Origin of the sequence: Desulfovibrio fairfieldensis (genome assembly GCF_001553605.1) — a bacterium.
GTDB lineage: Bacteria > Desulfobacterota > Desulfovibrionia > Desulfovibrionales > Desulfovibrionaceae > Desulfovibrio > Desulfovibrio fairfieldensis.
Genome location: NZ_CP014229.1, coordinates 3468917 through 3582163, shown reverse-complemented (window position 1 = coordinate 3582163; position 113247 = coordinate 3468917). Strand labels below are relative to the sequence as shown.

Genomic DNA, 113247 nt, shown 5'->3' with positions numbered 1-113247 from the left:
GCCTGCCGCTTCAAAGAAACGCTGTAACGCTGGGAACATGGCATTGCCCTCGCTCGCCTTTCCTAGCATACAAAATATATACTATCAACTGATTGGCTATATTATAATCGGCGTATTCCTTTATTTGTAACGGATGGAAGAAAAAATCCTCTGCCCTTTTGGCGAAGTGCTGCGCCATGCCAGAAAAGAGCGCGGCCTTACTCAATACCGCCTCGCCAAAATGGTGAAGCGCAATCCGCGCTATATCAGCATGCTTGAGCACAATAAGCGTGAACCACAATTATCGACGGTGCTGATGCTCGCAAGAGCAATGGGTATGGATGTCGGGGAATTGGTTCGGAATGTGGATGCGCTTTTGCCGGAGGATTGGGCAAAGCCGGATGAGGAAGATATCCGGCCCAAGAAGGCGGGACGACCGAAGAAAAATACCACTCAAAAAAGCTGAGCGTGATGCTCGCGAATAGGGCGGTTCAAGTGTGACATGCGCGCACGCGCATTCGCATGAGCGGCGTATTTCACTATCCGTGTCAACGTTATCCGCAAAACATCTTGAATGCCGGGTCGGGCGGCAGACATAAAAACAGGGCCGCGCGACCGTTCAGGTTATGTTCCTGTCCGCATCCTCGACCTCTTCCCGCTCGCCTTTTTGCTTTAACGCGCGCTTGTGGGCATACATCTGGGCGTCCGCGCGGGTCAGGGTGGCGTGGATGTCCGCATCGCGCTCCGGGTCAAAGCTGGCGATGCCGTAGGCGAAAAAGAGCGGAAAGCCCGCCACGCTGATATGCAGGGCCCGCGCGTGCAGTTCGTCCATTTCGGCCCGCAGGGCGGCCACATCCACATCCCGCAGCAGGGTGGCGAATTCGTCGCCGCCGGTGCGGTAGGTTTCGCCCCGGTCCTTGAAGCGCTCCACCAGCAGGCGCGCCAGGCTGATGATGTACTGGTCCCCGGCGGCGTGGCCGCGCTGGTCATTGACCTTTTTAAGCATATTCAGATCGCAGGTGAGCACGCTCAGCCCCTGCTGCTCATTGCGGCCGTGGAGACGCTTGGTGTCCAGCTCAAAGGCGTTGCGGTTGTTGATGCCGGTCAGCAGATCGGTATAGGCCAGCTTGCGGTACAGGGGCACGGAAAGGCGGCGCAGCAGCCAGGTGGTGACAAAGATGAACAGCAACACCAGCACACAGGAGCCGACCAGGCTGATGGACAGCGCCTTGCGGATGCTTCCGGCAAAAAGACCGGCGTCAAACTCCATGACAATGGCCCCCACGGTGCGGCCGTCCCGGCGGATGGGCTCGCAGGCGGGCAGCACGTCGCCCCAGTCAGTGCTGAGCACCTTGTCCGCATGCGCGGGGCTGCCCCGGAGGCAGCGCGTCAACAGGGGCAGCACCTCGGGCTCAATGAGATCCCCGATATGGCGGAAGTCCTCGGCGGCCGGATCCAGGCCGTCCACCACATAGATGGCCTTGCCCTGGTCGTTGAGCCGGGCCGTGTAGAGATAGCGCACGGCCGTCAACTGCCGCACGCTCGTGAGCAGGTCCTGAACCTCGGCATACAGGGGACTGCTCTCGTCGGCGGGGCTGTTGAGTTCCAGCAGACTTTGCGGCGGAATGCGGTCGGTCAGATAGGAAAAGATGGCGCCCGAACGCTCCAGCACCGTGTGGCTGACGCCCATGGTCACCTGATAATAAAAAATCCCGAAAATGGAGATCGCCGTGGCCAGGATGGCCAGGGGGACGCTCAGCAGGATTTTTCTTTCCACGCCGGACAGCGGCGTACTGACGGAATCCGTGTTCATGTCTCCGGTCCAGGATGCCTATCCGGCTGGGAAGGCCGCCGAATGCGGACTACAAGCGCATAGTAGGATAAGGGACTATACACCAGGGCCGGGCATGATTCAACGAAAAGCTGGCGCGCGCCCCGGCGGGCGCTGAACTTGCCTCAACCCCCTCCCGCCTGTATAAGGAATAAGGCCGCCGCGCGAGGCGCGGCACGGTCGAGGAGTTTTCCATGTCCCCGTTCACAAAAAACAGCGAAATGACCTCCCTCATTCTGGACAGCCTGCCCATGGGCGTGCTGTTCTGCGACATGGACTACATCATCCGCTTCGTGAACAAGGCCTATGCCGATCTGCTGAGCCGGCGGCCCGAAGAACTGCTGGGATGCGACATCACTGAAATCATCCCCCACTCGCGCGCGCGCGTGGTGCTGCGCGACGGCCGGGCCGAAATGGGCGAACTCTGCCAGCTCGGGCCCGGCAACGCCCTGCCCGTGGTGGTCAACCGCATTCCGGTGCGCGACGGTCAGGGGCGGCTGGCGGGCATGGTTTCCCAGGCCATTTTCAACGATCCCGAAGAGCTGAAAAAGCTCTCCTCCAAGATCGACCACCTGGGGCACACCCTCAATCAGTACAAACGCCGGATCAAGGCCAGCCTGGCCCCGCAGTACAGCCTGCGCAGCATTCTGGGCGAAAGCGCGCCCATGCGCCGCCTCAAGCAACAGGTGCGAAGCTACGCCCAACTGGACGCGCCGGTGCTGATTCTGGGAGCCACCGGCGCGGGCAAGGAACTCTTTGCCCATGCCCTGCACGCCGAAAGCCCGCGCGCCGAAGGCCCGCTGGTCAGCATCAACTGCGCGGCCATCCCCAAGGATCTCTTTGAGTCCGAGCTGTTCGGCTATGCGCGCGGCGCGTTTTCCGGCGCGCATCAGGACGGCAAAATCGGCCAGATCGAACTGGCCGACAAGGGCACCCTCTTTCTGGACGAAATCGGGGAAATGCCGCCCGAGATCCAGGCCAAGCTCCTGCGCGTGCTGGAAAGCCGCAGCGTCTGCCGGGTGGGCTCGGTCAACGCCCGCAACGTGGACTTCCGCCTGGTGGCGGCCACCAACCGGAACATTTCGGCCATGCTCAGCGCGGGTTCCTTCCGCGAGGACCTCTACTACCGCATCAATACCTTTGTGCTGGAAATCCCGCCGCTCTGCGAGCGCGCGGACGACATCCTGCCCATCGCCCGCTATGTGCTTTCGCGCATGGGCCTGGAACATCTGGCCTTTGCCCCGGAAGCCGAGGCGGCCATGCTGGCCTTTTCCTGGCCGGGCAACGTGCGGCAGTTGCACAATGCCGTGGTGCACGCGGCCACCATGCGCCACGGCGACATGATCCAGGTGGACGACTTCCCGCCGGACACCCTGCCCAGCGCGGACCTGCCCCTGCGCGCCGTGGCCGCCGGGGACCTTTCCGACATCATGGCCGACACCGAGGCCGTGGTCATCCGCAAGGTGCTGGCCGAACAGGGCGGCAATGTCTCGCGCACGGCGCGCACCCTGCATATCGCGCGCGCCACGCTGTACGAAAAGCTGCGCAAGTACGGCATCAGCCGCCGGGGCGCATAGATTTAACAGGCCTGAAAACACGTCCGCTGATTGCCCGACCGACGCCCTTGAACCGCCGGGGCGTTGAATATCGTTTCCGCCACAAACAAAGGCCGCCCGATGGGCGGCCTTGAGGCTGTTGACAACGTCGGCAGCCCCGAAAATCAGGAGCAGATCGCGGCTTTGCCGCGCCGTTAAGCGACTGATTTTCGTGCCTTTCCACCCGGCGGCTAAGCCGCCGTTGGTGGCGCAAACCCCGCTTCGCGTGGTTTGTCATCAGTCTGAAGGCCGCCCAGTGGGCGGCCTTTTGATTCAGATGCGGCGTTTTGCGCCAGCTCAGAGTTTGAAATCCGGCTTGTCGCGCAGATAGACTTCGCCCCCACGGGCCCAGTAGCGCAGCCCGGCGTGGTCCTTGAGCTTTTCCAGGGCCTTATTTTCCGCCTCCGCGTCTTCGGACCAGAAGCGGATCTTCACCTGGCGCATGCCGTCGTCGGAAATGATCGAGAGCACTGTGGAAATGCGCACCCCGTATTCCTTGAGCAGATCCAGAATCTCGCGCAGGGTGCCGCGCTTGTTCTCCAGCTTGAAGGCCATTTCCACGCCCTCGGGCATGGCGGCTCCGCTGATGCTGACCAGGGCCTTGAAAATGTCCCATTCGGTGAGAATGCCGACCAGTTTTTCCTCGTCATTGACCACCGGCAGGCAGGCCACGCGCTTTTCAATCATACGCTGGGCGGCCTGCTCCACCGTGCCCTTGTAATTGATGGTCACCGGGTCCACGGTCATGATCTGCTTGGCCGGGGTTTCACCCAGAATGTCGAGCACTTCCAGGATTTCAAGGCCCGTGGTGCGCTGGGGCGCGAAGGCGTTGATGTCCGAGGCGGAAATCAGGCCCACCACAATCTTGTCCGCATCCACCACGGGCAGGCGGCCGATGTGGTTGTCCTTGAACAGCTTCCGGCACTGGAGCAGGGAGGCGTCCGGCGGAACCGAGATCACATTGGATTTCATCCAGTCAAGTATCAGCATGGCATGCTTCCTTTTGGCGAATTTCCGCCCGACGGTTCTGGCGTCGATGGCGGCGCAAAGCCCGCGAAGCGGGGTTTGTCATCACGCTGAAGCCGCCGCGTAACGGCGGCCGTTCCGTGGTTATGCCCGTGTGTGATCGCAACCGCAACCCTGGAGCTTTTTGCGCAGGAATTCCGGCAGAATGCCGCGCACGGATTCGGCGGACACCATGCGGCGCATGATGCCCAGCTGGTCCTGCAGGGGCAGCTGTTTGGGGCAGACGTTGTCGCAGGCCAGCAGGCCCATGCAGCCGAAAACCCCATTGTCGTCGCCGATAAGGTCGTAATAATCCGCCGGGGTGCGGTTGTCGCGCGGGTCAATATAAAAACGGGCCATACGGTTGATGGCCGTGGCCCCGATAAAGTCCTCGCGCATGCGCGCCGTGCCGCAGGCCGCCACACAGCAGCCGCACTCGATGCAGCGGTCCAGCTCGAAGATCTGAGTGGCCAGTTCGTTGTCCATGCGCTCTTCCTGAGCGTCCGGGTCAAAGGCCTTGTTTGTGTGAATCCAGGATTCGATCTTTTTGCCCACATGCCGAAACCAGGTGCCCGTATCCACCGAAAGGTCGCCCAGCAGCTTGAACACCGGCAGGGGGTGCAGGCTGATGCGGGCGGGCAGATCGCAGGTCTGGGTATGGCAGGCCAGGCCCGGGCGGCCGTTGATGACCATGCCGCAGGAACCGCAGATGCCCGCGCGGCAGCAGAAGTCGAACTGAAGGCTCGCGTCCTGGGTTTCGCGGATCATGTTCAAGGCAATGAAGAGCGTCATGCTGGGATGCTCTTCCAGGTTAAAGGTCTGCATGTGAGGCTGGGAATGGGGATCCAGCGGATTGTAGCGAAAGATCTCAAACGTCAGATTGCGTCCCATGTCGGCCTCCCTTAGACCTTTTGCGCAAAGGGCTCAATTTCGCCCTCCCCGATGTCGCCGGGGATAATCTTGCCGCCGCCGTAGCCTCTGTCGCCGGGCGGCAGGATATAGAACGGCGTGGCCTTTTCATAGTTGAGGGTGGGCAGGCTGTCGCCCTCCTTCCAGGTGGCCAGGGTGCGCACCAGCCAGTCCTTGTCGTTGCGCTCGGGGTAGTCCTCGCGGGCGTGCGCGCCCCGGCTCTCGGTGCGCTGCTGCGCTCCGTAGGCCGTGCACAGGGCCAGCTTGAGCATGCCCGGCACGCGCAGGGCCATGGAAAGCTCGCCGTGGGGGCCGGGGATGTTGCCGCCGCGCAGGCGCATGTTCTTGCTGCGCTCCAGCAGGTCCTGGAGTTTCGCCACACCGGCTTCCAGATCCTTGCCGTTGCGAAAGATGCCCACGTGCTCCATCATTATGTCCTGCATGGCGTTGCGCAGGGTGTAGCAATCGTCGCCCGTGCCCCGAAGCAGGTTTTCGATGCGCTCGCGCACCTTGGCCGTCGCGTCGCTCATGGCCGCCGTGGAGAACACGCATTCATAGCCTTGCAGGAACTCCACAAGCTTCTTGCCCACAACACGGCCCGACACGATGGTTTCGGCCAGAGAGTTGCCGCCCAGGCGGTTGAAGCCGTGCATATCCCAGCAGGCTGCCTCGCCCGCCGCGAACAGGCCTTGGAGGCCGTAGGCGTGGCCGTCCTTGTTGATGCGCACGCCGCCCATGCTGTAGTGCTGGGTGGGCCGCACCGGGATAAGCTGATGGATGGGGTTCACGCCCAGGAAGTGCGTGGAGATGTCGTAGACTTCCCGCAGATTGGTGGTGATGTGCTTTTCGCCCAGATGGCGGATGTCCAGCCAGAGATGCTCGCCGTAGGGGCTGGGCACGCCGAAGCCCTTGCGCATGTGCTCGGTCATGCGGCGGGAAACCACGTCGCGCGAGGCCAGTTCGGCCTTTTCCGGCTCGTAGTCGGGCATGAAGCGGTATTCGTTGACGTCCAGCAGGGTGCCGCCGTCGCCCCGGCAACCCTCGGTCACCAGAATGTCCGTAGGCACCGTGCCCGTGGGATGGAACTGCACGGCCTCCATATTGCCCAGCGGCACCACGCCCGTGTCCAGGGCGGTGATCTGGCCGCCGCCGTCGCAGATCACGGCGTTGGTGGTGGCCCGGTAGATGCGCCCGTAACCGCCCGTGGCGATAAGCGTGGCTTTGGCGAAATAGCCCACCAGCTCGCCGGTGCGCAGATCACGGGCCACGCAGCCCATGCAGCGCTCGCCGTCATGCACCAGGGCCTCGGCCTGCACGCGGTCGTGCACGTCCACGCCCAGTTGCAGCAGGCGGTTGTCCAGGGTGAAGAGCACGGCATGGCCCGTGCCGTCCGAAGTGTAGCAGGTGCGCCATTTGGCCGTGCCGCCGAAGGCGCGGGAATGGATCAGCCCTTCGTTCTCGGCCTTTTCCGTGGCCTGAAAGGGTTTGCCGCCCTTGTAATAGGTATGCTCGCCGGGCACCACCCGGCTCCAGGGCACGCCCATCCAGGCCATTTCGCGCATGGCGATGGGCGCGGTCTTGGCGAACAGGCGGGCCACCTCCTGGTCGCAGCCCCAGTCCGAGCCTTTGACCGTGTCGTTGAAATGGATTTCCGGGCTGTCGCCGTCGCCCATGATGGAATTGCCCAGGGCCGCCTGCATGCCGCCCATGGCCGCCGAGGAATGGGAGCGCCGGGGCGGCACCAGACTCAGACAGATGACGCTGAAGCCCGCCTGCGCGGCTTCCACGGCCACGCGCTCCCCGGCCAGACCGGCGCCCATGCAGAGAACATCACTTTGAAAAACACGCATACGCCCCCCCTATCCCAGGAACCAGACGCGGGTCAGAGCCAGCACGCCGAGCACAAGGTAACAGCCCATGACAATCCATATCCACCTGCGCCAACGGGCGCGCTCGGCCTTGGTGCACACGCCGTACTTCACGGCCAGGCGGTACACGCCGACGCCCGTGTGCAGAATGACGCAGGGCAGAAAGACCACGTAAAAGGCCAGCCAACCGTCGTGCAGGCGCTTGGCGCTGCCCGCCACGTTGATGGGCAGGTTGGTCATGACCGTGTAGACATGGAAGAACACGCCCACCAGAATGACCACGGCGGTAAAGACCTGCACCAGCCAGAGCCAGGTGTCGGCTTCGCGCAGGCTTCTGCTGTGGCGCACGAAAATGCCCAGCTCATTGGTGCGGAAGGGCATTTTACGAGCCGCGATCCAGAAGTGGAAAATCACCAGCAGCACGATGAGCGGGGCCACGATCTGGGTCAGAAAGGTGGCTTCCAGCAGCCAGGCGATGCCGTTGGTCAGCGCGGGGCTGATCACCACGCTGCCTTCCAGCAGCAGATGGATACAGACGAAAAGGGCCAGCAGCGCGCCGGACGCGGCTTGCCAGAAATCCAGGCGGGTCCGGGCGTCGGCGGGGGATCTCATTGGCGCCATAGCAACTCCTTTAGGAAAGTATTCCGTATTGCGGACACGGCGGCGCACCGGAATGGCCCGGCGCGCCAAGCCGCTACAACTGCCGATACGGGGCCTGGCCCGTTTCGTAGTAATTGTCGCCCAGGCTGTCGATGACCACGATGGCCGGGAAATCCTCCACTTCCATGGCGGCCACGGCCTCGGGGCCGAGATCCTCATAGGCCAGCACGGTGTACTTTTTGATACTGCGGGCGATGAGAGCGCCCGCGCCGCCCACGGCGGCCAAATACGGCACGCCGTGCTTTTTCATGGCTTCCACCACTTCCGGCTTGCGGTAGCCTTTGCCGATCATCCCCTTGAGGCCCTGATCCAGCAGCCGGGGCGTATAGGCGTCCATGCGGCCCGAAGTGGTGGGTCCGGCCGCGCCGATGGCCTGGCCCGGCTTGGCGGGCGAGGGGCCCACGTAATAGACGACAGCGCCGCGCAGGTCCACGGGCAGCGCTTCGCCCCGGTCCAGTGTCTCCACCAGCCGCTTGTGGGCCGCGTCGCGCGCGGCCAGAATAACGCCGGAAATCAGCACCCTGTCTCCGGCCCTCAGGGAGTGCGCCGTGGCGTCGTCAAAAGGGGCGCGGATGCGTTTGACCTGATCGTCGGACATGTCTCGCCCTCCTCTTAGAGTACGACTTCCGCATGGCGGGCCGCGTGGCAGTTGATGTTCACGGCCACGGGCAGGGAGGCGATGTGGGTGGGGGCCCACTCCACATGCACCTTGAGGGCCGTGGTCAGGCCGCCCAGGCCCTGCGGACCGATGCCGGTCTTGTTGATCATTTCCAGCAGTTCCCGTTCAAAGGCCGCGTAGCGCGGGTCCGGGTTGACGCTTTCCAGATCGCGCGCGGCGGCTTTCTTAGCGCAGATGGCCGCCACTTCCATGGTGCCGCCCAGGCCCACGCCCACCACCAGGGGCGGACAGGAATTGGGACCGGCGGCCAGCACCGCGTCCAGCACCACCCGGCGCACGCCCTCGATGCCGTCGGCGGGCACCAGCATTTTCAGCACGCTTTTGTTTTCCGAGCCCGCGCCCTTGGGCGCGAGGCGCAGGCGCAGGCTGTCGCCGGGCACAATGCGCGTATGGATAACGGCGGGGGTGTTGTCCCTGGTGTTCTTGCGCTCGAAGAGCGGTTCAGCCACGCAGGATTTGCGCAGATAGCCGTCCACATAGCCCCGGCGCACGCCTTCGTTGACGGCGTCCTCAAAGCCGCCGCCCACAATGCGCACATCCTGCCCCACCTCGGCGAAAACCACGGTCAGGCCCGTATCCTGGCAGATGGGCATGGTTTCGCGCGCCGCGATGGCCGCGTTTTCCAGGATCTGGTCCAGAATGTTCCGGCCCACCGGCGACGGCTCCAGGGCGCGGGCCGCCCGCATGGCCTCAACCATGTCCTCGGGCAGGCGGCAGCAGGCTTCCACGGCCAGACCGGCCACGGCCTCCGTAATGGTAGTAACGTGAATTTCCTTCATATTCTCTCTCCGCCGGAACGGCTTACGGATGGAAAGGCCAGATCATGGGAATGAGCAGCCAGCACATGAGCAGGGTGATCAGCTGCAACGGCCAGCCGGCCTTGACATAGTCCAGGAAGCTATACTTGCCCGGTCCCAAAACGATGGTATTGGGCGGAGTGGCGATGGGCGTCAGGAAGCAGGCCGAGGCGGACATGGCGATGCCCATGGTGATGGGCAGGGGCGAAATGCCGCTGGCCAGGGCGATGGGCAGGGCCAGCGGGGCCATGAGCGCGGCTGTGGCCGTATTGGACATGAAGTTGGTGATCAGGGCGGTGAGCGCGCAGCAGACCAGCATGAGCATCCAGGGGTCGGAAACCATGCTCACCACGGCGTTGGCCACGATGGCGGCCGCGCCGGACTTGGCCATGGCGGCTGACATGGAGAGCATGCCCGCGAAGAGGAAGATGGTGGTCCAGTCCACGCTGCGGAAGGCCTCGCGCATGGTCATGCAGCCGGAGATGACCATCAGGCAGGCGCCCAGTATGGCGGCGGTGGTCAGGGGCATGAGTTCGCTGGCCATCATGAAGACCACAAAAGCGAAAATGGCGATGGAGTACCACATCTTGTTTTCACGGCGCGTCTGGCCCTCGGTGACGATATCGTCGTCCATCTGGCGGCCTTCGGGCAGAAAGCGGTGGCCGATGAGGCCGTAATAGGCCAGACCCACCACCAGCAGGGGAATGCCGATCAGGCCGAATTCAAAGAAGCCGAAAGGCGTCTGGCCGGTCTGGGCCAGCATGGAGTTGATGATGCCGTTGGGCGGCGTGCCCACCAGGGTCACGGTGCCGCCCAGGGAGGAGGCAAAGGCCACGGGCATAAGCACCTTGCCCGGCGCCAGCTTGGCCTTGATGCACATGCCCAGAATCATGGGCACGGCCACCACTGTGGTGCCGGTGTTGGACAGCACTGTGGAGAGCAGGCCCACGGCGGCCATGGTGTAAACCAGCAGCAGCACGGTATTGCCCTTGGAGAGCCGCACGGCCAGCGCGCCGACCTTGTCCGCGAAGCCGGTAATGAACGTGGCTTCGCCCACGATGAACATGGCCATGAACAGAATGACCGTGGGATCGCCGAAATAGCTGAAGGCCACCTTGGAGGTAATGACGTGCGTCAGGGAAAGCGCCACCGGCACCAGCAGGGCGGTGATGGGCAGGGGTACGATTTCGGTGAAAAACATGACCGCCGCCGCTACCAGGATGCCCAGAGTAATATAGGCCTTGGTGGGGTCTTCAGGCAGTTTTATGCCCATGCCCGTGGCGGCGAGAGCGTCCTGCCCCGCCAGCAACACAGCCAGGATCAGCAGCATCGCTGCCGGGAAAAAGAACCGTTTCATCCGTCAACCTCCAAAGTTTCAGAGTTGAAGGCGTCCCCGCACGCATGCCGCCAACGGGGTCCACACGGCCTCCGGCGCACTGCTGGCCGGAATGACTTGAAAAAGATGGAAAAGCATTGCATACGGAAACGATACTGACAACCCCCTTTTGTTGAATGACTGCTCAACTTTTATGTTTTTTTCAAGCATACCGTGATAGATAGAGAAAAAAATTTTATAAATCCGCATGTTGCGTAAAAAATCACAATTCTTTCATGCCTGTTATACCTGTGATACCAAATTGCAATATATATGGTATCAACAGTAAAAAAGCCGTCACCCATAGCAGAGTGCACGGACTTTGTGAAAACATTCCACCAATACAGGTGCTGATTCCATTGTCCGCCGCGCCTGCCAGGGCGGACGGCGCTCGGACGCAAAAAAGCCCGGCCGAGATTTTCCCGGCCGGGCTTTTTACATGGCACTAGGGTCTGTTAACACTATAGAATTTTTGTTCGCCTGCAAGGAAGATAAACCTGCTTTGAGGGAGTGTACTCTTCTGGTACTCGACCGAAAAAGCAGGTGAAATCTGACGCGGCAGGAGGGCAAAAAGGCATAGCGTTAACAGGCCCTAGGGCAGTTCACGCATGTTATGCGTGAACTGCCCTGCAAGGATTTGTCCGCGGTCTGAAAACGGATTGCCCTCAACGCCGGCTACGGGCGTTCGCCCTTTGCCAGACGGGCGTTGATCTTGTCGATCAGGCCGGGCAGATCCGCAATGCTCGAAATCACATAGTGCGCGCCCGCCTCGCGGAAGGCGCGGCCCAACTCCTCCTCGCGGCGGCAGAGTTCGTCGGCGGGCAGGGCCGCCGCTTCCTCGGCGGTCAGGCCCAGGGCATTGCTGGTACGGGTCACGCCCACGCTCCAGTGCCCCGCGTTGATGCCCTCCTCCACGTCGGCCAGGGTGTCGCCGACCTTGACCACGGCCTCCGGCGGATGCACGCCCAAACGCATGCAATTGAGGTAGCACATCCACGGCCAGGGGCGGCCCTGGGGCGCCTCGTCGGCTGTGACCACCGCGTCGGGTTTATACCCGGCGGCCTCGGCACGCGGCATGAGGCGGACCATCATGTCCCGGCTGTAGCCGGTGCAGGAGCCGATCTTGAGGCCCTTGGCGCGCAGGGCGGCAATGGCCTCCACGCAGCCCGGCACGGGCATGGCGTAGTCCGCCAATGTTTCAGGCATCAGTTCCTGCACGGCGGCAAAAATCGTATCCGTGGCGGCATCGTCGGGCGCATTGCCGTGCCCGGCACGCCAGAGTTCGGCCAGGCGCGGCATGGCCAGCATGGCCTGCACGTGCTCGCGCTTTTCGCGGCCCATGGGAGCGCGCACTTCAGCCACCTCGGGCTTCATGCCGTGGCGCTCAAAGGCCCGAGAAAACACGGCCACCGGCCCCCGGCAACCGTGGTCCACCGCCGTACCGGCCCAATCCAGAATAACGGCCTGTATCGGCCCCATATATGCTGTGCGACGCAGAAAAGGCTTCATGAACTGTCCTCATGTGCGGATTAGAGCATTTTCACAATGAAATTACTCTGTACTGTTACAAGGCCCGCGAGATTTTCGTAAGCGGGCTTTGCCCGCCGTCAAGCGGAAATCTCAAGCGCAATATGCTCTAGAGCAAATTACCTTTGAAATTTTATAAATTTCAAAGTTGGCATTCCGGCAAAAAGCGCGGTTATCGCTGCTGTCGATCCCCGTATGGCTCCGTTGTCGCCAACGGGGACAGCCCTTCGGGCTGCCTTCGGTCGCTTTTCCGGAATCCGCGCCGCGTTGCTCTCCGGCCCTACGGGCCGCCCGGCGGGTTGATCTCCGCGGCGCGCCTCACCGTGTTCGGCGTCAGAGCATTTCAACGTTGAAAGACTCTAAAAAAAGAAAGCGCGGGGAAATTTCCCCGCGCCGCTGTCGACCAACGGCCCCGCCGGAAGATCCGGCGGGGCCGCGTTCAGTCAACAGTCACTTATTTGGGGAAGTACTTCTTGTCCAGCTTTTCGTACTTGGGCAGGAAGCGGGTGGGCAGCGCCAGAGCGTCGCGACGGAAAGGCGGCGCAAGGCGGGTGCCGTCGGTCATGATTTCGATGACGGCCGGACGACGGTTCTTGTAGGCCGTTTCCAGGGCGTTGGCCAGGTCGGCCTGGGTGTTGACGGTGTAGCCGTCGGCGCCCATGGATTCGGCGATCTTGGCGTAGGACTTGGACCAGATGTCCGCGCCCACGAAGCGGTTGTTGTAGAAGTCCACCTGGTTCTTCTTTTCCGCGCACCAGGCACCGTTGTTGTACACGGTGGCGATGACGGGCAGGTTGAACTGGCAGGCGGTGGGCACTTCAAACAGGCTCATGCCCCAGGCACCGTCGCCGGCGATGGAGACGACCGGCTTGTCCGGGCAGGCGAGCTGCGCGCCCAGAGCGGCCTGATAGGCGAAGCCGGTGTTGCCGAAGGTCAACGTGGCGATGTCGCGTTTCGGATGACGGAAACGCAGGTAGCTGTTGGCCGTGGAAGAGGTGTTGCCGATGTCGGTGGTGGCGATGGCGTCATTGTCGTAAATGAACTTGCCGACCACTTCCAAGGCCTTGCGGGGGTGCAGGCGGCCTTCGATCACGGGTTCGTTGGAGATCTCGTCGATTTCCTTGTGCCAGAGGGCCAGCTCTTCCTTGACCTTGTTGGCCACGGGCGTGATGTCCTTCTTGGGCATGGCGTCACGCAGCTGCTTGTACAGCTCTTCGGAAGCGTCCTTGGCATCGGCGCACAGCCCCACGGTGATGGGGTGGGTCTTGGCGATGTGCATGGGATTGATGTCGATCTGGACGATCTTGGCCGTCTTGGGGAAGTAGTTGATGCCGTCCTGGGGCAGGGTGCCGAAGTAGGACAGGCGGCTGCCGATGGCCAGGATCACGTCGGCCTTTTCCATCAGGCGCATGGCGGCATGGGAGCCCATGTAGCCGATGGGGCCGCACCACAGCGGATGGTCGGCCGGGAAGGCGTCGTTGTGCAGGTAGCTGCAGGCCACGGGGGCGGCGATATGCTCGGCCAGGGCTTTGACGGTGTCTACGCAGTCGGCGTCAACCACGCCGCGACCGGACACGATCACGGGATTCTTGGCGGCTTTGAGCACTTCGACGGCGTGCTTGAACATTTCCGGGTTGCCGATGCCGCCGGGGGCCACGCGGTACTGGGAGGGTTTCAGGATTTCTTCATCCAGCTCGCCGTAGAAGTAGTCGCGCGGGATGTCCACCAGCACGGGGCCGCGCATGGCGTAGGCGGCGCGGAAGGCGGTGCGCAGAATGTCAGCGGCGCGTTTGGGATGGGGCACGCGCAGGGAAGCCTTGGTGATGGGCTTGAACAGATTCCACGTGTCGCATTCCTGGAAGCCGTCCCAGCCCACGGAAGCGGAACCGGCGCTGGGCGAAAGGATGATCATGGGGCTGTGCGCCATGTTGGCGGTAGCCACGGCGGTCACGTAGTTGGTGATGCCGGGGCCGTTCTGGCCGATGACAACGCCGGCTTTGCCGGTCATGCGGCAGAAGGCGTCTTCCATGTGGCCGGCGGTCTGCTCATGACGCACGGAGATGAAGTCGATGCCCGCGGCCGGGAAGAGGTCCAACAGGTCCATGTAAGCGGAACCGAGGATACCGCTGACGTGTTTAACGCCTTCTTCCACCAGGACTTCGGCCATGGCCTCACTGGGAGTCATTTTAGGCATAATTGCTCCTTTTGCTTTCGCGCTGTTTGTGATGCTTGCGATCCGCAACCGCCCGTTCCTTGCGCCCGCATCTCCGCGGCACGTCGGAGAAAAACGGAAAAAAGGGGAAGAGCGGCCTGCAGGGCCTGAGAACACCCGAAAATTGTGACAGAAGTAGCAAATTGCGTGCCGGACGGAAGGCTTTCGTATCCGCCTCAATTTCATAGCTCTTTCCATGCAGCGGCCTTGCGGCGGCTTTTCTGGACGGCAAAACTGTCTTATAATCCGGACAGTGTCTGTCAAAAGTGTTCAATCTATCGGACAGATCGGACAGTTTGGAGCACTGTGGTTTTATTCTACATAACTCCCGTGCCGCTGTCACCGCTGCCGTGCGGACACAGCTGGGCAGACGCGTCTAAAAAGTCTTTATCCCCCGAGAGATCGGAGAACGGACAAAAAGAAGCGAAGCCACCTTTGCTCCGCCGGAGCGAAGCGCAGGCGGATGGCTGGTGCCGGGAGAAGCCTAAAAAATGCGCTGGCCGTCGCCGCGTCAGCGGCTTGCCTGAGCCGTTCACGGCGAAGCCGTGTTACGGATAAAGCTCCTGCGTCGCAACGGCTGAAGCAAGATTGTTGCGTGCCGGCAAGGAAAATGGCGCTTTTTGCGCGGAAACCGACCGAAAGGCGGCCCAAAGGGCCGTGCCCGTTGGCGAGCCGGGCAAGCCTTACGGGCATCGAGAGCAGAGCGTACTCAAGTACATGAGCGGCAAAAAGCGCCAAGTGACGCAGCCGGCACACAACAGGCTGGTTTTGACGGATCATCACGGCAGATAAGGGGCCTGCAAGGGCTGGAATTAGATGCGTCCGCCCTGGCGGACAGAGGCCGCCGGGGCCGGTGCGGGGCCGGACGCGCGCGCCATGCCCGAAGACGCGCAAGCCCGGGTGCAAAAAAGCGGAACGCGCCGCCGGAGTCGCAACGGCAGCGCGTTCCCTCTGGCCGGGACCTCACGGTCCGGACCAAATCCCTTTTTCCATTTGGCGCTACCGGCTCCCCGCCGCTCCTTCAGCCCGCGCCGAAGCCGGACGCTGCGTCAGGGCGGCGGCAAAAGCCGCCGGGCGTGCGGAATGGGGCATAAACGCCGCTGGATTCGCGGCGCGCTGCCGCGCCCCGCCCCGCTCTTCCTGCAAATGCCGCAGGCATTGCCCGGCTGTGGCGAAATTCCGGCGTGCGGCGCGGTAATCCGGCACCTGCCGGGCCTGCCCGTGGTCATAGAGGATCAGGCCACCGGCAAAGGCATCCACATCGTCGGGATCATGGGTGATGATCACGGCCGGGATGGTCAGATCAGCCAGCAGTTCCAGCAGTTCCTCGCGCAGGCGCTCGCGCAGCAGCGGGTCCAGGGCGGAAAAGGGCTCGTCCAGCAAGAGCAGTTGCGGGTCGGCGTTGAGGGCGCGGGCCAGGGCCGCGCGCTGGCGCTGCCCGCCCGAAAGCTGGACCGGCAGATGCCTCGCCAGATGCCCGATGCCGAAGCGCTCCAGCATGGCCTGGGCCTTGCTCCGCTCCGTCGCGCAGATCCGCCAGGGCCAGCAGCCGGTACGGGCGTAAGCCACATTCTGGAGCACGCTCAGATGCGGAAACAGCGCGTAATCCTGAAACATATAGCCGATGCGGCGGCGGCGGGCCGGTACGCAGACCTTGGCCGCGCCGTCATAGAGCACGCGCTCGCCCAGGCGGATGTGCCCGGCATCCGGGCGGGTAAGCCCGACCAGGCATTGCAGGGTCAGGCTTTTGCCCGAGCCCGAAGGGCCGAACAGAACCACATGCTTCTGGCTGTCGCCGATCTCGTAGGCCACATCCAGGCTGAAGGGCGTGTCCGCATTCCGGAACGTTTTGCGCAGATGCAGCGAGATCATCGGGACCGCCTTTTCCATTTCAGTTTCAGCAACAGTTCCGCCGCCATCAGCAGGCTGACGCAGACAGCGGAGGTAATGATCACCAACCAGACGGCCTGGACGTCGTTGCCGGCCTGAAAAGCGTCATAAATGGCCAGGGCCAGGGTCTGGGTCTTGCCGGGGATATTGCCCGCGATCATCAGCGTGGCCCCGAATTCGCCCATGCCGCGCGCGAAGGCCAGCATCAGCCCGGCGAAAATGCCCCTCCAGGCCAGGGGCAGGGAGACGCTCACAAAAACCCGCCACTCCGAGGAACCCAGGGTGCGGGCCGCGTTTTCCAGGTGGGGGTCCACCTGCTCCAGAGCCGCCCGCGCGGATTTGTAGATCAGGGGAAAAACCACCACCGTGGCCGCCACCACGGCTCCCTGCCAGGAAAAGATCAGATTGATGCCCATGTCGGCCAGCCAGTGACCGAATACCCCGCGCCGCCCCACCAGCAGAATCAGATAATAGCCCAGCACCGTGGGCGGCAACACCAGCGGCAGGGTGCAGAGGGCGTCCAGAAGGGCGGGCAGGGGCCCTCTTTTTCTTGCCAGCAGCCAGGCCATGAGCGTGGCCGCCACAAAGGAGAACAGGGTCGCCAGACTCGCTACCCGGAGGGAAAGCTCCAGCGGGCTCAGAATGGATATCTGATCAAAATCCATAAGATCGGGTCACCCTGTCCGCTGCAAAGAAAAATAATCTGATGACACGCCTGGATATTCCACGGCATTTGAGGATTTTTGACCGCCGACAAGGCACATATATTTTTTGCGCGGGGAGTGGGCTCTTCTCGCCCATGACCCAAGCAAAAAACGTGTGTAACGCCGTCGGCGGTCAAAAGGACCAAATGCCGTTAAGGCTTGGAGAAGCCGTACTTGGCCAGCACCGCCTGCCCTTCCGGCGAGAGCACGAAGTCCAGGAAGGCCTGTCCCATCTTGGGATTCTTGCCCGTAGTGGCCACGGCGATGGGATAAAGCACAGGCTTGTGGCCCGGCACCACCAGGACCACGTCCACCTTGCCGGCCTGCTGTTTGGCATCCGTGCCGTAAACAAAGCCCGCGTCCACTTCGCCGCGCGCCACATAGTCCAGCACCTGGCGCACGCTCGCCCCTTGGATCACCTGGGGTTGAAGAACGTCCCAGAGTTTGGCGTTGGTCAGGGCCTCGCGGGTGTAGCGCCCGGCGGGCACGGAATCGGGATTGCCCACGGCGATGCGCTTGAAGTTCTTGAGGTCGGCCAGATCAGCGGGCTTCTTGCTCCCGGCGGGCACGATGAGCACCAGGTCGTTGAGCGCGAAATCCTTGCGCGTGGCCGGGTCCACCACCTTGGAGGCCACGGCCTTGTCCATGGTGGCCTGGTCGGCGGAGGCGAAAACGTCCACGGGCGCGCCTTCCTGAATCTGCTTCAGCAGCGGATTGGAGGCGGCGAAGTTGACGTGCGCGGTGAGGCCGGGGTGTTTTTTCTCAAACATGCCCTTGAGCTCGGTAAAGGCGTTGGTCAGGCTGGCCGCCCCGGAAATGGTCATTTCCGCGGCCTTGGCGGGCAGGGCCAACAGGCCGACACAGGCCAGGGCCAGAAGAATGCGGGAAAGGAAGGGCGTCTTCATGTGTTTTGTCTCCTCCATGAGTAGTACTGACGAGAAAGAAGGCCGACGGCGGCGACAGAGGGCGCGGTCGGGGTTATAGCTACTCTACCCCAGCGGCACGGACCGGCAAGCCGTTCACGTTTTGGACAAAAAACGTGAACGGGGATCAAAGCGGGTGCATACGCACGTTTTACGACAAAAACGTGAAGGCTGTACAAAGCCGGTGTTCTATTTGTATAAGGAAGAAAAAACGCGGAAAAGGCATGGACAAAACAGCAAAGCGTGAAGAACTGGCGGCGCTGCTGCGCTCGCTCTCCCCGGCGGACACGGCCTGGCTGCGGCAGCGACTGCTGCGGCGGGATTCCGTTGCCCTGCTGCAGGATACCGGCCGGATCAGCCCGCAGGAACTGTTGAGCGTGGAGTCCTGGCTCTGGGAACGGGCAGCGGCGGCGCGCGGTCCGCGCGAAAAACGCCCCCGCCTGCGCATGTGGCTGATTTTCATGCTGTTGCGCTATGCGGGCCTGCGCCTGGTGGAAATTTTCGCCCTGGGTCCGCCGGATATGGATTTGCAGGGGGGGATCATCCGCGTGAAGGGGGCCTGCGGCCGCGAGGTGCCGTTGCCCCTGGCCGTGAGCCGTCGCCTGCGGCGGGTGCTGGAAGATCCGGGCCTGTTTCCGGCCAGCCCGGAACTGATGCGTTGCGACGCCAGTTACGTGCGGCGCAGCCTGCAACAGTGCGGCGCGGCCTGCGGCCTGCCCAAGGGCCTGCTCAGCGCGCGCAGCCTGCGCCACAGCCGGGCCCTGGAACTGGGCCGCCAGGGCCTGCCCCTGCCGGTGGTGGACATTTTTCTGGGACGGCGCGCCGGACCCGGCCAGAGCGGCATTGTGCGCTGCGATCCGCAGAAGGCGCAACGCCTGTTGCGTGAACAACTGCAAAGGGAGCGACCCATGAAAACCAGCGCCCGGAACGTGTTTCAGGGGCGGATCGTTGCGTTGCGCCAGTCCGGCCTGCTGGTGGAGGCCATTCTGAGCACCGCCGGCGGCCTGCGCGTGGCGGCCCTGATCACGGATGAGAGTTACCGCAGCCTGGCTCTGGAGGAAGGCAAGCTGGTCAACGCCAGCGTGAAGGCCCCCTGGGTAATGATCGAAGCGGGCGCGCCGGAAGGCGGCAACGGCCGCGTGGACGCGACGTCCGGCGCGGAAAACCGCTTCGCCGCCGTGGTGGAACGGGTGCGCGAAGACGGGATGGTCATGGAAATCCTGGCGGCCCTGCCCGAAGGCAGCCAGATCTGCGCCCTGCAAAGCAAAGGTCCGGCCACAGGCGCGCCGCTGCGCGCCGGAGACAAAATCACGGTGCTGTTCAAGGCCTTCTCCGTGATCCTGAGCCTGGATTAGAGGCTGTCTCTAAATCGGCTCTTTTGACTTCCGGCGGCGTTATTGATGCTGTCTTTATCCGTAGCGGCCATGCCGCCAACGGCTGAAGCAAACTGCGTTTTTTGCTCCAGTCGAGCACCATCAGAGTACACTCCTTTCGCAAAAAAACTCGTTTCCCTTGCCGGAAAGCCAAAATTCCTCAATTTAGAAACAGCCCCTGGAGTGAATCACCTTTTCAACGCTGATTCACTCCACAGCAATTCCTCAGAGTAATTCCAGTCAGTTTGAAAAGACGTTGACAATGGCGCGGGCGTCCATGTCCGGCGACAGGGGCAGCAGGGCCAGCCGCCGGAAGTCCTCGGGCCGGTCCATATCCAGCTTGAGGTCCGGACGGCGCAGCCAGCCCTCTTCCGGATCAAAGGTGGAAATGCGGAATTGCGCGGCATTGTCCCAAATGTAGTTCAGGCAGTGCTCACGCTGGGAGGGCTGCTTTGCCCTGGCGTCCAGGTCATCCAGCAGTTCACGGGAGAGAACTTCGGCCCCCAGGCCGTCGGGCCAGAGGTTGTTGCGCGGAATATGATTGTAGGCGTAGTCGCAGTCCGTGCGTTCATAATGCGCCAGCAGCCGGTCCACGGCCTCGCCCCAGATCAGGGGATTGTCCGCGCAGACGCGCACCACCAGATCCGCCTCCGCCTCCCTGGCGGCCAGACAGAAACGGGCCAGCACGTCGTTTTCCGATCCGGCCAGGCAGGGCACGCCCCGGCGTTGCAGATGCTCCAGCAGCACCCGGTCCAGTTCCGTATCCGGCACGGCGACCATAATCCGGTCCAGCCGCCGGGATTGGGCCAGGCGTCGCGTCACCCAGTCGATGACGGGCAGATCGCGCAGGCAGAGCAGGGATTTCAGGGGCAGGCGGCTGGAGCCCAGCCGGGCCTGGACAATGGCCACGCTTTTGCCGTGGCGGGCATTATGGGACATGGTGTTTTCCTTATCTCTCACGGCGGGTTCAGGGTCTTTCCAGATCCAGAAGCACCGTGACGTAAAACCAGGGGATCAGCAGCCACTCCGAGCGCTCATAGTATTCCGTATCCCCACTGCCCATGCGCACGCGGCATGTGCCGAGCAAGCCGCCGTCCGCTTGAGCCGACGTCCGGGACAGGCCCGGCCGGCGAAAGCCGAAACGCCCCTGGCCGTTCTTTTGCATTTCCCAGCGACAGCAGACAAAAACCAGCGGGCGCATGCCGCTTTCACTCCTCAAGACGTCCTCCACCAGAGCCGCATCCGCGCCGCGCACCCGGTAGCGGGCCGCCAGAACGGGAAGCTGAGCGTCACGGCCCGGCTCGCAACCCAGAAATTCCAACACGTCCGGCTTTCTCCCGGCCATGGCCAGGAAATCGCCGCAGGCCGGGCCCGGCGGCAGAGGCGGCGCAACGGCCTCCCCGGCCCCGGCCGGAACCGGAAGCTCCAACGCCAGCAGGGCGCAGAGCAACAAGGCGAACGCGACCCGGCATTGCCGGCAAGGCAGCCGGGACAATCCGGACGGCTGGGGCGGCAATGCCCGCGTATACCCGCTCACGCCTCGTCCCGGTCCAGAAGATCCAACATCAGGCCCACCACCCGCGCCTTGTTGGCCGTGAAGTCCAGGCGGTTCTGGCGCTCCCAGAAGCGCGCCCGGCGGGCCTGCTTGAGCATGGCCAGAAAGACGTTGCGGATTTTGACGTCATCCACGCGGTCCATAAGGCCCACAAAGGCGAAGCCGTTGCGCGGGCGGGCAAAGGTGTGCCGGGCCTCGCGCTCGTGATGGGCCAGAACCATGCCGGGCACGCGCATGTGCGCCAGCTCATAGACCGTGCGCCCGGCCGAACAGATGGCCAGGTCCGCGCCTTCCATCATCCGGCTCATGACGTTGGTGGCCCAGGTGAATTCCACCAAGGGGTTTTCCAACTTGCGCAGATGGGCCTCCATGGCTTCCTTGTGGGCGTAGCCCGGCCCGGCCACCAGGCGAACCGAAATGCCGTAGGCCCGGCAGATGGGTTCGATGATGTCCAGTATCCGGCGCGAGCAGTCCCGCTGGTCCGTGCCGCCGAAGGTGAGCAGCACGGTGCGCACGTCGGGCCGCAGGGGATTGCGCCGTGCGTCCACAAATTCGTCGCGCAGACAGAAATAGTCCGCCCCGCAACGCAGGCGCTCCGTAGTCCGGCCGCTTTCATACAGGGCGTTGACCACCAGGTTGGCCAGAGCCGCGCCCGGCCCCTCGTCCTCGAAGTTGACGCAGCGCGCGCCGCCCGCGCGCAGGCGCTCCATATAGGCCGCGCCCGTGTTCAGAAAGTCGTTGACCACCAGGTCGGGCCGCTGGGCCAGCACCGTGTCGGCCAGATCCTCATGCCCCTGGCGCACGATGCGATAGTCCTTGCGGGCGATGCTTTCCACGGCCAGCTCGCTCTCGCGCGTGCAGACAAAGGTGATCTTGTGGCTGGTAATCTCATGGGCCAGCATGAGCGCGCGGAAGACATGGCCCATGCCGATGGCCGGATAGCCCGCCACCACAAAAACCACATGCCGTCGCCGCAGCAGGCGTTCGCAGATCCACCAGTCCTGATAGCCCTGGATTTCAATGGCCCGCTCATTGAGGAAATAGGGGATCACCTTGTTTGGACGGGGCTCGGGAGCGCGGCCCGGTCCGGATACGACCTGCGGCGTCTCCCGCAGCAGGGCCAGGCGCAAGATGATCAGGGCCCGGCTTTCCACCAGAAACTGCTCCTCGCCGCAGGCGCCCGCCTCGCCCGTGGCGCAATCCAGCAGCCTTTCCAGGCTGTCGCCGCGCACATTCCAGATGCGCTGGCGCACGCTTTTTACCGTGACCAGGCTGTCGGCCCCGGCTTCCAGATATTTCTTCCAGGCGTCCTCCACGTCCACCCAGGTCAGCAGCGGGCAGGAGGCGCGCAGGATGATGCAATGCTCGTAGCGGCGCGCCAGATCGCCCAGCAGGTCGCGCATCTCGGCCACAATATCCAGGCTGGTGAAGCGCAGATCCTTGTTCCAGTGAAAGCCCACGCCCGTCCGCTCGCAGATCAGCGAGATTTCCTGGCTGTCCGTGAGCACCACAATGTCCTCGCCCGGAGCCACGGCGCGCGCCGTGTGAATGGCCCGCTCCATAAGCGTGACCCCGGCCAGCTTTTTGACCAACTGGTCGGGGATGACCGCGTTTTTCTTGATGGCCGGGATGACGATGCAGCGTTCTTTCACAGCTTCCACTATCTCTGACCCCACCTGAAAAGATGGATTTTGTTCCCTGGCAAGAAAGAGGCTCGGCAAGGCACAAGGATAAAGCATTTCAACGTTGAAATGCTCTAACGCCGAACAGGGTGAGGCGCGCCGCGAAGACCGGCCCGACGGGCGGCCCGTAGGGCCGTGCCTGTAGCCCAAAGGGCGTACAGGCATCGAGAGCAACGCGGCGTGGATTCCGGCGAAGCGACCGAAGGCAGCCCGAAGGGCTGTCTACGTTGGCGGCAACGGAGCCATACGGGGATCGACAGCAACGATAACCACGTTTTTCGCCGGAATGCCAACGTTGAAATTTGTAAAAGTTCAAAGTTGATCTGCTCTAAAGACGCTTTTCAGCGCAAGGAAGTCAGCACGTCGCGCGTGGCCGCCAGCATGTAGTCAAACTCTTCTTCGCTCAACCAGTGCTGGAAGGGGAAGGAAATCATGCTGTCGAAAAAGGCGTCCGCATTGGGGCAATTTGCCGTGCCGCAGCCCAGGCGCTTATAGTAGTCGTAACGGTCCAGCGGAATATACTGCACCACGCATTTGACGCCCTTTTCCCCGGACATGGCGCGCATGAAGCGGTCGCGCATCTCCGGGCCGGTGGTCATGCGGGCGGCCAGCAGATGATAATTATGGCGTCGTGAGTCCACGCGATGGAATTCCAGTTCCGGGAAATCGGCCAGAGCGTCCATGAAGCGCAGGGCGCGCTCCCGCTTCCGGTCGTTGATGGCGTCAATGCGGTCCAGCAGTTTCGCGCCCAGGGCGCATTCCACTTCGCCCAGGCAATAGTTGTTGGGCATGAGCATGTCGCCGTCCAGCATGGGCACGTCCACATTGCCCATGGCCGGTTTCCAGTAGTCCGGGCGCTCGAAGTCATAGGCGCAGTGCCCATTGTGGCGCAGGGCGGGCACCACGGCGGCCAGGGCCGGGTCGCGCACGTAGAGCATGCCGCCCTCGCCCAGAGTGGTCAGGTTTTTATGCGAGTGGAAGGAGAACACGGCCATGTCCCCGAAGCTGCCCGCCTTTTTGCCGTCCACTTCCGCGCCGATGGCCTGGGCCGCGTCCTCGATGAGAATCAGGCCGCGCTCCTTGCAGAGGGCCGCTATGGAGGGCATGTCCGCCACATAGCCGTAGAGATGGACCACCACCACGGCCCTGGTTTTGGGGGTCAGAACTTTTTCGATGCTCTCGGCCGTGACCACGCGGGTGTGCGGGTCCACATCGGCCCAGACCAGGCGCGCGCCCTTTTTAAGATAGGGATAGGCTGAGGCCGTGAAGGTGTGCGAGGGAATGACCAGCTCGTCGCCGGGCTTGAAACGGCAGAGCTGGGCCGACATTTCCAGGGCCGCGCAGCCGTTCATGGTGGTGAAGCAGGAGCCTTCGGCCACGCCCTGATAACGCGCGAACTTGCTTTCAAACGCGCGCATGTACTGTCCCTGGGTCAGAGGATCGGCGTTGCGCATGGCCTCCACGACCACGGCGATTTCCTCTTCCGTATAGCGGATGGCGCGTCCGCTGAAATTGACCTTGATGTCCATCTCACCCTCCATGGGAGGTTGCTAAAAACGGCATTTGAAATCTTTTTGCCGCTGGCAAGGACTATGGGCTGTTGCGGCCTGCCGCCTACAGCCCATGATGCCTTGGCGCAAACGAACTTTTTATGACGGGAGTGGACTCTTTTGGTCCATGACCGGAATAAAAAGCGTGTTTGCTTTAGCCGTTGGCGGCGTTGCCGCCTTACGGATAAAGACAGCATTGATAACGCCGCCAGCGGCAAAAAGGGACAAATGCCGCGCTACATGTTTTTGAAACGCCCGATCACATTATCTTTGGTGAGAATCTTTTTAAAATCCGGGCCCAGGCGGTTGATCAGGGGTTTTTCATGCACGATGCTGGCCTCGTACAGGGCCGTGTACTGCGCGTCGCTGAGCCCTTGGCAGATGCCCTTGGGCAGATCAATGCCCTGACGCTCGATCATGGCCATGAAGTCCCGGTATTCCGTGGGATAGATGTCTTCCAGCACGGACAGGGCGTGGCAGTTGGCCAGACCGTGGGGCATGTGCAGCACCATGCTCAGACCCGCCGAAACAGGATGCACCACGCCCACGAAACCGGCGGCCATGCCGCCCAGGAAGGAGGCGATCATCATCAGCTCGCGGTTTTCGTCGCTCATCATGTCGTCGGAAAGGAAGACCCGCTTGCAGATGTCGATGGCCTTTTCCGCCAGGGAATCCACCACCACGTTGCGGTAGGAGCCGGAAAGGCTTTCGAAGCAGTGCATGTAGGTGTCGATGCCGGTGTAAAAATACTGGTTGCGCGGCACGCTGGCGGTCAGGTCCGGGTCCAGAAGCACCTGGTCGAACATGGTATAGTCGCTGTTCATGCCCAGCTTGAGATTTTTGGCCTCATTGCAGATGATGCCCGTGCGCGAGGTTTCAGAACCCGTGCCGGAAAGCGTGGGCACGGCGATCTTGTAGGGCGCGGGATGTTTGACCAGCTCCCAGCCCTGGTAGTCCTCGGCCTTGCCGGGATTGGTCAGCAGATTGCCCACGCATTTGCAGGTGTCCAGGGTCGAGCCGCCGCCGAAGGCCAGCAGGGCGCAGGGCATTTTGCCGCCCAGAAATTCCTTGGCCCGGGCGGTGTAGCCGTCCACGCTGTCGGTGGTGGGCTCTTCCGTGGTGTCCACGTAGAGCACCATATCCTGGTTTTCCACGGGCAGGCGATCCGCCAAGCCCTTGCCCTCAAAATAATGATCAAGGAAAAAGACCGCCGGTCCGTCCTGCGCCTCGCGGCGGGTGGTCAGCAGATCGCCCAGTTGGGCCAGCGCGCCCTTGCCTATCATATAGTAGCCGACATTTTTCGCATTGCGGTACATGGTTGTCCTCACGTTATGGCAGATGATTCCGGGGCCATACGCCAACGCGCCCGTTCTGGCAAGAGGGCCGCGGGGCGGCCTATTCCCCCGCGGTTTCCGCCGCCAGGGGATCGGGCCCGAAACGGTTGGGCCCGGCCGTGCCCGGCAGCGACAGGATGGCAAGATAGCAGATGCACATGGACAGGGAGAGCAGGGCCGACACCGGGCCGGCATTGCCGCCGGGCGCGCCCCGGCCCAGCAGCCAGAACAACAGGCTGAGGATGGGAACCAGCAGCCACCAGCCCGCCAGATTACGATCGTGCAGGCGGCGCACCGTCACCCCGAAATTGGGCAGAAGCAGGGCCAGGGAAACCAGAAAGTTCAGCCCCATGGCCGTCTTGGGCGGCAAGGGCGAAAGCACGATATTGGCGGCCAGATTGATCAGGCCGATGCACAGCATGAACCACCAGAATTCCGAACGGGACGCGCGGCCCCGGAAATTGCAGTATTTGTCTTTCAGACAGACGCGCACGGCCTGGGCAAAGGTCATATCTCTCCCCTTTCTCCGTTTTTCATTGGGGGTCGCCCGGCGCGCTGTCCGGGGGCGCGGACCTCAGCGGATCAGGGCCGAAGCGGTTGGGCCCGAGCGTGCCGGGCAGAATCAGCATTATGAGAAACCAGATAGCCACGGCCACCGCCAGAAGAGACAAGAGAACCAGGGCGGTCTCCGTAATCGACATCGTGAAAATCATCGCCAGCAGCAGAATGGTGGGGACTATGGGCGCCAACTGCCACCAGCCCGACAGGTTGCGGTCGTGCAGGCGGCGCGCGGTGACCCCGATATTGGGCAAAATGAAAGCCAGCGAAACCAGGACGCTGAGGCCGTTCCCCGCCGCTGAGGGAAGAAAGCCGGCGACAAGGCTCACAACAACATTGACCAGGAACATAAATAACATGAACCACCAGAATTCCGAGCGCGAGGCCCGCCCCTTGAAGCTGCAATACTTCTCGGTCAGGCAACGCCGTACAGCGGGCGCGAATTCCATATGTTCCCCTTTCCCGGTTTTCCGATCGGCACCACGGTATTTTACGTTTGGAGTGTTACACAGTTCAAACCCAACGCCGCCCGCGCACTGTGGAAGCGGCAGCCGCTGGCGGGTTCGGGCCGTACGGATGTCGGCGGCAATGCTAAAACGCGGTTTAGCGCTGTGTCGATCCCCGTATGGCTCCGTTGTCGCCAACGGGGACAGCCCTTCGGGCTGCCTTCGGTCGCTTTTCCGGAATCCACGCCGCGTTGCTCTCGATGTCTGTACGCCCTTTGGGCTACAGGCACGGCCCTACGGGCCGCCCGTCGGGTCGGTCTTCGCGGCGCGCCTCACCGTGTCCGGCGTTAGAACATTTCAAGAGTGAAGTGCTCTATGCCGTGCGGCCGCGCCAGGACTGCACGGTGTTTTTGAGCAGCATGGCGATGGTCATGGGCCCCACGCCGCCGGGCACCGGCGTGATGGCGCGCGCCTTGGCGCTCACGCCCGCGAAGTCCGCGTCGCCGCAAAGGCCTTCGGGCGTGCGGTTGATGCCCACATCAATGACGACCACGCCTTCGCGCACCATATCGGCGGTGACGAAGCGGGGCCGCCCCATGGCCAGAAAAAGGAAGTCCGCATTGCGGCATTCCGCCGCCAGATCCGGAGTGCGCGAATGGCAGATGGTCACCGTGGCATTGGCGTAATCGCCGGGCCGGGCCAGGAGCATGGCCAGCGGCTTGCCCACGATGTCGGAGCGCCCCACCACCACGGCCTTTTTGCCTGCGGGCGAGAGGTCGTAGCGCCGCAACAGCTCCATGACGCCCGCGGGCGTGCAGGAGACAAAACCCGGCAAGCCCAGGGAAAGGCGGCCCACATTTTCAGGATGGAAGCCGTCCACATCCTTGGCCGGATCAATAGCCAGCAGGCAAGCCTGGGCGTCCAGGCCGCACGGCAGGGGCAATTGCAGCAGAATGCCGTCCACATCCGCGCGGCGGTTGCATTCATGGATCAGGGCCAGCAGTTCGTGCTGGCCGGTGGACGCGGGCAGATGATAGGGGAAGGAGATAATGCCCGCCTCGGCGCAGGCCCGCTCCTTGTTGCGCACATAGACCTCCGACGCGGGGTCCTCGCCCACGAGGATCACTGCCAGACCCGGCGCGCGGCGGCCTTTGCCGCAGGCGGCGGCCACTTCTTCCCTGAGTTCCTCGCGGATGACGCGAGACGTTTCCTTGCCGTCAATCAAAAGCATGCTCTTCTCCGGCCTTGGGGTTCAAAACTGATCAGAAAAATTCAGTATACGCCATCCGCGCGCCGCGCTCAAGCTCCGGGCGGGTCTTCTCCCTCCTTCTCGCCTGACGCGCCGGGCCGGTTCGGGCCGGTCAGTGCCCGATTTCCTGAAGACCAGCACCCTGGCCCTCCGTCCCGGCTCGCCCTCCAGCGAATCCGGCCCGTAGCGGTTGGGACCGGTCGTGCCCTTTTTGAAACAGACAAGCAACATGGCCAGCTCGCCGAGCAGTTGTACTATGAAGATACACGTCATAAAGGGATCGTCGGAAATGAAAAACCAGACATCCACCATAAGAAGGCAAATAACCAGCGGCAGATTTCCCAGATCCCCAGGCAACGGAATCAGCAAGAAACCGATGAGAATCGCGAAGGCAGAGAAACGCCCCCAATAAACCAGCAAGGCATACAGCGCCAGCCAGTTGCCGCTGTATCCGCAATCATGCAGGCGGCGTACTCGCACGGCCAGCGACGGCAAATATAACACAAACGCCGTGCCGTTGGTAAGCAACAGCATGGCGTTTCCGAAGCTGAAAGACTTCGCAAGCCATATCACGACAAGAATCGAGACCGTGCAGGCCAGCAGGTAAAAAATGTAAAACCACCAGAATTCCGAGCGCGGGGCCCGTCCCCGGAAACAGGCGTACTTGCGCAGGCAGGTTTTCACGGCTGCAATGAATTTCACTGCTCAAGGCCTTCCCGGTGGCTAAGGCCATGGGAAATAGCAGGCTTTCCGGCCAAGGCTTCCGCCGAAATCAGAGGGTCAGGCCCGTAGCGATTGGGGCCGGGCGTGCCTTTCTTGATCAGCAGATAAAGCAGAAAAAGCAGGGCGCCCAGCACTGAAATTGCCCACAGGACATGCCAAGCGGGATGATCCAGCAGCTCGGTGGCCCATGCGTCATCCTGGCAGTACCGCAACAGCAACACCTCACCCGTCTGCAACAATGAAGGCAACAGCGGCACGGCTACCCACCAAAGGCTGCGACCGCAATCCTTCAGACGCCGCACGCTCACTCCCACCCACGTCAGCCACACGGCTAGAATGGCCGCTCCACCGGCTAGACTCAGTAGCGGCAGCATGGATCCCAGAACCGCCATGACCACATAGGACAGCGGCAGCATCAGGGCATACGCAAAGAGATTCCACACAAATTCCGCGCGTGACGCCCGGCCGCGAAAACAACACCATCTGATGGGAAAACTTTTCAACGCCATACGGCTCTCCCCAGGTCGGCTTTGAAACAGTGTCAAGTGCAAGCGATGCCGTCATTTCCAGGCACCTCCGCGCGACAGCAATAGAAAGCAGACTGAAAGACCGGGATACCGAATCTCGCTACCGCGAATATTACGGCATGTTCCATTCTGAAAGACTCCGCTGCAACAAGGCCCGCGTCCTTTACGGGCGCGGGCCTTGCGTTCGGCATAGCGTTTTAGTCCTCGCTGTCGCCCAGCGCGTAATACTCGGCCAGCATGGGGCCGAAGAATTCGGCCTCGTCGCCCAGTTCCTCCTCAATGCGCAGCAACTGGTTATACTTGGCCATGCGCTCGGAACGGCAGAGCGAGCCGGTCTTGATCTGCCCGGCGTTGACGCCCACGGCCAGATCCGCAATAAAGCTGTCTTCGGTTTCGCCGGAGCGGTGCGAAATGACGGTGGTGTAGGCCGCTTCCTTGGCCATTTCAATGGTGTCCAGGGTTTCGGTCACTGTGCCGATCTGGTTCAGCTTGATCAGGATGGAGTTGCCCACGCCTTCGGAAATGCCCTCGGCCAGGATGGCCGGGTTGGTCACGAAGATGTCGTCGCCCACCAGCTGAATGCTCTCGCCCAAGCTGGCGGTAAGCATGCCCCAGCCGTCCCAGTCGCCTTCGGCCATGCCGTCCTCAATGGAGATCAGCGGGTATTTGCGGGTGAACCCGGCCAGCCATTCGACCATTTCGGCGTTGTTGAAGGTCTTGCCCTCGCCCTTGAGCACGTACTTGCCGTCCTGGTAGAATTCCGAGGCGGCCGCGTCGATAGCCAGGGCCACTTCGCCGCCGGGATTGTAGCCCGCCTCTTCGATGGCCTTGATGATGTAGGCAAAGGCCTCGTCATGGTTCTTGAGATTGGGCGCGAAGCCGCCCTCGTCGCCCACGCTGGTCACATGCCCGTCCGCTTTCAGGATGGCCTGCAGGGTATGGAAAATCTCCGTGCCCATGCGCAGGGAATCGCGGAAGGTCATGGCCCCGATGGGCATGATCATGAATTCCTGGATGTCCAGGTTGTTGGGGGCGTGCGCGCCGCCGTTGATGATGTTCATCATGGGCGCGGGCAGCACCTTGGCGTTGATGCCGCCGAGATACTTGTAGAGCGGCAGGCCCAGAAAGGTGGCCGCGGCCCGCGCGCAAGCCATGGACACGCCCAGCATGGCGTTGGCGCCCAGGCGGGATTTGTTGTCCGTGCCGTCCAGATCGATAAGGCTGTTGTCGATCTGCACCTGGCGCAGCACGTCCAGGCCCAGAAGCGCGTCGGCGATTTCGCCGTTGACATGCTCCACGGCTTTGGTCACGCCCTTGCCGCCGTAACGTTTCTTGTCGCCGTCGCGCATTTCCAGCGCCTCCCGGCTGCCGGTGGACGCGCCGGACGGCACGGCCGCGCGGGCGCTGATGCCCGATTCCAGGGTCACTTCCACTTCCACGGTGGGATTGCCGCGCGAATCCAGGATCTCACGGCCGAAAACAGAGGCAATGCTGCTCATTATTCGCTCCTTATGCCCTCATGTTGGGGTTATGTTCAGAACAAGGCCGGGCGCGCCGATGCGCGGCGGCCTCAGAGAATATCCCGCTCCTCATAGTACAGACGCCGCAGGCCATCCAGCAACAGGGCGGGCAGAACATGGTCGAAGACCGGGCTCACCCTGGCGATGGACGCGGCAAAGCCGCCTGTGGCCAGCACCTTGATCGGGCCGGGCATCTGCCGCTTGAGCCGCTGGGTCAGGCCCTCCACCATACAGACAAAGCCAAAGACCAGACCATGCTGGATGCTGGTGGTGGTGTCGCGGCCGGGCGCGGGTTCTTGCGCGCGAATGTCCAGATTGACTCTGGGCAATTTGGCGGCTTCGCGCGACAACGCGGCCAGGGCCGTGGCCGGGCCCGGAAAGATCAGGCCGCCCAGATAGGCCTGCCCGCTCACGCAGTCAAAAGTCACCGCTGTGCCGAAGTCCACCACCAGCAGGGAGGCCGCGTCCGGGCAGAGCCTGCGGGCGGCGAAAGCCCCCACCAGGCGGTCCGCTCCCACTTCGGAGGGCCGTTCGTAACGGTTTTCCAGGGGAATGGGCAAGTCGTCGGGCGCGCAGTACAGGGGCCGGTCCAGATAGCGGGCCACGGCCTCGCGCAGCAGCGGGTCGAAACCCGGCACCACGGAAGAGGCCACGCAGGCCTTGAGCTTCGCCATATCCGTGTCCGCGTGCCGCAAAAGGGAAAGAAGCGTGAGGCCCAGGCTGTCCGAGGTGTGCCCGGCGTTGGCTGGCAGGGTGTAGGAAGTCAGCACGTGCCGCTCGTTGGCCAGCCCCACCTTGATGGACGTGTTGCCTATGTCGAAGAGCAGAAGTTCCGGCTGCATGGGACACCCCCGCGTCGGCGTGAAAAGTCAGTTTCAGAGCATTGAAACAGTAAACGTGCCGCCCCGGCGTGCGCGGCGCACCGCGAAGCGTCACGGCTCCGGCTGGATGGCGCTTTGAAAACATCGCCTCCAAAACTACTCCGCGTCAGCGCGAACAGGCCCCGTCGGAATCCGCCGCGTTCCTATGCGAAATATTTTATGGAAGAGTAAGTATGCCGGATTCATGCGGCGGAGGCAAGCACGGCACGGCCGCCCCGCTTGCGGGACGGCCCCGGCGAGGTATACAAATACGCTCCGGGGAACACGCCATGGATGAAACGCTCTTTTTCCTGCATCTGCCGCGCACGGCCGGGACCACGCTGAACGCCGTTCTGCACGATAATTTCGCGCCTGAAACCGTCCTGAGCGTCTATGCCAAGGAGGATTACGAGCGCTGCCGTATGCTGGAGGCGGACGTGCTGGAGCGCATCCGCCTCATCGAGGGGCATCTGATGCCCGAAAGTTTCGATCCGCCCAGCCTCTACGGCCGTCGCCTGCGCATGTTCACCCTGCTGCGCGAGCCCTTGAGCCGGCTTGTTTCGGAATACGTCTTCCAGAAGTCCTGGCCTGAAAACCATCTCTACGCCTATCTCAACGAAAATGCCGTCAGCTTCCGGGACTACCTCACCAGCAACGATCCCCTGCTGAAATTCCGGGGCAGAAACTTCGTCACCCACTGTCTGGCGGGCGTGTTCGCGCCGGACAGGAATCCGGACGAGGTGCTGGCCCTGGCTAAAAAGCATCTGGAAGAAAGTTTCTGCTTTGTGGGCATTCAGGAGCGCTTTGACGAAAGCCTCCTGCTGCTGGCCGACGAAATCGGCTTGCAAAAGCTCTTCCACGAACGCCGGAACATGCTGCGCCCCGGCCTGGCCGACGCCGTCAGCGCCGAAGACCGGGCTTTGGCCGCGCGCCTGAACAATGCGGACCTGGAGCTTTACGCCTTTGCGCGCACCCTCTTCGAGCGGCGCGTGGCCGCGGCGGGCCCGGACTTCACGGCCCGGCTGCGCCGTTTCCGCTTTCTGAACGGCAAGTATCAGAAAATGTGCGCCACGCTGGAAGACACCCTGGTGGGCGAGCGCGCGGGCCCCATCCTCAAGCCCAAGGGCTGACCGGCGCAAGCGGCGGCAATGCCGCATGGCCGTGCGGGCCGCGCACTCAGCGCCGACGCACAATAAGCCAGCCCTTGTTTTCCCAGAGCACATCGCCGTAAGGCTCCAGCAGAGCCCTGTCCTGCGGGCGGCCGCTCAACAGCCAGGACACGCCCGAGGCCAGCCAGGCGTCGATATAGCCTGTGGGTCCCCGCTGCATCAGGGCGTTGTAGCGCAGCCAGACGCGGGCCCTGTCCGCATCCTTGCCGTAGTAGGGATACAGACCGTCCTTGAAACTGTGGAAAAGGCCGCGCAAAGCCAAGTAACGGATGGCGGGATCACCGTTGTCGCTGAAGACCACGTCGCCGGGACGCGTCAACGCGTTCAGTTTTTCCAGCGCCTCACGCCGGGCGGCATTGTGCCGCAGCCGGTCCTCCGCCCGGTCCTGAAGCGGCAGGGTGAGGCCCGTATGCCGGGCCAGGCTGTGGAGCGCGCCCATGTGCCAGCGGTCCTGATTCAGCAGCAGGACCGCCAAGGCAATGCCGGCCAGCAGAGAAAAACGAAAAATCTTGCGCAGGCGCGGCCAGAAGCAGGCCACTCCGGAAACGACCATCAGCCAGGCCAACGGCACCAGAAAACGCGTGCCCCGGATCAAATCATGGCCCAGGGGCAAGCGGCCCAGCCGCGCGGCCAGTTGAAACTCGGCCCAGGAAAACAGGGCCACCAAAGCCAGAGCCAGCAGCATGCCGGGATACATGCGCGCCAGATCGCGTGCGCGCTCACCGCCTCCCCATCCGGCGGACACGGTGATCAACCAGCCCGCGCAGGCGGCGGGAAAGAGCGGAAACAGCACGCTGCAGGCCAGCAGATACCCGCCCAGATCCGCCAGCATCCTCCCATAATCCGCCCCCAGACGCAGATCGAACAAATATCTGAGCACGGCCAGATTGTCGGCGCTGAGAACAACGGCCTGTCCCCCCAAAAGAGAACGGAGAGAAAACAGCACGGGCAGGAAAAAACATAACAGGCAGACTGCCAGGATGCCCAGATGAACAGCCCAGCTCCGCTTCTCTCTGTTCAGGGCAAAGGCCATGAACAGCATGGCCCCCGTGGCCAGCGCGCTGATATTATGCACCCAGACGCACAAACCGGCGGCCAGCATGACCAGGGGCCTGGCCCGTACATGACGCAGGGCCGCGATGCCGCCCCAGAGCAGAAAAGGAAACAGCGCGGCGAAAAATACGCGCGGCACCGGGTCGCTGTGGGTGACGCCCCAGAATGTTCCCCAGCCCACCCAGACGGTTACGCCCATGACCAGGCTCAGAACGGCGGCCAGAATGGGACTGCCGAACAGCCAGCGCCCCAGAAGATAAAAGCCCGCGTAAAAAACGAAGACCGCCAGGGCCCCGGCCCGCAGCAGGCCTACGGCATACTCGTTTCCCGGCGTGAGCAGGGCGCCCAGATAACGCGCCGCATTCCAAAAAGAATGGGAATGCAGGGCCGCCGTAGGATCGGCGCTGAAACTTTCGGGATGCCGCTCCCCGGCGGTGATGTAAGCATACATGCCGAGGTCGCTGTCCAGCTCCGTCCCGTTGGCGGAAATCTCCAGCACGCCCGCCAAGGCGGCCAGCGCGTAGACCGCAATCAGCAGCAGAGCCGCTATATCCACCGCCCGGATGCGGCAACAATCACGCATGGCGACCTCCTCGCGCGCGGCCCGCAAACGGACGCGTCCGTCCGGCGGCTTTTCCTGCGCGAGCTTTTCTGATATACGCCGTCACATAATTCATGTGAGTGATCCGTCAGAAAAATTATTCTGCCGGGAGCACAACACATTAACACGAGAAAAGCCCGCGGGCTTTTCTCGTTCCAGACTGCGCAGTCTGGAACGAGAAAAGCCCGCGGGCTTTTCTCGTTCCAGACTGCGCAGTCTGGGCTTTGAAAGGCGGTCCCCTTGGAAAAGTTGCGGCCCTATATTCAGATCGCGCGCCCGGATCACTGGTTCAAACAGTTTTTCATGTTTCCGGGTCTCTGCCTGGCTTTCCTTTTTCTGCGGGACATTCCGGCCAACCTGGCGGGAAATCTCATCCTCGGCCTGGTCAGCACCTGCTGCGTCGCCTCGGCCAACTACTGCATCAACGAATATCTGGATGCGCCCAACGACAGGCAACATCCCACCAAATATCTGCGCCCGGCGGCGCAAGGCCTGGTGCGCCTGCGCTATGTGCTGCTGGAATACGCCCTGCTGGCCTGCCTCGGGCTCTGGCTGGGTTTTTATATCAATAAACTGTTTGGATTCACAGCGCTTTTTCTTCTGATTATGGGCATCTGCTATAACGTGCCGCCCCTCCGCACCAAGGACGTGCCCTATCTCGACGTCATCTCGGAATCCATTAACAATCCCTTGCGCCTGGTTCTCGGCTGGGCCATCTGCATACCCGATCATCTTCCGCCCAGCAGCTTTCTGCTGGCGTACTGGTGCGGCGGCGCTTTTCTCATGGCCCTGAAACGCTTCGCCGAACTGCGCAGCATCCGCTCCAAGGAAGTCATGGCCCGGTACCGCAAGAGCCTTGCCAGTTACACGGAACGGAAGCTGCTTGTCTCAGCCTTTTTCTACGCCATGAACACCGCGCTGTTCCTGGGTATTTCGCTCATTAAATACAAGATTGAATTCATTTTTCTTTTTCCCCTGGTGGCCCTGCTGTTCTCCTGGTATTTCAGCATCAGCATGAACGCCGATTCCGTGGTGCAGACGCCGGAAAAACTGTTTCATGAAAAAAAGTTCATGCTGTATACCGCGTTGCTGGTGGTCTTGTTCTGCGTAACCTGCTTCATCAACGTGCAGAGCCTGCAATTCCTGCTGGAACCCATCAACTGACGCCGTACGGTTCTTGCGTCCAGCGGGGGACAATGCACGTGACCTCGGGATTCAGGGACCGCGCCCTTTCCGCCAGCGCCGCGTCGCCGACCACATAGGCTTTGCGCGCTTCGGCCCAGACAGGCAGATCCGCCGCGGAATCACCGAAATAGTCAAACCCGCCCCTTCCGAACATCTCGCTGAGAAAGCGCGCCTTGTGCACGCCTTTGAGATTCACCGCCGACGTGGTGGCGAAAACAGCGTTAAAAAGCGGCAATCGAACGCGCATGGCCTCGGCCACTTCCTCATAGGCGGCTGTAGCCAGGCAGACCCGGCGCCCCGTGCGGGCGGCTTCCCCCAGCAGGTCGGCCACCGAGGCATTGAGAGGCATGCGCAGACAGGCCGCCGCGCTCCAGGGGGCAAGCTGCTTTTTAAAAAAACGCCGCCCGCGCGCTACCCAGAACGGCAGCACGCAGCACATCCACGGCCTGCGAGCCAGCAGATCCTTAACTCCCTCCACCAGGGTGTCTCCGGCCACCAGGGTGCCGTCCAGATCCGTCACCAAAGGGATATCTTTTCCATCCCGCTCCATGCCTATCCTCCACGCCGCCGCGCGATGAGCCAGCCGCCGTTTTCCCAGAGCACATCGCCGTATGGCTCCAGCAGGGCCTTGTCCCGCGGACGGCCGCTCAGCAGCCAGGGCACGCCCGAGGCAAGCCAGGCGTCGATGTAGCCCGTGGGTCCCCGCTGCATCAGGGCGTTGTAGCGCAGCCAGGTGCGGGAGCCCTGCACGTCTTTGTTATAGAAAAAAATATACCCGTCCTTAAAGGAATGCACCAGAGGGCGCTGAGCCAGATAACGCACGGCCATGGCGTCGCTGTCGCTGAAAACCGGCACACCCGGCGGCACCAGCCGTGCCTGCCTGTCCAGAGCCTCCCGGTAGGCGGCGGCTCCGCGCATGGCTTCCCGCGCGTCGTCCAGCAAGGGCAGCGGCAGGCCGGTCGCTTGCGATACCGCATACTGCGCGGCCATATACTGGCGATCCTGGCTCAGCAACAACACGGCCGAGGTAACGCCGCCCGCCAGCAGCAGACGCCCGGCACGGGACAGGCGAGGCCGGAAGCAGGCTAACGCGGCCACAATCATCAGCCAGGAAAGAGGCACCAGAAAACGCAGACCCCGCACGAGCTCATGCCCCAGGGGCAGACGTCCGAACTCCGGCGCAAGGCGGGATTCCGCCCAGGAAAACAACACAACCAGGACAAGGGCCAGCACAAAGGCCGGGCACATGGCGGCAAGGCGGCGCGCCCGCATTCTTCCGCGCCGCCGGACGATCAACCAGGCCGCGAAGCCGCCGCAAAGCAGGGGCAGCATCGGGCTGGAAAAACTTACCAGATGGGCCAGCCGTTCCCCCAGGCGACCATAGTCCTCCTGCCAGCGCAGGTTGAACAATTCCTGAAAAACGGCCATGTCAGCCGCACTGAAGGCGTGAGTCTGGGTCAGTGAAGGCCAGAGAAAGGCCAATACCGGTATGAAATACAACACCAGGCAGAAAACACAATTGACCAGATGCGCGACCAGGCTCTGCCCCTGGGGACGGTGCAGGGCAAAGGCCAGAAAGAACATGGCCCCGGTGTTCAAGGCGCTTATGCCGTGCACCCACATGCACAGGCCTGCGGCCAGCATGGCCGGAGGCCTCAGGAGCGGGCGCTCCTGAGCGGCCAGGGCCCCCAGCAGCAGAAAGGGCCAGAGCGCGGCGAAAAACACGCGCGGCACAGGGTCCGACTGCGCGATGCCCCAGAAAGTGCCCCACTCCACCCAGACAGTGACTCCGGCCAGCAGGGCCAGCAGAAAAGCCAGGCCCGGACTTCCGAACAGCCAGCGGCCCAGAAGGTACCAGCCCGCGTAGAAAATGAAGATAGCCAGAGCTCCGGCCCGGAACAGTCCCACCACATAGTCGTTGCCGGGGGTCAGCAGGCGCGCCGTGAAGCGTTCCAAATTCCAGATGCTGTTGGCCGGCGTGACGGCGCGCAGCACGGGATCCAAGACAAACAGTTCGGGATGGTCCGCCCCGGCCATGCCTTGGGCATAGGTGGCCAGGTCACTGTCCAACTGCGCGCCGCCGACGGAAATGGACAGCACGCCCTGTAATGCGGCCCAGGCATAGCAGGCCGCCAGAGCCAGGGCGAGCAGATCCCAGAGCCGGTACCGGCGTGCCGGGCCGCCTTGCGCGGACGCGGGAGCAAAGGTTTGAAGCATAAAAAACGTACCGAGAGTATTATGTTGAATTATTATGCTCTGGCGCGCGGCGCGCAAGCAAAGCAACAGCTCGCCCGGAAAAAGCAGGCCGCCTGACGGCCCCGGTCACGCGACTGCCGCCTCAGAACTTCGCCTCGTCACCCTCCGGCATCCTGCCGCCCCTGGCGAGAAAGAGCGCGAAACAGAGCCCGGATGCGGCCAGCCCCATGCAGACCGAGGCCGTCATGGGCCAGCGGAAGGGAAATTTATCAAAGTAAAAGAGATAGCTGCCGCACACGGCGGTCATGAACAACGCGGGCACGGTGGCCACCCAGTGCAGGCGTTTGCGGCGGCGCAGCCAGACCGCCGCCGCCCAGAGGGACACGCAGGCCAAGGTCTGGTTCGTCCAGCCGAAGGCCATCCAGATGGCCGTGAAGTCGCCCACGGCAAAGTAAATGCCCAGCAGAAAGAGCGGCACGGCCAAAACGATGCGCCGCCCCAGCGAGCCCTGCTCAAAACGGAGCACGTCGGCCAGGATGAGCCGCCCGGTGCGGAAGGCCGTGTCGCCGGTGGAAATGGGCAGGATGACCACGCCCAGAAAAACCAGGGTGCCCCCCACCAGCCCGCCCAGCAGGCCTTCGGAAGCCTTGGAAACCACCACCGCCGGAGTTCCGGCCGCCATCAGGGCCGCCGGGTCCCCGTCGTAAAAAGAAAGCCCGATGGTCACCCAGATCAGCGCCAGCACGCCCTCGGCGATCATTACCCCGTAAAACATCAGCCGGGCCTGCCCTTCCGAGCGCATGCAGCGGGCCATCATGGGCGACTGGGTGGCGTGGAAGCCCGAGATGGCCCCGCAGGCGATGGTCACAAAGAGCAAAGGCCAAAGGGGCGCGCCCTTGGGGTTCAGGTTAGTGAAAAAGTCGGCCGGGCGCAGGTTGGGCAGAATGCTGTACTGGGGATTGAGCAGCAGCGCGGCCAGCAGGCCGAAGGCCATGAACAGCAGCAGGATGGCGAAAAAGGGGTATATCCTGCCGATGATCTTGTCGATGGGCAGGATAGTGGCGACGAAATAATAGCTGAAAATCAGGGCGGAAAAGAACAGGGCCAGCACCTTGCCCGCGGAAACCGTGCCGTCCGCCCCGGCGCAGAACACGGCCAGCGGACAGGCTTCAAGCCACTGCAACACGGCCGCGCCGCCCTCCCAGGAGCGCAGCAGCTCGCCGGTCTTGAAGGCCAGCAGCCCGGCCGGGCCGTTGACGAAAACCGCGCCCACCAGAACCATGAACCAGATGGTGAAGACCAGCATGAACCAGCAGGCATATTTGCCCAGATTGCGCCCGATGAGCTCCGGATAGGAGGCCGCCCCGTAACGCAGGCTCATGGCCCCGGTGAGGAAATCGTGCACCGCGCCCGCGAAAATGCAGCCGAACACCACCCAGAGCAGGGCCGCGGGGCCGTACACCGCGCCCAGAATGGGCCCGAACACCGGCCCCAGGCCCGCGATGTTCAGCAACTGGATGAAAAAAATCTTGTACGGGGGCAGGGCCACGCAATCCACGCCGTCCGCCCTGCTCTGCACCGGAGTCGGCCGCGTGCGGTCAATGCCGAAAACCTTTTCCACAAAAACGCCGTACACCGCGTAACCCAGCACCAGCAGGCCCAGCGCCGCAAGAAAGCAGACCATCCCCATCCCGGCCGTCCCGCGAAGTATGTTGAAAACACTATAAATTGACGCCCACCTGCATAGTTCCGGCCGTGATAAAGGTCAAGACGCGGCCTGGGCCCTGTGGGTCCTGTCCGGCGACGATGAACCCGGGCTTTTCGAGGCCGCCCCTACCCGCCGTACCATGCGGGCCGGCCCTCCGGAACGTCGGCCCGGCAGCCCTGCCAGAGATCGCGCGCGTGCAGGGCGCGCAGCAGATCCGCCATCAGCGGGCGTTTGAGCGCGGCCCAGGCCGGGGCCACCAGTTCGCCGGGCGCGGGATCGCTTTGCAGACGGTGCATGACCAGGCGGGAAGGAATGCGCGGCAGGGCCGCGCAGAGCAGGTCCACATATTCGTCGCGCTCCAGGGGCTGGTAGCGCCCGTCCCGGTACCGGCGGGCCAGTTCCGTGCCCTCGGGCACATAAACATTGTGCAGTTTGAGGCCGTGCAGGGGCAGGCTCACGGCCCAGTCCACGCTTTCCAGAAAAGCCGCCTCGCCCTCGCCGGGCAAACCGGCCATCAGATGCCCGCAGACCAGCAGGCCGCGCCCGGCGGCTTCGGCCACGGCTTTGGCCGCGCAGGCCGCCGTATGCCCCCTGTTGACCCGGGCCAGAGTGGCGTCATGGGCGCTTTGCAGGCCCAGCTCCAGCCAGATCTCCGCAACGCCCGCTTCGGCCCCGGCCCGGAGCAGAGCGTCCAGCTTGGACGGGCTCAGGCAGTCGGGCCGCGTACCCACGGCCAGGCCGCAGCAGTCCGGCAGGGCCGCGACCGCGTGCAGCAGGTCTTGCAGACGCTCCAGGGAGCCGTAGGTATTGGAAAAGGATTGCAGATAGGCCAGGAAACGACGGTCCGGGTCCCCGGCGCGGTACTTTTGCCGCCAGGCCTGCCACTGGGCCGCCAGGGACAGGCCGCGCCCGCCCAGGCCCGAGCCCGAACCCAGGGCGTTGCAGAAGACACAACCCCGCGTGGACAGCAGGCCGTCGCGGTTGGGACAGGCCGAACCGGCGTCAAGTGGAATTTTTTGCACCCGCATGCCGTACTTGCGGCGGAAATACGCGGCCAGAGTATGCCAACGCACCATACTAACGCGCCTTGCGGGCGGATTAGGGGCTGTTCCGGGGCCGGTTCGGGAATCCGCCGGCCGGGACAAAGTTTTTGAACCCCACGCCCATCGTCTTGACTTCACGCCCGTTTTAGCCGAACAGTTTTCAGCCTGACGACAAAAAATTATTTCCGGACCGTTGCCGCCGCGACGGCCCCGGAATGCCGCTCCCGCCCGCCGGGACCATACGCATACCAGCACAGCGAGGCAAGCAAGAGTAATGTCCAAGATTCTGGATTTCGCACTGGGGATGTTTTCCAACGATCTGGCCATCGACCTGGGCACGGCCAATACCTGCGTCTACGTCAAGGGCCAGGGCATTGTGCTGCGCGAGCCCTCGGTGGTGGCGGTCAAAAAGGATTCGCGCGGCAACAACGTGGTGCTGGCCGTGGGCCACGACGCCAAGCGCATGCTCGGCAGAACCCCCGGCAACATCTGGGCCATCCGTCCCATGAAGGACGGCGTCATCGCCGACTTTGAAGTGACCGAGGCCATGCTGCGCCACTTCATCGCCAAAGTGCACAACTCGCGCCGCCTGGTGCGCCCCCGGATCATGATCTGCGTGCCCACGGGCATCACCCAGGTGGAGAAGCGGGCCGTCAAGGAATCCGCCCAGTCAGCCGGAGCGCGTGAAGTCTATCTGATTGAGGAACCCATGGCCGCGGCCATCGGCGCGGACCTGCCCATTCAGGAACCCACCTCCAACATGGTGGTGGACATCGGCGGCGGCACCACCGAAGTTGCGGTGATTTCCCTTTCCGGCATCGTCTATTCGCGCTCGGTGCGCGTGGGCGGGGACAAGATGGACGAAGCCATCATGACCCACGTCAAACGCAAATATAACATGCTCATCGGCGAATCCTCGGCCGAGGAAATCAAGATCAAGATCGCTTCGGCTTACCCCCTGGATCCGGAACAGCAGATTGAGGTCAAAGGCCGGGACCTGGTCACGGGCATCCCGCAGAACATCATCATCACCTCCGAGGAAGTGCGCAAAGCCATTTCCGAGCAGGTGGACAGCATTGTGCAGGCCGTGCGCATCGCCCTGGAGCAGACCCCGCCGGAACTGGCCGCGGACATTGTGGACCGCGGCATTGTGCTCACGGGCGGCGGCGCGCTGCTCAAGGGTCTGGATCAGCTTCTGCGCGAGGAGACCTCCCTGCCCATCACCGTGGTGGACGACCCGCTTTCCACAGTGGCGGTCGGCACGGGCCGGGCTCTGGACAGCCTGAACATCCTCAAAGAAGTCTGCATCGACTGACAGCGTGCGGTCTTCCACACCTTTGTGGCGTATTTTCTCCGTGGGCGACGTCATGCCGGAAGAAGCTTCCGGCATGACGTCGCCCGTGTGTATGCAATCGAGTCTGAGGCGGATATAACTCTGTGTCATTGCGGCGTATTCTGATTTTCGCGGGCGTCTTGCTCATCCTCTTTCTGGGTATGTATTCCTGGAACCAGCGCACCCGTACCCTGGACGACTTTGCCGCCAATATCGGCCTGGAACTGAGCGGCGCCGTGCTCAAGCCCATGCGCTACATCCAGGATGTGGGCACGGGCTTCTGGGAGCGCTATTTCGACCTGGTGAGCGTGCGCGAGGAAAATGAGCGCCTCCAGGCCAGAGTGGCGGACCTGGAATCCCGCCTGCTGGCCAACGGCGAGGATCTGGCCGAGCTCAAACGCCTGCGCGCCCTGGTCCAGCTGCCGGTGGACGCCAGCTGGCGGCCCCTGGGGGCGCGCGTGCTGGCCGGGCGCATGGGCCCCAACGCCGTACTGGACAGCATCACCATCAGCCGGGGCTATGCCACGGGCGGGCGGCCCGGCACGCCGCTGGTCACCCACATGGGCCTGGTGGGCCGTGTGCTGCGGGCCAGCGCGCATACCGCCACCGCCCTGCTGCTCACGGACCCGGGCAGCCGCATCGCGGTTTTCTCGCAAAACAGCCGGGCGCTGGGCATCCTGGCGGGGCAGGGCACGGGCCGCAAGCTGGAAGTGAATTTCGTGCAGCGCGACGCCAACGTGAAACAGGGCGAGGTGCTGATCACCTCCGGCCTGGACGGCAAATATCCCAAGGGCATTCCCGTGGCCCGCGTGCTCAGCGTGGCCCCTTCGGACTACACCCAGTTCATGGCCATTTACGCCGAGCCCCTGGTGGATCTGCAACATCTTGAAGAAGTGCTGCTGCTGGAGCCCACGGGCATCGCCCAGCCCGAGCCCGAGCCCGAAGGTCCGCCGCCTGTCTTCGTGGGGCCTCCCGCGCCGCCCGCCGCCGTGACGCCATGAGCAAGTTCCGCAACATCTGCTGGTGGATTTTCTTCATGGCCATCGCCGTCTGCCTGCAGGCCCTGGTGCCGGGCCTGGACGTGCTGGCCGTGGGCCTTATCATTCTGTTGCAGGAGCGGGACTACAAGAACATGCTCTGGCTCCTGCCGCTCTTCGTGCTCTTGCAGGAGGGCATGGGCACCCGCGAGTTCGGCGGGGTCATCGTCTGGTACGCGGCGGTCATCGCGCTGTTCAAGCTGGGCCGCTGGTTGTTCGAAGTGGAAAACTTCATTTTCATCTTTCTGCTTTCCGCCTGCCTGGGCGCGGCCTATTACGGCGTGGCCTGGCTCATGGCCCCGCTGCAGAATCTCGCTTTCAACGTGCCGGACGAGCTGGACAAAAGCCTGATCCAGGCGCTCTTCCTGCCGTTCGCCTGGCGTCTGTTGATCGCGACGCGGCACTGGACCACGGATGATGAAGAAAAATAAGCGCCTCTTCGCGCCCGGCTCCCCAGGCGCGACGCCCAGCAAAAAAGAGGGCATCCGCTCCTGGCTCAAAATCCAGGTGGAGAGCGAGGGCTACCAGCCCCCGCGCGGCGGGGTCGTGTTTTTGCAGGTGCTTGTGGGCCTGTTGTTCTTCGTCTTTGTGGTCCGCTTCTGGTACCTCCAGGTCCACCGCGGCGAGGAATTCGCCCGCCAGGCCCAGGAAAACCGCCTGCGCCAGGAGCGCATCTTCGCCCCGCGCGGCCGCATTCTGGACGACGGCGACAAGCTGCTGGCCGACAACCGCACGGCCTACGGCCTGTCCCTGGTACGCGAAGACTGCCACGACATCCCGGCCACCCTGGCCCAGATCAGCGCCTGGTCCGGCATTCCGCTGCCCCAGATCTGGGAGAAATACCAGCAGGACCGCTTCAAGGTGAAGTCCTTTGAACCCCTTCTGCTGATCACGGACATCGACTTTGACCTGGTGGCCCGCATCGAGTCCGAGATCTACGCCTGGCCGGGTCTGGAAATCGTGGTCCGCACCAAGCGCAGCTATCCGGAAAAAGAGCTTTTCGCCCATGTGCTGGGCTATGTGGCCGAAGCCAACGAGCAGGAAATGGCCAAAGATCCGGCGCTGGCCATGGGCGATCTGGTGGGCAAGCAGGGCCTGGAGCTGGAGCTGGAAAAACAGCTGCGCGGCCGCAAGGGCCTCTATGACGTGGAGGTGGACGCCCACGCCCGTGTGCTGGGCAAAGCCCTGCGCGAAGAGCCGCGCGGCGGGCATGAGGTGCATCTTTCCCTGGACCGGGGCCTCCAGCAGGCGGCCTGGGACGCTCTGGGCGGCGAGGCGGGCTGCGTGGTGGTCATGGAGCCGGACACGGGCAAGCTGCGCGCCCTGGTCACCTCCCCGGCCTACGACAACAATCTTTTCGCGGCGGGCATTTCCCAGCGGGACTGGGACGCCCTGCGCACCAGCAACCGCTTTCCCCTCCAGAACCGGGTGATCCAGAGCGTCTACCCGCCGGGCTCGGTCTGGAAGCTGGTCATGGCCGCCCTGTTCCTGGAACGCGGCGTCAATCCGCGCGAAACCGTGTTCTGCCCCGGCCAGGTCAAGCTGGGCAACCAGATTTTCCGCTGCTGGAAAAAAGGCGGGCACGGGGCCATGAACATGGAAAGCGCGCTGGTCAACTCCTGCGACGTCTATTTCTACCTCATGGCCGAGCGCCTGGGCATTGACAAGCTGGAGGAATTTGCCAAGGCTTGCGGCTTCGGGCGTCCCACGGGCATTGACCTGCCGCACGAAAAATCCGGCTTGGTGCCCTCGCGCGAATGGAAAAAGCGCCGCTTCGGCAGGCCATGGGTGCGCGGCGAGACCTACAACGTCTCCATCGGCCAGGGCTACACCCTGGTCACGCCCGTGCAGGTGGCGGTCTATGTGGCGGCCATGCTCAACGGCGGGGATCTGCTCAAGCCGCAACTGCTCAACGACGCCCCGCGCGTGGTGCAGAGCCGTATTCCGGCCAAGCCTGAAACGTTCAAGTTTGTGGTGGACGCCATGCGCAAGACCGCGGGCGTGGGCACGGCGCGGGTGGTGGGCCGCAAGGACGCGGACATGGGCGGCAAAACCGGCACGGCCCAGGTGGTCAAGTTGAAAATGACCGCCGGAGACCGCCGGGTGCGCTCCTCGGAAATGGAGTACGCCCAGCGCGACCATGCCTGGATCGCCACCTGGGGCTCCAAGAACGGCAAAACCTACGTGGTGGTGGTCATGGTGGAGCACGGCGGCGGCGGTTCCAGCGTGGCCGGACCGGTGGCCAAAAAGATTTACGATTATATCTTCGGCCCGGATTCGGGCGCGCCCGCGTCCCCGGCTCCGGCGACAGCGCCGCGCCCTGTCCGGGGGCGGGAGGATTAGGACCTGTTAACGCTATGCCTTTTTGCCCTCCTGCCGCGTCAGATTTCACCTGCTTTTTCGGTCGAGTACCAGAAGAGTACACTCCCTCAAAGCAGGTTTATCTTCCTTGCAGGCGAACAAAAATTCTATAGCGTTAACAGGCCCTGGGGCAATTCACCTTTGAAACAGGCACATCGCCCAAATGGCCGCGAAGAGCGGACATCCGCGCCAAGTGCAAGGAAATGCCGCGTCATGGTCTTTTCGCCCTCTGCCCGCGCCGGGCGCGCTTCGTGTGAAGGTCGAACAGGTTTGAAATATATTTCCTCCGCCCGGAGCTCGCATGGATAAACGCCTGTTCAGCTACATCAACTGGGGCCTGCTGGCCTGCATGTTCCTGCTCTATTTTCTGGGCGTGGGCAATCTGTACTCCGCCAGCGGCACGCGGCTGGAAGACGGCCTGGCCTTTTCCGGTTTTTACCAGCGCCAGTTGATCTGGGGCGTGTGCGGCCTGGCCTGCATGCTTCTGGCCATGAGCTTTGACTATCGCCAATTGCGCAACCTGGCCTGGCCCTTTTTTCTAATCAGTCTGGCGCTGCTGCTCCTGGTGCCCGTGGCGGGCAAAACCGTCTACGGGGCCAAGCGTTGGCTCTCCCTGGGCTTCATGAGCATCCAGCCCTCGGAACTGGCCAAGCTGGCCGTGCTGGTGCTGGCCGCGCGCCTGCTGGCCCGCGACGGGCGCCCGCTGGGCTGGAAGGATTTCAGCGCCGTGCTGACTGTGGGCCTGATTCCAGCCGCCCTGATCGTCACCCAGCCGGACCTGGGCACCACTCTGATGATCCTGCTGATTCTGGGCGGCATGATCCTCTTCCACGGGCTCAAGGGCTATGTGCTCAAAACCTGCCTGCTGGCCGTGCCCTGCGCGGCGGCCTTCATGTGGTTCGTGGGCATGCACGACTATCAGCGGCAACGCATCCTGACGTTTCTGGACCCCGGCAACGACCCGCGCGGCACGGGCTACCACATTCTGCAGTCGCGCATCGCCATCGGTTCGGGCCAGCTCTGGGGCAAGGGCTTCAAGGAAGGCACCCAGAGCCAGCTCCGCTTTCTGCCGGAACGCCATTCGGACTTCGCCGTGGCCGTGTTCGGCGAGGAATGGGGCTTTGTGGGCTGCGTGGCCCTGGTCACCCTGTTCTGCCTCTTCCTGCTCTCGATCTTCTCCACGGCGGTACAGGCCAAGGACCGCTTCGGCAGCATGCTGGTGGTGGGAGTCTTCTTCTATTTCTTCTGGCAAATTTTCATCAATATGGGCATGGTCATCGGGCTGATGCCGGTGGTGGGCATTCCCCTGCCCTTCATCAGTTACGGCGGCAGCGCCACTCTGGTCAATTTCACGCTGCTGGGCATTGTGCTCAACGTGTCCATGCGGCGCTTCATGTTCAAGGGATAAGTGTTAACTGCTCCAGAGGGTGTCGCATGAGATGAATTTTCGTGTTATATCAAGGAGAAAGAGCCTTTTAGCGCTGCTGTCTTTATCCGTAATGCTCGTTCCTCGCATAACGGCTAAAGCATGAAGGAAGTGTACTCTTGCCTCAGCCGTTGCAGCGAAGCCGCTTACGGATGAGGACAGCAGAGCTATGGTACTCGACCGGAATAAAAGGCGAATTTCGACGCGGAGATAACCGGAAAGACACTCATGACGACACCCTCTAATGGCGAAATGGAGGGTACCCGTGGGCAAGGACGAAATCGCATATCTCGGTTCCGACACCGTGTATGAAGGCAAACTCACCTTCAAGGGCACGGTGCGCATTGAAGGCAAATACACCGGCGAAATCGTCAGCGACGGCACGCTGAACGTGGGCAAGGACGCCCAAGTGGACGGCACGCTGAATGTGGGCGAACTGCTGCTTTCGGGCCGCTTTTCCGGCGAGGTCACGGCCAAGCGCCGGGTGGTGGTCTATGCTTCGGGCGTGCTTGAGGGCACGTTGCAGACGCCCAACCTGCTCACCGAGGAAGGCGGCGTCATTGAAGGCCAGGTGATCATGAAAAATCCCGGCAAGGCTCCGGCCAAGGGCCTGCTGGGCGGCAAGGAGGCCTGAACCCCGGCCGCGAGCCGCTCTGCCCCGCGGCGGGAGCGGCCGAACGGAGCGCGTTGCCTGAGCGTAAAAAATAGATCATACTTGAGAAAGTAAAGGCAAAGGTTTTGACCTTTGCCGTCATCAGAGCAGGCTAACTTTGAGAATTACCATTTTCAACGTTACTCTGCTCCGGGCATTCTCGCCGCGCCCCCGCCCCCGGCGGACGGGTGCGGTCCACAGCGTTCCTCAAGGAGGCACTCATGGCACAAGATTATTTTCGCGCACTCAGGGACGTGGCGCTGGTGATCAACTCCAGCCTCGAGCCCAAAGAAGTCCTGCATAAAATCACGGAACAAACCGCCGCCACCATGGGCTGCAAGGCCAGCACCATCCGCCTGCTGGACAGCACCGGGCGCTTTCTGCTGCCCAGCGCGGCTTCCGGCCTTTCGAGCACCTACATGCGCAAGGGGCCGGTGGAGGTCAAACGCAGCGGCCTGGACGGCGAAGTGCTGGCCGGCAAAACCATCCACCTCAAGGACGCCACGGCCGACGGCCGCTTCCAGTACCCCGAATCGGCCAAGGCAGAGGGGCTGGTTTCCGTGCTTTCCGCGCCGCTCATGGCTGACGGCAAGGCCATCGGTCTGATCCGCGTCTACTCCGACGTGGAGCGCGACTTCACCCCCGACGAGCAGACTTTTATGGAAGCCGTGGCCGCCATTTCGGCCCTGGCCATTGAAAACGCGCGCCTGCACGAGGCCCTGCGCAATAATTACGAGCTGATGGCCAAGCATGCCTACTCGGTCTACGAAGACTAAACAGGCCCGGCCCTCTGCCCGCTGGCGGCGTCAGGCTTCGCTTCGCGCGCCGGCCACGTCTGTTTTGATATGCTCCCGGCACTCGAAGCTCGCCTTCCTTGCCGGCGAACAAAAATCCGGGCCTGTTGCATAATCGGGCAACGAGCTGTTTTTCCTTTTTATGTTGAGGACATACACATGAAAAAAGTCAAAGTGGGCATCAACGGCTTCGGCCGCATCGGCCGCCAGGTTTTCCGCGCCCTGCACAAGAGCTACAAGGACCGCGTGGAAGTGGTGGCCATCAACGATCTCTTCGACGCGGAAACCAACTTCCATCTGGCGGAATACGACTCGGTCTACGGCCGGGGTTATCTGGACGCCAAGGTCAACGGCCAGGAAGTGATCGTGGGCGACTGGAACATCCACTGCTTTTCCGAGCGCGACCCCAAGCAGCTGGCCTGGGGCGCGCATGACGTGGACGTGGTGATTGAGAGCACGGGCATCTTCCGCACCGCGCCGCAGGCCGGCGTGCACCTGGACAACGGGGCCAAAAAAGTCATCATCACCGCCCCGGCCAAGGAAGAGGACATCACCATCGTCATGGGCGTGAACCAGGACCAGTACGACCCGGCCAAACACCATATCGTGTCCAACGCCTCGTGCACCACCAACTGCCTGGCCCCGGTGGCCCTGGTGTTGCAACGCGAGTTCGGCATCCAGATCGGCAATATGGTCACCATCCACTCCTATACCAACGACCAGCGCATTCTGGACATGGCCCACAAAGACCCGCGCCGAGCCCGCGCCGCGGCCTGCAACATCATCCCCACCTCCACGGGCGCGGCCCAGGCCGTGGCCAAGGTCATTCCCGAACTCAAAGGCAAGTTCAGCGGCTATTCGTTGCGCGTGCCCACGCCCACGGTGTCGGTGGTGGACTTTTCCGGCATTCTGGAAAAGCGGACGGATACCGAAACCCTGCTGGGCAAGCTCAAGGAAGCCGCGGACAGCGATCTCAAGGGCGTGCTGGAATACAACGACAAGCCTCTGGTTTCCATGGACTTCAAGGGCAATCCGGCCTCGTCCATCCTAGAAGCCTCCTACACCACCGTGCAGGACGGCCGCATGGTCAAGGCCGTGGCTTGGTACGACAATGAATGGGGCTATTCCAACCGGGTCTGCGACCTGGTCTGCCTGATGCAGGACAAGGGCCTCTAGGGCCTGTTAACGCTATGCCTTTTTGCCCTCCTGCCGCGTCAGATTTCACCTGCTTTTTCGGTCGAGTACCAGAAGAGTACACTCCCTCAAAGCAGGTTTATCTTCCTTGCAGGCGAACAAAAATTCTATAGTGTTAACAGACCCTAGAGCAGATTAACTTTGAAATTTGTAAAATTTCAAAGTCGGCATTCCGGCGAAAAACGTGGTTATCGTTGCTGTTGATCCCCGTATGGTCCCGTTGTCGCCAACGGGGACAGCCCTTCGGGCTGCCTTCGGTCGCCTCGCCGGAATCCACGCCGCGTTGCTCTCGATGCCTGTACGCCCTTTGGGCTGCAGGCACGGCCCTACGGGCCGCCGTCGGGTCGGTCTTCTCGGCGCGCCGCACTATGTGCGGTGTCAGAGCAGGTTACCTTTAGAAGGTAAACTGCTCTAGCCCCTCCGGCGCCGATATCGTTCTCATCCCGTGGCGGAAAGCGTCTCCGCCACGGGATGAGAAAACGTCTCTCCCCCCGAAAAACAGAGGTACACGCATGGATTTCTCCCACACCGGAATCACGCGGCCCCTTTCCCGGCCCTTCATTCTCACGGCCGCATTTCTTCTTTTCCTGATCTCGCCCTTCCCAGCGTCGGGCGCGAACCGGGATGCGTCCGACAAAAATACGCTCAGCGACGGCTACCCCTCCGTCAACAAGGCCGAGGTGGAGGCAAAACTGCGCGCCAAGGGCAAGCGCCCCTGGATTGAGCGGGAAAAAGGCATGGGCGTCGTGACTCTGAAAAACGGCGGTACGCTGCGCGAGGATTTTTTGCCGCTGGACGCCTATGAGGCTTACAGCGATGTGGATCTGCGCGACACAATGCCCAAATTCGCCCCGGGCTACGACAATCAGAATGGCAAAGCCGACGCCGTTTCCCGCGCTCTGGAAAACTGGCTCAAAAAAGACCTGCCTTTCGGTTTCAAGGCTCTGGCCGGCGACGGCAAGGTGGATGTGGTCAAGCTGGAGAAGTACGGCGGCGTCAAAGCCTATGCCTTCATCATTCCCATGGGCCGCGAGCTGGCCGCCATTACGCCCGACCACAAGCATTTCTACTATAAAATACCCGACGTGCTGCGCACGCTGGAGGGCTTTCTGGCCACCCAGCCCGAACTGGCCAAGGTCATCTGGCTTGAACGCGGCGACAACTTCTTCATGTTCGTGCTGCAACGCAAGAAATAGCGGCTACCGTGCCGCCGCGCGGCGCGTTACAGCGCGGGCGCTGTTGCCCACGAGCAGGCACAGGCATACCCCGCATATTTTGCGTATCGTTTCTCTCCAAAAATGTTTTGCCGCTGCCCCCGTCAGGGAGCAGCGGCATTTTCGGTTGTACACAAAAGTCGAGCTGGCCGCCGGAACCTATCCGGCCGGACAAGCCAACATCAGGCGAAGTTGTAACCCGCTTCCAGGGCCTGGGCATTGACCGGGATCAGTTTGGCGTAGTGCGCGCTGACCACCCGCCTGAGGGCTTCCTGCACCGCCGTGAGCGGCAGCGCGCCCGTGGCCTTGAGCCATGCCCCCAGCGCCACCATATTGGCCAACTTCACGTTGCCCAGTTCATGGGCCATGTCGTTGGCCGGAATGTAGACGCTGCGCAGGCCGGCATCCAGCAGCCCTTGGCTGACCAGCGAGGCGTTGACGATCTGCACGCCCCCGGCCCGCAGGCGCGGTTGGAATTTGTCCAGCGAGGGCTCGTTGAGCACAATGGTGGACAAGGGCTCGCGCACCAGGGGCGAGCCGATGGGGTGGCTGTCCAGCACCACGGTGCAGTTGGCCGTGCCGCCGCGCATTTCCGCGCCGTAGACCGGAATGAAGCTCACTTCCAGGCCCTGTTCCATACCGGCCTGCGCCAGCAGATTGCCGATCAGCATCACGCCCTGGCCGCCGAAACCGGCCATAATCACGTCCTGATACTCAGCCACGGGGGGCCTCCTTTGCCTGCGCGTCCTCCGCAACTGGCGCAACAGGCGCAACAGGACCGGCCCCGGCCGTGGCGTCCTTGAACACGCCCAGGGGGAAGACCGGAATCATGGCCTCGGCAATGCGCTTGTTGGCCGCCACCGGGTCCAGATGCCAGTTGGTGGGGCAGCCCGAAAGCAGCTCCACAAAACCGAAACCCAGACCGTCCAGTTGGACCTCGAAAGCCTTGCGCATGGCCTTTTTGGCCGCCCGCACATGTTTGACCGAATCCAGGGCGCAACGCTCTGCATAGGCCACGCCTTCGAGCTGGGCTATGATCTCGGCCAGGCGCACCGGGCCGCCCTCGTTGCTCAGGGAGCGGCCCTGCCGGGTCGTGGTGGTTTTCTGGCCCACCAGGGTGGTGGGGGCCATCTGGCCGCCGGTCATGCCGTAGACCGTATTGTTGATGAAGATGGTGGTGATCTTTTCGCCCCGGTTGGCCGCGTGCAGGGACTCGGCCAAACCGATGGCGGCCATGTCGCCGTCGCCCTGATAGGTGAAGACCACGGCGTCGGGCCGGGCGCGCCGCACGCCCGTGGCCACGGCACAGGCCCGGCCGTGCGGCGCTTCCAGGCCGTCCACGTTGAAATAGTCGTAGGTGAAGGTGGCGCAGCCCACCGAGGCCACCAGTATGGTTCTGTCCGCCACGCCCAACTCATGCAGCACCTCGCTGACCAGGCGGTGGGCAATGCCGTGATGGCAGCCGGGGCAGTAATGGGTGGGGCACTCGTTGAGCACGGGGGTGACGTCAAACACCAGACGTTCGCCCGGCTGCGGGCGCAGCGCATCGGCCGTTTCCGAAATCCGCGTCATTAGTTCTTCTCCTTGAGCGCCCGGAGGATGGGGTCGGCCAGCGCGTCCGCGCCGATGAACAGGCCGGGCATGACCCCGTGCCAGGCCACCGGGGCCGCGCTGTTGAGCGCCAGGCGCACGTCCTCGACCATCTGGCCGGTATTCTGCTCGATAACCAGGAAACGCCGCCCCGGCACCAAGGCGCGCAGGGCTTCGTCCGGGAAGGGATACAAGGTCACGGGCCGGAACAGGCCCAGCCGGTGTCCCTGACCGCGCAACTGGCGGATGGCGCTGCGCGCGATGCGGGCCATGGAACCGAAAGCCACCACCACCAGCTCGGCGTCGTCCACGTCCATCTGTTCAAAGGCCGCTTCCGCGCGCATGGCCTCGTACTTTTCCATCAGCAGACGATTGCGCGCGGCCAAGGCCCCCTCGGCCAGATAGACGGATTTGAGCAGGCGCGGCGCGGCGGCGGGGCCGCGTTTGCCGTAGCCTTCCAGCCGCCAGTCGCGGGCCGTGTCCTGAATCGCCTCCGGCCGCATGGCCTCTTTGGGCGGCTCGCGGCGCACGGGCTCCTTGATCTGACCCACAATGGCGTCGCCCAGCACCATGACCGGGTTGGCGTATTTGAAGGCCAGGGCAAAGGCCCGGAACATGAAGTCATAACACTCCTGCGCCGTGGCCGGGGCCAGGACCAGGTTGCGGTGGTCGCCGTGGCCGCCGCCCTTGACCGCCTGAAAATAGTCGCCCTGGGACGGGCCGATATCCCCCAGGCCGGGGCCGCCGCGCTGCATGTTGACGATGACGCCGGGCACGTGGCTGCCCGCCATGTAGGAAATGGCCTCCTGCATCAGGGAGATGCCGCAGCCCGAGGACGAAGTCATGGCCGGAATGCCGCAGGCCGCCGCGCCCAGCAGCATGTTGGAGGCGGCCACTTCGCTTTCGGCCTGCACAAACTGGCCGCCGTTCTCCGGCAGCAGCACCGAAAGCGCTTCGGGAATTTCATTCTGGGGCGTGATGGGATAGCCGAAATAACAGCGGCAGCCCGCGTCCACCGCGCCGAAGGCCACGGCCTCATTGCCCTTGATCAGCACGCGTTCCGTCTGTGATACGCTCATACCGCGCCTCCTTCGGCCGCGTTTTCGGCTTTGACGCTTCTGAACACCCGGATGGCCGTGTCCGGGCACATGACGGCGCAGGACGCGCAGCCCGTGCACTGGCCGCTCATTTCCATGATTTCATAACCCTGGCGGTTGAAACGGCCTGACGGACGCAGGATATGGACAGGGCAGACCTCCACACAGAGCCGGCAGCCCTTGCAGCGATCTTCCAGAAAAACTACTCGTGACATATGTTTTTTACGCTCCTTCTAGTGTCGCGCCAAGCGACACATGTCGCAAACCCGCAAGGGGTTGCGCGCCGCCGCAGGCGGCGTAAGCACAGCAAAAATCGCGTTTTTTGCTGTGTGATCTTCACGCTGAACCGACAGGTGAGGCGTGACATTTCACTCGTGCCCAATTGCAAAAATTTCGAGCATAGGCACGCTCTCAATTTTCGCGGTCTCACGGCGGCTGCGCCGCCGCAAAACCCTACGGGTTTTGGGTGTCTGATTTTTGAAATCAGACACCAGCGACAGCACGGGGAACTCCCGCGCCGGAAAAGGACCGGGGAACCGGGCCCGCCCTTATTTAATGAGCATGGCGTCCCCGTAGGAAAAAAAGCGGTAGCCCCTGGTCACGGCTTCGGCATAGGCCGCCAGCATACGCTCGCGCCCGGCAAAGGCCGAAACCAGCATGAGCAGGGAGGATTCCGGCAGATGAAAATTGGTCAGCACCGCGTCCACCACGCGGAAGTTCCTGCCGGGATAGAGAAAAATATCCGTCCAGCCCGTGTAGGGCTGCACCCGGCCGCAGAGTTCGGCCACGCCCTCCAGGGTGCGCACGCTGGTGGTGCCCACGGCCACCACGGGACGGCCCTGGGCCTTGGCCCTGGCTATGGCCGCGGCCGTGGCCTCCGGCACTTCCACATATTCGCGGTGCATGCGGTGGCTGCGGATGTCCTCGCAACGCACCGGGCTGAAGGTGCCGTAACCCACATAGAGCGTCACCTCGGCCCACTCAAAGCCCCGGTCCGCCAGTTTTTCACGCATGGCCGGGGTGAAGTGCAGACCGGCCGTGGGCGCGGCCACGGAGCCGGTTTTGTCGCTTCTGGCGTAGACGGTCTGGTAACGGCTGAGGTCTTCCTCGCCGTCGGCGCGCTTGATATAGGGGGGCAACGGGATATGCCCGGTGGCCGCGAAGCCCTTGGCCAGATCGCCCTGCCAGGCCAGGCGTACCCGGCGCTGCCCGAAGGGGCCGGATTCCAGCACGGTCACGCTGATGCCCGCGCCGAAGGCGAAGGTTTCGCCCTCGCGCACGCTGCCCCCGCAACGCACCAGGCCCTCGGCCTCGGCGCTGAAGGCCTCCGCGCCGCCGGTCCCGCCAAGGCGCTTGTCGGGCCGGGCACGTTCCATAACCAGGGGCAGAGGCGTGAGCAGCAGAAATTCCACCTTGCCGCCCGTGCCGCGCGAACCCAGCAGGCGGGCCTGCAAGACGCGCGAATTGTTGGCGATGATCAGCGCATTCTCCGGCAGGCAGTCGGGCAGATCGCCGAACATGCCGTGGCGCAGCTCAGGGCGGGGATCGGAAGCGCCCTTGCGCGGCAGGACCAGCAAACGGGACGCGCCCCGCTCTTCCGGGGGAAACTGGGCGATCTGCTCCGACGGCAGATCAAAACGGTAACTGCTCAGAGAAAAATCCGCTTCGTCGGGAATCATGGCTGTGGCGGGCCTCATTGCTGCGCCCGCCCCGTCGCCGGACTTGTCAGGGCGCGGCGGAGAGGCTAGGCTGTGTTCCTGAATCCGGACGACCTGTCATGTCCGGGGGAAGGAGTATAGCCATGCGACGCACGCTTGTCACCCTCGCTCTGGGGCTGGTCCTCGCCGCCGTTCAGGGCTGCGCCTCCATGGGCGTCGGCAATCCCTTTTCCAACGACCCGCTCACCGGCGGCGCGGACGTTACATCCAGCCAGTTGCTGAACGTACCCCTGCCCTCCGGCATGCAGCGCTATGCCTCACACGGCTATATGAACTACGGCGCGGACGGGGAGCGCGAGGGCCTGGAAACCCTGCGCGGCAATGTGGACGCCTCGCAGGCAGCCCAGAGCATGTTCACGGCCCTGCAAAGCCAGGGCTGGCAGCTGCGGCTCTCCCAGCGCAAGGGAGACCGCTCCCTCTATGTTTATGACAAGGGCAACAGCCTGGCGGTGCTGGCCTTCCGCCGTCAGACCGTGCTGACCATCCTGGAGATCTGGGTGGGCAGCCGCCTGCCTGACGGCTCGGCCCTCAGCCTGCCCGGCGGCTCGGACAGCGGCGCGGAACTGTCCGGCGAGGAATACGCGCCCCTGGGCAACGAGTCAGGCCAAAGCACGCCCACGCCGCCGCCCGTTCCCGGCACCACGGAGCAGTGGGGCGCGGGAGCTCCCGCCGGTTCCGGCGATGCCGTCGGCGCGGGCACGTCCGGCGGCCTGCAGGAGCGCACGCTGTGAGCCCGACCCCGGCCGCATCCCTTGCCACGCCTTTTGACCGGAGCACGCGCTTTGCCCATAAGCGCCTGCATCTGGGGGTCTGCGGTTCGGTGGCCTGCTACCGGGCCACGGAGCTGCTGCGGGCCTGGTTCAGACTGGGCATCCATGTTTCGGTCACGCTCACGGACGGGGCCCGGCGTTTCGTCACCCCCCTGCTCTTCGAATCCTTGGGCGCAATGCCGGTCTACGGCGGCATGTTCGAAGCCGGTCAGGATATTTTCTCCCATCTGGAGCCGGGACAGTGCGCCGAGGCCATGGTCGTGGCCCCGGCCTCGGCCGACGCCCTGGCGCGCCTGGCCCACGGCGCGGCCTCGGACATGCTGGCGGCCCAGGCTCTGGCCTTTGACGGCCCGCTGGTCCTGGCACCGGCCATGAACCCGCGCATGTGGTCCCATCCGGCCACCCGGGCCAACGCGGCTCTGCTGGAGCAGCGCGGCGCGCGTTTCGTGGGGCCGGACAACGGCGGCACGGCCTGCGGCGACGACGGCCAAGGGCGTCTGGCCGCCCTGCCGGAAATTTTTCTGGCCGGACTGCAAGCCCTGTCCCCTCAGGATATGGCCGGTCTGCGGGTCATGGTCACGCTGGGCCCCACGCGCGAAGCCTGGGACGGCGTGCGCTTCTGGTCCAATCCCTCCAGCGGCCTGATGGGCTCGGCCCTGGCCGTGTGCGCCTGGCTGCGCGGAGCCGAAGTGACGGCAATCTGCGGGCCGGGAGTGAGCGCCTTTCTGCCGCGAGGCGTGCAACGGCACGACGTGACGAACGCGCACGGGATGTACGAGGCCGCGCGCGGGCTCTGGCCGGATATGGACATGGGCATGTTCACGGCGGCGGTGGCCGATTTTTCACCCGCGCCCCTTGGGGAACGCAAATTCAAAAAATCCGAGGCGCCTGACGGCTTCAGCCTGGATTTCAGGCCCAACCCGGATATTCTGCACAACCTGGCCGCCGTGCGCCGGCCCGGCCAGAAGGTGCTGGGTTTCGCTGCGGAGACCGCGCCGGACATGGACGCCCTGTTGCCCCTGGCGCGCGCCAAACTGGCCCGCAAAAAAGCCGACCTGCTGGCGGCCAATCGCGTCAACGCCGTGGGCAGCGGCTTCGGCACACCCACCAACAGCGTGGCCGTGGCGGACGCGCGCGGGCGCGAGGAAATCTGGCCCTCACAAAGCAAGGCCGATGTGGCCTGGGAGCTCTGCACATGGCTTTTGCGGATCTGAATCCGCTGGGCGCGCTTTGGCAGGGCCACGGCCTGCGCTGCCTGCTGCTGCCGGAGGACGCGCCCCCGGCCTGCTCGCTCTGCGCCGAGCCGGGACTGCGGACCGCCCCGCAACGGCGACCCGCCGCCCCGCCCTCCCGGCAAGGGCCGCATCCTGACCGCCGGGCGGTCTCCCCTGCGCCGGAACGGTCCGCCCCGCAACGGCGGGAAAGCGCCCGCGCCGCAGGGCAGGAAACAACGCCCGCCGCCGGACCCGCCGCCAACGCCCATAATGAGGAGCGTTGGCGCCCCCTGCCGCCGCACGCCTGGCCCGCGCCCTGGCGGGAGCGTCTGGCGGCCAGCCGACCCGGCCTGGTGGCCTGGACCTACTGGAATCTGGGCAGGGATCTCTGCGGCGCGCAGGACGAGCAGCGTCAGGCGCGGCGGGCTTTTCTGCAACGTCTGCTGGGCGATCTGGGGCACCCGGCGGGCACCCATACATTCTGGCCCGCCTGCCTGCCGAGGGGAGACGCGGACGACGCTCCGGACGCGGAGAACTACGCGCCCCATGCCGACGCCTTCTGGTCCGGCGTGAGCACGCTGGGCGCGCGCGGCGTGGTGGTCATGGGCTCGGCGGCGGCCAAGGCCCTGGCCCTGCCGGGCGGTCTCCGCCCCCTGCAGCAGACTCGCCATCGCGGGCATCTGATCTGGGTGCTCTGGGATGTGGAGTATCTGCTGCACGAGGAGCAGCGTTATGGGGCCATGCTGGCCTTTTTGCGGCAGGCATTGCGCCATGTAATCCGGACCTAGAGGTCCTTCCTGAAATAGATTCTTTTGGCTTCCGAAGGAAAGAGAGAGAAAAATCATGTTCATCGCCATGGGCCTGATGCTGCTGGGCATGACCCTGGGCTGGCTGCTGCGTGGCCGGACCTGGCTCGGCCTGCTGACCCGCTGCGTCTCACCGGCCATCATGCTGTTGCTCTTTTCTCTGGGCGTGGCCGTAGGCGGCAATGAGGAACTGATGAACAACCTGCCGTTGCTGGGCGGCAAGGCCCTGTTGCTGACCCTGGCGGGCGTGGCCGGGTCCCTGGCCTGCGTGGCCGTGATCCGGCGCTGGTTCCGCGATTTCCCCGCAGCCCCGGGCGCGGGCAATGCCCGGAACTCTCCTGTTGATGCCCACCCGCCGCACGGCGGCGTGTAACGGGCACCGCCCGGCAAGTTTTTCTGAACCTGAGCCGATGGCGGCGCAAACACCGCGTCAGCGGGGTTTGTCATCCGTCCATAAAGACCCGAAGGGGCTTTTTTCCGTATGTCCGGCAGTCTGCTGATTCTGGCTTTTTTCGGCGCGGGGCTGGGTCTGGCCCGGCTGGGCCTGATTCCCCGCTATTTTGTGGAGCACGACGCCACGCTCTATGTGCTCTGGCTGCTCATGGGGCTGGTGGGCCTGTCCATCGGATCAGACCGGCGGCTGGGCGAGATTCTACGCACCCTGCGCCCGCGTGTGCTGCTGCTCCCCCTGGCCACCACCGTGGGCACGTTCGCGGGCGTGGCCGCGGCCAGCCTTTTTCTGGCCTACAGCCTTGCCGACTGCCTGGCCGTGGGCGCGGGCTTCGCCTACTACTCCCTTTCCTCCATCTTCATCACCCAGTACAAGGGCGCGGAACTGGGCACCGTGGCCCTGCTCAGCAACATCCTGCGCGAAATCCTGACCCTGGTGGGCACGCCGCTGCTGGTGCGCCTGCTGGGGCCGCTGGCCCCCATTTCCTGCGGCGGGGCCTCCACCATGGACACCACCCTGCCCATCATCGCCCGCTATGCGGGCCGGGACTGGATTTTCGTCTCCATCGTGCACGCCATGATCCTGGATTTCAGCGTGCCGTTCTGGGTTATCTTCTTCTGCACGCTGTAGGCACGGCGACTTGCCAGACGCTGAAAAAGTCGTAACTCTGAATGTGGCCGCATTTTAACCCGGCGGAGGAAAGCCATGCCCAGGATGCGTTCAACCAAACAGCAATTGAAACAATATTTGCAGAGTCCGCAGTGGCGGGATCATTTGGAAGAAATCGCCGCGGGCGGCGCGTCCCATGTGGGGCCGCTTTTTTCCTTCCTGCTGCTGGGCCCGCAGACCATGCACCGGGCCGCCGTGGCCCTGGGCCTGACCACGGCCCGGCTGGCCGAGCGCGAGCCCGAGGCGGCCCGCAACATCATCCGCCGCTTCATGTGGCATATGAATGAAGAATCCGGCAACATCGGCTGGGGCATTCCCGAAGCCTTCGGAGAAAGCCTGGCCGCCAGCCCGCTCCTGGCCAAGGATTTTCATCGCGTGCTGGCTTCCTATCTCATCGACCTGGGCCGGGACGACAATTACTGCGACAACGACCTGCTGCGCCGCTCGTGTTACTGGGCCGTCGGCCGTCTGGCCCAGACCCGGCCCGAACTCTGCGCGGGCGCGCGGCCCTGGCTGCGCAAAGGGCTGGAGGACAACGACGTGATCTGCCGGGGCATGGCCGCCTGGGCTCTGGCCCAGCTGCCGCCGGACTTCATGGACACGCCCGCCCTGCGCCGCCTGGCTGACGCCGGGCATGAAGAAATCTGCGAACTTTTCGACGGCGAGCAACTCTACGAAAAAAGCGTCAGCCAACTGGCGCGCGAAGCCCTGGCCCGCGAAGTCCCGGCCGCGGCCGACCCGGACAGACCTTGATTGGTCCGGACCGGCCCTGAGCAAGCTGCCTCCGGACCGGCTTTCCGGCATTGCCCTCGGGGCTTCTTCCCATTTGATCCGCTTAAAATACCTTCAGGCCATGCAGCAAAATAATGGCGATGAGCAAAGGCGTCACCGTACGGCAGGCCAGACGCAGCAGGCGCGCCAGCCCTTGCAGCGGCAGGCTGCCGTTGTTGGTCAGGGCCGCGACGAATTGCCGTTCCGGCCAGGCGTAGCCCGCGAACAGGCTGGTCAGCAGACCGCAGACCGGCAACAGCAGGTTGGACGTGGCGAAATCATACGCGTCAAAAAACGTCAGGCCGAAGACGGTCTCCGAGGCCCAGATCCCGGTGGAGAGCGTGGGCGGAACGCCCAGGGCGGCCACGCCGAGAGTCACCAGCAGTGTGGCCCTGGGGCGGGGCAGTTTGCAGGTTTCCAGCAGCCAGGCCACGGGAATTTCCAACAGGCAGAGCATGGCCCCGATGGCGGCCACGGCCGAGAGCACAAAAAAAATCGCCGTAAAGAACTGCCCGCCCGGCATGGAGGCGAAGACCGCCGGAATGGTCAGGAAAAGCAGGCTGGTGCCCGCCGTGGGCTCGAAGCCGAAACTGAACACCGCCGGAAACACGGCCACGCCCGCCAGCAGGGAGACCAGCAGATCGCAGACCATCACCCGTAGGGCCAGGGCGGGCACGCGAGTGTCGGCCTGGAAATAACTGCCGTAGGTGATCATGCAACCGAAGCCGATGGACATCTTGAAAAAGGACAGGCCCATGGCCATCAGCACCACTTCGCCGTTGATGCGCGCGAAGTCGGGCATGAAGAGAAAGCGCAGGCCCGCACCGGCATTGGGCAGGGTCAGGCTGCGAATGCAGACCGCCACCAGCAGCAGAAAGAGCAGGGGAATGAGCACGCGCGTGACGCGTTCGATGCCCCCCGAGGCCCCGCGCATGATCACGGCCGCGATGAAACCCAGCACCAACCACTGCCAGAGCAGGCTTTCCCACGGGCTTGCCAGCAGCTCTCCGAAAATGCGGGCCGCCACCAGCGGGTCCGTGGTGGCCACGCCGCCGCTCAGGGCCTTGGGCACATAGGCGAAGACCCAGCCCGCCACATCGCTGTAAAAGGCCAGAATCAACGTGGCGGCCAGTACCGAGAGCGCGCCCGTCACCCACCAGGCCCGGCGCGGGGTCAGCAGGGTGAAGGTTCTATAGGCATTGGCGCGGGTGCGCCGCCCCATGATCATTTCCACGATCATCAGGGGCAGGGCTACCAGCATGGTGGAAAGCACGTAGATCAGCAGGAAGGACGCGCCGCCGTGCTGTCCTGTGAGGGCGGGCACCTTCCAGATATTGCCCAGGCCCACGGCCGAGCCCAGAGTGGCCGCCAGCATGCCGAGCCGGGACGCGAAAAGGTCCCGCGCTCCCCGTCCCGCCCCGCCAGCGCCTGATCCCGTTGCCGATGCCCCCATGCCTTCTCCCCCAAAACTGCCGTCAGACGGCGCGGTCGTTCACATATGGCGTTAGAGCATTTCAAACGTGAATTGCTCTACACCGCCGCGTCCAGCAGCAGATTGTCCCTGTGGATGACTTCCGGATAGTGGGCGTCGCCCAGAATGGCCGCCACTTCGTGGCGCTTGAGCCCCATGATTTTCTTAAGATCAGCCGCGCTGTAATTGGAAAGGCCCACGCCCAGGCTTTGCCCCTCGTGCAGCACGCGCACCAGGGCTCCTTTCTGGAACGCGCCTTCCACCCGGCGCACGCCGCCGGGCAGCAGGCTGCCGCCCTTGCGCAGCAAAGCCTGCGCCGCGCCCGCGTCCACGGTCACGTTGCCCGCCGGTTCCGACTGGTAGGCCAGCCAGAACTTGCGGCGCGGTATGGCGTGCCCCGCGGGGCGCACCCAAGTCCCCGGCGTTGCCGCCGGGGTTCCGCCCGCCGCCTCCAGCGCCGCCGCGTCAAAGACGCGGGCCAGCACGTCGGGCTCGCGGCCCGGCAGGATCAGGGTGGGCACGCCGATCTGGGCGGCGCGCCGGGCGGCCAGCAGTTTGGAATACATGCCGCCCGTGCCCACGGAAGTTTTGCCGCCGCAGAGTTGGCTAAGATCCAGGGCCGCCACGTCGTCGATATGGTCCATAACCGGCGCGTCGGGTTGCCGCTGGGGATTGGCGGCCAGCACGCCGGGCGACGAGGTCAGATTGATGAACAGGTCCGCGCCCGTGAGGTTGACCAGCAGGCTGGCGAGGCAATCGTTGTCGCCGAACTTGAGCTCGCTCACCGAAACCGTGTCGTTTTCATTGACAATGGGCAGCACGCGCCACTGCAGGAGTTCCGCGAAGGTGTTGCGGGCGTTGAGAAAACGCTGGCGTGCGCGCAGGTCGTCACGGGTCAGCAGCACCTGGGCCGTGGGCATGCCGTGGGCGTGAAAAGCCGCGTCCCAAGCCCGCATCAATTGTCCCTGGCCCACTGCGGCGGCGGCCTGCCGGGCAGCCAGGCCCGTGGTTTCCACCTGCCTGCCGTGCACGGCCAGAGCCGCCCGCCCGGCGGCCACGGCGCCGGAAGAAACCAGCACCAGCCGCCGCTCGCCGGACTGATTGGCCTGCTGACCTGCTTGCGAGCCGGGTGGGCGGCGCAGCCCGGCCAGTTGCCCGGCCAGGCTGTCCAGCACGGCGGCGCTGAGCCCCATAGCGTCGGTCAGCACGGCGCTGCCGACCTTGACCACCACCACACGGGCCTGCGCCAGCACCCGGGCCCGTTCCTGCCGCCAGTCCTCCGGCCTTTCCATCACCGCCTCCGCTGCAATTGCCCGCACAACGCGGCCGCTTCCGCCCCGTCCGTCTTTTCCGCCGGACAGGCCGTCAAAACAGCCTCACTCGCGCGTGTAGATCACTTCAATGTCCGGGAATTCCTCGCCCGCTTCCGCCTCTTCCTGCTCGTAGCGCAACAGGGGCTCGTGGCGGGCCAGCTCGTCGCGCAACCGCCAGAGTTCGGCCACCAGCGGTTCCAGGGCCTGCTCCTCGCGGGCGGAAATGAAGAAAATCTTCCGGCCGTCGGCTTCGGCGCGGGCTTTCAGCGTCTCCAGGCGTTCCTCGTCCACCAGGTCTATTTTATTGACCACTTCAATCTGCCTCCGCTCGGCCAGTTCCGGATCGAAACGCCGCAACTCCTCATTGACCAGTTCAAACCCGGCCCAGGGGTCCACGTCATCCACATCCTCAATGCTCAACATATGCACAAGAAAGCGGGTGCGCTCCACATGCTTCAAAAAGCGGTGCCCCAGCCCCTGTCCGGCGTGCGCGCCCTCAATAAGGCCGGGGATGTCGGCAATGACCATGCGCTTGTCCGGATCCACCTCGTCGATCATCACGCCCAGATTGGGCGTCAGGGTGGTGAAGGGATAGGCCGCGATCTTGGGACGGGCCGCCGAAACCCGCGAAATGAACGTGGACTTGCCCGCATTCGGCAAACCGATCAGCCCGGCGTCGGCCAGGATTTTCAGCTCCAGCCGCAGGTTCAGCTCCTCGCCGGGTTCGCCGGGTTGGGCAAAACGCGGCGCGCGCATGGTGGCGGACTTGAAATGCTCGTTGCCTTTGCCGCCGCGCCCCCCGCGCGCCGCCAGCGCAAGGCTGTCCGGCTCGCTGAGGTCGGCCAGCAGGCGCTCGCCTTCCGGCCCTTCGGCAAAAACCAGGGTGCCCACGGGCAGGCCCAGCACCAGATCCGTCCCCTTTTTGCCGTCGCATTGGCTGCCTTGGCCGGGCTGGCCGTTCTGGGCCTCATACAAGCGCTTCAGACGGAAATCATAGAGGGAAAGCAGACGGTTGTCGGCCCGCAGATAGACGGAACCGCCCTCCCCGCCGTTGCCGCCGTCCGGGCCGCCGCGCGGCACAAACTTCTCGCGCCGGAAGGACACGCAGCCGTGGCCGCCCTTGCCCGCCCGGACCTGAATTTTCGCTTCATCCACAAATCTCATACTATTTTGCCTCTGACCGGGGCATCACGGCCCCGGATTTATGTTATTCAAACGAGATAGGCAACACTTGCAATGCCCGTTTACGGCGAGCAAAGCCCGCCGCGAGCGGCAGCCGTTGGCGGCTGTGCCGCCTTCGGATGACGACGGCAAAGATCGGCATAAGCGCAAGTTATTTGCGCTGTTGCACACCGAAGACCAACCCGAAGGGCGGCCCGCAGGGCCGTGACCGTAGGCGAGCAATGCGAGCCGTACGGACATCGAGAGCAGAGCGAGCGTCGCCGGAACTTTGAGAATGCCGATTCTCAAAGGTGATCTGCTCTAGTATGCCTGGAAAAAAGACAAAAGGGAAGGAACCGCCCCTGGGGGCGGCTCCTTCCCTTTGAAATTTTCACGCGAAGGCGCTTTATTGAGCGGGCGCTTCCACATGCACGCGCGTCAACACGCGGCGTTTACGGACATATTTTTCAAAGCGCACTACGCCCTCCACCTTGGCGAACAGGGTAAAATCCCTGCCCATGCCCACATTGGCGCCGGGATACACAACGGTGCCCAGCTGACGCACCAGAATATTGCCCGCCAGCACGTGCTGACCGCCGAAACGCTTGACGCCGCGGCGTTGACCCGCGCTGTCGCGACCGTTGCGCGAAGAGCCGCCTGCTTTTTTATGAGCCATGATAGCCTCCTGAACGCTGAATCATCGAAACGCCTTGCCGATCCGCTCCGACTCCGGCCCGCAACCCGAAGGATCGCTTCCGGAAACCAGCCGAAAAACGGACGGCCCGCTTCGAAAGACCAGCCTAGCTGTTGATGCTTTTGACGCGAATGGTGGTGCAGTCCTGGCGGTGACCGCGCAGCGTTTTGGAATCCTTACGCCGCCTGCGTTTGAACACCATGACCTTGGGGCCGCGCCCCTGTTCCACCACTTCCGCCGTCACGGCGGCGCCGGCCAGGTACGGAGCGCCCACCTTGCAGTCCACGCCGCCGACCATCAGCACCTTATCCAAGGTAACATCGCTGCCGGCCTGGGCCGCGAGCTTTTCCACAACAATCTTGGAACCTTCTTCGACGCGGTACTGTTTTCCGCCGGTCTCGATAATCGCGTACATGATCAACCTCCAAAAAGAGAAAGGCATATTTGCCCGATGGAGCGAAAAATGTCAAGGCCCGGACCCCAATCTTTTTCATCCGGCCTTTTCTCCCGGCCGGGATGCCGGGCAAATCCGGCGGCATGGCTTGGCAAAACCGCCCCGGCGCTGCTACCGTGCCGCCATGAGCGAAATTCTCACCCTGACAGTGGACAGCCTGGCCCACGACGGACGCGGCATCGCCCGTCTGCCGGAGACAGGCCAGAACAGCGAAACCCGTGGAAGCGGCACGGCCGTCTTTGTGAGCGGCGCGCTGCCGGGGCAGATTGTCCGCGCGCGGATCGTCAGGCGCAAGGCCCGCCTTGTGGAGGCCGACCTGCTGGACGTGCTGCGCCCGGCCCCGGACGCCGTGCCGGCGCTCTGCCCGCACCAGCATATCTGCGGCGGCTGCCCTCTGCAGATCATGCCTTACCCGGCGCAGCTGCGCTGGAAGGAAGATTTGGCCCTGGCGGCCCTGACCCGCATCGGGCATCTGGACCGGGGCATGCTCGCAGCGGTTTTGGAGCCTCCGCACCCTTCCCCGGAGCAGGCGGCGTTCCGCAACAAGATGGAATTCGCCTTTGGCCGGGACGCGGGCGGCAATCTGATTCTAGGGCAGCGCCGCCGGGGCGGCGCCGGAGTCATCGCGGTGCCGGGCTGTGTGCTGCTGCCCGCCGGGGCCCAGGACATTCTGGCCGCTGCCCGTCGCTCGGCGGAACAGAGCGGCCTCGCCCCCTATGCCGCTCCGCCCGCACGGCGCGGCCCTGGCCGGGACAAAAAGACCCATGCAGCCGGATCGCACGGCTTCTGGCGCTTCCTGGTTCTGCGCAGCGGCAGACGGGAAGACGACCCCGCGCCACGCTGGTGGGCCCTGTGCGTAACCAGTCCCGGCGGTGCGGACGGACGGGCCGCCGCGCGCGCTCTGGGCGAAGAGCTGCTGGGCGGCTTTCCGGACCTGGCCGCCTTTGTCCATGAGGAACGGCAAAGCCCCGATGCCCTGGCCGCCGGTGAGCGGCGCGTGCTCTGCCTTAACGGGAGAGGCGGGGAAGATCCGCAAGCCGCCCTGCTCCACCTGCCGCTGGGCGATTGCCTGTTCGCCCTGGACGCGGCTTCTTTCTTTCAGGTCAACACCAGAGCCGCGCAGAATCTGGCCCGCCTGGCTCAGGACATGCTCCGGCAGACGCGCGGCGGCGCGGAAAACGGCGCATCCCTGCTGGACCTTTACTGCGGCGTGGGCGCGCCGGGGCAACTGCTGGCTCCTGACTACGATCGGCTTCTGGGCCTGGAATGCGACAAACGCGCCGTGGCTCTGGCCCGGCGCAACGCGGAACGCGGCGGACTGACCCGGTGCCGCTACGAAGCGGGCGATGCGGCGGCCCTGCTGGACCGGCTGCGGCGTGAGCGGCGCGGTCCCGGCTGGGACACGGTACTGGCCGACCCGCCGCGCGCCGGTCTCGCCCCTCGGGTTCTGGACGGCCTGCTGGCGCTGCGGCCCCAAACTATCCTCTATATATCCTGCAACCCGGCCACCCTGGCCAGGGACGCGGACGGCCTCCAGGCGCGCTACAGCCTGGAACGGCTGGCGGCCGTGGATCTTTTTCCGCATACGCCGCACCTGGAATGCCTCAGCCTCTGGCGGCTTAAGTCCTGAAAAGGTCAAAAACAACCCCGGCAGGCCCGCGCTTGCGGCGAAAATATGCGCAGATGCCGAATGTTTCGGCGCAAAGCCGTTGACGCGCCGGGGAGGCTGTGATAATTTACACAGCGTTAGGGCAAAATCATAGCAAACATAGGATTTGCCGGGTGACAGCGGGAACTGACGCCCACACCTGAGAGGGCGGCTTTTCCACCAGGGTTCCAAAGCGCGGATGTAAAAGATGTGCGCGCCGCTGACACAACGCGGAGGCGGCCCATGTCGTTCAAGGATATTCTCAAACAACAGCAGAGCGGCATGGAAGCCCTGGCAACCACCGGGGTCATCGGCCTGCATCTGGTCAGCGGGCCGCTGGTGGGCTTCGCCATAGGTTACGGCCTGGATTACTGGCTGGATACCAGCCCCTGGTGCAAATTGTTTTTCCTGCTGCTGGGCATTGCCGCCGGTTTTTTGAATGTCTACCGGGACACGCAGCATCTGTTGAAAAAAATGGCGGCTGAAGACGCCCGCCGCAAGGGCTTCAGCCCGACGTCCGGCATGCCGACGCGGCAGACCGGCACCGGGGCGGGCGCAACGCAGGGAACCAGAGAGACAAATGACCGCGCAGACGCTGAAAACCATGACGCACAGCCTTGACGCCTGGCTCTGGCGGCGGGGCATCGGGCACCCGGTCATCCGGCCGCTGGTGCGCAACGAGCTGCTGCTGACGGCCCTGTTTCTGCTGGGCGGCGGCGCGGCTTTCAGCGCGACGCCCTGGTTTTTCTGGTTCGGCGTGGGATTGGGCATTATGACCCTGACGTTCTGGAGCTTGGCGCGCTTTTTCCTGCGCGCGGGCCTGGGCGAATACAGCACCGCGTTTTTACGCGTGGTATTGTTGCGCTGGGGCGGCAGGCTGCTGCTGCTGGGCGGGCTGCTCTACTGGGCCCTGATAGTCTGCAAAGCGCCGGTAACGGCCATTCTGGGCGGCCTGACCGCCGGGGCGGCCACGGCCCTGATAACCTTTGCCGTGGCTTCGCGTAACGCACGGCGTTGAGACAGCGGGCGGCGGAGCCGCCGGACGGAACACTTCATTGGGGGAAAGGCCTCGGGCATTCGCGCCGCGCGGCCTTTGAAAACACGGTTCAGCTTGTATCCACACAGGAGGCTGGCTCATGGCAGGTGGTTTGCCGCATCCGGTATTGCTTTCCACATTTATGGGCATGGACGAGATCACCATCGGCGGACAGGTGATTGAATTCAAACACGTCTTTTATTCCTGGGTCTGCATGGCCATCCTCTTCACGGTGGCCTTGATCATGCGCCGGCGGCTGACGCTTGTGCCGGGGGGCCTGCAAAACTTCTTCGAAGCGCTCGTCGATACTATTGAACGCTTTGTCTGTTCCACCATGGGTGAGGTGGGGCGCAAATACGTGCCCCTGCTGGCCGGTATGTTCATCTACATTTTCGGCATGAACCTCATGGGCCTGATCCCCGGTTTCGACGCGCCCACGGCCAACCTGAACACCACAGTCTGCATGGCGCTCTTCGTGCTCGTCTACTACAACGCCGTGGGCCTGATGCGCTGGAAAAGCCATTACATCAATCAGTTCACCGGCCCGTCCAAATTCCTCATTCCGCTGATGTTCCCGCTGGAAGTGGTTTCGCACCTCTCGCGCCCGGTTTCTCTCTCCCTCCGTCTTTTCGGCAACATCCGGGGTGAGGAAATCGTCATGATTCTCTTCTTTGTCATGGCGCCCCTGCTGGGCACCCTGCCCATCTACGCCCTCTTCCTTCTGGGCAAGACCATGCAGGCTTTCGTGTTCTTCATGCTGACCATGTTCTACATCAAGGGCGCTCTGGAAGGGCCTGAGCACTAAACCGACACGCCGAGATCTCCCTCGCGGTCCGGAATCCGGGCCGCGGGCGGAGCCGCCGCCGGAACCGCCGCCGGAACCGCCTGAGCATGCGGTCCGGATTCCGGAATGAAACTGCTCGCATCATTTGGGGGAATGGTCGTACGCGACCCAACTATAAACCAGTGTAAGGAGTGCTCTCATGCGTAAATTTCTGATGATCGCCCTGAACACCGTGGCGCTGCTGGGCTTGGCCAGCATGGCTTTTGCCGCCAACCAGCTCGACTCCGCCGCTCTGGGCTACACCTGCCTGGCCGCTGCCCTCGGCATCGGCATCGCCGCTTTCGGTTGCGGCATCGGCATGGGCCTGGGCCTCAAGGGCGCCTGCGAAGGCGTTGCCCGCAACCCCGACGTGAGCGGCAAGATCACCGGTACCATGATTCTGGCCTTCGCCTTCATCGAATCTCTGGCCATTTACGCTCTGGTCATCAGCTTCATCCTGCTCTACGCCAACCCTTACGCGTAGTTCGCGTTCGATCGCACAAAAAAAGGGAGGCCAAGGCCTCCCTTTTTTTGTGCGCGCGGATCTCGCCGGATTTCGGCACGGTTACACCCGGACGCGCAGCCGCGTCCGTCACGACAGGCCTTCATCCTTTACTGCGGACCGCGCCCGGCGCCGACAGGCTCTACTTGTTTCGTCCCTCCCGGACACGCAACTCCGCGTAACGGCGGACAAAACAAACAGGCAAACGGTCAGCGCGCCCCCAGCCGGACCTGCGCGGCAGCCCTCTTGCGCAATGCTCCGTTTTCAAGTATCCTGAATAATACTTTATTTCACAAGTCAACATTAACGGATTTGCTCCGAGCTATAAGGCACCGCACATGGTCACTCAACCCAAAAGCAAACACATTCCCCGCGCCACCATCCAGCGTCTTGCCACCTACGTGCAGGTGCTTGAAAATTTCGCCCGCGACGATGTGGAAGTCATTTCCTCCAACCCCCTGGCCGAAGCCTGCGGCGTCAACGGCTCGCAGGTGCGCAAGGATCTGGCCTATTTCGGGGAATTCGGCATCCGGGGAGTGGGCTACCATGTAACCTCGCTCATCGCGGCCATTACCTCGGCACTGGGCGTGGACCGCGAATGGCGCATGGCCCTGATCGGCGTGGGCAACCTGGGCAAGGCCATTCTGAACCACGGGGAATTCCGCGCGCGCGGCTTCAACATCGTGGGCATCTTTGACTGCGATCCCTTCAAGATCGGCGAAATCGTGCACGGCTTGGAAGTGCATTGCACCAAGGATCTCAAGGGCATGGTGGCGGAGCTGAACATTGAAATCGGCATCATCACCACCCCGCCGGAACGCGCTCAGCGCGCGGCCCAGCACCTGATGGACGCGGGCCTGATCTCCATTCTCAACTTCGCGCCCGCGCGGATCAAAGTGCCGGAACGCGTTCACGTGGAATACGTGGACTTTTTCCACCACCTCTACGCCCTGGCCTTCAATCATACCCAGGCCCGTTATTGAACGGACCCGGCATGTCTCCAGCCGCATGGGGCGGACGTTTTCTAGATGCCCTGGCTTTTCTGAGCCGCCTTGCGCCGCCCCGGAGTTTCACCGCGCAATCTCTGGCGGCCAGCGTGCCGTGGTTCGCGCCCGCCGGTCTGGCTTTGGGCTGCCTCTGCACGCTGGCGGCCTGGCTGGCCCTGACCATTCTTTCCACCGCAACCGGTGCCTCCCACGCTATGGGGACAGCCTGGCCCGCCGCCGCTCTGGCGGCCTGGCTCTGGTTGGCCCTGGAACTGTGGAGCACGCGCGGCCTGCACTGGGACGGCCTGGCCGATCTGGGCGACGCCTGCGGCAGCGGCGCGAGCGGCGCACGTTTCCGGGAAATTCTGCGGGACAGCCGCCTGGGTGCCTTCGGCGCGTTGAGCCTGCTGCTGATTTTCAGCGGCCAATGGCTGGCCCTCGCCTGGCATCTGGCCGCCGGGCAGTGGCTCATGCCGGTGCTCGCACCGGCATGGGGCCGGGCCTGCGCTGTCTGGCTGGCCGCCTCCGCGCCGCCCCATAACCCGGATTCTCTGGGCGGCCTGGCCTGCGCCGGGGCAGGTCCGACAGTGCGTCGCGTCTACCGGCTGGGGGCGCTGCTGCTGGTCTGCCTGCTGGCGGCTTTGGGCCTCTCCTTTTGGCAAGGTTTGGTCCTGATCGTCGCGCAATATTGTCTCACACGCCGCCTGGCCGCACAGGCCCGATCACATGGCGGGCTTTCCGGCGATTTTTTGGGCGCGGCCATCGAGTTGGGGCAGTTGTGGTTTCTGCTGGCGACGCTGTAAGATGGAACAGGCATATCCCCGCATAATCCAGAGCAATTCTCATTTGAAATAAGTGAATTACTCTGGTGGCCGCGTGCGGACGTCGCCTCCTTGCACTTGGGCGGCGTAGCATTTGAAATGTGCAATATTTCAAACGCAAAATACGTAAGGAGCGGAACATGGACTTCAAGGAATTGGTGGAGGCGGCCCGCACCTGCCGCCGTTTTGAAGAGGACAAGCCCCTGAGCATGGCTGACCTGGACTGGCTGACGGAGTGCGCCCGCTTGGCACCCTCGGCCCGCAACGCCCAAGAGCTGCGTTTTATTCTGGTGGGACCGGGCGAGACCTGCCGAAAACTGTTCCCCCTGACCCGCTGGGCCGGAGCGCTTAAAGACTGGGGCGGCCCCCATCCCGGCGAGCGGCCCACGGCGTTCATTGCCGTGCTGATGCCTGAAAACGGCAAGGAACTGCTCTGCTACGACACAGGCATTGCCTGCCAGACCATCCAGCTTGCGGCCGCCAGCCGGGGCTGGGGTTGCTGCATCATTCAGTCCTTTGACCATAAGGCCGCGCCGGAATTGCTGGACGTGCCCGAGGGCATGAAGATCGCCCTGGTGCTGGGCCTGGGCGTCGCCAAAGAAAAACGCCGGATCGCCCCCATGCCCGCCGACGGCTCGTTCGGCTACTGGCGTGACGAACAGGGCGTGCACTATGTGCCCAAACGCGCGCTGGACGATCTGGTGCTCAAGCGTTTTTGACAGGCCACGGCTTCCACGGAAACAAAAAGCGCCGCCTATCCGGCGGCGCTTTTTGTGGCATCGGAGCATTTCAAAGCTGAAATGCACTAGGGTCTGTTAACACTATAGAATTTTTGTTCGCCTGCAAGGAAGATAAACCTGCTTTGAGGGAGTGTACTCTTCTGGTACTCGACCGAAAAAGCAGGTGAAATCTGACGCGGCAGGAGGGCAAAAAGGCATAGCGTTAACAGGCCCTAGTTCCGAATTTTGCCGTAGCCCAACAGCCAGGCGTTAAGCAAATCGGCCAGAGCCGTGTCGCCGTCGGCATAGGCCTTGCGCCTGGCCGCCTGGACAAAGGCGCGCCGCGAAGCGCTGTCTCCCTTGGCGTCTCTGTCCTCTTCCAGGCCGTGCATGAATTCCACCATCTGTTCCTGCAGGCCCTCTTTCCGCAACAGGCGCAACAGGCGGCTCTGCACATCCGGCGAAGAAAAAAAAGACAGGGCGCGTACGCCCGCACGCAGGGCGTCAGGCCCCCGGCCCTGGGCCTCCAACTGGTCCATGAGTCGGAGCCAGCCCCCGCGCCAGAGCGGTTCACGCTCCAACTGCGCGACGCAGGACGCCGCGTCGAATGCGGCACCGGCAAAGGCCGCGTCCAGTTCCCGCTCCCGCACCTCGGGCAGACCCAGTCGACAGGAAAGCGTGGGCCCGATGCGCAGCTCATAGCCGTCCATACGGGCCAGACGGTGCATATCCGCCGTCACATCCTGACGCCAGCGCTGATAAAAGAGCTTGCCGTTCTGCAAATCATGCTCAAAACGGCCCGGCGTCTGGCTGGTGTGGTGATATAACACGCTTTCCCCGATCACGGCCAGACGGAAGCCCTGCCGCCGGACGGCAAAACAGAAATCCACATCCTCACAGCCGTTGCGGTAGCCTTCAAAAAAGCCGCCGCAGGTCTCAAATACCTGCCGCCGCAGCATCAGGGCCGCGCCGGTAATGGCCTGCAAAGGGCGCTTTTTCCGTAGTACGGGATGGTTGCCGGGAAAATGCTCGTAAATATGGCTGACTTTGTAGAAAGGTGAGAAGCTGATGCCGCAATGCTGCGCCGTGCCGTCGGGGTAGAGCAGCAACGGCCCGGCCGCGCCGAGGCGGGCATCCTCAAAAGCCGCGCGCAACGGCGGCAGCCAGCCCGGAGTACAGGTGGTGTCGTTATTCAGAAAAAAGAGCAGTTCGCCTGCGGCGGCGCGCGCCCCCAGATTACAGGCCTTGGCGAAACCCAGGTTTTCCGGCAGGCGCAAGGCCTTGAAGCCCGCGCCCCAGAGGCTTTGCCCCAGAGGCTCAAGCTCGCCGACCGTGGCATCCGTGGAGCCGTTATCCACCACCAGCACTTCCAGGTCCTGGCCGGCGGAATGCGTCGCCAGGGAGCGCAGACAGGCCGCCGTCATATGCCAGAGATTCCAGGCCGGGATGATTACGGAAACGCGCATGCCGCCTCCCTTGTCCACTCAGGCCGCACCGTTCCGCTCTTGGCGGAAACGCCGGGCAGCGGCCACAAAATTATCCGCCCAGCACGGCACGGCTGGTGCGAAAATATGGGTATAAGCGGCCCAGACCCGTCCCCGCGTCAGGCCGTCGCAGGCCATGCCGCCGATATGGCCCATCCCCTTGCCCCGCGAGAGCTCCAGAGCGCAGGAAGGCGCCGCGCCTTCCCACTGGCAGCGCGAATAGTGAAACTCATGCCCGCGCAGGCTCAGGCCCGGCGGGAAAAAAGGATTTTCCGCCCGCACCGTGCCCTGTACGTAGCCCAGGCCCTGAGGCTTGGCGCAAAAGCGCGCCGTCACCGGAAAGACATTGCTCATGGGCCAGAGCCTGCCCTCCCGCTCTATGCCCCGAGCCAGCAGCATGAAGCCGCCGCACTCCGCATAGATGGGCAGGCCTTCGCGGGCCAGACGGGCCAACAGGGGCAAACGCGGCGAGCGGCTCAGCTCCGGCGCGCAGTCTTCGGGGAAACCGCCGCCCAGATACAGGCCGTCCAGCCCCTCCCAGGGATCAGAGCCGGATTCCGGGCCGCCGTCCAGGAGGGAAAGCCGGACCAGCTCCGCCCCGGCGCGGGTCAGCGCCTCCAGATTTTCCTGATAGTAAAACCAGAGTGCCGCATCACGCACATACCCGATGCGCGGCCGCGGAAAAAGGCTGGTCGCAACGTCGCCGCGCTCGCTCGGCGCGGAGAGAAGTTCCACGCCGTCTTCGGCATCCTTTTCCCGCGTGGAATCTTCCCCGCCCAGAAGGGAGACATCCCGCGCCGCCGCCAGTACGGCCGAAAGATCCAGATGCGCGCGCACCAGGGCGGCCAGATCGTCCAGACGGCGTTCCGCGTCCCCGGCCAGAGAATCCCCGCAACAGGCAATGCCCATATGCCGTTCAGGCAGAGGGTTTTCCGCCAGGCGCGGCAGCGCGCCCAGTACGGGCACATCCGTGTAGGCTTCCAGAGCGCGGCGCAGCACGCTTTCATGCCGGGCCGAGCCCACCTGGTTGAGCACCACGCCGCAAAAACGGAGGCCTTTTTCAAAATGGAGCATGCCCTGGACCAGAGCCGCCGCCGTGCGGGTCATCTTGGTGCAGTCCAGGCTGAGCAGGATGGGGCAGTCCAGCGCGCGCGCCAGTTCCGCCGTGGAGCAGGAGCCCTCCACGTCCAGGCCGTCGAACAAGCCCCGGTTGCCTTCCACCAGGCCCAGCACATTTGGCGTGCCTGCCTCGACCGAATCGCTACGGAGCAACGCCTCCATGGCCTGGATAAAAAGCGCGCGCAGCCGCGCGGGCGGCAGAAAGTAGGGGTCCAGATTGGTAGCGGGCCTCCCGGCGGCCAGGGCCAGCCATGCCGCGTCAATATAATCCGGTCCCTTCTTGAAGGTCTTGACCGCCACCCCGGCGGCGGATGCCGCCCGCGCCAACCCCAGGGAAAGCAGGGTCTTGCCGCCCCCGCCGGACAGCGCGGACACGCAGAGCCGGGGGAAAGCCGCTTGGGGCGGCGCTGTGCTGAAGGAGGTGGGAAGCGGCATACGACTCCTTATTCCCGGCATGGAAATTTTTTGTCGCTGGCAAGAAAGGCAAGCGGCCCGGCGCGGGCGCGTAGCCGTCTACGTAACCAAGCCGGGCCGCGACGCCTGACGCCGCCAGGGGCAAAAAGGTTCCATGCCGCCTAATGTTTAAAGGAGCGCTGCCCCGTAAACACCATCGCCACCTGCGGCCGCGCCTCGTTGCAGGCCATGATCACCTCGGCGTCGCGCAACGAGCCGCCGGGCTGGGCAATGGCCGACACGCCCTGGGCCACGGCGGCGTCCACGCCGTCGCGGAAGGGGAAAAAGCCGTCGGAAACCAGACGCGAACCGAGCAGGCCGCCGCGCGCCTCGCGCGTGCGCAGGCCGATGTCGGTCAGCCTGTCGTTCAGGGCGGCGTCGCTCGCGGCCTTCTGCTTGAGCTCGTAGAGCGAAAGCCCCAGTTCTTTGAAGGCAAGAGCGTCGGCGTACTTGGTGTAGGCCTTGTGCACGGCCAGTTCCACGCAGCCCACGCGGTCCTGCTCGCCGGTGCCGATGGCCAGGGTGGCCCCGTCGCGGACGAAAATCACGGAATTGGAGGTCACGCCCGCTTCAACGGCCCAGGCAAAGCGCAGGTCGGCCAGTTCGGCCTTGTCAGGCGCGCGCGCCGCCACCTCAAGGCCTTCCTTGGTGGAGGCAGTGGCGGGCAGGAAGTCGGCATCCGTAAGGATGCGGTTCACAAAGGATTTCTGCACAATGACGCCGCCGTCGGCCAGACTCTTGATATCCAGGAAGGCCGAGCGGGTCAGCTCGTCCAAACGGCCCAGGCCGGGCAATTCCATGATGCGCAGGTTCTTGCGGCGCTTGAGGATCTCCACCGAGCCTTCTTCGAAAGCGGGCGCGGCCACCACTTCGAAATAATTGGCCGCCACCATTTCAGCGGCCTCGCGGCTGAAGGGCCGGTTGACCACCACCGCGCCGCCGAAAGCCGCGATGCGGTCGCACCAGAAGGCCCGCTCCAGAGCGACGGCCACGCCGTCGTCGGCCCAGGCCGCGCCGCAGGGATTGTTGTGCTTGAGAATCACGGCCGCCGGACGTTCGGCGAGGTATTGCAGAATGTTGGCCCCGTTGTCCACGTCGGTGAGGTTGGTCTTGCCCGGATGCTTTCCGGCCTGGATCATCTGCGCCTCGGTAAGGGCGGAGACGATGCCGTTGCCCGGCCCGCGCCAAGTCAGTCCTCCGCAGGTCAGGGAGCCCCGCTTCAGGGCATAAAGCGCGGCGGGCTGATCGGGATTTTCGCCGTAGCGCAGGCCTTTTTCTTCCTGGTCCAGGGTCCAGACACGTTTTTCGTAGACGAGTTTTTCCTCGCCCAGGATGATGGTCATGGTTTCGGGGAAAGCGTCCTTGCGGACAGTGCTGTACATGGCCTTGAGATCCGACATGCTGCCTCCGATGTTGTCGCCGGTCGCGGAAGCGCCTGCATAGCACAAAAAGCCTCCAGGGGCCAGACCCGCCTTTCCAAGCGCGGCGGGCGCGTTGACGAACCGGGCGCAACAACATACATAACAGCCCGATGGGAAACGGGCTGTGGAGCCCGGCGCGGCGGCAAGAGTGCCGCGAGCACAGCAAAAACCGCGTTTTTTGCTGTGCGGTCTTCACGCCGAACCGGCAGGCGGGGCGTGGCATCCCACTAGAGCAGGCGACCGCAAAAGTGGCGGCGCGGGAAGGCACTTTTTCACGGGAGTCGGCGAGAGCGCGCTCTTGCCGACGGTGCCGGGAAAAGGTCATACGGCCTTTTTCATCAGTCTGACACTGTCACCACACTGCCCAGGAGGTCACATGGAAAAGCTGCTCGCCCGGCTGGCGCAACAACTGGACGCCATTGATGAAGCTTCGCTCATGTCGCTGTGGAGCAAATACGCCACGACCGCCAGCCGCTTCGAGCCCACCAAGCGCTGGGAGGAAGCGGCCCTGATCTTTTCGCTGATCCAGGCCAAGCGCTGGAAGAATCAGCTTTTCAATTACTACTGGTCGCAGCAGAGCCGCCCCGGCGCGCAGGATCAGCTTGAGGCCCCCGAAAGCCTTGCCCCGGACTTCGGATTGGAGCCCGCGGAAGCCCCCGCCGCCGGACAGACAGGCGGGCAACGCATTCAGGACGGCCGACCCGCGCGGCGCTGCCGGGTCCTGGCGTTTCACCCCGCGCCCGGCGACAGTTCCGCCGAGGCTGACGATATCCCAACCGCCCCTGAGGATTCCGGCAAGCCGAGTACGGACGACTAGGGGCCGTTTCTAAATTGTCCTTTCGCCCTCTGTCTGTGTCAGGCTCGCCCCGTGCAAAGGTCGAATATGTTGAATATACTCCCTCCGTCCAGGACTCGCCTTCCTTGGCAGAGAATGAAAATCCTAATTTAGAAACAGCCCCTAGGCTCAGAACGGAAACGTCATCCAGATTGATATCGGACGGTCCTGTGCCCAGGCAAAGGCGCTCCACACATAAAGAGGATACCCCTGCAGCTTTTCCCCTCAGTTTCAGTGAGCGACTGATTGCATGAGTGAGGCTCTGACATGCCTCACGGAGGCGCGGTCACCTCGGTCTCCTGCCCCACGCTGTGTTTCATCCTGCTACGCGCAACGGCTAAACAAAATGACGAAACTCCACGAGGCTGCTATGCGCATTCCCCACTTGCCACTGATGTCGACACTGACGCTCATCGCTTTGATGCTGATGTGTACAGGGGCACTTTTCCTCGTCCTATCCCTTGCGAGCCGTCATTTCTCTGGTACTTTGCTACGCAGTATCCGCCACGGCGTTGTTCTCCCTGCTGGAGCATGACCTGCAGGGCAAACGGCTGCTTGCCAGCGGGATGGCCATTGCGCTATTGTGGAACATTAGCCACGAAATGAACATATTCTGGGACAATTACCAAGTCAGCCTCCAGCGGGCCGTCATAGTCGTCACCGCACGCGGCTGCGATGCGGTCTTTCCGTTCTTTACCCGGCAGGACAAATTTTTCTTTGCTGGCGGGGACATCAAGGACGTACGCGGCTATGAAGGTCGGCAGGCGCGCTATTACGGCCTGCGTTCTGTGCGGGCCGAAGGCAGCGACTGAGAGGAACGCAGATGATAAAATTTCTTGACGTGCAGGCCATCAACGCCCGCCATCTGGCGGAAATCAATGCTCGCTTTGCCGTAGTACAGGCTTCCGGGCATTTTCTGAATGGCCCCATGAACGAGGCCTTCTGTCGGGATTTCGCGGCCTATTGCGGCGTAAAACACGCCCTAGGCGTGGCTAACGGCCTGGACGCTCTGCGCCTGATCATCGCGGCCTGCGGCTTCGGGCCCGGCGATGAGATCATTGTTCCGGCCAACACCTTTATCGCCAGTATTCTGGCCATTTCACAGAACGGCTGCACGCCGGTGCCGGTGGAGCCCTCGCCGGAGACCTACAATTTGGATCCGGCACGCGTGGAAGAAGCCGTCACCTCGCACACCCGCGCCATCCTGGCGGTGCATCTCTACGGACGGACCGCCGACATGGAACCGCTCTGGGCGTTGGCGGGGAAGTACCATCTGAGGCTCATCGAGGACGGCGCGCAGGCGCACGGGGCGCGCTATCAGGGCCACCGCGTGGGCGGCTTGGGAGACGTGGCGGGCTTTTCTTTCTATCCCGGTAAAAATCTGGGGGCCATGGGCGACGGCGGCGGCATCACCACCAATGACGACGCGCTGTACGAGCGCCTGAAGGTGTTGGCCAATTACGGTTCGGACTGCAAATACCATCATATCCTCAAGGGCTTCAATTCCCGACTGGACGAATTACAGGCCGCCGTACTGGACGTGAAGCTGGCGCATCTGGACGAGGACAACGCCCACCGCCGAGCCGTGGCCGAGCGCTATTTGACGGGCATCCGCAATCCTCTGGTGACCCTGCCGCAACGAAGTAAAGACCGGGAGGGCCACGTCTGGCATCTCTTTGTAACCCGCACCCCCTGTCGTGATCTTTTCCAGCGCCACCTGGAGGAAAGGGGCATTGAAACCCTGATTCACTACCCCACGCCGCCCCACAGACAGGAAGCCTATGCGGAATGGAGCGCGCGCTCCTATCCAGTGACGGAACGTATCCACGAGGAGGCCCTCTCCCTGCCCATCAGCCCGGTCATGCCGGATAATGATGTGGATGCCGTCATTGACGCGGTGAATGCCTTCCGCGATGAGGCAGTGTAATGTCCACAAGCCCTGTGCTGGATGTGGCCGTTCCCGTATACAACGAGGAGCGGGAATTGCGGGGAAAAATCCACGAGCTGACGGCCTTTCTGACCGCCGCGCCGTTACCGCCGTGGCGCGTGACCATCGCCGACAACGGCTCCACCGACGCCACGGCCCAACTGGCGCGGGAGCTGGCGGACGAGGATGCGCGCGTCCGTCTCGTCCGGGTGGGACGCAAAGGCGTGGGTCTGGCCCTGAAGACCGCCTGGGCCGCCTCCCCCGCGCCCTATGTGGCCTGTATGGATCTTGACCTTTCCACGGATCTGCGCCATGTGCCCGAAGCTTGGACGCTGCTGGAACAGGGCACTGCCGATCTGGTCAACGGCTCGCGCCTGCTGCCGGGCGCACGGGTGGTGGGGCGCAGCCTACTGCGCGGCTTCACCTCCCGCGCGTTCAATGCCGTTCTCAAGACGGCATTGGGCGTACGCTTCACGGACGGCATGTGCGGCTTCCAGTTCATGAAAAAAGAGGTCTTTACCCTGCTGACAGCACGCGGGCTGGCCAATGACGGCTGGTTTTTCAGCGCGGAACTGCTGGTACGTGCGGAATGGAACCAGATGCACCTGCGGGAAATCCCGGTCAGTTGGACGGACGACAAGGAATCGAAGGTCAAAGTCATCCCGCTGGCCTGCCACTATCTGCGGGCAATAGCTGTCCTTGCCTGGGAAAAACGGCTGCGAAAAACCATACGCAACAGACCGGAGCGCATATGACCAACAGTCTCATTTCCGTTATCTGCGTCTGCGACGACTGCCACGACGGTCTGGAAAGCCGCCTTACGGGTCTGATGGACGAAGTTGCCAGGCTCGCGCGCTTTTATGAAGTGCTGATCATCGACAACGCCGGGCGCGACGGTTCGGCGGACACGGTCAAGCGGGTCATGCGGAAGCGGAAGGGCATACGGTTGATCTCGCTGGCCGAAGCCCAGCCTCTGGACGTGGTCTTCCGCGTCGGGCTGGAGCACTGCATCGGCGACTACGCCCTCCTACTGGATCTGCGGGACCTGTATCTGCCCGCCCTGGCCCCGCTCCTGCGCGCCTGTACGGACGAAGGTTACGACATCGCGCGCCTCAAGCGCAGCGTCGGGGAACCCCTCCTGCATCGCTGGGCCTCCGCCGCCTTTTACCGCTGTATCCGGGTACTTACCGGTCAGGACATCGACGGCGGCCTGAGCAGCGCGGGCTGCATGAACAGAAATGTAATCAACGCCCTGATCAACAACAAAGATAGAATTACCTTTCTGAAATACAGGGAAAGCCAGGCGGGGCACCGCCAGAAAACCGTTTTCTGCGACGCCCCGGCGCCCCGGCCCCGCTGTCTGCTCTGGCGAATAGGTTCCGGTGTGGAACGCATCATCGCTACCTCCGACGCACTTCTGCACGCCTGCGCCGGGCTTTCCCTAACGGTCAGCCTCGTGAATTTTCTGTACATCGTTTTTTCCCTGGGTTCCTGGCTGTTCGAAGAAAGCGTAGCCAAGGGCTGGACGTCCCTTTCTCTGACCACATCCTTCATGTTCATGACGCTTTTTCTTATCCTGGCGGTCATGTGTGAGTACCTTTCCGTCATTTTTAAAGAAACGAAAAAAAGCCCCCTGTATTACATCGCCGAGGATGTGGATTCCTCCTGCCTGTTTGAAGGCATGGACGACACAAAGAATATTGTGCAGTCATGAACGCGCCGGAAACAACGGATGTGCTGATCATCGGCGGCGGCTTCTATGGCTGCTGTCTGGCTCTATTACTGGCCGATCGGCACACGAAAGTCACGATTCTGGAGCGCGCGCCTGATCTGATGACCCGGGCCTCGGCCCTGAACCAAGCCCGCGTGCACGCGGGCTTTCACTACCCCCGCAACTTTCTGACGGCCTGCCGTTCGCTGATCAACTTCCCCCGTTTCACCCTGGAATTCCGCAAGGCCATCGTGGACGATTTCACCAAGCTATATGCCGTAGCACGGCACGGCTCAAAGGTCACCGCGCGGCGCTTTTTCCGTATGTATACAGATATGAAGGCCCAGATCCGGCCCGCCGCGCCGCGCTATGCCGCGCTTTTCGACCCAGATTTCATCGAGGCCCTCTTTGAGGTACGCGAATATGCCTTTGACTGCGACATCCTGCGGGAATTGCTACGCGACCGCTTGAACAGCGCCGGAGTGCGCGTACTTTACGGCTACGACGTGCGGGCCGTGATCGCCAATAAACCGGAAGGCTCCGGCCTCGTCTGCCTGGACGAGGCCGGAGCCGCATATGCGGCTCCGGCGGTCTTCAACTGCACCTATACGCGTCTGAACCACCTGCTGCGGGCCTCAGGCCTGCCCCTGCTGGCCCTGAAACACGAACTCACGGAAATCTGCCTGGTGGAAGTGCCGGAAGCATTGCACGGCCTGGGCGTCACCATCATGGACGGCCCTTTTTTCTCGGTCATGCCCTATCCCAGCGCGGGCCTGCACTCCCTGACCCATGTGCGCTATACTCCCCACCAGAAGTGGCTGGACGGGGAGCGCGACGCGGACCCCTACTCCTTGGCGGACAGCCCGCCGCCCAGCAATTTCATACACATGCGCAACGACGCCCTGCGCTATCTGCCAGCGCTCAGGGGCGTGCGCCATGTGCGCTCCCTATTCGAGATCAAGACGGTACTGTTGCGCAACGAGGATGACGATGGGCGACCCATCCTCTTCAGGACGGACTACGGCCTGCCGGGGCTCTCCGTGGTGCTGGGCAGCAAGATAGACAATATCTACGACGTGTTGGCCATGGTCAAGGAAATGCGGCAGGCGGCCCGTCCGGCGGGGTAGCGGGACGACCGCAGGGCAGACGCAACTTATTGTGGCTTTTGCTGGCTTCTTATTTGCCGGAATTATCCTTCAAAGCCGGCGCTTTTTACTGCTCACGTACTTAAGTACAACTCTGCTCTCGATACCCATAAGGCTCGCTACTTCGCCCACGGGCCGCCTTCCGGTCGGTTTCCACGCAAAAAACGCCATTTGACTTGCCTTGCCATCCGGGATAGGTATCATTACGGTTTTGCGTGTTGTGTCCGCCCTTGCGCGGACGCCTGCGAGCGGCCCGGCTTTCCAGCGCCGATCCGCTCTTGTTGCACGTGACGCCCATTTTACAACCAGACCGCCGCAGGCGGATTTCAGGCAGGTGAAACAATGGCGAACACGGTCATCATCGGCGCGCAGTGGGGCGACGAGGGCAAGGGCAAGATTGTGGACATGCTCAGCGCCCAGAGCCAGGTCATCGTCCGCTTTCAGGGCGGCAACAATGCCGGGCACACCATCAAGGTCAAGGGCGAGGAGACCATCCTGCACCTCATCCCTTCCGGCATCCTGCACGACGGCAAAATCTGTCTGATCGGCAACGGCGTGGTACTGGACCCGGCGGTCTTTCTCAGCGAGGTGGACCATCTGGCGGCCCGCGGCATTGACGTGGCTCCCACGCGCCTGGGCATCAGCAAAAAGACCCATCTGATCATGCCCTACCACAAAAGCCTGGACAAAGCCCGCGAAGCCAAGCGCGCCGGGCACAAGATCGGCACCACGGGCCGGGGCATCGGCCCCTGCTACGAGGACAAGGCCGCCCGCGTGGGCCTGCGCGCCGGGGATTTGGCCGATCCCGGCCTAGTGCGCGAAAAAGTACGCCACGCCCTGCTGGAAAAAAACGTCCTGCTGCGCGATCTCTACAAATTCGAGCCCCTGGACGAAAACGCGGTCTGCGACGAACTGCTGGGCTTGGCCCCGCGCCTGCTGCCCTATCTCACGGATGTGGACGCCCGCATCCATGAGACCATGCTGGCAGGACAGAACGTGCTCTTCGAGGGCGCCCAGGGCATCCATCTGGACATCGACCACGGCACCTACCCCTTTGTGACCTCCTCCAACACCGTGGCGGGCAACGCGGCGGCGGGCAGCGGCGTGGCACCCGGTACGCTGAACCGCATCGTGGGCATCGTCAAGGCCTACACCACCCGCGTGGGTTCCGGCCCCTTCCCCACCGAACTGCTGGACGACACCGGCAGCTACCTGCGCACCAAGGGACATGAATTCGGGGCCACCACGGGCCGCCCCCGCCGTTGCGGCTGGCTGGACGCCGTGGTGCTGCGCGAAACCGTGCGCCTCAACGGCCTCACGGATATCGCGCTGACCAAGCTGGACGTGCTCCAGAATCTGCCCGCCCTGCAGATCTGCGTGGCCTACGAGTTGGACGGCAAGCGCCTGGAATACCTGCCGCAGGAAGAAGGCGCGCTGGGCCGGGTGACGCCCGTGTATGAGGAACTGCCCGGCTTTGAGGATGACATTTCCGAATGTACCGCGTTTGAGGAATTGCCGGGCACTGTGCAGGGCTATATCCGGCGTATTGAGGAACTCAGCGGCGTGAAGGTCTCCATGATTTCCGTGGGCGCGGACCGCCGCCAGACCATCGTGCGCTGAACGCGCGCCGCGCGGCAGCCATGAACGCAAGCCTGCTCCCCGCTGTGGCGGACCCGGCCTTTGACCGCCTCAAGGCCGTGCTGGACCGTCTGGGCCAAGCCCCGCCCCAGGTTCTGCTGCTGGAAGGCGGCAGCGAGGAGCAGCGCCTGGATCTGGCCCGCTACTGGGCCGCGCGCTGCAACTGCCCTCAGGCCGCGCACGCCGAAAACGGCGCGCCCTGTCTGGCCTGCCCGGTCTGCCTGCAGATCGCCTCGGGCGAATATCTGGATTTGGCGGCCTATGACGGCCGCATCAGCAACCGCGAGGATGAGGAAAATCCCGGTCTGGTGCGGGCCTTCAACATGCAGCGGGTACGTGAGCTGAAAAGCCGTCTGCGCGACGCGCCCCACGGTCAGGGCCGCCGGGTGGTCCTGCTCATGGGCTTGAGCCTGAACCGCGACGAGGCGGCCAACGCCCTGCTCAAAGCCCTGGAAGAACCCTCGCCCACCACTGTTTTCGTGCTCCTGGCCCCGCAGCGGGAACAGCTCCTGCCCACCCTGGTTTCCCGTTCCTTCTGCCTGACGCTGCCCTGGCCGGACAGCCGGGCGCGGGATACAGCTCTGGCTCCTTGGGAAGAAGCTCTGGTCGTTTTTCTGCGCGACGGGCAGGGCTTTCTGGACAAGGTTTCAGCCCGTGGGGCCATGGACGCGGCCCTGGCGGGCCGCCTGCTCCTGGCCGGACAAAAATCCCTGAGCCGCGTACTGGCCGACGAGGCCGAGAGCCCGCTGGATATGCTCCTGGCCGATCTGGACGCGCGCGGCCGGGCCGTATGCTGCCGCTGGCTGGCCGAAGCCCAGGATATGCTCCAGTACGGCGTCACTCCGGCACGCGTGCTGGAAGCCCTGGCCGCGCGGCTCTTTGTGCTGCGCCGGGACGCCGTGCCCCGGAACCGGTAAGCGGCCACACCCCGGCCGACCCCCGTCAAACATCCTGTTCCACAAAACGGACAGACGCATTGTCCCAGTATTTTCTGAAAATCCGCTCATCTCTTCCGTCCAGGTTCACCTGCCACATGCGGAAAATGACCCGGATGTCCTTGGGCTGCCAGCGCTCGCGATAGGAGTAACAATAGGTCATGCCGATCTTTTTCATAACCGCGCCGCTGGCGGGGTTATTCACGTCATGCGTGGCCGTGACATAGGGCGTCCCCTCCCGACGCAGTGCCCCCAGCACGGCCCGGCAGGCTTCCGTCATGAAGCCCCGGCCCCAGAACTCCCGCCGCAGGGCGTAGCCAAGATCATGACTTGCATCCGCGGCCACCCGCACATAGCCTACGGGCGTGCCTGCGGATTTCGGGCAGACGGCCCAACAGCGCGCCGCCGCCCCTCTCCATACACTGCCCGCGCACAGAAGAGCGGCCGCTTCCTCTGGCCGCTCCAGTGGAAACATGGGCAGAAAGACGTTGGTTTCCCTGTCGCTCATAATCCGGAACAGCGCGGGGCCGTCGTCCGCCGCAAAATCCCTCAGGACAAGGCGCTCTGTTTCAAGAATCGGCACGTCAGGCATGAGTTCCTCTCCCGGACGGCGCGCCGCCGATCCGGGCCGGGGCCGCGCAACGTCCACATCTATGTTTCATCTATGAGAATATATGCGCAGTTGACGCATTCCCTGCGTGAACGGTTCCATTACGAGAAACGCCGCGCCAGCCGCAGCCAGCCCAGAAAGGCCGCCCCTGCCACCAGGCAGGAGATGCCGCCCGCGGCGGTCACCGGCCCGCTCCAGAACGGCAGGGAACAGAGCAGCATGGACAGGCTGCCGCAGAGCAGGGCTCCGCTGTTGATGAGCGAGGTCACCGCGCCGTTGTCTCCCCGCACGCATTGCATCAGCAGCACTGTGGACGGCGGCCGGATGGCGCTGCCGCAAAAACTCACCGGCACATAGAGCAGCGCGAAATGCCACGGCCCCGCGTTGCCGAAGAGCAACAGCAGGCCCCCGGCCACGCAGACCAGCAGCAGATGGACGGCAATAACAAGGCCGCGCCGCCAATGCCGGAAAAAACGCATGTGCAGCAGCGGCCCCAGCAGGCTCATGCCCGCGTTGAAGGCGAAAAACCAGCTGTATTCCTGGGCGGACAGGCCGAACCGGGTCTGGAAGACATAGGACGAGACCGCCAGATAGGCCATGAAGGGCATGCTCATGGCCGAGAATAGCAGCAGGGGCGCACCGAAGCCCGGCGTGCGCAGAACCACGAAAATCCGCCCCAGGGCATTGAAGACGGAGCCCTGCGTGGCCCTGGCCCTGGTTTCCCGCAGGGCCAGGCCTCCGGCCAGGGCCAGAAGCCCGCAGCAGGCCAGACACCAGAAGATGCCGCGCCAGTCGGTGAGCAACAGCAGGCCGCCGCCCGCCACAGGGGCCAGCATGGGGGCCAGGATGGTCACGGTCTGAATCCAGGTGACCACCTTTTCCATGGCCGAACCCCGCAGAATGTCCTTGACCACGGCCAGGGACATGGAACTGATGGCGCCGCTGCTCACGGCCTGGAGGCCGCGCCAGAACAGCAGCGGGCCGATGGAACCGGCCAGGGCGATACCCACGCTGGACAGGACGTAGAACGCGCCGCCGGTGAGCAGCACCGGCCTGCGGCCGTATTTGTCGCTGAGCGGGCCCCAGATCAGCATGGACAGGGCAAAGAGCAGCAGAAAACCGCTCACCGTGAGGCTGGTCAGGCTGTAGGTGGTGTTCAGGGCCTCGGCCATGTGCGGCAGGGCGGGCAGATACATATCCGTGGAAAGCGGGGCAAAGGCGCTCAGAAACGCCAGATAGGCGATCAGCCGGCGGTTGCCCCATGCGAAAACGCTCCTGGGCATAGTCTTCCTTACAGCACTGTTATTTTCCGGGCCGCGACGGCCCGGCGCCGGACAAAGCAGACAAAAAAGCTCCCCGCCACGAAGGGAGCTTTTTTGCGATGCAGGTTTCAGGAAAACCGGCGGTAAAAACCGCGCGGCTTATTTCCACAAATTGCCGTACTTGGCCGCAATAGCGTCGGTGCGCTCCACCAGCTTGTCCACTTTGGCGTCAAGGTCGTCGTAATTGATCGTGCCCACTTCCCGCGCGAGCAAATAGCCGAGATAGCCCTTGCCCTGGCTGAAGACCCAGCACACGCTGTAGACCGATCCCACATTGGGGCGGTCCTTGAATTCCGGGGCCGTACTCAGCAAAAGGCGCAACTCTGGCGCGTCCTTTTCTTCATCGGCATTGAGCGTGAACAGATTGCTCTGGTTGAAACGCTCCTTGAGCTTGGTGCTCAGGCGCGCGCCGATGCTGTCGTCGCCCTCGATCTGCACGCTGATCAAGGTGACGCGGTCCACGCCTTTTTCCGGCTTGTCCTGGACGGGTTTGCCCGCCTGAGGCGCGGCGGGCGTGGCCGCCAAGGCCGTGCCCGCAAGAGCCAGAACGCAGATGAAGGCCAAGGCACCGAACAATTTTTTCATATGGTTTTTCCTCAGTACAACAGAAATTATGACCAGCCGCCGTTGACCATGCCCCAGGCAGAGATGGGCGGCATATGCTCATGTGAACCAATTCTATACAATCTTTAGAAAAAGGCCAAGAGGGATGGACGCTCCGGACAGAGGCGACCAAGATATCATAATTTATATATTATTTAAAATAGTTACATGCGCAACTACTTGTAAGGCCGCTCCGCGCCAGCGTTGGGCAAAGTCACTCTGCCAACGAGCGGAAAGCAGATTGACGCTGCGCAAGGCCCGCGAAACGGGCTTTGCGGTCACGCTGAAGGGCCTGAGGTTTTCAGCTTAAGTTTCCACGAGCTCAACAGTGCTGTACACATCCTGGATCTTGAAAAACAGATCCCCGATGCGCTGTAATTCGCGCGCCAGAATATGAATCACGAAGCCGTCCACTTTGGCGGCCTCATCCATCAATTCCAAGAGGGAGGCAAAGGCCATGACCGAGGAAGAGGCCATGGAAACCAGTTCCCGCAGCCCTTCCGCGTTCTGTTCCTCCAACAGCTCTTTTTCGCCACGCAACGCCAAGGGGGAAAAGCGATAAGAGCGGATTTCCTCTCGGGGCCGGTCGTCGCCTTCATCGTCGGGGGAAGGAGATTCCCGTGGGGCGGGGGAGCTGAGCAGGGCCTGGGCCGCATTCTGGAGCATGGCCGCCAGAGCGATGGGGTCAGGTGGGGCGGGCTGGGCCTGTGAACGCTGATGGCTCGGGGAAGAACTGGGCATACGATGCCTCCAAGGATTTTTTTGATGGGGCCTTCAATATGAAAAGCTCCGGGTGCTCAAAACCGTCCTTGGAACGGCGGGCATATTTCCGGCAAGCCGGTATTGTATTAGCCCACACCCGGAAGAGATGACAGAGAATGCGCCAGAAGAAAGGCGCAAAAAAAAGCCATGCTTTCGGGACGGCGGGCCGCCAAGGAATAAAGGTGTTTTGAAGCACCTGTGAAAGGCAGGGCAATACATTTTTGGGCGGTAGTCAAGGATCCCTTGGGCCTGTCGCAAAGACGACGTTTTGTGTGGCCCGCGACGGAGGTTTGCCGCGTCCCGCCCTTGAGCCGCGCGCGCGGAAAGGCTACACTGTCAAGGTTCTTCCTGAGCGAAATCCATCCGCAAGGAGCCATCCCATGCAGCGAACCCTGATCATCGACGCCCTCAACGCCGAAAAGGCGCAAAACGCCATTACCATCTGCGGCTGGGTGCGCACCCGCCGCGACGCCAAGGGCTTTTCCTTTGTGGAGATCAACGACGGCTCCTGCCTCGCCAACATGCAGTGCATTGTGGACGAAGGCACCGAGGCCCACGCGGCTCTGGGCGAAGCCAATACCGGCGCGGCCCTGGCCGTGGTCGGCGAGCTGGTGCCCTCGCCGGGCAAGGGCCAGACATGGGAAGTGCGGGCCAAAAGCGTGACTGTCTTCGGCCTGGCCGATCCGGAAGCCTTCCCGCTTCAGAAAAAGCGCCATTCCGACGAATTTCTGCGCGGCATCGCGCACTTGCGCGCGCGCACCAACAAATACGGCGCCGCCTTCCGCATCCGCTCCGAAGCCGGACGCGCCGTGCACGACTTTTTCCACGGGCGGCGCTTCGCCTGGGTGCACACCCCGGTGCTCACCGGCTCGGACTGCGAGGGCGCGGGCGAGATGTTCCGCGTGACCACCCTTGCGCCGGGCGAGAAGAACACGGACGGCGACTTCTTCAACCGCCCGTGCAACCTCACCGTGTCCGGCCAGTTGGAGGCCGAGGCCCTGGCCCTGGGCCTGGGGCGGGTCTACACCTTCGGGCCCACGTTCCGGGCCGAGAACTCCAATACCCCGCGCCATGCCGCCGAATTCTGGATGATCGAGCCGGAAATGGCCTTCGCGGATCTTTCTGATCTCATGGAGCTGGGCGAAAGCCTCACCCGCCACGTCATTGAGCATGTGCTGGCGCACTGCGAGGCGGACGTGAAGCTCTTCGACAATTTCGTGGACAAGGGCCTGCTGGAACGCCTGCAAGGCATGCTGCGCCAGCCCTTCGCCCGTGTGCCCTATGCCGAGGCCATCCGGATTCTGGAGGACAGCGGCAAGGAATTCGCCTTTCCCGTGACCTTCGGCGTGGACCTGCAAACCGAGCACGAGCGTTACCTGGCCGAGGAGCATTTCCAGCGGCCGGTCATTGTTTACGATTATCCCAAGGAAATCAAAGCCTTCTACATGCGGGCCAACGACGACAATGAGACCGTGGCGGCCATGGACATGCTGGTGCCGCGCATCGGCGAACTTATCGGCGGCTCGCAGCGCGAGGAGCGCCTGGACCGGCTGGAAGCCCGCATCCGCGAGCTGGGCCAGAATCCCGAGGATTACTGGTGGTATCTGGACCTGCGGCGCTTCGGCAGCGTGCCGCACGCGGGCTTCGGCCTGGGCTTCGAGCGCCTGCTGATGCTGCTCACGGGCATCACCAATATCCGCGACGTGATACCCTTCCCGCGCACGCCGGGCAATCTGGAATTTTAGCGTCAGCCAATATGCCGTACGCGCAGTCCGCCCGCCTCATGAACGACCATGAGGCGGGCGGAGGGCAAAAAGACCGGCAATCAGCGTTTCCTTAAATATTCTTGTACCGCGCGCCGTTGGCCGCCGAGCTGACCAGATGGGCATAGCGCCGCAACACCGGATAGGGGCAGTCCTTTTGAGGCCTGACCAGTTCGACGCGGCGTTTTTCCAGTTCGGTCTCGTCCACCAGCAGGTCCAGCTTACGGCCAGGAATGTCGATGTGGATAGTGTCGCCCTCGCGCACCAGGGCAATGATCCCGCCGTCGGCGGCTTCCGGCGAGATGTGGCCGATGGCCGCGCCGTTGGTGCCGCCGGAGAAGCGGCCGTCCGTGAGCAGGGCCACGTCCTTGCCCAGGCCCATGCCGGTGATGGCCGCGGTGGGCGAAAGCATTTCGCGCATGCCCGGCCCGCCGCGCGGGCCTTCATAGCGGATCACCACGCCGTCGCCGGGCTGGATCTTGCCGTCCAGAATGGCTTGCATGGCGTCCTCTTCGGATTCGAACACCCGAGCGCGCACGTCGCGGCGCATCATTTCCGGAGCCACGGCCGACTGCTTGACCACCGCGCCGCCGGGCGCGAGGCTGCCGCGCAGAATGGCGATGCCGCCCTGCTTGGAATAGGCCTGGCCGATGGGATGGATCACGTCCGGGTCCTCAATGCGGGCGTTGAGCGCCTTGAGGTTCTCGCCCACGGTTTTGCCGGTGACGGTCAGACAGTCCTTATGGATCAGCCCCAGCTTGTCCAGTTCGCTCATGACCGCCGGGATGCCCCCGGCATTGTCCAGGTCGACCATGAAATGCTTGCCCGCCGGGGAAAGTTTGCAGAGATTGGGGCTCTTGCGGCTGACCTCGTCAAAAACTTCCAGGCCCATGTCCAGGCCCGCCTCGCCAAACACGGCAGGCAGGTGCAGCACCGTATTGGTGGAGCAGCCCAGGGCCATGTCCACGGCCACGGCATTGGCCACGGATTCGGGGGTGACGATGTCCAGCGGGCGGATATTGTTCTTGAGCAGGTCCATGACCCGCATGCCCGCGGTCTTGGCCAGGCGCACGCGCGCCGCGCTCACCGCCGGGATGGTGCCGTTGCCGGGCAGGGCCACGCCGATGGTTTCGGCCAGGCAGTTCATGGAGTTGGCCGTGAACATGCCCGCGCAGGCCCCGCAGCCGGGACAGGCCCGCTCGGCCATGCGCTCCAGCTCGTCTTCGCTCAAAGTGCCGCTGCGCACCCGGCCCACAGCCTCGAAAACCGTGATCAGGTCGCCGCGCGTGTGCGGCCCGAGATTGCCGGGCAGCATGGGGCCGCCGGAAACCAGCACCGAGGGCAGGTTCAGGCGCATCATGGCCATGAGCATGCCGGGCACGCATTTGTCGCAGTTGGGGATGAAGACCAGGGCATCAAAGGCGTGGCCACGGGCCATGATTTCAATGGAATCCGCGATAAATTCGCGCGACGGCAGGGAAAAGCGCATGCCCTCGTGGTTCATGGCGATGCCGTCGCACACGGCAATGGCCGGAAACTCCAGGGGCGTGCCGCCGGCCATGCGCACACCGGCCTTGACGGCCGAGGCCAGGGCATCCAAATGCATGTGGCCGGGCACCACCTCGCTGGCGGCGTTGACCACGCCCACCAGGGGGCGTTCCATTTCCTCCCTGGTCAGGCCCAGGGCGTAGAGCAGGGAACGGTGCGGGGCTTTTTCCAGCCCGCTCTTCATCTTTTTGCTGCGAGCATCATCCATGGCGGCAATCCTTTGAGGTAAAAAACAACACGACCCGGCGCGATCTCGGCATGCCGGGCAACGGATTTGTCATACGGCAAAAGTCCGCGCCCGTAAACACGCGCGGCGCGCGGGCCCAAGGCAGACGCATCTAATTCCAGGTTTTGCAGGTTTCTTATATTTGCCGTGATGATCCGTCAAAACCAGCCTTTTGTGTGCTGGCTGCGTCATCTGGCGCTTTTTGCTGCTCATGTACTTGAGTACACTCCGCGCAAAAAGTGCCATTTTCCTTGCCAGCACGCAAAAATCTTGCTTCAGCCGTTGCGACGCAGGAAGCTACGGATGAAGACAGCAATTGGTTACGCAAAATTATATCTAGGAAAATCGCTGTCGCTATCCGTAAGCCGCTGACGCGGCAACGGCTAGCGCATTTTTTAGGATTCTCCCGGCACCAGCCATCCGCCTGCGCTTCGCTCCGGCGGAGCAAAGGTGGCTTCGCCTCTTTTTTGTTCGTTCCCCAATCTATCAAGGAATAAGACTTTTTAGATGCGTCTGCCCGCCGCGCGGGCCGGACTGCCGCCGCGTCCACCGGACGAAACCCATGCGCGTCCGGCGGACGGAAACAAACTCAGGCCGTGGCCGCCGGGCCGGAATAGTGCACATGCACGAGCCGCCATCCCCGGCCGGGCCGCCGGACATAAATCTGGCTTTCCCGGCCGCTGGTGTGCCGCTCGCCGTTGTCGGCGCGTCTGGTGGCCGTGAACTCCCAGTCGAATTCCGCCACGGCCGCGTCGCCGTAAAGATGGATGACCGGCTCGCCCGTGAGCCTGAGTTCACGCCTGGAAAAGGTATTCGCCATGGTTTTGGTATAGAAGTTGTCCCGAATGGCTTCCCAGCCGCGCTCATGCCCGCGCGGATGGATAAAGGAAGTTTCCGGCGCAGTGTCCCAGACCTGTTCCGCCAGTTCCGGCTTGTCCGCGTGGATGATGGATTCGCGGTACATCTCGATTTTGTCGCGCAGTTCTTTTCCGGCATTGTCCTGATCTGTCATGGCTGTTCCTTCGGATACGCGCGCGGTTCCGGCGTCAAGGCAGGAGCCGCGCGCCTTTGTTGCGGTTAAAACGTGCCCTTGCGGGGCGGATTGCCGGAAAAATCGGCAATGACGTATTCGCCGTGTTCAAGGCAAAGCGAGGCGAACACCGGGTTGTCCGCGCTGCCGTAGATGCCCTTGATCAGCGGCCGGGCAGCCAGGACGCGCTCCTTCACGGCCATGTCGTCCGCCAGCGCCATCTTGCCCGTCAGGCGCAGCCAGGTCATGTCCTGCTTCACGGCGCAGATTTCCACCGCCGGATTGGCCTGCAACTGCTTGAACACATCCTTGTTTCTGGCCGTGCAGAACCAGAGCTTTCCGTCCTGCTCAAACTGGAACTGAAAAGCCCGCACTCTGGGCTGCGTGCCGTCCATGGTGGCGATGAAGCACATGGGCGTTTCCGACAGAATCCGCGAAATTTCCTGCAATTCCTTACTCATGACATTCTCCTTGCGGCGGGAGCATTGCGTCCCGTTTCAGATTTTCCAGTACAGCGCAAAGGCCCCTGACGCAGGCCTCCCGCTCTTCCCGGTCCATGCCGCGCCAAGCCGTACGCAACATGGCAGCGGAGATTTCCTCCTGCATGCCGCGCAGGCCCTCGCCCCTGGCGGTCAGCACGATGCGCTGCACCCGCGCGTCCGCGGGATCGGGCTCCCGGCGGCAATAGCCCCGCTCTTCCAGGGTTTTGATCAGGCCGGTGACGGTGTTTTTCCGCCTGTCGATGGCCTCCGCCAGGGCGCTCATGCTCAGGGGGCCCTGGCGGAACAGCGCGTGCAGCACCGCGCCGTGGGCGGGCAGCAGATCCGTGACGCCGCGTTCGGCCAAAGCCCTGAGCAAAAAGGCGTTGGCCTGCTCGCGCACGGCGGCGGCCAGGGCGATGACGGCATCCGTACTCTGTTCCATAATCTTGCCACTCCAGTTTATTCGTGGGCGAACTAACCCGTGCAGCCAAATTAGTTCGCCCACGAACCAATGTCAAGATTTTCCTCCCACCGCAAAAAATCCGCCGCTTCCCGGCCCGGTTCCCGCCGCTACGGGCGCGGCCGGGCGACGGCGCTTTGCGCAAAAAGCCCTTTAGGCTTTTTGAGAAAATGTGTAGATTGCCCGCATGCAAAGCTCCACGCCCACCCTGGCCCGCCGCTATGCCTTCAAGCTGCTGGCCAACGTGGCTTCCGTGCCGGTGTACCTGGCCATGGAGGCCATTCTGCCGCGCGCTCTCGGCCCGCGCATGTACGGCAACTACAGCTTTGCCACCAATCTCTTTCAGCAGCTTTCCGGCTTTCTGGACATGGGCACCTCCACCTGCTTTTACAACGCCCTGTCCCGCCGCCAGAACGAAACCGGCCTTATCGGCTTTTACTTCCGCATCAGCCTGCTGGTGGCCCTGATCAGCCTGTTGGCCGCCCTCTGCATGCTGATTCCGCCGGTGGGGGGGCTGCTCATGCCCGACGTGCCGCTCTGGCTCGCGCCCCTGGCCGCGCTCTGGGCTTTTCTGACCTGGTGGGGCCGGGTGCTGCGCTCCATGAACGACGCCGTGGGGGCCACAGTCTCCTCGGAAATGGTGCGCACCGTGATCTCCCTGCTGGCCGTGGCTCTGCTGGGCGTGCTGTTCTGGGGCGACTGGCTGAACATCCACAGCCTCTTCGCCCAGCAATATCTCATGCTCGGGGCCACGGCCCTGGGCTACTGGCTGGTCACGCGCCGCCACTGGCGCGAGCGCGAGGAAAGCCTGCGCTTCCATCTGAGCAAGGCGCAGAACCGGGCCTATTGCCGCGAATTTTTCGACTACAGTCACCCGCTTTTCGTCCAGGCCCTGCTTTCCTTTCTGCTGCTCACCGCCGAGCGCTGGCTGCTGCAATGGTTTGACGGCAGCGCGGAACAGGGCTTCTTCGCCCTGTCCCAGAAAGTCAGCATGGCCTGTTTTCTTTTTGTCTCCGCCATGACCCCCCTGATCATGCGCGAGCTTTCCATCGCCTGGGGCCAGAAGGACCGCGTGGCCATGGCCCGGCTGCTGACCCGTTTCGCCCCCCTGCTTTACGTGGTGGCGGCCTATTTTTCCTGCTTTACCCTGGCCGAGGGCCCGGCCCTGGTGAACATCTTCGGCGGCGCGGAATTCACGGCGGCCATCCTGCCCGTGCAGATCATGGCCCTCTATCCCTTGCACCAAGCTTACGGCCAGCTGGCCGGCTCGGTCTTTCACGCCACGGGGCGCACCCGCGTGCTGCGCAATATCGCGGCCCTGGAGTGCGTGTACGGCTTTGCCACGGCCTGGTTTCTGCTGGCCCCGCCGGACCTGTTGGGCCTCAACCTCGGGGCTGTGGGCCTGGCCCTGAAAACCGTGTGCGTGCAATGCCTGACCGTGAATTTGTATCTCTGGCTGGCCTCGCGCTTCATTCCCCTGAACTTCTGGCGCAATTTCGCCCATCAGATCTGGAGCCTTGCCGCTCTGCTGCTGCTGGCCTTTGCCTGCCGCGAGCTGACCATCGATCTGGGCTTCGGCGATCTGGACTCCTTCCGCCGCTTCTTCATTTCCGGCGTGCTTTACAGCCTGCTCTGCCTGGGCCTCTGCCTGGCCGTGCCCCAGGTGCTGGGCCTTTCCCGCCGGGAATTGCGCGAGCTGTTCATCCGCCTGAAAAAATCCCGCCGGGGTGCGTAGGGCAGACATCTATAATGCTATGTTCCTGCCATCGCTACATGCCGTGATGATCCAGAAAAACCAGCCTTTCGTGCGCTGCCTGAAGTGCGTAAACATCCCTTGCATTCTTGCGGCGCAGAGACTATCGTTTTTCCTACCGGCTGGGGGAGCCTTTACGGCTGAGAAAGGGTGTTAGCGCCCTGACCCCTAGAACCGCGCAAACGCGCGGCTCTGCACCTGACGCAGATAGTGCTGACGAAGGGAAGCTGGCCGACCTGCCGCCGCAGGTTCGCGCTCGCCCGCAGACATTCCGGTCCGCGGGCTTTTTTTGTTTTCGGGAGGTTCGACATGGATGTGATCGTCAACGGCGAAACCGAAACCTGCACGGAGGCCGCCAGCGTGGCGGATCTGCTGCAAACGCGCGGTCATGACCCCAAGACCGTGGTCGTGGAGCACAACGGGAACATTGTCCCCGCCGACGCTTTCGCGGCCACGCAACTGCACGGCGGCGACGTGCTCGAAATTGTGCAGTTTGTGGGCGGCGGCTAGAACGGCTTTCTCTTTTCCCGCGGGCGGCACGGTCCGATGGGAGAGGTTGAAGCCGTTTTTCCCTTTTCCGACATCAGAACATCCTGACGGAGAAAGATATGAATGATCCCTTTGTGGTCGGCGGCGTGACCCTTAAAAGCCGTCTGTTCATCGGCACGGGCAAATACAGCGCCGACAGTCTGATTCCGGCGGTGGCCGAGGCCAGCGGCGCGGAAGTCATCACCGTGGCCATGCGGCGGGTGGAAAAAGGCCAGCAGGGCATCATGGGCCATATTCCCAAGACCATGCGCCTGCTGCCCAACACTTCGGGGGCGCGCACCGCCGATGAGGCCGTGCGCCTGGCCCGTCTGGCCCGCGCCGCGGGCTGCGGCGACTGGGTCAAGATCGAGGTCATTTCCGACACCCGCCACCTGCTGCCCGACGGCTATGAAACCGCCAAGGCCACGGAAATTCTGGTCAAGGAAGGCTTCACCGTGCTGCCCTATATCAATCCGGATCTTTACGTGGCCCGCGCCTGCGCGGAGGCCGGTGCCTCGGCGGTCATGCCGCTGGGCGCGCCCATCGGCACCAACCGGGGCCTGCGCACCAGGGAAATGATCGCCATCCTCATTGAGGAGCTGGATCTGCCCGTGGTGGTGGATGCGGGCATCGGACGTCCCTCCCAGGCCTGCGAGGCCATGGAGATGGGCGCGGCGGCCTGCCTGGTGAACACGGCCATTGCCTCTTCCGACGATCCCGTGCGCATGGCCGGTGCCTTCAGGGCCGCCGTGGAAGCCGGACGCAACGCCTGGCTGGCCGGAGCCGGCGCGGTTATGGCGCGGGGCGGGGGAGCTGAGGCATCGTCGCCGTTGACGGGATTTCTGCGATAGGGGATATGCCAGATGGAAAATTTTCAGGAATTTTTGCGGGCCTGGCCCGCCGAGCGCCGGGCCGGGGGCGTGGCCGACGTCACCCCGGCCAAGGTGCTGGCCGTACTGGACAAGGACGTGCTGCAGCCCGCCGACTTTCTGACCCTGCTCTCGCCCGCCGCCGGGGAATGCCTCGAAGCCCTGGCCCGCAAGGCCCATGACCTGACCCTGCGCTATTTCGGCAGGGCCGTGAACATTTTCACGCCGTTGTACATTTCCGACGTGTGCACCAATCAGTGCCGCTATTGCGGCTTCAACGCCAAAAACAAGCAGCCGCGCCGCCATCTCAGCGTGGAAGAAGCCTATGCCGAGGCCAAGTCCATCGCGGAGATGGGCTTTCAGCATATCCTGCTGCTCACGGGCGACGCGCCCAAGCTCTCCTCGCCGGAATACATCGCCTCGGTGGCGCGGCGGATCAAGCCGCTGTTCGCCTCCGTGGGCGTTGAGGTCTATTCCCTCACCGTGGAGGAATATTCCCTGCTGGTGGAAGCGGGCGTGGACTCCATGACCATGTTCCAGGAGACCTACAATCCCGAACTCTACGCATGGCTGCATCCCGTGGGCCCCAAGCACGACTACGGCTTCCGCCTCAACGCGCCGGAACGCGCCGCGCGCGCGGGCATGCGCTCTCTGGGCGTGGGCGCGTTGCTGGGCCTGGAATCTTTCGAACAGGACGCCTTCGGCACGGGCCTGCATGCCTGGTGGCTGCAACGCAATTTCCCCGGCGTGGACGTGAGCGTGTCCATCCCGCGCATCTGCCCGCACGAAGGCGACTTCGACGTGCAACATGCGGTGGACGACCGCCATCTGGTGCAGTACGTCACCGCGACGCGTTGCTTTTTGCCGCGCGCGGGCATCACCTGCTCCAGCCGCGAAAGCGCCTTCATGCGCGATCATCTGGTGCCCCTGGGCGTCACCCGCGTGTCCGCCGGGGTGTCCACGGCCGTGGGCGGCCGGGCCACGGAGGACATGCACAACCCCGGCCAGTTCGAGATCACCGACCACCGCAGCCTGGAACAGATGAGTTCCGCTCTGGCGGGCATTGGTTATCAGGCGGTGATCAAGGATTGGGAAGACCCGGCGGCATAATCGTTCAGCAAACGGCGTGTTCGTGGACTCTTTCCGTGCACACGCCGTTTTTAGAACATTTCAACTTTGAAATGCTCTAGCCCCGAACACGGTGAGGCGCGCCGCGAGGACCGACCCAACGCGGCCCGTAAGGCCGTGCCTGTAGCCCAAAGGGCGTACAGGCATCGAGAGCAACGCGGCGTGGATTCCGGAAAAAACCGCGTTTTTTCCGGAATGCCCCCTTTGAAACGCAAAGCGTTTCAAAGGGAGTCCGCTCTAGACCAGGATTGCACCCATGCGGACGCCGGATCTGGAAATTCTTCTGAAGCGGCATGGCTTCCCGCTGTATGTCTATGACAGAAAAGCGATATCCGGGCGGATCGCCCGGCTGCGGGACATCTTCAGCGGCTTCGACATCCTGTATTCCATGAAGTGCAACAGCAACCGCGAAATCTGCCGGCATATGGCGGATTGCGGTGCGGGCATTGACGCGGCCTCGAAAAATGAGGTGCTCACGGCGCATGCTCTGGGCGTTCCCAGGGAAAAAATCCTGTTTTCAGCCCCCGGTAAAAGCGATGACGATCTGCGGGAAACGTTGGATAAATGCCTGATTATCGCTGATTCCTATACCGAGCTGCAAAGGATCGACGCCATCTGCGCAAGCCGGAACATGACGTGCGCGGTGGGCCTGCGCGTCAATCCGGATTTTTCCTATGGGCCGGGCCCCTGCCCGGCCATGCGGCCCGGCCTGCCCCTTGAGTTTATCGACTTCGGCGGCGGCCTCGGCATTCCCTACGCCGGGGAAATGCGATCCCTGAACATGGAACGGCTTCGCGGACATCTGGCGGGCCTGCTGCGGCTTATTCCGCAAGACGGTCCGGTTCCGGCGCGCCGCTATGTGGAAAGCGGACGTTTTCTGGTGGGCGATGCGGGCGTCTTCGTCACCCGTATTGTTGACATCAAGCGCTCGCGAGGCAAAACTTTCGTCATCGCGGCGGGCCTGCTCAATCATTTTCTGCGTCCGGCCATTGCGGGCCTGTTTGAGGCCCTGCCGCTTGAACCGGCATACGCCGGACCTTGCGAACCCTTGTGAAGCGGACGCGGTACATATGTTCCCAAAGCCCTCGGCCTGCCCGCGCCCGCTGAAATAGTGACCATCTACGGCAATCTGTGCACCGGCATGGATACTGTGGCCAGAGACGTCGTTCTGGAAAACGCCGTTGTAGGCAATATGCTGATTTTTGAAAACGCGGGCGCGTATGCCGCCGCGCTGAGTCCGCACGGTTTTTCCAACCATCCGGAAGCCGGGGAATTCCTGTGTGGCTGAACCTCACGAAGCCTCCCCGCACAACGCAATAAGGAAACACCCATGATCAACAGCCTGCGCCGGGGTCTGGCCCGCTATTTCACTCCGGAACAACTGGCCAGGCTGCGCGCCGCGCGCGTGGGCCTGGCCGGGGCCGGCGGCCTGGGCTCCAATGCGGCGCTCATGCTGGCACGTTGCGGGGTGGAGGATCTGCTGCTGGTTGATGACGACGTGGTGGAGCCGTCCAATCTCAACCGCCAGCAGTTCTGGCCGCGCCATCTGGGAAGCCCCAAGGTGGAAGCCCTGGCTGAGTTACTGCGCGAGCTCAATCCGGACATCCGGGTGGAGACGCGGCGGCTGCGCCTGGGCCCCGCCGATCTGCCGGAAATCCTGCCCTCCTGCCCGATCTGGGTGGAAGCCCTGGACGATCCGGAAGCCAAAACCATGCTGGTGGAGCGTGCCCTGCTGGACGGGCGCATGGTGGCCAGCGCCTCGGGCATGGGCGGCTACGGCGGCCCCCCCATGCAGAAACGCCGCCTGGGCCGCCTGACCCTGGTCGGGGACTTTACCACCGACGTGCTCGCGGCCCCGCCCCTGGCCCCGCGTGTCACCCAAGCCGCGGCCCTGCTGGCCGACGCCGTGCTGGAATTTATTTTGGGGGAGGAAGGATAGAGGTGTGCCGCGGTCAGGGCAAAGGCTTGACGGAAATTTCGCGGTAGACGCCCCTGGCCGGGTCAAAGGCAATGACGCGTTCCGCCCAATGGCGCAACGGCTCGTCAGACTCGCAGGAGCCTTCCAAGCCTATGGGCAAATCCGGGGCGACGACGTGGAAAGCGTCCCAGGAGCGACCGTCGATACTGCGTTGTTTGACCGTCACCGCCGGGCCTGAAGCAGGGCTGTAGCCCGCGCTGAAAAAACCGAGCGGGGTGTAGAAATTATCCCCGCAACCCAGAAAAAGCTGACTGGCCCATAGATTCAAGAGCGGGTCTTCGTTGAGCATGAAATCCATGATGCCGTCATGGTTGAGATCCGTGGGGACGATATTGCGGGTTTCGCCATGATACGCGGATTCCAACTGCTGCTGCCGTGGCCAGTCTTCCCTTTTTTCATACGCCGCCGTGAGCCGCTTCGGGTCAAGAGGCAGAACGGTCATGATTTCCAGTTCTCTCCAGTGTTCCTTGGCTTCTTCCACCCCGATGCGGGCCTCGGGCGTTCCCACCCGCCGGATGCTCGCCGCAAGCCGGGCCGCTTCAGCGGACTGCCCGGATGCGTCCTTCTTTGCCTTACGGCCGGACTCCCGCTCTTTTCGCTCCTCGTCGTACTTCAGGCTCTCCAGCTCCCGCGCTTTTTGGGCGTCGTCATGGGACATCAGCTCCAAATAAAAGAGAGGGGCGTCGGCGGGCATGCCCGCCCCCCGGCACTGCGGCGGCTTGAAGGCCGCATTGGCCGCGCAGAGCGGCAGCACAGCCGGTGCGAGCAGGGCCGCCAGCATCAGCGGAACCAGCAGGGCCGGAACAAGGCCGCGCAAACGCCGGATATGGGCAAAACGCAGACGCCCCATGCGGGTTCCCCTTCGGAGGACGGATTAGGGCATTTCAACTTTGAAAATAGTGAAATGCCTTGGCGGCCGCGAGAGCGGACGCCCGCGCCTGAAGCCAAGGCGGGACCACGTTCCCGCCGCGCGTCAGCCGTTGCCGCTGGGCGGCTTATGGATGACGACAGCAACGACAGGCTGTGGGCCGCGTCAGCTTTGGAATTGGCACAATTTCAAAGCGAATCTGCTCTGGCGTTGAACCGTTTGCAAAAAATTCAGCACGCACGCATTCAGGCCATTGGCGGCCCCTCTGCCCGCAACTGTTCCAGCACGCCCGCATCAGCGGGCAGAAAGCCCAGCTCCGGGGCCTCATCCGGAGTCACCCAGCGCAGATTCTGGCCTTCCGCCGGGCAGGGCTCGCCGCTGAAGGCCGTGACGTGGAAAAAGTGCAGACGCACACGAAAACCGCGCTCCGCGTAACTGTGTTCCAGGCTCTGCCAGAAGCGGCACTCGCGCACGCCGATGCCCAGCTCCTCGGCCAGTTCGCGGGCAAGGGCCTCGGCCGGGCTCTCCCCTGCCTCCAGCTTGCCGCCGGGAAATTCCCAATAGCCTTCCAAAGGCTTGTCCGTGGGCCGCTGCGCGGCCAGAAAGCGCCCGCCGCGCCAGATGATGCCCGCAGCCACTTCAATGGGCCGCAGGCCGTCGCCGCTCTCAGGCATGAATCACTCGCTTTCGGCCTGTTTCTTGATAGCCGTTATTTTTTCTTCCAGCCCCGCCATTTCTTCCAGCAGGTCCTCGCCGCGCCGCTTGCAATCCTCAAAGCGCTTGAGCAGTTCGCCGGAGCGGCTGTGGTCCGCATAGACCTCGGGATCAGCCAACCGGCCTTCCACCGCGCTCTGTTCGTCCAGCACGCGGGCCAGTTCCTCTTCCAGAGCCGTATACTTGCTTTGCAGAGGTTTGAGTTCCTTGTGCAGGGCGTTGCGTTTCTCGGCCTGCTCGCGCTTGAGGCGCTTCTGCTCCTCGCGTGAGAAACCGGGCGCGACCTCCCGCGCCGCTTCGGAGCTCATTTTCGGCAGGCCCGCCGCGCTCAGGGCCGCGCCGCCCCGGCTGTCCGTTCCGGCCCCGGCCAGACGCGCCCGGCGGTCGGCGTCATAGGCCGCGAATCCGGCATGGACCGTAATGCCGTTTTCATTCAGTTCCCAGGCTTCGGCCCCTACCTGCGACAAAAGCCAGCGGTCATGGGCCACCATCAGCAGGGTGCCGGTGAATTTTTGCAAAGCCAGGACCAGGGCCTCGCGGCTTTCCAGATCCAGATGGTTGGTGGGCTCGTCCAGCAACAGAAAATTGCAGCGTTTCAGAAACAGGCTGGCCAGGACCAGGCGGCTTTTCTCGCCGCCGGACAGGGCGCTGACCTGGCGGTCGAAATATTCCTGACCCAGCAGAAAGAGGCCCAGCACGCTCATGAGTTCCTCTTCCGTGGTGTGCGGGTCCGAAAGGCGGCGGATTTCGCCCAGCACCGTGGTGTCCGGGCGCAGGGTGTCCATCTGGTGCTGGGTATAGTAGCCCAGGCGCATCTGGGAGGCCGTGACCAGATTGCCGCCGCAGCGTTCCAGCTGCCCGGCCAGAATCCGGAGCAGCGTGGATTTGCCGCAGCCGTTATGCCCCACCAGGGCGATGCGCCCGCCCCGGTACAGCGTGAAGGTCAGGGGCGGCCACATGCTCTTGCCGTCCGGAAAATGAAAGGCCAGATCAGCGGCGGCCAGCACGATCTTTTCCGAGTGCGGGGCCTCGGGCCAGCTGAAATTGAGCTCCTTGCGCTTCGGCTCGGGCCGGTAATCCTCCAGCTCCTTTTCCAGCTTCTTGGCCATCTTCTGGCGCGAACCGGCCTGGCGGGCCTTGGTGGCCTTGGCCCGGAAGCGTTCCACAAAAGCCATTTTACGGTTAATCTCGTCCTGGAGGGCGCGGGCCTCGCGCTCGCGCTGGGCGTTGTATTCCTCCTGCAACGCCAGAAACTGGGTGTAGGTGGCCTTGCGGAATACCGGACGGGACAAGCCCAGATAGAGCACATGGGTGCCCACATTGTCCATGAACATGCGGTCGTGGGCCACAAAGACCAGCGCGCCCTTAAAGTCCAGCAGAAAAGACTCGAGCCACTCCACGGCTTCCATGTCCAGGTGGTTGGTGGGCTCGTCCAGCAGCAGCACGTCGGCCCCGGCCGTGAGCACGCGGGCCAGCTTGGCCCGTTCGCGCCAGCCGCCGGACAGCTCCCGCAGAGTGCGCCCCCACTTGGCCTCGGAAAAGCCCAGCCCGGACAGCACGGCCTTGGCCCGGTGCTCGGGATTATAGCCGTACGTGGCTTCCAGTTCGCTCTGGCGGTGCATGAGCGCGGTCAGGCGGCTTTCGTCGCCGGATTCGGCCGCCTGCTCCCACTCGGCCCAGAAGTCGTTCCAGTCGTGGAGCACGTCCAGCACGTAGGTCAGCAGGGGCGTGTCCAGGGCTTCCCCGGACAACTCCTGCTCCACAAAACCCAGACGGCAGCCTTTGGGCAAAAGCACCCGGCCCCCGTCGGCGGACTCCACCCCGGCCAGCAGGCGCAGCAGGGTGGATTTGCCCGTGCCGTTGGGGCCGCAGACGCAGAGCCGCACGCCGGAATCCACCTCCAGCGAAAAATTGCTGAAGATGTCCCGTCCGCCGAATGATTTGGAAAGTTCCTGAATGGTTATCTTCACAGCCACCCCTCGCGCCGGTAGCCTTCCACGGCCTCGGCCATGCCCTCGGCCAGACTGACCCGGGGCTCGTAGCCCAGCTCCCGCCGGATGCGGGCGGCGTCGCAGAGCCAGCCCGCCTGCCGGGCCTCGCGGTATTTGTCCAGGTTCCAGTTGGGCGCGCGTTGCGGGGCCCGGCTCGGCAGGCAGCACGACAGCCGCGCCCACAATAGTCCCCCGCTGGAGGCCAGTCCCGCCGTCACGGCCATCAGGGGCAGAGGCAGGTGAATCACGCGCAGCCGGGGACGGCCCAGGGCCGCGCCCATGACGCGGCAGAAATGGGCCATGCTGTACAGGCCGCCGTCGTTGATATGGTATACGCCCCGCGCCGTATCCTTGCAGCAGAGCAGCACGGCCTGGGCCATGTCCCGCGCGTGCACGGCGGACACGGGAAAATCGCGGAACGCTCCGGGGCTCACGGCAAAGCCCCTGGCCGCGCCCTTGAACACGGGCAGCAGGCCCTTGTCGCCGGAGCCGTAAATAATGGGCGGACGCAGGGTCACCAGTCTGTCCCCCAGGGCCCGGCCCAGAATCTGCTCCACCAGCAGCTTGGACCAGCCGTAGGCGGAAACCGGCGCGGGCACGGCATTGTCCGCCACGCCGGGCGGGCAGTCGGAAGGGCCGGTGGCCGCCAGACTGGAAACCAGCACGAAACGCGCGGGCAAGCCCTTGCCGGAGCCTTGAGCCGCGGCCTCCACGTCGGCCAGCGCCACGGCCAGAGCGCGCGCGGCCAGCGCGTTGGCCCGCAGATAGTCCTGCCAGCCCAGGCCGAACAGCAGGGCCGCCATGTGGATGACCACATCCTGCCCGGCCAGGGCTTCGGCCAGCCCCTCCCCCGTGCGCAGATCAGCCCGCGCCACGGCCACATCCGCAGGCAGATGCCCGGTGCGCGAGGCCGCGCGGGTCAGGCAGGTGACGTGCGCGCCCGCTGCCAGCAGGCGCGGCAGCAGATGACGGCCCACAAAGCCCGTGCCGCCGGTGACCAGCACCTTTTTGCCGCTCAGATGGGAAAAGCGTTCGTCCGAGGGCCCGGTCATACACTGATCTCCCGGCGGTATATGCGGTAGCGCTTGGTGATCCGGCCCGAAAAATCCTCAATAAGGTCGTCCACGGCCACATTGTCCTCCAGCACCCAGGAGCCTTCCACCCACTGGAAATCCGGCTTGTTGCGGGCTTTTTCCAGCATATAGTCCAGCAGCAGCAGGGGCAGGCCCAGCAGGCGGAACTCCTCCTTGATGCCGAACAGCATGATGCGGTAGCCGCCCCGGATTTCCTCCCGCGCCTGCCACCAGTGCCAGAGCGCGGACAGCCCCAGTTTGCCGTTGAGGCGCTTGAGCAGGGGGTTCATGTCCGGCAGGGCCACCATGCCCGCGGCGGGTTCGTCGTTGTGGAAGAAGAGCACGAAAAATTCCGGATCCAGGATGCCTTTGAGCTCTTTGACATGGTGCTCGGCCTCGCCGTCGGAAAGCGGCGAAAAGCCCCAGTTTTTGGCCCAGGATTCGCGGTAGATATCCAGCATGGTCCGGATGTCGGCGGCCAGTGTGGCCTTGCTGGACGTGCGGCAGGTAAAACGGGCCTCGGCCTTGAGGCGGCCCACTTCCTCCCGCAGCCAGTCCGGCGGCGACAGGCGATCGCGCTCAATGAGGTAGGCGAAAAGATCCTGTTCCTTGCGCAGATGCCAGCCTTCCAGCAGTTCCGCATAATAGGGAGGATTCCAGGGCATCATGATCACCGGGGGCAGGTCGAAGCCGTCCACCAGCAGGCCGCAGGTGTAATTGGCGGAGGGGTTCAGCGGCCCGCGCATGAAGCTCATGCCCTGGGCGGCCAGCCAGCTCCGGGCTTCGCCCAGCAGGGCGTGGGCGGCCTCCGGATCGTCCAGGCATTCGAAAAAGCCGAAGGCCCCGCAGGCCTCTCCGGCATAGGCATTGTACTTCTCGTCCACAATGGCCGCGATGCGCCCCACGGGCAGCCCGTCGCGCAAAGCCAGAAACAACTCGCGCCGGGCCGACTCCCAGAAAGGGTGCGCGCCGGGCGTGAGCAGCTCGCGGTCCTGGCTTTTGATAGGGGGCACCCAGAGAGGCTGATCCGCGTAGACGGTCCAGGGCAGGTCCACAAATGTGGTCAGCTCCTGTTCGGAGCGAACCGGAATGATACTGACGGCCATGGGCCTAGTCCATGCGCAACGCGCCGCGCAGTTCGGCGGGCGAGCGCGCTCCCAGGCGTTCGCAGGCCGCGGGCAGCTCCGCCGCCAGGGCAAAAGCGCTGTCCGGGCGCATGAAGTTGGCCGTGCCCACCTGCACGGCGGCCGCGCCCACCAGGATGAATTCCAGCGCGTCCTCGGCGCTGACGATGCCGCCCATGCCCACCACCGGAATCTTCACGGCCTGTGCCGCCTGCCAGACGCAACGCAGGGCCACGGGCTTGATGGCCGGGCCGGACAGGCCGCCCACCACATTGGCCAGAGACGGACGCCGGGTACGCAGGTCCACGGCCATGCCCAACAGGGTGTTGATGCAGGAAACGCTGTCCGCGCCCGCGTCTTCCACGCTGCGCGCCATGAGCGCGATGTCCGTGACATTGGGCGAGAGCTTGACCATCACATGCTTGCGCGGCGCGCCCTTGCGCACGGCGGCGGTGACGGCGGCGGCCAGCTTGGGATCCTGGCCGAAGAGCACGCCGCCCTCCTTGACGTTGGGGCAGGAAACATTGACTTCCAGCGCGGCCACGCCTTCCTCGCCGTCCAGACGCGCGGCCAGTTCCCCGAATTCCGCCGGGGAGGTGGCGTACATATTGGCGATGATCGGCGTTTCCCGCCAAGGCAGATGGGGCAGCTTGTCCCGGCAGAAGACCTCCACCCCGTCGTTCTGCAGGCCCACGGCATTGAGCATGCCCGCCGTGGTTTCCACAATGCGCGGGCAGGGATTGCCCTCGCGCGGCTTGAGGGACAGGCCCTTGACCACTATGCCGCCCAGGGCCGCCAGATCGCCGTAAGGCGCGAACTCCACGCCGTAGCCGAAGGTGCCCGATGCCGTGAGCACCGGATTTTTCAATTTGAGATCGTGGGTTTGCCCCTTGAGGGTGACGGAAAGATCCATGCTGTTTCCCGGTTGTAAAACGCTTGAGCTTCAGTTTTGTTCCATTCTGGCATACGCAACAAACCGCGTCGGCATGATCGGCGCGGCTGTTTTTGTTCGCTGGCAAGGAAAACGGCTTTTTACGGAGAGAGTGTACTCTTATGGTACTCGACCGAAATAAAAAGCGAAGTTTGACAAAGCCAGCGGGCAAAAGGCAGTTGCGCCTACAATTCGATGTGGTGGGACCAGAACACCGGCCCCTGATTGCACACCTGAATCAGGCCGCCGCGCTTGGCGGGCACCGGCCAGGCATCCGTGGTGCGGACCACGCAGCCGAGACAGGCACCCACGCCGCAGCCCATGCGGTTTTCCAGCGAAAGCTGGGTGCGCACGCCCAGTTCCCCGGCGAATTTCCGCACAGTGCGCAAAAACGGCAGGGGCCCGCAGGCCAGCACCAAGCCGTTTTGTTCGGCGTATTCGCGCATGCGCTCCTGCAGGGAAAAAATGAAATTGTCCAGATCGCCGGACGTATGCTCGCGCAGGCTGTCCAGAGGCACATGCTCGTTGATGCTGTCCACCGGATAGCAGCTGATGGGCTCGCGGTGGCCGAAGAGCATGGTCACATTCCAGGGTTTGGGATGCTCATTGACGTAACCCACAAAGGGGACGATGCCCATGCCCCCGGCCAGCAGCAGGGTGGGCGTGTCCGGCTCCACGGCAAAGCTGTTGCCCAAGGGCCCCCAGACCCGCACCGTATCGCCGGCCTTGAGCTCGGCCATGCGCCGGGTGCCGCGCCCCTGAACCTGGAAAAAACAGATCATGTGACGGGCGGTCATGTGGCAGATGCCCAAGGGACGAGCCCAGGGAATTTCCAGGCCGAACGAGGTGGGCCGGACCATGACGAACTGGCCGGGACGCCACTGCTCCCATTCGGGATGGGTCAGGCGCAGGGCGAAGAAGCGGCTTTCCTGGCCGGTCTGGCCGAAGGGCACCAGATCCAGCACCGTGAGCAATGAAGAACGCGGCTGGGACATGCTCTGTTCTATAAACCCACTTGCCGGGACGGTCAACCGAGGCCCGCGCGGCCTCCCAAGACAATCGAATGGCTGTTTCAGCCGTCGGATATTCGTAAAGCGGGTCTTCCTTGCTTGTTTCCGCGAACTCAGACGGCACAATCGGCAAGAGGGCGGGGGCTGATTTTGCGGGAATTTTGCAAAATCGGCGGTTTTTTCGTGCGGCAAGGCAGCGGCGCCCGCGCGGGAAAGACGGATTTTGTAAAATAACCGTAAAGTGACAGGAAGGCTGACGCAGGCATACTCTTCTCTTTCGCTCCGGGACAACAATGCTCATCCCGTTCATGCGATTGCCCCGGCCCGATCCCGGCGCGGGGCTTTTCATGCGCGGCCCGACGCTGTAGCATAAGCCCCGTTCCCCACCAGGAACAGGAGATACGCCATGCAAGCCATATACGCCGCCCGCCGCGAACGTCTGCGCCGGGCCATGCGCGCCAGAGGCCTGGACGCCCTGCTGGTCAGCCAGGCGGCCAACCGTTTTTATCTTTCAGGTTTTGAACTGCACGATCCGCAGTGCAATGAAAGCGCGGGCCGACTGATCGTCACGGCCGACGGCCGGGACTGGCTGGCTACCGACGCCCGCTATCTGGATGCGGCGGCCCGGCTCTGGGATCAGGAACGCATCTTTATCTACGGCGGCGACGCCGCCAAAGACCTGCACAGCCTGCTGCGGCGCTGCGGCGGGCGCGTGGGCCTGGAGGCGCGGGGCGTCAGCCTTGCCTTTGCCCGGGCACTGGACCAGGCCGGGGCCGGCCCTCGGTTTGAAGCCGCCGACGGCTTGGTGGAGCACTTGCGCCGGATCAAGGAGCCCTGCGAAATCGCGGCGCTGGAACGTTCTTTCGCCCTCAATCACAAGCTCTTGCAATGGGTGGAGGGTCAACTGGAACCGGGCAGGACTGAAAAAGAACTGAGCTGGGCCATTGAGCGCTTTTTCCGCGAGAACGGGGCCGGGGAACTGGCCTTTGCCAATATCGTGGCCGTGGGCCGCAACGCGGCCCTGCCCCACGCCATCCCCGGCGAGGACGCGGTCACGGAGAACTGCCCGGTGCTCATCGACGTGGGGTGCCGGGTGGACGCGTATTGTTCGGACCAGACCCGCACGTTCTGGGCGGGCGACGCGCCCGCGCCGGAGTTCAGGCGCACCCTGGCCCTGGTGCGCGAGGCCCAGGAAGCGGCCCTGAAAAAAATGCGGCCCGGCCTGTCCCTGCGCGAAGTCTATGCCCTGGCCCGCGCGGTCTTTGAAAAGGCCGGGGTCGCGGAGGCTTTCACCCACGGCCTGGGCCACGGCGTGGGCCTGGAAACCCACGAGGCCCCCAGCCTGTCCCCGCGCGCCGAAGGGGTGCTGGAGCCGGGCATGGTGGTCACGGTGGAACCGGGCCTGTATTACTCCGCCTGGGGCGGCGTGCGCTGGGAATACACCGTTCTGGTGGAGGAAGGCGGCGTGCGGATTTTGTGACGCGTGTCGTCACGTCATGACGAGACGCTCGGGGGAGCGCCCCTGAAAATTTCGGTGCAAAGGAGCCTGCATGGCGGCGATTTTTCTGGTGGGAGCCCGCGCGGCGGGCAAAACAACGGTAGGCCTGGAACTGGCCCGCTTGCTTGATTGTGCTTTTGTGGACACGGACCGGCATTTGCGCGAGCGACTGGGCCGCTCCGTGGCCGAGGTGGTGTCCGCCGAAGGCTGGCCGGGCTTCCGGGCCCGTGAAAGCGCGGTCCTGCGCGAAGTGGCCGCCCTGCACGCCCAGGGCGGCGCGGTCATCGCCACAGGCGGCGGCATGGTTCTGGATCCGGAAAACCGTCGTTTCATGCGCGCCCAGGGTACGGTTTTCTATCTGGCCGCCCCGGCGGAAGCCCTGGCCCGGCGCCTGGCCCGCGATCCCCTGGCCGAACAGCGCCCCTCCCTGACCGGACTGGGCATTGCCGAAGAAATGCAGCTGGTTCTGGACGAGCGCCGCCCACTCTATGAAGACGCCGCCCACCATATCCTGGACGCCACGGCGGAACCGGCCATCGTCTGCGTCGAGGCGTTACGTCTCCTGGGCCGGAACTGAAGGCGACCCGCCGCATGTCCAGCGCCGCTGCGCCGCTTGTCTCCGTCATCCTGCCTGTGTACAACGCCGCTTCCGGCCTGGGGGCGGCCTTGAGCAGCCTTTGGGCCCAGCGTCCCGCGCCGGGCGCGCCCCTGCCGCCCTTTGAAGTGCTGGCCGTGGACGACGGATCCACGGACCACAGCCCCGCCCTGCTGGAAGCCGCGGCCCGGCGCGAACCCCGGCTGCGCGTGCTCCGCCGTCCCCACCAGGGCATCGCCGCAACGCTCAATGCCGGACTGGCGGCGGCGCGGGGCCGTTATCTGGCCCGCATGGACGCCGACGACATTGCCCACCCGGAGCGTTTGGCCCGGCAGGTTGCACATCTGGACGCCGATCCCGGCCTGCACCTTTCAGCCGGTATGGTGGATTTCGGCGGCGACGCGGTCCGGGCCGGGGGCTTCGCCCATTTCGTGGACTGGCAGAACAGCCTGCGCTCATCAGAGGATATCGCCCGCAACCGCTTCCGGGATACGCCGGTCTGCCATCCCTCGGTCATGTTCCGGCGCGCGGCCGTGGAACGCTGGGGAGGCTACGCGGACGGCGATTTTGCCGAGGACTGGGAACTCTGGCTGCGCTGGCTGGATGCGGGCGCGCGCCTGGAAAAATTGCCGCTGCGCCTCCTGACCTGGAACGACCCGCCCGGACGGGCCACCCGCGCCGACGCCCGCTACCGCGAAGCGGCCTGCAATGAGCTGCGCGCCCTCTGGCTGGCCCGCGAACTGGCTCGCAGCAATCCTTTCCACCCCGAGGTCTGGGTGCTGGGCGCCGGGCGCGTGGCCCGGCGGCGGCTGGCCCCGCTCCGGCGACTCGGCGTGCGGCCCGCGGCCTATATCGACATTGATCCCCGCAAAATAGGCAACCGTCCGGGCAGCATAGCCGTTTTGCCCCGCGCGGCCCTGCCAGGGCCGGGACGCTGCCGCATCCTCAACGCGCTCACGGCCCACGGCGCGGCCGAAGAGGCGGCCCGCTGGCTGTCGGAGGCCGGGTACGGCCCCGAGGACTGGTGGATCTCCTGAAAGGCCCGCTCGCCCCCTTTCGGCACACAGCCCGCAATGCCTTGTTGCGCGCGCCTTTTCAGACTTTTTTCCACTTTTTCGGACAAACTTTTTTGTGAACTTTGCGAAATTTGTCACCAATACCCTTTGACATAACAGGGCTGTGGCGCTATGGTGCAAGGGCTTTATGTATCAAATCCTTCACACCGCCATTTTTAGGGAGGATGCGGCATGCTGGATCTCAATATCACCCTGGTCTTTCAGTTGGTGAACTTCTTTATCGCCATCTTTGTACTCAACATCCTCCTGATCCGACCCATCCGCGAAATAATCAAAAAGCGCAACGGCGTCATGGACAACCTGGCCGGCGAAGCCGACAGCTTTGAGTCCCAGGCCGCCGAACGCCTCGCCAACTACGAAGCCGAACTGGCCCGTGCCCGTCAGGACGCCGGTCTTACCCGTGAGGAAGGCCGCAACGCGGGCCTGACGGAACAGCAGGGCATCGTGGGCACGGCCCAGAAGAGCGCCCGCGACATCCTGGCCGACACCCGCCGCAGTCTGCGGGGTCAGGCCGAGGCCACGCTGAGCGAGCTGCGCAATCAGGTGAGTGATTTTTCCGCCCGCCTGGCCGACCGCCTGATCAAGGGCTGATCCCGGTTTTTCACTGCGGCCCGCCGGCGCCCTTTTGCGGGGTTGCCCGGCTGTCGCGCCCGGCGCACGGGCACGCTTTGGATCATTTCTCAGACCGTTTAGGGGGTGTGTTTTGAGCAAATGGAAACACTTCGGGCTTGTCCTGCCGCTGGCGCTGGTCTTTGCCGTGGCCGCCACGCAAGCAGTCGCCGCTGAAGCCGGGCACGCAGCGCCGCGCTGGGGCGATTTCGGCTGGCGCGTGCTCAACTTCGTGATCTTCGCGGGCATCCTCTGGTATTTCGTGGGCGGGCTGGCCAAGAAGTTCTTCAAGGGCCGCCGCCAGTTGATCCGGGACACCCTGGACGACCTGGAAGAGCGCCGCGCCAAGGCCAGAGAGCATCTGGCCGCCGTGGAAGCGCGCATTGCCCGCCTGGATGAGGAACGCAAGGCCATCCTGGAAGAAAGCCGGGTTCAGGCCGAAAACCTTAAACAGGGCATCATGGAAGAGGCGCGCCGCCAGGCCGAGCAGATCGTGGAACAGGCCCGCCTTACCGCCGAGAACGAAGGGCGCTCCGTGCTGGCTGAAGTGCGCGCCGCCCTTGCCGACGAAATCGTGGGCGCGGCCGAAAAAGCCCTGCGCGACAAGCTGGGCGACGGCGAACACGACAAACTTATCGCCAACTCCCTTAACAAGGTGGTGCTCCATTGACTGACACCGTGGTTGCACGCAGATACGCCAACGCCATCTTTGCGTTGAGCCGTAAGGAAGGGGACGACGCCCTCACCCGGCACGGGGATTGCCTCGCGACCCTGGGTGGGATGATCGCCGCCGCGCCGGGACTGGACATGACCCTGAAAAGTCCGGTCATCAGCGTGGAAGAGAAAAAGGCGGTCATGGGCAAACTGCTGGACAAGCTCAAAGCCGACCAGATCATGCGCAACTTCTGTTTCCTGTTGGCCGACAAGGAACGCCTGGCCTTCCTGCGCGAGATCGCCAACTGGTACGGCAAACTGCTGGATGAGGCCAAAGGCGTGATCCGCGGACGGCTGACCACCGCCGTGAAACTTTCCGCCGCCAAACAGGCTGAGCTCAAGGCCGCGCTGCAGGAAAAAAGCGGCGCCGACATTGAGCTGACCTTCGCCGTGGACAAAGACATCCTTGGGGGTATGGTGCTCAACATGGGAGATCGGGTGCTGGACGCAAGTCTGCGCGCACAATTGGGGATCCTGCGGGAGACTTTCAAGAGGGGTGAATAGCACATGCAGATCAAAGCGGAAGAGATAAGCAAGATCATTGAGGATCAAATCCAAAACTACGAGCAGCGCGTGGAAATGAGCGAAACCGGCACCGTCCTCTACGTCGGTGACGGCATCGCCCGCGTCCACGGAGTGCAGAACGCCATGTCCATGGAACTGCTGGAATTCCCCGGCGGCGTCATGGGTATGGTGCTCAACCTCGAAGAGGACAACGTGGGCGTCGCCCTGCTCGGTTCGGACGTGGGCATCAAGGAAGGCGACCCGGTCAAGCGTACCGGCAAGATCTTCTCCGTGCCCGTGGGCGACAAGGTCATGGGCCGCGTGCTCAACCCCCTGGGTGAGCCCATCGACGGTCTCGGACCCATCGAAGCCACGGAAGTGCGTCCTGTGGAAATCAAGGCCCCCGGCATCATCGCCCGCAAAAGCGTGCATGAGCCCATGCCCACGGGCCTGAAAGCCATCGACGCCATGACGCCCATCGGGCGCGGCCAGCGCGAGCTGATCATCGGCGACCGCCAGACCGGTAAAACCGCCGTGTGTCTCGACGCCATCCTGGCCCAGAAAGAGACCGACATCCACTGTTTCTACGTGGCTATCGGCCAGAAGAAGGCTTCGGTGGCGCTGGTGGCCGACACGCTTCGCAAGTACGGCGCGCTGGAGTACACCACCATCATTTCGGCCACGGCCTCCGACCCGGCCCCGCTGCAGTACATCGCGGCCTACACCGGCTGCACCATGGCCGAGTACTACCGTGACGGCGGCAAGCACGCCCTGATCATTTACGACGACCTTTCCAAGCAGGCCGTGGCTTACCGCCAGATGTCCCTGCTGCTCCGTCGTCCGCCCGGACGTGAAGCTTTCCCCGGCGACGTCTTCTACCTGCACTCGCGCCTGCTGGAACGCGCGGCCAAGGTCAACGACAGCCTGGGTGCCGGTTCCCTGACGGCTCTGCCGATCATTGAAACCCAGGCCGGCGACGTCTCCGCCTACATTCCGACCAACGTGATCTCCATCACCGACGGTCAGGTTTACCTGGAGCCGAATCTGTTCAACGCCGGTGTGCGTCCGGCCATCAACGTGGGCCTTTCCGTGTCCCGCGTGGGCGGCGCGGCCCAGATCAAGGCCATGAAACAGGTGGCGGGCACCATGCGCCTGGACCTCGCCCAGTACCGCGAGCTGGCGGCTTTCGCCCAGTTCGGCTCGGATCTGGACAAGGGCACCAAGGCCAAGCTGGACCGCGGCGCGCGCCTGGTGGAGCTGCTCAAGCAGCCCCAGTACCAGCCCATGCCCGCCCAGGAACAGGTGGCTTCCATCTGGGCCGCCACACGCGGCCACATGGACGACGTGCCGGTGGATCAGGTCCGCCGCTTTGAAACCGAGATGCTGACCTTCCTGCGCGACACCAGGAAGGACGTGCTGGACGCCATTAAAGACAAAAAAGTCATTGACGAGGCTGTGGAAAGCGCGCTCACCGAAGCCGTTGCCGCCTTCAAGCAGGGCTGGCAGGCCTAAGGCCGCCAAACGGGAGACCTAGCATGCCTTCACTCAAAGACGTAAAAATGAAGATCGTAGGGGTCGGCAAAACCAAGCAGATCACCAAGGCCATGAATATGGTGGCCTCGGCCAAGCTGCGCGGCGCCCAGGCCCGTATCGAGCGCTTCAGACCCTACGCGGCCAAATACCGCCAGGTGCTCGGCGAACTGTCGCGCAAGGTGGAGGGCAACGCCCACCCCCTGCTGGCCGAGCATGAGGAAAAGAAAAACTGCGCCATCGTCATGGTCACCTCGGACCGCGGCCTG

At 63.5% G+C, this 113247-nt stretch carries 109 protein-coding genes and 1 pseudogene (2 of these 110 only partly in view); 51 read left to right on the top strand and 59 right to left on the bottom strand.

Going from position 1 to position 113247, the window contains the following annotated elements:
- Nucleotides 1-39 carry the 5' portion of a helix-turn-helix domain-containing protein gene (locus AXF13_RS15170; RefSeq protein WP_062254489.1) on the bottom strand. Its footprint begins 309 nt before the window's first position, so only the first 39 of its 348 coding nucleotides appear in the window; the start codon lies at nucleotides 37-39; the stop codon falls past the left edge of the window.
- A gap of 94 nt (nucleotides 40-133) precedes the next feature.
- On the opposite strand from AXF13_RS15170, the gene AXF13_RS15165 reads away from it, so the two are divergent.
- Nucleotides 134-445, top strand: coding sequence for a helix-turn-helix domain-containing protein (locus AXF13_RS15165; RefSeq protein ID WP_062254487.1), 312 nt, complete (start codon nucleotides 134-136; stop codon nucleotides 443-445).
- 153 nt (nucleotides 446-598) lie between these two features.
- Here AXF13_RS15165 and AXF13_RS15160 read toward each other — a convergent pair whose 3' ends face one another.
- Entirely contained in the window at nucleotides 599-1792 is a 1194-nt protein-coding gene (locus tag AXF13_RS15160; protein WP_062254485.1) for a GGDEF domain-containing protein, read from the bottom strand.
- A 212-nt stretch (nucleotides 1793-2004) separates the two neighbouring features.
- Here AXF13_RS15160 and AXF13_RS15155 point away from each other — a divergent pair, with 212 nt between their 5' ends.
- The gene (locus AXF13_RS15155) at nucleotides 2005-3387 is read left to right on the top strand and encodes a sigma-54 interaction domain-containing protein (protein ID WP_062254483.1); all 1383 of its coding nucleotides are present in this window, start codon (nucleotides 2005-2007) and stop codon (nucleotides 3385-3387) included.
- 315 nt (nucleotides 3388-3702) lie between these two features.
- Here AXF13_RS15155 and AXF13_RS15150 read toward each other — a convergent pair whose 3' ends face one another.
- From AXF13_RS15150 to modA, 12 genes are all read right to left on the bottom strand, one after another.
- On the bottom strand, nucleotides 3703-4395 hold the full coding sequence (locus tag AXF13_RS15150; RefSeq protein ID WP_062254481.1) for a CBS and ACT domain-containing protein: 693 nt from the start codon (nucleotides 4393-4395) through the stop codon (nucleotides 3703-3705).
- Nucleotides 4396-4515: 120 nt separating this feature from the next.
- Nucleotides 4516-5301: a fumarate reductase iron-sulfur subunit gene (locus AXF13_RS15145; RefSeq protein WP_008682413.1), complete on the bottom strand. Its 786-nt coding sequence runs from the start codon at nucleotides 5299-5301 to the stop codon at nucleotides 4516-4518.
- An 11-nt stretch (nucleotides 5302-5312) separates the two neighbouring features.
- Nucleotides 5313-7169, bottom strand: coding sequence for a fumarate reductase flavoprotein subunit (locus tag AXF13_RS15140; protein ID WP_008682415.1), 1857 nt, complete (start codon nucleotides 7167-7169; stop codon nucleotides 5313-5315).
- A gap of 9 nt (nucleotides 7170-7178) precedes the next feature.
- Nucleotides 7179-7808 carry a succinate dehydrogenase/fumarate reductase transmembrane subunit gene (locus AXF13_RS15135; RefSeq protein WP_062254479.1) on the bottom strand — a complete coding sequence of 210 codons (630 nt, stop codon included), beginning with the start codon at nucleotides 7806-7808 and terminating at the stop codon, nucleotides 7179-7181.
- A 73-nt stretch (nucleotides 7809-7881) separates the two neighbouring features.
- Nucleotides 7882-8445: a Fe-S-containing hydro-lyase gene (locus AXF13_RS15130; RefSeq protein ID WP_062254477.1), complete on the bottom strand. Its 564-nt coding sequence runs from the start codon at nucleotides 8443-8445 to the stop codon at nucleotides 7882-7884.
- Nucleotides 8446-8459: 14 nt separating this feature from the next.
- A complete protein-coding gene (locus AXF13_RS15125) occupies nucleotides 8460-9305 on the bottom strand; it encodes a fumarate hydratase (RefSeq protein ID WP_062254475.1) in 846 nt (281 codons plus the stop codon).
- Between the two features lie 22 nt (nucleotides 9306-9327).
- Nucleotides 9328-10680 (bottom strand): SLC13 family permease, encoded by a 1353-nt coding sequence (locus AXF13_RS15120; protein WP_062254470.1) that lies wholly within the window; start codon nucleotides 10678-10680, stop codon nucleotides 9328-9330.
- Between the two features lie 693 nt (nucleotides 10681-11373).
- Nucleotides 11374-12207 (bottom strand): phosphonoacetaldehyde hydrolase, encoded by an 834-nt coding sequence (gene phnX / locus AXF13_RS15115; RefSeq protein WP_009303100.1) that lies wholly within the window; start codon nucleotides 12205-12207, stop codon nucleotides 11374-11376.
- 472 nt (nucleotides 12208-12679) lie between these two features.
- Entirely contained in the window at nucleotides 12680-14419 is a 1740-nt protein-coding gene (gene xsc / locus AXF13_RS15110) for a sulfoacetaldehyde acetyltransferase (protein WP_008682430.1), read from the bottom strand.
- Between the two features lie 1017 nt (nucleotides 14420-15436).
- Nucleotides 15437-16309, bottom strand: coding sequence for an ATP-binding cassette domain-containing protein (locus tag AXF13_RS15100; RefSeq protein WP_062254466.1), 873 nt, complete (start codon nucleotides 16307-16309; stop codon nucleotides 15437-15439).
- The gene (gene modB / locus AXF13_RS15095; protein WP_008682433.1) at nucleotides 16306-16992 is read right to left on the bottom strand and encodes a molybdate ABC transporter permease subunit; all 687 of its coding nucleotides are present in this window, start codon (nucleotides 16990-16992) and stop codon (nucleotides 16306-16308) included. Before modB ends, AXF13_RS15100 begins: the two co-directional genes overlap by 4 nt.
- A 191-nt stretch (nucleotides 16993-17183) precedes the next feature.
- Nucleotides 17184-17936: a molybdate ABC transporter substrate-binding protein gene (gene modA / locus AXF13_RS15090; protein ID WP_008682435.1), complete on the bottom strand. Its 753-nt coding sequence runs from the start codon at nucleotides 17934-17936 to the stop codon at nucleotides 17184-17186.
- Between the two features lie 242 nt (nucleotides 17937-18178).
- On the opposite strand from modA, the gene AXF13_RS15085 reads away from it, so the two are divergent.
- Nucleotides 18179-19309 carry a TOBE domain-containing protein gene (locus tag AXF13_RS15085; protein ID WP_062254464.1) on the top strand — a complete coding sequence of 377 codons (1131 nt, stop codon included), beginning with the start codon at nucleotides 18179-18181 and terminating at the stop codon, nucleotides 19307-19309.
- A gap of 258 nt (nucleotides 19310-19567) precedes the next feature.
- On the opposite strand, the gene AXF13_RS15080 is transcribed toward AXF13_RS15085, so the two are convergent.
- From AXF13_RS15080 to AXF13_RS15025, 12 genes are all read right to left on the bottom strand, one after another.
- Nucleotides 19568-20266 (bottom strand): cytidylyltransferase domain-containing protein, encoded by a 699-nt coding sequence (locus AXF13_RS15080; RefSeq protein WP_062254462.1) that lies wholly within the window; start codon nucleotides 20264-20266, stop codon nucleotides 19568-19570.
- A 28-nt stretch (nucleotides 20267-20294) separates the two neighbouring features.
- The gene (locus tag AXF13_RS15075; protein WP_062254460.1) at nucleotides 20295-20864 is read right to left on the bottom strand and encodes a DUF4952 domain-containing protein; all 570 of its coding nucleotides are present in this window, start codon (nucleotides 20862-20864) and stop codon (nucleotides 20295-20297) included.
- Nucleotides 20861-22534, bottom strand: coding sequence for a cytidine 5'-phosphate N-acetylneuraminic acid synthetase (locus AXF13_RS15070; RefSeq protein ID WP_062254952.1), 1674 nt, complete (start codon nucleotides 22532-22534; stop codon nucleotides 20861-20863). The genes AXF13_RS15075 and AXF13_RS15070 overlap by 4 nt, the downstream gene beginning before the upstream one ends.
- Nucleotides 22535-22905: 371 nt before the next feature.
- Complete coding sequence (locus AXF13_RS15065; protein ID WP_062254458.1) at nucleotides 22906-24093, bottom strand: DegT/DnrJ/EryC1/StrS family aminotransferase; 1188 nt, start codon at nucleotides 24091-24093, stop codon at nucleotides 22906-22908.
- A gap of 257 nt (nucleotides 24094-24350) precedes the next feature.
- On the bottom strand, nucleotides 24351-25430 hold the full coding sequence (locus AXF13_RS15060; RefSeq protein ID WP_062254457.1) for an iron-containing alcohol dehydrogenase family protein: 1080 nt from the start codon (nucleotides 25428-25430) through the stop codon (nucleotides 24351-24353).
- A gap of 79 nt (nucleotides 25431-25509) precedes the next feature.
- A complete protein-coding gene (locus tag AXF13_RS15055) occupies nucleotides 25510-25959 on the bottom strand; it encodes a DUF805 domain-containing protein (RefSeq protein WP_062254455.1) in 450 nt (149 codons plus the stop codon).
- 22 nt (nucleotides 25960-25981) lie between these two features.
- Nucleotides 25982-26455 carry a DUF805 domain-containing protein gene (locus AXF13_RS15050; RefSeq protein WP_062254453.1) on the bottom strand — a complete coding sequence of 158 codons (474 nt, stop codon included), beginning with the start codon at nucleotides 26453-26455 and terminating at the stop codon, nucleotides 25982-25984.
- A 370-nt stretch (nucleotides 26456-26825) separates the two neighbouring features.
- Nucleotides 26826-27683 (bottom strand): bifunctional methylenetetrahydrofolate dehydrogenase/methenyltetrahydrofolate cyclohydrolase FolD, encoded by an 858-nt coding sequence (gene folD, locus AXF13_RS15045; RefSeq protein ID WP_062254451.1) that lies wholly within the window; start codon nucleotides 27681-27683, stop codon nucleotides 26826-26828.
- A gap of 21 nt (nucleotides 27684-27704) precedes the next feature.
- Nucleotides 27705-28385, bottom strand: coding sequence for a DUF805 domain-containing protein (locus tag AXF13_RS15040; protein ID WP_223300018.1), 681 nt, complete (start codon nucleotides 28383-28385; stop codon nucleotides 27705-27707).
- Between the two features lie 14 nt (nucleotides 28386-28399).
- Entirely contained in the window at nucleotides 28400-28933 is a 534-nt protein-coding gene (locus AXF13_RS15035; protein ID WP_062254447.1) for a DUF805 domain-containing protein, read from the bottom strand.
- 215 nt (nucleotides 28934-29148) lie between these two features.
- The gene (eno, locus tag AXF13_RS15030; protein ID WP_008682452.1) at nucleotides 29149-30450 is read right to left on the bottom strand and encodes a phosphopyruvate hydratase; all 1302 of its coding nucleotides are present in this window, start codon (nucleotides 30448-30450) and stop codon (nucleotides 29149-29151) included.
- 71 nt (nucleotides 30451-30521) lie between these two features.
- Nucleotides 30522-31313, bottom strand: coding sequence for a type III pantothenate kinase (locus AXF13_RS15025; protein ID WP_062254446.1), 792 nt, complete (start codon nucleotides 31311-31313; stop codon nucleotides 30522-30524).
- A 308-nt stretch (nucleotides 31314-31621) separates the two neighbouring features.
- Here AXF13_RS15025 and AXF13_RS15020 point away from each other — a divergent pair, with 308 nt between their 5' ends.
- Nucleotides 31622-32461 carry a sulfotransferase family 2 domain-containing protein gene (locus tag AXF13_RS15020; RefSeq protein WP_008682454.1) on the top strand — a complete coding sequence of 280 codons (840 nt, stop codon included), beginning with the start codon at nucleotides 31622-31624 and terminating at the stop codon, nucleotides 32459-32461.
- A gap of 46 nt (nucleotides 32462-32507) precedes the next feature.
- On the opposite strand, the gene AXF13_RS15015 is transcribed toward AXF13_RS15020, so the two are convergent.
- The gene (locus tag AXF13_RS15015) at nucleotides 32508-34136 is read right to left on the bottom strand and encodes a hypothetical protein (protein ID WP_062254445.1); all 1629 of its coding nucleotides are present in this window, start codon (nucleotides 34134-34136) and stop codon (nucleotides 32508-32510) included.
- 258 nt (nucleotides 34137-34394) lie between these two features.
- Between AXF13_RS15015 and AXF13_RS15010 the strand changes: the two genes are divergently transcribed.
- Complete coding sequence (locus AXF13_RS15010; protein WP_062254443.1) at nucleotides 34395-35318, top strand: UbiA prenyltransferase family protein; 924 nt, start codon at nucleotides 34395-34397, stop codon at nucleotides 35316-35318.
- Here AXF13_RS15010 and AXF13_RS15005 read toward each other — a convergent pair.
- The 4 genes from AXF13_RS15005 to mnmL form a co-directional block, all read right to left on the bottom strand.
- Nucleotides 35311-35889 (bottom strand): prenyltransferase, encoded by a 579-nt coding sequence (locus AXF13_RS15005; protein ID WP_062254442.1) that lies wholly within the window; start codon nucleotides 35887-35889, stop codon nucleotides 35311-35313. The genes AXF13_RS15010 and AXF13_RS15005 overlap by 8 nt on opposite strands.
- 2 nt (nucleotides 35890-35891) lie before the next feature.
- Nucleotides 35892-37556: a hypothetical protein gene (locus tag AXF13_RS15000; protein WP_062254440.1), complete on the bottom strand. Its 1665-nt coding sequence runs from the start codon at nucleotides 37554-37556 to the stop codon at nucleotides 35892-35894.
- Nucleotides 37557-37677: 121 nt separating this feature from the next.
- Entirely contained in the window at nucleotides 37678-39225 is a 1548-nt protein-coding gene (locus tag AXF13_RS14995) for a carbon starvation CstA family protein (protein ID WP_062254438.1), read from the bottom strand.
- 143 nt (nucleotides 39226-39368) lie between these two features.
- Nucleotides 39369-40319 carry a tRNA modification radical SAM protein MnmL/YtqA gene (gene mnmL / locus AXF13_RS14990; RefSeq protein ID WP_062254436.1) on the bottom strand — a complete coding sequence of 317 codons (951 nt, stop codon included), beginning with the start codon at nucleotides 40317-40319 and terminating at the stop codon, nucleotides 39369-39371.
- A 241-nt stretch (nucleotides 40320-40560) separates the two neighbouring features.
- Here mnmL and AXF13_RS14985 point away from each other — a divergent pair, with 241 nt between their 5' ends.
- The 9 genes from AXF13_RS14985 to AXF13_RS14945 all read left to right on the top strand — a co-directional run bounded on the left by AXF13_RS14985 (nucleotide 40561) and on the right by AXF13_RS14945 (nucleotide 50279).
- The gene (locus AXF13_RS14985; RefSeq protein WP_008682471.1) at nucleotides 40561-41601 is read left to right on the top strand and encodes a rod shape-determining protein; all 1041 of its coding nucleotides are present in this window, start codon (nucleotides 40561-40563) and stop codon (nucleotides 41599-41601) included.
- A gap of 122 nt (nucleotides 41602-41723) precedes the next feature.
- Nucleotides 41724-42620, top strand: coding sequence for a rod shape-determining protein MreC (gene mreC / locus AXF13_RS14980; RefSeq protein WP_062254434.1), 897 nt, complete (start codon nucleotides 41724-41726; stop codon nucleotides 42618-42620).
- Nucleotides 42617-43087 (top strand): hypothetical protein, encoded by a 471-nt coding sequence (locus AXF13_RS14975; RefSeq protein WP_062254432.1) that lies wholly within the window; start codon nucleotides 42617-42619, stop codon nucleotides 43085-43087. Before mreC ends, AXF13_RS14975 begins: the two co-directional genes overlap by 4 nt.
- Complete coding sequence (mrdA, locus tag AXF13_RS14970; protein WP_083522127.1) at nucleotides 43074-44999, top strand: penicillin-binding protein 2; 1926 nt, start codon at nucleotides 43074-43076, stop codon at nucleotides 44997-44999. The genes AXF13_RS14975 and mrdA overlap by 14 nt, the downstream gene beginning before the upstream one ends.
- Before the next feature lie 319 nt (nucleotides 45000-45318).
- Nucleotides 45319-46425: a rod shape-determining protein RodA gene (gene rodA, locus AXF13_RS14965; RefSeq protein WP_062254431.1), complete on the top strand. Its 1107-nt coding sequence runs from the start codon at nucleotides 45319-45321 to the stop codon at nucleotides 46423-46425.
- A gap of 283 nt (nucleotides 46426-46708) precedes the next feature.
- Nucleotides 46709-47077, top strand: a complete 369-nt coding sequence (locus AXF13_RS14960; RefSeq protein WP_062254429.1) for a bactofilin family protein — start codon at nucleotides 46709-46711, stop codon at nucleotides 47075-47077.
- Nucleotides 47078-47316: 239 nt separating this feature from the next.
- On the top strand, nucleotides 47317-47871 hold the full coding sequence (locus AXF13_RS14955) for a GAF domain-containing protein (protein WP_062254427.1): 555 nt from the start codon (nucleotides 47317-47319) through the stop codon (nucleotides 47869-47871).
- A gap of 177 nt (nucleotides 47872-48048) precedes the next feature.
- Entirely contained in the window at nucleotides 48049-49065 is a 1017-nt protein-coding gene (gene gap, locus AXF13_RS14950) for a type I glyceraldehyde-3-phosphate dehydrogenase (RefSeq protein ID WP_062254426.1), read from the top strand.
- Nucleotides 49066-49595: 530 nt separating this feature from the next.
- Nucleotides 49596-50279, top strand: coding sequence for a hypothetical protein (locus tag AXF13_RS14945; protein ID WP_062254424.1), 684 nt, complete (start codon nucleotides 49596-49598; stop codon nucleotides 50277-50279).
- Between the two features lie 200 nt (nucleotides 50280-50479).
- On the opposite strand, the gene AXF13_RS14940 is transcribed toward AXF13_RS14945, so the two are convergent.
- From AXF13_RS14940 to queA, 5 genes are all read right to left on the bottom strand, one after another.
- On the bottom strand, nucleotides 50480-51019 hold the full coding sequence (locus AXF13_RS14940; RefSeq protein WP_062254422.1) for a 2-oxoacid:acceptor oxidoreductase family protein: 540 nt from the start codon (nucleotides 51017-51019) through the stop codon (nucleotides 50480-50482).
- Nucleotides 51012-51869 (bottom strand): thiamine pyrophosphate-dependent enzyme, encoded by an 858-nt coding sequence (locus AXF13_RS14935; RefSeq protein ID WP_062254420.1) that lies wholly within the window; start codon nucleotides 51867-51869, stop codon nucleotides 51012-51014. Before AXF13_RS14935 ends, AXF13_RS14940 begins: the two co-directional genes overlap by 8 nt.
- The gene (vorB, locus tag AXF13_RS14930) at nucleotides 51869-52966 is read right to left on the bottom strand and encodes a 3-methyl-2-oxobutanoate dehydrogenase subunit VorB (RefSeq protein ID WP_062254418.1); all 1098 of its coding nucleotides are present in this window, start codon (nucleotides 52964-52966) and stop codon (nucleotides 51869-51871) included. Before vorB ends, AXF13_RS14935 begins: the two co-directional genes overlap by 1 nt.
- Complete coding sequence (locus AXF13_RS14925; protein WP_062254412.1) at nucleotides 52963-53199, bottom strand: indolepyruvate ferredoxin oxidoreductase subunit alpha; 237 nt, start codon at nucleotides 53197-53199, stop codon at nucleotides 52963-52965. Before AXF13_RS14925 ends, vorB begins: the two co-directional genes overlap by 4 nt.
- Nucleotides 53200-53532: 333 nt before the next feature.
- The gene (gene queA, locus AXF13_RS14920; RefSeq protein ID WP_062254948.1) at nucleotides 53533-54663 is read right to left on the bottom strand and encodes a tRNA preQ1(34) S-adenosylmethionine ribosyltransferase-isomerase QueA; all 1131 of its coding nucleotides are present in this window, start codon (nucleotides 54661-54663) and stop codon (nucleotides 53533-53535) included.
- Nucleotides 54664-54785: 122 nt separating this feature from the next.
- Between queA and AXF13_RS14915 the strand changes: the two genes are divergently transcribed.
- The 6 genes from AXF13_RS14915 (at nucleotide 54786) to AXF13_RS14890 (ending at nucleotide 59365) form a co-directional block, all read left to right on the top strand.
- On the top strand, nucleotides 54786-55433 hold the full coding sequence (locus tag AXF13_RS14915; RefSeq protein WP_062254410.1) for a hypothetical protein: 648 nt from the start codon (nucleotides 54786-54788) through the stop codon (nucleotides 55431-55433).
- Entirely contained in the window at nucleotides 55430-56686 is a 1257-nt protein-coding gene (gene coaBC, locus AXF13_RS14910; RefSeq protein ID WP_150116194.1) for a bifunctional phosphopantothenoylcysteine decarboxylase/phosphopantothenate--cysteine ligase CoaBC, read from the top strand. The genes AXF13_RS14915 and coaBC overlap by 4 nt, the downstream gene beginning before the upstream one ends.
- Entirely contained in the window at nucleotides 56668-57474 is an 807-nt protein-coding gene (locus tag AXF13_RS14905; RefSeq protein ID WP_062254407.1) for a hypothetical protein, read from the top strand. Before coaBC ends, AXF13_RS14905 begins: the two co-directional genes overlap by 19 nt.
- A 55-nt stretch (nucleotides 57475-57529) precedes the next feature.
- Complete coding sequence (locus AXF13_RS14900; RefSeq protein WP_062254405.1) at nucleotides 57530-57865, top strand: LysO family transporter; 336 nt, start codon at nucleotides 57530-57532, stop codon at nucleotides 57863-57865.
- A 108-nt stretch (nucleotides 57866-57973) separates the two neighbouring features.
- Nucleotides 57974-58573 (top strand): LysO family transporter, encoded by a 600-nt coding sequence (locus AXF13_RS14895; RefSeq protein ID WP_008682496.1) that lies wholly within the window; start codon nucleotides 57974-57976, stop codon nucleotides 58571-58573.
- Nucleotides 58574-58648: 75 nt separating this feature from the next.
- On the top strand, nucleotides 58649-59365 hold the full coding sequence (locus AXF13_RS14890) for a DVU0298 family protein (protein WP_062254404.1): 717 nt from the start codon (nucleotides 58649-58651) through the stop codon (nucleotides 59363-59365).
- An 82-nt stretch (nucleotides 59366-59447) separates the two neighbouring features.
- Here AXF13_RS14890 and AXF13_RS14885 read toward each other — a convergent pair whose 3' ends face one another.
- From AXF13_RS14885 to rplU, 5 genes are all read right to left on the bottom strand, one after another.
- Nucleotides 59448-60836 (bottom strand): sodium-dependent transporter, encoded by a 1389-nt coding sequence (locus AXF13_RS14885; protein WP_062254402.1) that lies wholly within the window; start codon nucleotides 60834-60836, stop codon nucleotides 59448-59450.
- A gap of 77 nt (nucleotides 60837-60913) precedes the next feature.
- Nucleotides 60914-62146, bottom strand: a complete 1233-nt coding sequence (gene proB, locus AXF13_RS14880) for a glutamate 5-kinase (protein ID WP_062254400.1) — start codon at nucleotides 62144-62146, stop codon at nucleotides 60914-60916.
- Between the two features lie 84 nt (nucleotides 62147-62230).
- Nucleotides 62231-63331 (bottom strand): GTPase ObgE, encoded by a 1101-nt coding sequence (gene obgE, locus AXF13_RS14875; RefSeq protein ID WP_062254398.1) that lies wholly within the window; start codon nucleotides 63329-63331, stop codon nucleotides 62231-62233.
- Between the two features lie 403 nt (nucleotides 63332-63734).
- Nucleotides 63735-64004 carry a 50S ribosomal protein L27 gene (rpmA, locus tag AXF13_RS14870; protein WP_008682509.1) on the bottom strand — a complete coding sequence of 90 codons (270 nt, stop codon included), beginning with the start codon at nucleotides 64002-64004 and terminating at the stop codon, nucleotides 63735-63737.
- A gap of 124 nt (nucleotides 64005-64128) precedes the next feature.
- Nucleotides 64129-64437: a 50S ribosomal protein L21 gene (gene rplU / locus AXF13_RS14865; protein ID WP_062254396.1), complete on the bottom strand. Its 309-nt coding sequence runs from the start codon at nucleotides 64435-64437 to the stop codon at nucleotides 64129-64131.
- A 127-nt stretch (nucleotides 64438-64564) separates the two neighbouring features.
- Here rplU and AXF13_RS14860 point away from each other — a divergent pair, with 127 nt between their 5' ends.
- From AXF13_RS14860 to AXF13_RS14825, 8 genes are all read left to right on the top strand, one after another.
- Complete coding sequence (locus tag AXF13_RS14860) at nucleotides 64565-66106, top strand: class I SAM-dependent RNA methyltransferase (protein ID WP_150116193.1); 1542 nt, start codon at nucleotides 64565-64567, stop codon at nucleotides 66104-66106.
- A 261-nt stretch (nucleotides 66107-66367) separates the two neighbouring features.
- Nucleotides 66368-66745 (top strand): AtpZ/AtpI family protein, encoded by a 378-nt coding sequence (locus AXF13_RS14855; protein WP_062254393.1) that lies wholly within the window; start codon nucleotides 66368-66370, stop codon nucleotides 66743-66745.
- A complete protein-coding gene (locus AXF13_RS14850) occupies nucleotides 66705-67142 on the top strand; it encodes a hypothetical protein (RefSeq protein WP_008682517.1) in 438 nt (145 codons plus the stop codon). The genes AXF13_RS14855 and AXF13_RS14850 overlap by 41 nt, the downstream gene beginning before the upstream one ends.
- 118 nt (nucleotides 67143-67260) lie before the next feature.
- On the top strand, nucleotides 67261-67965 hold the full coding sequence (gene atpB / locus AXF13_RS14845; RefSeq protein WP_008682518.1) for a F0F1 ATP synthase subunit A: 705 nt from the start codon (nucleotides 67261-67263) through the stop codon (nucleotides 67963-67965).
- 178 nt (nucleotides 67966-68143) lie between these two features.
- Nucleotides 68144-68467, top strand: coding sequence for an ATP synthase F0 subunit C (gene atpE / locus AXF13_RS14840; RefSeq protein WP_008682519.1), 324 nt, complete (start codon nucleotides 68144-68146; stop codon nucleotides 68465-68467).
- Nucleotides 68468-68823: 356 nt separating this feature from the next.
- Nucleotides 68824-69468: a redox-sensing transcriptional repressor Rex gene (locus AXF13_RS14835; RefSeq protein WP_008682521.1), complete on the top strand. Its 645-nt coding sequence runs from the start codon at nucleotides 68824-68826 to the stop codon at nucleotides 69466-69468.
- Between the two features lie 11 nt (nucleotides 69469-69479).
- Nucleotides 69480-70274, top strand: a complete 795-nt coding sequence (locus AXF13_RS14830) for an adenosylcobinamide-GDP ribazoletransferase (RefSeq protein WP_062254392.1) — start codon at nucleotides 69480-69482, stop codon at nucleotides 70272-70274.
- A 158-nt stretch (nucleotides 70275-70432) separates the two neighbouring features.
- On the top strand, nucleotides 70433-71011 hold the full coding sequence (locus tag AXF13_RS14825) for a nitroreductase family protein (protein ID WP_062254391.1): 579 nt from the start codon (nucleotides 70433-70435) through the stop codon (nucleotides 71009-71011).
- 233 nt (nucleotides 71012-71244) lie between these two features.
- Here the strand turns inward: AXF13_RS14825 and AXF13_RS14820 are convergent, their stop codons facing one another.
- From AXF13_RS14820 to AXF13_RS14810, 3 genes are all read right to left on the bottom strand, one after another.
- Nucleotides 71245-72477 (bottom strand): glycosyltransferase family 2 protein, encoded by a 1233-nt coding sequence (locus AXF13_RS14820; RefSeq protein WP_062254390.1) that lies wholly within the window; start codon nucleotides 72475-72477, stop codon nucleotides 71245-71247.
- 18 nt (nucleotides 72478-72495) lie between these two features.
- On the bottom strand, nucleotides 72496-74049 hold the full coding sequence (locus AXF13_RS14815; protein WP_062254389.1) for a cobyrinate a,c-diamide synthase: 1554 nt from the start codon (nucleotides 74047-74049) through the stop codon (nucleotides 72496-72498).
- Between the two features lie 140 nt (nucleotides 74050-74189).
- Nucleotides 74190-75467: an IMP cyclohydrolase gene (locus tag AXF13_RS14810; protein ID WP_062254944.1), complete on the bottom strand. Its 1278-nt coding sequence runs from the start codon at nucleotides 75465-75467 to the stop codon at nucleotides 74190-74192.
- A gap of 397 nt (nucleotides 75468-75864) precedes the next feature.
- Between AXF13_RS14810 and AXF13_RS14805 the strand changes: the two genes are divergently transcribed.
- The 8 genes from AXF13_RS14805 to AXF13_RS14770 all read left to right on the top strand — a co-directional run bounded on the left by AXF13_RS14805 (nucleotide 75865) and on the right by AXF13_RS14770 (nucleotide 83661).
- Complete coding sequence (locus AXF13_RS14805; protein WP_062254387.1) at nucleotides 75865-76305, top strand: hypothetical protein; 441 nt, start codon at nucleotides 75865-75867, stop codon at nucleotides 76303-76305.
- Nucleotides 76306-76835: 530 nt separating this feature from the next.
- Entirely contained in the window at nucleotides 76836-77135 is a 300-nt protein-coding gene (locus tag AXF13_RS14800; RefSeq protein WP_062254386.1) for a hypothetical protein, read from the top strand.
- Between the two features lie 11 nt (nucleotides 77136-77146).
- Nucleotides 77147-78250: a DegT/DnrJ/EryC1/StrS family aminotransferase gene (locus AXF13_RS14795; protein WP_062254384.1), complete on the top strand. Its 1104-nt coding sequence runs from the start codon at nucleotides 77147-77149 to the stop codon at nucleotides 78248-78250.
- A complete protein-coding gene (locus AXF13_RS14790; protein WP_062254382.1) occupies nucleotides 78250-79005 on the top strand; it encodes a glycosyltransferase in 756 nt (251 codons plus the stop codon). Before AXF13_RS14795 ends, AXF13_RS14790 begins: the two co-directional genes overlap by 1 nt.
- Entirely contained in the window at nucleotides 79002-79964 is a 963-nt protein-coding gene (locus AXF13_RS14785; RefSeq protein ID WP_062254381.1) for a glycosyltransferase, read from the top strand. The genes AXF13_RS14790 and AXF13_RS14785 overlap by 4 nt, the downstream gene beginning before the upstream one ends.
- A complete protein-coding gene (locus AXF13_RS14780) occupies nucleotides 79961-81088 on the top strand; it encodes an FAD-dependent oxidoreductase (RefSeq protein WP_062254379.1) in 1128 nt (375 codons plus the stop codon). The genes AXF13_RS14785 and AXF13_RS14780 overlap by 4 nt, the downstream gene beginning before the upstream one ends.
- 360 nt (nucleotides 81089-81448) lie before the next feature.
- Nucleotides 81449-82726 (top strand): adenylosuccinate synthase, encoded by a 1278-nt coding sequence (locus tag AXF13_RS14775; RefSeq protein ID WP_008682537.1) that lies wholly within the window; start codon nucleotides 81449-81451, stop codon nucleotides 82724-82726.
- A 20-nt stretch (nucleotides 82727-82746) separates the two neighbouring features.
- Nucleotides 82747-83661 (top strand): DNA polymerase III subunit delta', encoded by a 915-nt coding sequence (locus AXF13_RS14770; RefSeq protein WP_062254377.1) that lies wholly within the window; start codon nucleotides 82747-82749, stop codon nucleotides 83659-83661.
- A 25-nt stretch (nucleotides 83662-83686) separates the two neighbouring features.
- Here the strand turns inward: AXF13_RS14770 and AXF13_RS14765 are convergent, their stop codons facing one another.
- From AXF13_RS14765 to AXF13_RS14750, 4 genes are all read right to left on the bottom strand, one after another.
- Nucleotides 83687-84271, bottom strand: a complete 585-nt coding sequence (locus tag AXF13_RS14765) for a GNAT family N-acetyltransferase (protein ID WP_062254376.1) — start codon at nucleotides 84269-84271, stop codon at nucleotides 83687-83689.
- 119 nt (nucleotides 84272-84390) lie between these two features.
- The gene (locus AXF13_RS14760) at nucleotides 84391-85572 is read right to left on the bottom strand and encodes an MFS transporter (RefSeq protein WP_062254374.1); all 1182 of its coding nucleotides are present in this window, start codon (nucleotides 85570-85572) and stop codon (nucleotides 84391-84393) included.
- Nucleotides 85573-85710: 138 nt separating this feature from the next.
- Nucleotides 85711-86196, bottom strand: coding sequence for a hypothetical protein (locus tag AXF13_RS14755; RefSeq protein WP_009303129.1), 486 nt, complete (start codon nucleotides 86194-86196; stop codon nucleotides 85711-85713).
- Between the two features lie 324 nt (nucleotides 86197-86520).
- A complete protein-coding gene (locus tag AXF13_RS14750) occupies nucleotides 86521-86955 on the bottom strand; it encodes a hypothetical protein (RefSeq protein WP_062254372.1) in 435 nt (144 codons plus the stop codon).
- Between the two features lie 401 nt (nucleotides 86956-87356).
- On the opposite strand from AXF13_RS14750, the gene asnS reads away from it, so the two are divergent.
- Nucleotides 87357-88721, top strand: coding sequence for an asparagine--tRNA ligase (gene asnS / locus AXF13_RS14745; RefSeq protein WP_062254371.1), 1365 nt, complete (start codon nucleotides 87357-87359; stop codon nucleotides 88719-88721).
- Between the two features lie 91 nt (nucleotides 88722-88812).
- Here asnS and ilvD read toward each other — a convergent pair whose 3' ends face one another.
- From ilvD to AXF13_RS14725, 4 genes are all read right to left on the bottom strand, one after another.
- On the bottom strand, nucleotides 88813-90495 hold the full coding sequence (gene ilvD, locus AXF13_RS14740; protein ID WP_062254370.1) for a dihydroxy-acid dehydratase: 1683 nt from the start codon (nucleotides 90493-90495) through the stop codon (nucleotides 88813-88815).
- A 607-nt stretch (nucleotides 90496-91102) separates the two neighbouring features.
- Nucleotides 91103-91525, bottom strand: coding sequence for a YybH family protein (locus AXF13_RS14735; protein ID WP_062254367.1), 423 nt, complete (start codon nucleotides 91523-91525; stop codon nucleotides 91103-91105).
- A 65-nt stretch (nucleotides 91526-91590) separates the two neighbouring features.
- Entirely contained in the window at nucleotides 91591-92004 is a 414-nt protein-coding gene (locus AXF13_RS14730) for a pyridoxamine 5'-phosphate oxidase family protein (RefSeq protein ID WP_062254366.1), read from the bottom strand.
- Nucleotides 91997-92467 carry a MarR family winged helix-turn-helix transcriptional regulator gene (locus AXF13_RS14725; protein WP_008682549.1) on the bottom strand — a complete coding sequence of 157 codons (471 nt, stop codon included), beginning with the start codon at nucleotides 92465-92467 and terminating at the stop codon, nucleotides 91997-91999. Before AXF13_RS14725 ends, AXF13_RS14730 begins: the two co-directional genes overlap by 8 nt.
- Nucleotides 92468-92672: 205 nt before the next feature.
- On the opposite strand from AXF13_RS14725, the gene AXF13_RS14720 reads away from it, so the two are divergent.
- From AXF13_RS14720 to thiF, 6 genes and pseudogenes are all read left to right on the top strand, one after another.
- The gene (locus AXF13_RS14720; RefSeq protein ID WP_062254364.1) at nucleotides 92673-94220 is read left to right on the top strand and encodes a lipopolysaccharide biosynthesis protein; all 1548 of its coding nucleotides are present in this window, start codon (nucleotides 92673-92675) and stop codon (nucleotides 94218-94220) included.
- Between the two features lie 327 nt (nucleotides 94221-94547).
- The gene (gene thiS / locus AXF13_RS14715; RefSeq protein ID WP_008682551.1) at nucleotides 94548-94748 is read left to right on the top strand and encodes a sulfur carrier protein ThiS; all 201 of its coding nucleotides are present in this window, start codon (nucleotides 94548-94550) and stop codon (nucleotides 94746-94748) included.
- Between the two features lie 98 nt (nucleotides 94749-94846).
- Nucleotides 94847-95617, top strand: coding sequence for a thiazole synthase (locus AXF13_RS14710; RefSeq protein WP_062254362.1), 771 nt, complete (start codon nucleotides 94847-94849; stop codon nucleotides 95615-95617).
- Nucleotides 95618-95629: 12 nt separating this feature from the next.
- Entirely contained in the window at nucleotides 95630-96745 is a 1116-nt protein-coding gene (thiH, locus tag AXF13_RS14705) for a 2-iminoacetate synthase ThiH (protein WP_062254360.1), read from the top strand.
- Nucleotides 96746-97019: 274 nt separating this feature from the next.
- Nucleotides 97020-98051, top strand: a pseudogene (locus AXF13_RS14700) (type III PLP-dependent enzyme domain-containing protein).
- Nucleotides 98052-98093: 42 nt separating this feature from the next.
- Nucleotides 98094-98702, top strand: coding sequence for a sulfur carrier protein ThiS adenylyltransferase ThiF (gene thiF / locus AXF13_RS14695; protein WP_062254359.1), 609 nt, complete (start codon nucleotides 98094-98096; stop codon nucleotides 98700-98702).
- Nucleotides 98703-98715: 13 nt separating this feature from the next.
- Here the strand turns inward: thiF and AXF13_RS14690 are convergent, their stop codons facing one another.
- The 7 genes from AXF13_RS14690 to AXF13_RS14660 form a co-directional block, all read right to left on the bottom strand.
- On the bottom strand, nucleotides 98716-99591 hold the full coding sequence (locus AXF13_RS14690; protein WP_062254357.1) for a hypothetical protein: 876 nt from the start codon (nucleotides 99589-99591) through the stop codon (nucleotides 98716-98718).
- 263 nt (nucleotides 99592-99854) lie between these two features.
- Entirely contained in the window at nucleotides 99855-100283 is a 429-nt protein-coding gene (locus AXF13_RS14685; RefSeq protein ID WP_062254354.1) for a (deoxy)nucleoside triphosphate pyrophosphohydrolase, read from the bottom strand.
- A 3-nt stretch (nucleotides 100284-100286) separates the two neighbouring features.
- Nucleotides 100287-102293: an ABC-F family ATP-binding cassette domain-containing protein gene (locus tag AXF13_RS14680; RefSeq protein WP_062254942.1), complete on the bottom strand. Its 2007-nt coding sequence runs from the start codon at nucleotides 102291-102293 to the stop codon at nucleotides 100287-100289.
- Complete coding sequence (locus AXF13_RS14675; RefSeq protein ID WP_062254352.1) at nucleotides 102290-103366, bottom strand: NAD-dependent epimerase/dehydratase family protein; 1077 nt, start codon at nucleotides 103364-103366, stop codon at nucleotides 102290-102292. The genes AXF13_RS14680 and AXF13_RS14675 overlap by 4 nt, the downstream gene beginning before the upstream one ends.
- Nucleotides 103363-104493 carry a hypothetical protein gene (locus AXF13_RS14670; RefSeq protein ID WP_008682573.1) on the bottom strand — a complete coding sequence of 377 codons (1131 nt, stop codon included), beginning with the start codon at nucleotides 104491-104493 and terminating at the stop codon, nucleotides 103363-103365. The genes AXF13_RS14675 and AXF13_RS14670 overlap by 4 nt, the downstream gene beginning before the upstream one ends.
- A gap of 4 nt (nucleotides 104494-104497) precedes the next feature.
- A complete protein-coding gene (locus tag AXF13_RS14665) occupies nucleotides 104498-105424 on the bottom strand; it encodes a dihydroorotate dehydrogenase (protein WP_062254350.1) in 927 nt (308 codons plus the stop codon).
- A 203-nt stretch (nucleotides 105425-105627) separates the two neighbouring features.
- A complete protein-coding gene (locus AXF13_RS14660; protein WP_008682577.1) occupies nucleotides 105628-106437 on the bottom strand; it encodes an iron-sulfur cluster-binding protein in 810 nt (269 codons plus the stop codon).
- A 421-nt stretch (nucleotides 106438-106858) separates the two neighbouring features.
- On the opposite strand from AXF13_RS14660, the gene AXF13_RS14655 reads away from it, so the two are divergent.
- The 8 genes from AXF13_RS14655 to AXF13_RS14620 form a co-directional block, all read left to right on the top strand.
- A complete protein-coding gene (locus AXF13_RS14655) occupies nucleotides 106859-107932 on the top strand; it encodes an aminopeptidase P family protein (RefSeq protein ID WP_062254349.1) in 1074 nt (357 codons plus the stop codon).
- A gap of 70 nt (nucleotides 107933-108002) precedes the next feature.
- Nucleotides 108003-108527 (top strand): shikimate kinase AroL, encoded by a 525-nt coding sequence (aroL, locus tag AXF13_RS14650; protein ID WP_062254347.1) that lies wholly within the window; start codon nucleotides 108003-108005, stop codon nucleotides 108525-108527.
- A gap of 14 nt (nucleotides 108528-108541) precedes the next feature.
- Nucleotides 108542-109582, top strand: a complete 1041-nt coding sequence (locus tag AXF13_RS14645) for a glycosyltransferase family 2 protein (protein ID WP_062254345.1) — start codon at nucleotides 108542-108544, stop codon at nucleotides 109580-109582.
- A gap of 210 nt (nucleotides 109583-109792) precedes the next feature.
- Nucleotides 109793-110212, top strand: coding sequence for an ATP synthase F0 subunit B (locus AXF13_RS14640; protein WP_008682586.1), 420 nt, complete (start codon nucleotides 109793-109795; stop codon nucleotides 110210-110212).
- Between the two features lie 112 nt (nucleotides 110213-110324).
- Nucleotides 110325-110900: an ATP synthase F0 subunit B gene (locus AXF13_RS14635; RefSeq protein ID WP_008682587.1), complete on the top strand. Its 576-nt coding sequence runs from the start codon at nucleotides 110325-110327 to the stop codon at nucleotides 110898-110900.
- On the top strand, nucleotides 110897-111448 hold the full coding sequence (atpH, locus tag AXF13_RS14630) for an ATP synthase F1 subunit delta (protein WP_008682588.1): 552 nt from the start codon (nucleotides 110897-110899) through the stop codon (nucleotides 111446-111448). The genes AXF13_RS14635 and atpH overlap by 4 nt, the downstream gene beginning before the upstream one ends.
- Nucleotides 111449-111451: 3 nt before the next feature.
- Nucleotides 111452-112960, top strand: coding sequence for a F0F1 ATP synthase subunit alpha (gene atpA / locus AXF13_RS14625; RefSeq protein ID WP_008682590.1), 1509 nt, complete (start codon nucleotides 111452-111454; stop codon nucleotides 112958-112960).
- A gap of 23 nt (nucleotides 112961-112983) precedes the next feature.
- Nucleotides 112984-113247, top strand: partial view of a F0F1 ATP synthase subunit gamma gene (locus AXF13_RS14620; protein WP_062254343.1) — the 5' portion only. The gene runs 621 nt beyond the window's last position; the window shows 264 of its 885 coding nt (coding positions 1-264); the start codon lies at nucleotides 112984-112986; the stop codon falls past the right edge of the window.

Coding starts and splice junctions, on each gene's coding strand:
- AXF13_RS14995 (WP_062254438.1), bottom strand. CDS start 39,225: ATGGGGATGGTCTGCTTTCTTGCGGCGCTGGGCCTGCTGGTGCTGGGT.
- AXF13_RS14760 (WP_062254374.1), bottom strand. CDS start 85,572: ATGCCCAGGAGCGTTTTCGCATGGGGCAACCGCCGGCTGATCGCCTAT.
- AXF13_RS15000 (WP_062254440.1), bottom strand. CDS start 37,556: ATGCTTCAAACCTTTGCTCCCGCGTCCGCGCAAGGCGGCCCGGCACGC.
- AXF13_RS14915 (WP_062254410.1), top strand. CDS start 54,786: ATGCGACGCACGCTTGTCACCCTCGCTCTGGGGCTGGTCCTCGCCGCC.
- AXF13_RS15055 (WP_062254455.1), bottom strand. CDS start 25,959: ATGACCTTTGCCCAGGCCGTGCGCGTCTGTCTGAAAGACAAATACTGC.
- AXF13_RS14755 (WP_009303129.1), bottom strand. CDS start 86,196: ATGAAAAAATTGTTCGGTGCCTTGGCCTTCATCTGCGTTCTGGCTCTT.
- AXF13_RS15145 (WP_008682413.1), bottom strand. CDS start 5,301: ATGGGACGCAATCTGACGTTTGAGATCTTTCGCTACAATCCGCTGGAT.
- AXF13_RS14890 (WP_062254404.1), top strand. CDS start 58,649: ATGCCCAGGATGCGTTCAACCAAACAGCAATTGAAACAATATTTGCAG.
- AXF13_RS15100 (WP_062254466.1), bottom strand. CDS start 16,309: ATGATCTCGCTGCATCTGCGCAAAACGTTCCGGAATGCGGACACGCCC.
- AXF13_RS14975 (WP_062254432.1), top strand. CDS start 42,617: ATGAGCAAGTTCCGCAACATCTGCTGGTGGATTTTCTTCATGGCCATC.
- AXF13_RS14685 (WP_062254354.1), bottom strand. CDS start 100,283: ATGCCTGAGAGCGGCGACGGCCTGCGGCCCATTGAAGTGGCTGCGGGC.
- AXF13_RS14815 (WP_062254389.1), bottom strand. CDS start 74,049: ATGCCGCTTCCCACCTCCTTCAGCACAGCGCCGCCCCAAGCGGCTTTC.
- AXF13_RS15150 (WP_062254481.1), bottom strand. CDS start 4,395: ATGCTGATACTTGACTGGATGAAATCCAATGTGATCTCGGTTCCGCCG.
- AXF13_RS15025 (WP_062254446.1), bottom strand. CDS start 31,313: ATGCAGCCGGAACTTCTGCTCTTCGACATAGGCAACACGTCCATCAAG.
- AXF13_RS14985 (WP_008682471.1), top strand. CDS start 40,561: ATGTCCAAGATTCTGGATTTCGCACTGGGGATGTTTTCCAACGATCTG.
- AXF13_RS14855 (WP_062254393.1), top strand. CDS start 66,368: ATGTCGTTCAAGGATATTCTCAAACAACAGCAGAGCGGCATGGAAGCC.
- phnX (WP_009303100.1), bottom strand. CDS start 12,207: ATGAAGCCTTTTCTGCGTCGCACAGCATATATGGGGCCGATACAGGCC.
- aroL (WP_062254347.1), top strand. CDS start 108,003: ATGGCGGCGATTTTTCTGGTGGGAGCCCGCGCGGCGGGCAAAACAACG.
- vorB (WP_062254418.1), bottom strand. CDS start 52,966: ATGAGCGTATCACAGACGGAACGCGTGCTGATCAAGGGCAATGAGGCC.
- AXF13_RS14670 (WP_008682573.1), bottom strand. CDS start 104,493: ATGGCCGTCAGTATCATTCCGGTTCGCTCCGAACAGGAGCTGACCACA.
- rodA (WP_062254431.1), top strand. CDS start 45,319: ATGGATAAACGCCTGTTCAGCTACATCAACTGGGGCCTGCTGGCCTGC.
- thiF (WP_062254359.1), top strand. CDS start 98,094: ATGATCAACAGCCTGCGCCGGGGTCTGGCCCGCTATTTCACTCCGGAA.
- eno (WP_008682452.1), bottom strand. CDS start 30,450: ATGAGCAGCATTGCCTCTGTTTTCGGCCGTGAGATCCTGGATTCGCGC.
- AXF13_RS15050 (WP_062254453.1), bottom strand. CDS start 26,455: ATGGAATTCGCGCCCGCTGTACGGCGTTGCCTGACCGAGAAGTATTGC.
- AXF13_RS14765 (WP_062254376.1), bottom strand. CDS start 84,271: ATGCCTGACGTGCCGATTCTTGAAACAGAGCGCCTTGTCCTGAGGGAT.
- obgE (WP_062254398.1), bottom strand. CDS start 63,331: ATGAGATTTGTGGATGAAGCGAAAATTCAGGTCCGGGCGGGCAAGGGC.
- AXF13_RS15160 (WP_062254485.1), bottom strand. CDS start 1,792: ATGAACACGGATTCCGTCAGTACGCCGCTGTCCGGCGTGGAAAGAAAA.
- AXF13_RS14725 (WP_008682549.1), bottom strand. CDS start 92,467: ATGGAACAGAGTACGGATGCCGTCATCGCCCTGGCCGCCGCCGTGCGC.
- AXF13_RS15130 (WP_062254477.1), bottom strand. CDS start 8,445: ATGTCCGACGATCAGGTCAAACGCATCCGCGCCCCTTTTGACGACGCC.
- AXF13_RS14720 (WP_062254364.1), top strand. CDS start 92,673: ATGCAAAGCTCCACGCCCACCCTGGCCCGCCGCTATGCCTTCAAGCTG.
- AXF13_RS14710 (WP_062254362.1), top strand. CDS start 94,847: ATGAATGATCCCTTTGTGGTCGGCGGCGTGACCCTTAAAAGCCGTCTG.
- AXF13_RS14895 (WP_008682496.1), top strand. CDS start 57,974: ATGTCCGGCAGTCTGCTGATTCTGGCTTTTTTCGGCGCGGGGCTGGGT.
- AXF13_RS15005 (WP_062254442.1), bottom strand. CDS start 35,889: ATGGAGCGGGATGGAAAAGATATCCCTTTGGTGACGGATCTGGACGGC.
- thiS (WP_008682551.1), top strand. CDS start 94,548: ATGGATGTGATCGTCAACGGCGAAACCGAAACCTGCACGGAGGCCGCC.
- rpmA (WP_008682509.1), bottom strand. CDS start 64,004: ATGGCTCATAAAAAAGCAGGCGGCTCTTCGCGCAACGGTCGCGACAGC.
- AXF13_RS14665 (WP_062254350.1), bottom strand. CDS start 105,424: ATGGATCTTTCCGTCACCCTCAAGGGGCAAACCCACGATCTCAAATTG.
- modB (WP_008682433.1), bottom strand. CDS start 16,992: ATGGATTTTGATCAGATATCCATTCTGAGCCCGCTGGAGCTTTCCCTC.
- AXF13_RS14885 (WP_062254402.1), bottom strand. CDS start 60,836: ATGGGGGCATCGGCAACGGGATCAGGCGCTGGCGGGGCGGGACGGGGA.
- AXF13_RS15120 (WP_062254470.1), bottom strand. CDS start 10,680: ATGAAACGGTTCTTTTTCCCGGCAGCGATGCTGCTGATCCTGGCTGTG.
- AXF13_RS14785 (WP_062254381.1), top strand. CDS start 79,002: ATGACCAACAGTCTCATTTCCGTTATCTGCGTCTGCGACGACTGCCAC.
- rplU (WP_062254396.1), bottom strand. CDS start 64,437: ATGTACGCGATTATCGAGACCGGCGGAAAACAGTACCGCGTCGAAGAA.
- AXF13_RS14925 (WP_062254412.1), bottom strand. CDS start 53,199: ATGTCACGAGTAGTTTTTCTGGAAGATCGCTGCAAGGGCTGCCGGCTC.
- atpE (WP_008682519.1), top strand. CDS start 68,144: ATGCGTAAATTTCTGATGATCGCCCTGAACACCGTGGCGCTGCTGGGC.
- mnmL (WP_062254436.1), bottom strand. CDS start 40,319: ATGGTGCGTTGGCATACTCTGGCCGCGTATTTCCGCCGCAAGTACGGC.
- AXF13_RS14820 (WP_062254390.1), bottom strand. CDS start 72,477: ATGCGCGTTTCCGTAATCATCCCGGCCTGGAATCTCTGGCATATGACG.
- ilvD (WP_062254370.1), bottom strand. CDS start 90,495: ATGGATGATGCTCGCAGCAAAAAGATGAAGAGCGGGCTGGAAAAAGCC.
- AXF13_RS14730 (WP_062254366.1), bottom strand. CDS start 92,004: ATGAGTAAGGAATTGCAGGAAATTTCGCGGATTCTGTCGGAAACGCCC.
- AXF13_RS14770 (WP_062254377.1), top strand. CDS start 82,747: ATGAACGCAAGCCTGCTCCCCGCTGTGGCGGACCCGGCCTTTGACCGC.
- AXF13_RS14640 (WP_008682586.1), top strand. CDS start 109,793: ATGCTGGATCTCAATATCACCCTGGTCTTTCAGTTGGTGAACTTCTTT.
- queA (WP_062254948.1), bottom strand. CDS start 54,663: ATGATTCCCGACGAAGCGGATTTTTCTCTGAGCAGTTACCGTTTTGAT.
- AXF13_RS14735 (WP_062254367.1), bottom strand. CDS start 91,525: ATGACAGATCAGGACAATGCCGGAAAAGAACTGCGCGACAAAATCGAG.
- AXF13_RS15135 (WP_062254479.1), bottom strand. CDS start 7,808: ATGGCGCCAATGAGATCCCCCGCCGACGCCCGGACCCGCCTGGATTTC.
- AXF13_RS14690 (WP_062254357.1), bottom strand. CDS start 99,591: ATGGGGCGTCTGCGTTTTGCCCATATCCGGCGTTTGCGCGGCCTTGTT.
- thiH (WP_062254360.1), top strand. CDS start 95,630: ATGGAAAATTTTCAGGAATTTTTGCGGGCCTGGCCCGCCGAGCGCCGG.
- atpB (WP_008682518.1), top strand. CDS start 67,261: ATGGCAGGTGGTTTGCCGCATCCGGTATTGCTTTCCACATTTATGGGC.
- AXF13_RS15125 (WP_062254475.1), bottom strand. CDS start 9,305: ATGAAGGAAATTCACGTTACTACCATTACGGAGGCCGTGGCCGGTCTG.
- AXF13_RS14750 (WP_062254372.1), bottom strand. CDS start 86,955: ATGCCCAGTTCTTCCCCGAGCCATCAGCGTTCACAGGCCCAGCCCGCC.
- AXF13_RS14905 (WP_062254407.1), top strand. CDS start 56,668: ATGGCTTTTGCGGATCTGAATCCGCTGGGCGCGCTTTGGCAGGGCCAC.
- AXF13_RS14935 (WP_062254420.1), bottom strand. CDS start 51,869: ATGACGCGGATTTCGGAAACGGCCGATGCGCTGCGCCCGCAGCCGGGC.
- AXF13_RS14810 (WP_062254944.1), bottom strand. CDS start 75,467: ATGTCGGATCTCAAGGCCATGTACAGCACTGTCCGCAAGGACGCTTTC.
- modA (WP_008682435.1), bottom strand. CDS start 17,936: ATGAAGACGCCCTTCCTTTCCCGCATTCTTCTGGCCCTGGCCTGTGTC.
- AXF13_RS14795 (WP_062254384.1), top strand. CDS start 77,147: ATGATAAAATTTCTTGACGTGCAGGCCATCAACGCCCGCCATCTGGCG.
- AXF13_RS14830 (WP_062254392.1), top strand. CDS start 69,480: ATGTCTCCAGCCGCATGGGGCGGACGTTTTCTAGATGCCCTGGCTTTT.
- AXF13_RS14850 (WP_008682517.1), top strand. CDS start 66,705: ATGACCGCGCAGACGCTGAAAACCATGACGCACAGCCTTGACGCCTGG.
- AXF13_RS15020 (WP_008682454.1), top strand. CDS start 31,622: ATGGATGAAACGCTCTTTTTCCTGCATCTGCCGCGCACGGCCGGGACC.
- AXF13_RS15035 (WP_062254447.1), bottom strand. CDS start 28,933: ATGGCGTTGAAAAGTTTTCCCATCAGATGGTGTTGTTTTCGCGGCCGG.
- AXF13_RS14675 (WP_062254352.1), bottom strand. CDS start 103,366: ATGACCGGGCCCTCGGACGAACGCTTTTCCCATCTGAGCGGCAAAAAG.
- AXF13_RS14790 (WP_062254382.1), top strand. CDS start 78,250: ATGTCCACAAGCCCTGTGCTGGATGTGGCCGTTCCCGTATACAACGAG.
- AXF13_RS14955 (WP_062254427.1), top strand. CDS start 47,317: ATGGCACAAGATTATTTTCGCGCACTCAGGGACGTGGCGCTGGTGATC.
- AXF13_RS14775 (WP_008682537.1), top strand. CDS start 81,449: ATGGCGAACACGGTCATCATCGGCGCGCAGTGGGGCGACGAGGGCAAG.
- AXF13_RS15155 (WP_062254483.1), top strand. CDS start 2,005: ATGTCCCCGTTCACAAAAAACAGCGAAATGACCTCCCTCATTCTGGAC.
- asnS (WP_062254371.1), top strand. CDS start 87,357: ATGCAGCGAACCCTGATCATCGACGCCCTCAACGCCGAAAAGGCGCAA.
- AXF13_RS14660 (WP_008682577.1), bottom strand. CDS start 106,437: ATGTCCCAGCCGCGTTCTTCATTGCTCACGGTGCTGGATCTGGTGCCC.
- AXF13_RS14825 (WP_062254391.1), top strand. CDS start 70,433: ATGGACTTCAAGGAATTGGTGGAGGCGGCCCGCACCTGCCGCCGTTTT.
- AXF13_RS14900 (WP_062254405.1), top strand. CDS start 57,530: ATGTTCATCGCCATGGGCCTGATGCTGCTGGGCATGACCCTGGGCTGG.
- AXF13_RS14805 (WP_062254387.1), top strand. CDS start 75,865: ATGGAAAAGCTGCTCGCCCGGCTGGCGCAACAACTGGACGCCATTGAT.
- gap (WP_062254426.1), top strand. CDS start 48,049: ATGAAAAAAGTCAAAGTGGGCATCAACGGCTTCGGCCGCATCGGCCGC.
- AXF13_RS15060 (WP_062254457.1), bottom strand. CDS start 25,430: ATGTACCGCAATGCGAAAAATGTCGGCTACTATATGATAGGCAAGGGC.
- AXF13_RS14645 (WP_062254345.1), top strand. CDS start 108,542: ATGTCCAGCGCCGCTGCGCCGCTTGTCTCCGTCATCCTGCCTGTGTAC.
- AXF13_RS15140 (WP_008682415.1), bottom strand. CDS start 7,169: ATGCGTGTTTTTCAAAGTGATGTTCTCTGCATGGGCGCCGGTCTGGCC.
- AXF13_RS14945 (WP_062254424.1), top strand. CDS start 49,596: ATGGATTTCTCCCACACCGGAATCACGCGGCCCCTTTCCCGGCCCTTC.
- xsc (WP_008682430.1), bottom strand. CDS start 14,419: ATGCCTAAAATGACTCCCAGTGAGGCCATGGCCGAAGTCCTGGTGGAA.
- AXF13_RS15065 (WP_062254458.1), bottom strand. CDS start 24,093: ATGGACATCAAGGTCAATTTCAGCGGACGCGCCATCCGCTATACGGAA.
- atpA (WP_008682590.1), top strand. CDS start 111,452: ATGCAGATCAAAGCGGAAGAGATAAGCAAGATCATTGAGGATCAAATC.
- AXF13_RS14835 (WP_008682521.1), top strand. CDS start 68,824: ATGGTCACTCAACCCAAAAGCAAACACATTCCCCGCGCCACCATCCAG.
- AXF13_RS15085 (WP_062254464.1), top strand. CDS start 18,179: ATGGACAAAACAGCAAAGCGTGAAGAACTGGCGGCGCTGCTGCGCTCG.
- AXF13_RS15165 (WP_062254487.1), top strand. CDS start 134: ATGGAAGAAAAAATCCTCTGCCCTTTTGGCGAAGTGCTGCGCCATGCC.
- mrdA (WP_083522127.1), top strand. CDS start 43,074: ATGAAGAAAAATAAGCGCCTCTTCGCGCCCGGCTCCCCAGGCGCGACG.
- AXF13_RS14655 (WP_062254349.1), top strand. CDS start 106,859: ATGCAAGCCATATACGCCGCCCGCCGCGAACGTCTGCGCCGGGCCATG.
- AXF13_RS15080 (WP_062254462.1), bottom strand. CDS start 20,266: ATGTCCCATAATGCCCGCCACGGCAAAAGCGTGGCCATTGTCCAGGCC.
- AXF13_RS14780 (WP_062254379.1), top strand. CDS start 79,961: ATGAACGCGCCGGAAACAACGGATGTGCTGATCATCGGCGGCGGCTTC.
- folD (WP_062254451.1), bottom strand. CDS start 27,683: ATGCTTTTGATTGACGGCAAGGAAACGTCTCGCGTCATCCGCGAGGAA.
- proB (WP_062254400.1), bottom strand. CDS start 62,146: ATGGAAAGGCCGGAGGACTGGCGGCAGGAACGGGCCCGGGTGCTGGCG.
- AXF13_RS15015 (WP_062254445.1), bottom strand. CDS start 34,136: ATGCGTGATTGTTGCCGCATCCGGGCGGTGGATATAGCGGCTCTGCTG.